This is a genomic window from Mumia spirodelae, from assembly GCF_050632745.1.
Taxonomy (GTDB): domain Bacteria; phylum Actinomycetota; class Actinomycetes; order Propionibacteriales; family Nocardioidaceae; genus Mumia.
This window is the reverse complement of record NZ_JBODSD010000001.1, coordinates 274309-387410: the sequence shown is the minus strand read 5'-3', so window position 1 is coordinate 387410 and position 113102 is coordinate 274309. Positions and strand designations below refer to the sequence as shown.

The window sequence follows — 113102 nt, the reverse complement described above, 5'->3', positions numbered from 1 at the left end:
CCAGGGCGAGCGTGTAGGCGGTGACCGTCCACGCGACGTGCGAGTAGGCCAGCGGGTCGGTGGCGGACCCGAACTCCTCCTGGAACGTCGGCAGCGCGACGTTGACCACCGTGATGTCGAGGATCGACATGATCACCCCGAGGATGACCACCCCAGCGATCTTGAGAACCGCGGCGTCGATGTTCTCCGGGTACTCCGGCTGCTGCTGGGTCGAGCTCTGCGTGTCAGCCATACGCGACATCGCCTTCCGTGACGGAATCCGGCACCCCCCTGGTGTCGTCCTTCCACAGTGACCCCGGGCACCGACAGAAGTCACCGCAATTTGCGGACAGCGAACACAAATTCGGGGGAGACGGAGGTCACACCCGGCCGGAGGACATGCCGGTAGACGCCTTCTCGGTACGATGGGAGACGCTCTGCGCCGTGCGTACCGTCCGGCGCTCTCTCCCACGCAAGGACAGCACGTCTCGCATGCCCACTCGCTCCGACCTCCGCAACGTCGCGATCGTCGCGCACGTCGACCACGGCAAGACCACCCTCGTCGACGCCATGCTGCAGCAGCAGGGCAGCTTCGACGAGCACCACCAGCTCGCCGAGCGCGCGATGGACTCCGGTGACCTCGAGCGCGAGAAGGGCATCACGATCCTCGCCAAGAACACCGCGGTCGAGTACGCGGGCCCGGGCGCCCCCGACGGCGGCGTCACGATCAACATCATCGACACCCCCGGCCACGCCGACTTCGGCGGCGAGGTCGAGCGGGGCCTGTCGATGGTCGACGGGGTCGTGCTGCTCGTCGACGCGTCCGAGGGCCCGCTGCCCCAGACGCGCTTCGTCCTGCGCAAGGCGCTGCACGCCAAGATGCCGGTCGTCCTCGTCGTCAACAAGGTCGACCGCCCGGACGCCCGGATCAGCGAGGTCGTCGAGGAGACCTACGAGCTGTTCATGGACCTGCTCGACGACGCCACCGACACCGACGCGCTGGACTTCCCGGTCGTGTACGCGTCGGCGAAGGCGGGTCGTGCGTCGCTGGAGCAGCCGGCCGACGGCGGCCTGCCGGACAGCGAGGACCTGGTCCCGCTGTTTCAGACCATCCTCGACACCGTCCCGGCCCCGACCTACACCGAGGACGCGCCGCTCCAGGCCCACGTCACCAACCTCGACGCGTCGCCGTTCCTCGGCCGCCTCGCCCTGATCCGCGTCCACGAGGGCACGCTGCGCAAGGGCGCCCAGGTCGCGTGGTGCAAGCGCGACGGCTCGGTCGAGCGCGTCAAGATCACCGAGCTCCTGCGCACGGAGGCGCTCGAGCGGGTCCCCGCCGACGAGGCCAACCCGGGCGACATCGTCGCCGTCGCCGGCATCCCCGAGATCATGATCGGCGAGACGCTCGCGGACCCCGAGAACCCGCAGCCGCTCCCCCTGATCCAGGTCGACGAGCCGGCGATCTCGATGACCATCGGCACCAACACCTCGCCGCTGGCGGGGCGCGAGAAGGGCACGAAGGTCACCGCCCGTCTCGTCAAGGACCGCCTCGAGCGCGAGCTGGTCGGCAACGTCTCGATCAAGGTCCTGCCGACCGAGCGTCCGGACGCGTGGGAGGTCCAGGGCCGTGGCGAGCTCGCGCTGGCGATCCTCGTCGAGCAGATGCGTCGTGAGGGCTACGAGCTCACCGTCGGCAAGCCCGAGGTCGTCACGCGCATCGTCGACGGCAAGGTCCACGAGCCCGTCGAGCGGCTCACGATCGACTGCCCCGAGGACTACCTCGGCACGGTCACGCAGCTGCTCGCCGTCCGCAAGGGCCGCATGGAGCAGATGACCAACCACGGCACCGGCTGGGTGCGCATGGAGTTCCTGGTCCCGGCGCGCGGCCTGATCGGGTTCCGGACCGAGTTCCTCACCGACACCCGCGGCACCGGCATCGCGCACCACGTCTTCGAGGGGTACGAGCCGTGGCTGGGCGAGATCTCGACGCGTCCGACCGGCTCGCTGGTCGCCGACCGCGCGGGTGCTGCGTCGTCGTACGCGATGACGAGCCTGCAGGAGCGCGGCGTGATGTTCGTCGAGCCCACGACCGAGGTGTACGAGGGCATGATCGTCGGCGAGAACAGCCGCGACGACGACATGGACGTCAACATCACCAAGGAGAAGAAGCAGACCAACGTCCGCTCCTCCACCGCGGACAACTTCGAGAAGCTGATCCCGCCGAAGAAGCTGTCGCTCGAGCAGAGCCTGGAGTTCTGCCGCGAGGACGAGTGCGTCGAGGTGACGCCGTCGGCGGTCAGGATCCGCAAGGTGATCCTGGACGCGGGCGAGCGGGCGCGCTCGAAGCGCCGCGGCCCCAAGGGCTGACCCCCACGTTGGTCGCTGAGTGGTCACCCGCCGGTCCCGGGTGACCACTCAGGCACCGACGTGCGGCGAGGGTGGGCTATGCGCGGAGGACCTTCTCCATCGCCTTCCCCTTGGCGAGCTCGTCGACGAGCTTGTCCAGGTAGCGGATCTTCTGCATCAACGGGTCCTCGATGTCCTCGACGCGGACGCCGCACACGACGCCCTTGATCAGCGGCGCGTTCGGGTTGAGCCGCGCGGCGGCGAAGAAGTCCTCGAACGTCGTGCCTTCCTCGAGGTGGCCCTTCAGCTCCGCGTCGTCGAATCCGGTGAGCCACTCGATGACCTGATCGAGCTCGGCCTTCGTACGCCCCTTCTTCTCCACCTTCGTCACGTACAGCGGGTAGACGGAGGCGAAGCTGATCGTGAAGACGCGGCTCATGCTCGCGAGCGTACGCCCACTCCGCCCCCGCGTCGGTCGCTGCGTGGTCACCCGTGGCGCGCTCGTGACCACAGGCGCACCGACGCTACGGGCGGCGGGAGCGGATCTTGCGGAACAAGGCGCGATAGTCGCGTCCGAACACCGGCGGCGGCCCGTCGTACCCGCGCGCGACCAGGTCCGCGTGCACCGCACTCACCAGAGCGCGCGGGCGGGCAAGCACCTCCTGGGTCACCTGCAGGTAGGCGACGTCGTTGCGCCGGAACCGGCCGTAGCGTCCGATGTCCCCGTTGAACTGCGCCGTGTCGAGCGCGTGCTGCCGCCCCTCGTACTCGACCACGTACAGCCACCGGAGATAGAGCAGGTCGACGCAACCCAGCCACCGCCCGTCGACCACGAGGTCGACGTTCACCTCCGGGAGCGGCAGACCGACGACGCTCAGGATCGCGCGCACCTCGCTCTCCTTCGGCGAGCGGGAGCGACCGTCGAGCAGCGGGAGGACCGTCTCGCACTGCGAGGCCCCCGGTCGCCACGACTCCTCCACGAGGATCTGCCCGATCTCCTCGAGGGTGGCGTGACGCTCGTGCAGGAGCCAGTCACCCATCTTGACCAGGTCGATCAGTCGCATGGTCTCGCAGCACTGGACGAACGCGGCCGCCGGTGTCACACCGTCCGTGTCGGTCGGCGGCATCAGGATCGTCCGGTGGAGCCGGATGTCGTCGCTGACGATCTTCTGGTCGCGGTCGATCACGAAGTGGTACGGGAGCTCCGCAACGTCGTCGTACCCGAGGAGGCGCAGCCGTGTGCTGTGACTCGGCTGTGCGCCATCCGGAAGGGAGAGCTGCGCACCCCTCACCCGGTCCCGCTCCGACATCTCGTACGCGGCGCTGACCCAGACCCTCGGGAACAGGCGGACGAACCGCTTGCCGCTGAGCATCGTCGCGGAGACCCCGAGCGCGTCAGCCTCCGCGACGGTGAACGGCCCGCACCTGAGCTCGTGCGGGATCGGTCGCGGCGCCGGCATGTGCCCATCCCATCCGACCGACGCCCGCCTTGGAGATCACCTCCGGCGCCCTGTGGATCCGCCTTCGCTGGGGACAACCGTGCCGCGCGCGCCACCGGCGTACGCGTTGGTCCTTCCGTGGTCACCCGTGCCGCCGACGTGACCACGCAGGCACCAACGCGCGGATGCGGGAGGTGCAGGGACCCGCGGGGCGGGGGGCTAGAGGACGCCGCGGGGACGGAACTGGACGCTGATCCGGGGACCGACGGGCTTCGACGTCTTCGGGATCGCGTGCTCCCACGTGCGCTGGCACGTGCCGCCCATCACGAGCAGGTCGCCCGAGCCGAGCGTGAACGACAGCGAGGTGCCGCCACCCCGTGGACGCAGGGCGAGCCTCCGCGGGGACCCGAGGGAGAGGATCGCGACCATCGTGTCCTCGGTGCGGCTGCGGCCGATCCGGTCGCCGTGCCACGCCACCGAGTCGCGCCCGTCGCGGTAGAGGCACAGCCCGGCCGTCGCGAACCGCTCGCCGAGCTCGACCTCGTAGTGGTCGCTCAGCATCTCGCGGCCCTCGTCGAGGACCGGGTGCGGCCACGCGCTCCGCTCGCCGAACCACGCGAGGAGACGCGGGACGGCCACCACCCGCTCGTACATCTCGCGCTCGTCGGCGCGCCACGCGACGGTGTCGTGGAGATGGGCGAACAGGTCGTCGGCCCCGTCGACCCAGCGGGGACGGACGTCGACCCACGCGCCGTACGCCAGCGCGTGCCGCGTCACGTGCCCCGCGAGCGGGCCCAGCGTGGGCTCGTCGGCGGAGTCGAAGAGCGACCCCTGGAACTGCACGGACATGGACCCATCGTACGCCGAGAGTCGAACAGGTGTTCGATGGACGTGCGGTACGGCGTGTCCGCCGCGGTCAGTCGCGGCGCAGGGAGGCGACCGTGACCGCCACCAGGACGAGCAGCCCGGCCCAGACCGGGAAGCCGGCGAGGGCGCCCAGCACGCCGACGACGAGGTAGAACCCGGACTTCACCAGCAGCCGCGCCGGCATCCCGACGCGGGTCGACGACCGGGGAGCCAGCCAGCGGCCCCAGAACCACACCGCGAGCGCGACCAGCGCGACCGCGAGCACAGCGCCGCGCCATCCGCCCTCGCCGAGCGACCACCCGGAGACGGCGAGGAGGACGAGCGCCGCGAGCTCGCAGGTGAACGCGAGGAGGTCGAGGAATCCGACCCGCTCCGTCTGAGGCGCGCGATCGCTCCCGCTCACCGACCGCTGACCTGCTGGAGCGCCGGGCGCGCGTCTGCGAGGTAGACGAGCGCCGCGACGATCCCAGCCAGGTTGAGGATGCTGATCGGCTGCCAGATCAACAGGTTCGCGACCAGCGCCAGCCCCAGGAGGATGACCCAGAACGGCTTGGTCTGCTTGTCGGCCGCGACGAACGCCTGCGGCGTGCGCGAGACCGCGTCGACGACGGCGAACGCCTTCGCCGCGATCATCAGGATGGTGATGATCAGCTCGACGAGGTTCTGGACCGCAAAGAGATCGAACACGGTCCGAGGGTATCCCGAGCAGCGGCGCTGACGGCAGACCTCGACGCGGCCCGCGCCGCGGTCAGCTCGCGTCCGACGGCGTCTCCGGGGCCGGCGGTGCGGCCGGCGGGGTGGGCTGCGCCGGCGGGGTCGCCTTCTTGGCGGGCGCCTTCGCGGGCGCGGCCTTCTTCGCCGCCGGAGCCTTCTTCGCAGGCGCCTTCGTGGCCGGGGCGGACTTCTTCGCTGCCGGAGCCTTCTTGGCGGGCGCCGCCTTCTTCGCCGCTGCCTTCTTGGCCGGAGCCTTCGCAGCCGGTGCCTTCTTGGCAGGAGCAGCCTTCTTCGCCGCCGGCGCCTTCTTCGCGGTCGTCCGCTTCGCCGCCGCGGCCGCGGTCGGGACGTCGGTCGCCTTCGAGGCCATCGGCGCCTCGGTCGTGACGGTCGACTTCGAGGCCTTCTCGGCTCCGCCCTTGTCCGACGTGCCGCGCTTGCCGAGCGGGGACCCGGCCGCGACGTCGGTCGCGGCGTTGCGGGCGACCGCCGCCAGCATGACGACGAGCTCCTTGATGTCCTCGGCGATGTCCTCGAGCTTGTGCTCGATCTTGTCCTCGAGGTCGTCGAACAGCTCCTCGACGTCGACGTCCTTCAGCCGGTTGAGGGTGTCGACGTAGAGCGCGCCGGCCTGGCCGGGCAGCGCCTTCGCGTCGGACTCGAGCTTCTTCTGCAGCTCGTCGAGGTCGAGCTCGGCGAGCTGGGTGACGAGCTGCGTCGCGGCGGACTGCGCCTGGCCGACGAGGGCGGCCGCCTGGGCGGGGAGGCCCATGACGGTCTTGGTGATGGACTCGTGGATGCTCATGAGGGGGTCTCCTGGTTCTCGGGTCGGTCGGTCCGGTCGGCCGGCGCGGTCGACGCCTTCGACGCCTCGCCGACGAACGAGCGGTAGATCTCGAGCAGCGCACGGCGCTGCGGCTCCTCCAGACGCGGATCGGCCGCGATCGCCGCCTCGACGCCTCCGCCGCTCACGGAGTCGTCGGGATCGAGCAGCCCAGCCTGCACGTACACCGACTCCGCCGAGATCCGCAGCGCCTTCGCGATCTGCTGGAGGACCTCGGCCGACGGCCGGCGCAGGCCGCGCTCGATCTGGCTCAGGTACGGGTTGGAGACGCCGGTGAGGTCCGCGAGCTGCCTCAGCGAGAGCTGCGCCTGCCGACGCTGCTCGCGCAGGTAGCCACCGAGGTCCTCCACGGTCTTGCCGACGCTGATCCTTGCCACCCCTTCATGGTGCTTGCAAGAGCAAGCGGAGGCAAATGCGGACGCCGACCATTGTTCTCAATATCGCGTGAAACAATCGCCTTCGTGAGCGATGCCCAGTGGACCCCCGACGCACGCGAGCTCGCCGACCTCGAGCTCGTCCTGCTCGGCGCCTGGCCCGCGGACCGCCGTCTCGACGTCGCGGTGCCGGACGATCTCCGCGGCCCCGTCGAGCTCCTCGACCCCGAGGGCCTCCCCTTGGCGACGTACGACCCCGAGTCCGGGACGGTCCACGGCCTCGACCAGCCGACGTACGGCGCCTTCCGTCGGCTGCACCTTCCGCCCTCCGAGGTCCGCGCGGCCCACCCCGACGCGATCGCGGTCCTGGTCGAGCAGCCGCTGACCACCGAGGACGTCGATGCGATCACCGCCGCCGAGGAGCGTACGGGGCGCCACGCCGTCCTGCTCGTCCGCAGCGGCCCCGACCCGCGCCGTACCGTCACCGTCCCCGCGCTCGTCCGCGCGACGCTCGCCGCGCTCCCCGACCGGCCGGTCGTCGCCGTCGCCCTCGCGCGCCGTCCCGACCCCGCCGACGACGCCGACCTCGCCGCTGCCGTCCTCGCGGCCTACGCCGACGAGGTCCTCGCGGTTGCGGGCACCGGGACGCCGACCGACCGCGTGGCGGCCGTCGTCGCGGCGGACCAGCCCCCGCTCGACGAGCGCGGGCTCGTCGTCTTCTTCACCGGGCTCTCCGGGTCGGGCAAGTCGACGATCGCGCGCGCCCTGTACGACCTGGTGCTCGAGGACGGCCGTCGTACGGTCACGAGCCTCGACGGCGACGTCGTCCGCCACCACCTGAGCAAGGGCCTCGGCTTCTCCAAGGAGGACCGCGAGACCAACATCGCGCGCATCGGGTGGATCGCGGCCGAGATCGCCCGCCACCGCGGCATCGCCATCTGCTCGCCGATCGCCCCGTTCGACGCGACCCGCAAGCAGGTGCGCGCCATGGTCGAGGAGGCCGGCGGCTCCTTCGCGCTGGTCCACGTCGCCACCCCGCTGGAGGAGTGCGAGCGGCGCGACCGCAAAGGCCTGTACGCGAAGGCGCGCGCGGGCGTGATCCCGGAGTTCACCGGCATCTCGTCGCCGTACGAGGTCCCTGACGACGCGCTGGTCGCGGTCGACACCACCGGGCGGACCGTGCAGGACGTCCTCGACGAGGTCGTCGGGGCGCTCGTCGCGGCCGGCCTGTGGAGCGCTGCATGAGCGAGATCCTCACCTTCGGCGCGCTGTCGATCCTCGCGGTCAGCTTCGGCGTCGGCATCGTCGTCGGGCTGACCGGCATGGGCGGCGGCGCCCTGATGACGCCCGCGCTCATCTTCCTCGGGATCAACCCCACCGCCGCCGTCGCCAACGACCTCGTCGCGGCATCGGTCAACAAGTCCGTGGGCGCGGCCGTGCACGCGCGGGAGGGCTCCCCGAACTGGCGTCTCGCCGGCTGGCTCATGCTCGGCTCGATCCCGACCGCGGCGGCCGGCGCCTTCATCATCGAGGCGATCGGCGGTGCCGACGACCAGACCGCGTTCGTCAAGACGGCGATCGGCGGGGCGCTCATCCTCACCGCAGCGACGTACACGCTCCGCTCGTTCCTCAACGTCCGTGCCGCCCGCCTCGGACGCCCCATGACGACCGACGACCCCGCCGTACGCCCGCTGCCCACGTTCCTCGTCGGCGCCGTCGGCGGTCTCCTCGTCGGCGTGACCTCGGTCGGGTCGGGCTCGCTGATCATGGTGTCGCTGCTGCTGCTCTACCCGACGCTCACTGCCGTCCGCCTCGTCGGCACCGACCTCGTCCAGGCCGTGCCGCTGGTCCTCTCCGCCGCGATCACCCACGTGATCGTCACGGGCGTCGACATCGAGGTCCTGGTCCCGCTGATCCTCGGCGGCACGCCGGGCACCTACCTCGGCGCCCGCATCGCCAACCGCGTCCCGCAGGGCATCGTCCGGCGCGGCATCGTCGTGGTCCTCACGCTGACCGGTCTGACGCTCCTCGGCGTCGAGCCGGTCGCCGTCGGCCTCATCGCCGCGGGCATGGTGATCCTCGGTCCGATCGCGTGGGCTCTGCTCCGCAACCGGATCGGCGTCCCGGAGGGCGTCGACCTGTTCGCGGAGAAGAAGGACGTCGAGCGCGCACGCCGCGCGAGCGAGGAGGCCCGATGATCGCGTTCCTGGTCCTGAGCGTCGTCCACGTCGCACTCGTGGCGCTCGACGCCGGCATCGCAGCCTCGGTGACCAAGGCGCTGCTGATGCCTGCGCTGGCCTGGTGGGTGTACCGCCAGCACGGCCCCCGCCTCCTGGTCGCGGCGCTGCTGCTCTCCTGGGTCGGCGACGTGGCGCTGGAGGTCGACGGCCTGTTCGTCCTCGGGATGGCGGGCTTCGGCGCCGCCCACGTCTGCTACGTGACGTGGTTCGTCCGCCACGGCGCCCTCGGCGGTCTGAAGCAGCGGTGGTGGGCCCTCGTCGTCGGGGTCGTCGCGTGGGGCGCGACGATCGCCACCCTCTGGGGACCGCTGGGCGAGGAGGAGCCCGCCCTGCGGATCCCGATCGTCGTCTACTCCCTGCTGCTCACCGCGACGGCGGTGACGGCCTTCGGGGTGAGCCTGACGGCCGGTGTCGGCGGCGCGCTCTTCCTGCTCTCCGACACCCTCATCGCCCTGGACCTGGCAGGCCTGGCCCGGCCGGAGCCGGGCGACGTCTGGGTGATGGTGACCTACCTCGCGGGCCAGCTCTTGCTCGCCGTCGGTATCGTCCATAGCGACCGCACGGCCGCCATCCACGATGCGGCGGCGACGTCTGCCGCCACGGAGGCTCGGTAGGATGATCGTTCGCTCCGCGACCCGAACCACGAAGGAACGACGGGAGAACCCCTGGTGACCCCCATGCACGACTACCGGCTCAGCCAGCTCGACCAGCTGGAGGCCGAGTCCATCCACATCTTCCGTGAGGTGGCGGCGGAGTTCGAGAGGCCGGTGCTGCTCTTCTCGGGCGGCAAGGACTCCATCGTGATGCTCCGCCTCGCCGAGAAGGCGTTCTACCCGGCGCGCATCCCGTTCCCGGTGATGCAGGTCGACACGGGCTTCGACTTCCCCGAGGTGCTGCAGACCCGCGACAACTGGGTCGACCGCCTCGGGCTGCGGATGATCGTCGCCTCGGTCGACCAGGCGATCGCCGACGGCATCGTCGTCGACGACGGCAAGACCAGCCGCAACCGCCTCCAGATCGGCACGCTCCTCAACGCGATCGAGGAGAACGGCTTCACCGCGGCGTTCGGCGGCGGTCGTCGTGACGAGGAGAAGGCCCGCGCCAAGGAGCGCGTCTACTCCCACCGCGACGAGTTCGGCCAGTGGGACCCCAAGAACCAGCGTCCCGAGCTGTGGAGCCTCTACAACGGCCGCATCGCCGAGGGCGAGCACATGCGGATCTTCCCGCTGTCCAACTGGACCGAGCTCGACGTCTGGCACTACATCCACCGCGAGAAGATCGAGATCCCGTCGATCTACTTCGCCCACAAGCGCGAGGTGGTCGAGCGCGACGGCATGCTGCTGTCGGCCGGCGACCACCTGACGCTCAAGAGCGGTGAGTCCGCCGAGGAGCGGCTGGTCCGCTTCCGCACGGTCGGCGACATGACGCTGACCGGCTGCGTGGAGTCCGCTGCCGCGACGACCGGCGAGATCATCGACGAGATCGCGATCGCCCGCGTCACCGAGCGCGGAGCGACCCGCGGCGACGACCGGTTCAGCGAGGCGGCGATGGAAGACCGCAAGAAGGAGGGCTACTTCTGATGGCCGCCACCGTCACCGAGACGACCACCGAGACCGGCACGCCGCGCATGGACCTCCTGCGCTTCGCGACCGCGGGCTCCGTCGACGACGGCAAGTCGACGCTGATCGGCCGTCTGCTGCTCGACTCGAAGGCGATCTTCGAGGACCAGCTCGAGGCCGTCGAGCGCACCTCGCAGGACAAGGGCTACGACTACACCGACCTGGCGCTGCTGACCGACGGGCTGCGGTCCGAGCGCGAGCAGGGCATCACGATCGACGTCGCCTACCGCTACTTCGCGACGCCGCGGCGCAAGTTCATCATCGCCGACACGCCCGGCCACGTTCAGTACACGCGCAACATGGTGACCGGCGCGTCGACCGCCGACCTCGGCCTCGTGCTCGTCGACGCCCGCACGGGCCTGACCGAGCAGAGCCGTCGCCACGCGGTGATCCTCTCGCTGCTGCGGGTGCCGCACCTCGTGCTCGCGGTCAACAAGATGGACCTCGTCGACTACGACAAGGCCGTCTTCGAGAAGATCCGCGACGAGTTCGACACCTTCGCCGCCAAGCTCACCATCCCGGACCTGACGATCATCCCGATCTCGGCGCTCCAGGGCGACAACGTGGTCGAGCGCAGCGACAAGATGCCGTGGTACCAGGGCACGTCGCTGCTGCACCACCTCGAGAACGTCCACGTCTCCTCCGACCGCGACCTCGTCGACACGCGCTTCCCGGTGCAGTACGTCGTGCGTCCGAAGTCGGACGAGTTCCACGACTACCGCGGCTACGCGGGCCAGGTCGCCGGCGGCGTGCTCAAGCCCGGCGACGAGGTCCAGGTGCTCCCCAGCGGGTTCACGACCCGCATCGCGGCGATCGACCTCTTCGACCAGGCCGTCTCCGAGGCGTTCCCTCCGATGTCGGTGACGGTCCGTCTGGCCGACGACCTCGACGTCTCGCGCGGCGACATGATCTGCCGCCCGCAGAACGCCCCGACGCCCACGCAGGACATCGACGCGATGATCTGCTGGATGACCAACGAGCCGCTGCGCCCGCGCCAGAAGCTCGCGATCAAGCACACGACGCGCAACGCCCGTGCCCTGGTCAAGGACATCCAGTACCGCCTGGACATCAACTCGCTCCACCGCGACCAGGAGACCAAGGAGCTCGGCCTCAACGAGATCGGGCGCGTGAAGCTGCGGACCACGGCGCCCCTGTTCGTCGACCCGTACGAGAAGAACCGGACCACGGGCTCCTTCATCCTCGTCGACGAGGCCACCGGCATCACCGTCGGTGCGGGGATGATCAACGGCTGACGCCGACCACCGCCGTACGAAGGCCCGCCGGGGAGTCCCCGGCGGGCCTTCGTGCGTCAGGAGGTCAACCCGGTGGCCGGAGACCGGTCCCCTCGCGGTTGCGGTCCCTCCCTCGGCGCGATAGACCTGCGAACGATGCGAGACGTCGGGACGGGGGCCGGATGACGAGGAAGCGTCGTGCCCTTGCGCTCGCTCGCGTCGCGCTGCCGACCTCGGCAGCCCTCGCCCTCGTCGGTGTCGTCGTCGGTGTGAGCGGGTACGCGGCCCAAGCGGTCGCCGCGCTGTCCGCGTCGTTCCTCGCGGGTCTCGTCTGGCTCGCCGTGTACCTGTGGACCGTGCGCACCGGTGTCGCGCTCACCCTCGCGGCGACCCAGCGCACCCCGAGCGCCACGGTCGAGCTGGGCCGGACGTACGACCGGCTGGCCCCCGACGGCGCGACCTTGCCGGAGCTCGGCGGCTGGGCGGTGAACCCGTGGGCGATGATCGTGATGCTCGACCTCGTCCGGTCAGGGCAGGTGTCGACGATCCTCGAGTGCGGATCCGGCAGCTCGACCGTGTGGTTCGCCACGGCGCTCGCCGACCGCGGCGGCGAGGGCCGCGTCATCGCGTTGGAGTCCAGCCCGGAGTTCGCCGCCGCCACGCGCGAGGAGCTGCGCCGGCGGGGGCTCGACGGTCGCGCGGAGGTGGTGGACGCACCTCTTGTGCCGACTCGAGGGGAGACGCGGAGGTCGCAGCCGTGGTTCGACCTCGCGGCCCTCCCCGACGTCGCCGAGGTCGACCTCCTGTTCGTCGACGGTCCGCCGGGGAACACGTCGGCCGACGCGCGCTACCCGGCGTTCCCCGCGCTCGCCGACCGTCTTCGCGACGGGGCGGTCGTGGTGCTGGACGACACCGACCGTGTCGACGAGGCGTACGTCGTCGAGCGCTGGAGCCGCGAGACCCACCACGGGCGCGGACTCCGCGTCTCGCGACGCCTGTACGACGCGACGGTCTTCGAGGCGCGTTCCCTCGAGGAGGGTGCGGGCTCCTGACCGCTACGGCGTGAAGGCCTGCACGACCGTGCCGGTGCCGTGCACGTGCACGGGGCCCGCGTCGCGACCGGCGAAGGCGGAGCGACCCGGGGTGAGGTCGACCGAGCCCGTCTCGGACTCGACGCGCACGGCACCGTCGACGCACAGCACGATGCGGGGGCCGGTCCCCGGCAGCACCGTCGACGAGGCCGCGTCCACGCTGGCCACCGCCAGCGCGAACTCGTCCACGTCGGGAGCGAAGACGCTGACGCCGCCCTCCTCCTTCGGCGTGACGACGTGGGCCTCGGCCATGCCCATCCGCACGCAGTCCACGAGCGCCTGGGGCTCGATGTGCTTGCTGGTCAGACCGGCGCGCAGGACGTTGTCGGACCCCGCCATGACCTCCACGCACGTACCGCTGAGGTAGGCGTGCAGCACCCCGACCTCGACGAACGCGGCCTGACCCGGCTCGAGGCGGATGCGATTGAGGAGCGCGGCGACGACCAGCCCCGGGTCGCCGGGGTGGTGCTCGGCCAGCTGGGCCACGGTCTCGTACGCGCGCCTGCGGTCCTTGCCCGTGGCGTACTTCTCCCGGCACTCGGCGACGAAGCCCTCGAGCTCGTCCTGCGTCGGGCCCATCCACGGCGAGAGGAGCCGGCCGACCATGCGGACCAGGCCGGGGAACCCGGGGTCGGCGCGCAGCTCCTCGTCCAGCCGTCGCGCCAGGGGCGACTCGAGGCCTTCGAGCACGTGCCAGACCTCCGCCGTCGGACGGAACGCGATCAGCCCCTCGAACGGGGTCAGCGCGTAGACCATCTCCGGCTTGTGGTGCGGGTCCTTGAAGACCCGGTGGGGAGCGCCGAGGGCGACGCCGCGCTCGTTCTCACGGACGAAGCCACGCTCCGCCATGACCGCCTCCGGGTGGACCTGGAGCGAGAGCGGCTTCGCGATGGCGAGGATCTTCAGCAGGTACGGCAGGGTCCCGCCGGCGATCTCGCTGAGCGGCGCCGTGGTCCCGTCCTCGAGGCGGACCGTCGACTCGCCGAGCGGGTGCGTGCCCATCCAGAGCTCCGCCCAGGGCTTGCCGTCCGGCTCCTCACCCAGCATCGCCGGGAGAACCGTGGAGGACCCCCAGTCGTACGGCTGGACGACCGTCTCGAGAACGCGCATCGCCTATCCCTTTCGCCGCGGCGCCCGAGCCGAGCGGACCGGACCCTTGCCGGAGCTGTTGTCCCAGGAACGCCCGCCGCTGCGTCGGGGCCCACCGCCGGAGCGCCCGCGAGGACCGCGGTCGCGCTCGAGGTGGATCAGCTCGCCGCCGATGCGGGTGCGACTGAGCGCGCCCTCGGTGCCGCTCGGGAGCGGGTCGGGCAGCTCGACCAGCGAGTGGTCGAACCGGATCGAGATGTTGCCGAAGTCGGAGCGTCCGAGGCCGCCCTCGTTGGCGAGCGCGCCCATGATCGACTTCGGGGTGGCGCGCTGGCGCTTGCCGACCGCGAGGCGGTAGACGGCCATGCCGTCCGGGGTCGGGCGCTGCGGCCGCTCCGGGCGGTCGCCACGGTCGCCACGGTCACGAGCGCGGTCGCGCTCGGTCACGACGATGTCGTCCTTCGCGTCGAGCAGGAAGGACCGGCCGTCGTGGACGCGGACGGCAAGGGCGGCGGCCACGTCGAGAGGGTCGACACCGGTCGCCTCGGCGTACTTGCCGACCAGCCCGCGGAAGAGGTGCACATCCTTGGTCGCCAGGGCGTCGGTGATCGCGCCCTCGAACTGCTCGACGCGGCGGGCGTTGACCTGCTCCGCGGTCGGGATGTCCATGGGGGTGACCGGCTGGCCGGTCGTGCGCTCGATGACACCGAGGAGGCGGCGCTCGCGCGGCGTGACGAACAGGACGGCGTCGCCGCTGCGGCCCGCGCGACCCGTGCGGCCGATGCGGTGGACGTACGCCTCGGGATCGTGCGGGATGTCGTAGTTGACGACGTGGCTCACGCGGTCGACGTCCAGGCCGCGGGCGGCGACGTCGGTCGCGACGAGGATGTCCAGCGACCCGTTCTTGAGGGCGTTGACCGCGCGCTCGCGTTGCGCCTGCACCAGGTCGCCGTTGATCGCCTGCGCGGTGTGGCCGAACGCGCGCAGCTGCTCCGCGAGCTCCTCGGTGGCCTGCTTGGTGCGGACGAAGACGATGACGCCCTCGTGCGGCTCCACCTCGAGGAAGCGGCTCAGCGCGTCGAGCTTGCGGAAGTGCGGAACCAGCAGCCAGCGCTGGCGCACGTTCTTGGCGGTGACCGTCTTGGCCTGGACCTTCACCTCGATCGGATCGGTGAGGTACTGGTCGGCCAGGCGCCGGATCGTCGACGGCATGGTGGCCGAGAAGAGGGCGACCTGCTTGCTGGTCGGCGTGTCGCGGAGGATCCGCTCGACGTCGTCGGCGAAGCCCATCTTGAGCATCTCGTCAGCCTCGTCGAGCACGAGGTACGAGATCGTCGTCAGGTCGAGCCGGCCGCGCTCGAGGTGGTCGATGACACGACCCGGCGTGCCGACCACGACGTGCGCGCCCTTGCGCAGCCCGGCGAGCTGCTCGGAGTAGCCCGCACCGCCGTAGACGGGGACCACGTTGAGGCCGGGGAGGTGCTTGGCGTAAGAGGCGAACGCCTCGGAGACCTGCAGCGCGAGCTCACGGGTCGGGGCGAGCACGAGCGCCTGCGTCTCGGGTCGCGTCACGTCGATGCCCGAGAGGATCGGGAGCGCGAAGGCGGCGGTCTTGCCGGTGCCGGTCTGCGCCATGCCGATGATGTCGTGGCCGGCGAGCAGCGGCGGGATCGCCTCGGCCTGGATGGGGGACGGCGATTCGTAGCCGACGTCAGCAAGGGCGCGGACCAGTCGCTCGTCGGCGAGGAGGTCAGCAAAAGAAGGGTGCGCGTCATTCGGCGCGGAATCAGTCATAACCGGTCAAGTCTATGGGGCGGGCGCGCTCGACCACGAATCGTACGCGTGTGACGCTCGTCAGGACGTTCCTCGCCTGGAGACCTATCGTGAGTCGGTGCAACGGCAACGCTGGTACGCGCTCCCTCGCGCCGTGCGATCACGCCTTGCCGGCTCCGCCGCCGACCAGCTCTTGTCGAGCACGAGCAACTCCCTCATCCTTCTGACGCTCGCACGTTCCATGGACCTGTCGGAGTTCGGGACGGTCGCCGTGGCGTACAGCTTCTTCGCCTTCGCGCTCGCCGTCCAGCGCAACACGATCGGCGTCCCCCTTCAGGCCGACCTCCCCACCGAGGCGCACGGACAGCCGCTGATCGCCCGCTCGATGGCCGCCTCGGCGGGACTGGGAGGCGTGGTCGGCGTCCTCGTCCTCGCGGGGAGCGTCGTGCTCCCCACCGCGGACGCGGTCGTCATGGCGCTGCTCGCCGCCACCATCCCCGTCGCCCTCGCGCAGGACTGCCTGCGGTTCGCGGCGACGTCCTCCGGGCGCCCGTCGCTGGCGCTCGGCTCGGACGTCACCTGGTTCGTGGCGACGGCGGTCGGGTTCGTGCTCTCGGTCGCTCGAGGCGTCCCGCCGGCCTTCCTCCTCGCGCTCTGGCTCGGCGGGGCTGTCGCAGCCCTCGTCGTGATCTGGCTCGGGCTGTCGCGGCCGCCGCTGCGGGTCGCGGGCGTCGCCGCGATGCTTCGCGAGCCGCGGCGTGTGCACCTCGCCTCGGAGTCGGCGGCCAGCGCGAGCACCGGTCTGGTCCTCGTCAACGGGCTCGCGCTGGTGGCGGGCACGGCGACCGTCGGCGCCTTTCGTGCCGCGAGCACCTTGTTCGGGCCGCTCGGCGTGGTCGCCTCCTTCCTGATCTTCGGCGTCGGACCCGAGATGTCGCGCACCGACCACCGGGGCCGGAGACGGCTGGCCGTGCTGTTCGGTTCCGCGTCGGCGCTCCTGGCCCTCGCCTGGGGGTGGATCCTCGCCGTGAACCCGTACGACCTCGGCACCCTGCTGCTCGGCGACACGTGGAGCAGCGTGCGTGACCTCGTCCCGGTGTTCGCCGTGCAGGCCGCCGGCTTCGGCGTCCTCACGGCGTTCTCGACACAGCTGCGCATCGCCGGCTGCACGAAGGTCGTCATGCGGATGCTCACGGGGCACGCCGTCGTCGCGGTCACGGCCACGCTCGTCGTCGGTGCCACCATCGGGACCGCGATGAGTGTCGCGACCGTGCTGGCCGCCCTCAACCTCGCGACAGCCGCACTGAGCGGCGTCCTCGCACACCGGTACGACCGGGGTCAGCGTGTCACGTAGCGTCCGACACGCTCGACCAGCGGTCCGATCTCCGCCTCCCAGTGCAGCTCGCGCCGGCTCACGTCCTGGCACCGCCGTCCCCTCGCCTCCAGCGTGCCGGCGCTCGCCGCGATCTCGCCGATGCGCTCGGCCAGCGCCTGCTCGTCCACGGGCGCGGTCCAGCCGAGGCCGTGCTCCTCGACCACGCGGCGGTTCTCGGGGAGGTCGCCCGCGAGGACGGGCCTGCCGCTGGCGACGCACTCGAACAGCTTGTTCGACAGCGAGTCGTTGGCGCGATCCACCGCCTCGTACAGCGCGGTCCCGACGTGGCCCCTCGCGTAGCGCTCCGCGACCTCGTCAGGTTCGCAGGGCCCCAGGTAGCGCACGTGTCCCTCGATGTCGCTGGCGCGGACGACGCTGCGGATCCGGCCGAGGTACTCCGGGCTGGCCCGACCGGTGATCTCGAGCCGGACGTCGTGCCCCTGGAGCCGAGCGCGGGCCACCGCCCTGATGAGCGGCTCGACGCCGCGCCCCTCGTACAGGCTGCCGAGGAGCACCAGCGTCAGCGGTCCCTGCGGGTCGGGCGGCGGTGGGAAGCGGTCCGGGATGAAGTCGCGCCGCGGGACGTTCCGTACCGTGAGGACCTCATGCGCGCCGGCCCGCGCGAACTCGTCCGCGTGCCCGTCGCACACGGCGACCGTGGTGACGTCGCGCCGGCCGAGAAAGCGCATCATCCGCGGCTCGAGGCGTGAGACCAGGGTGCCGATCGATCCCCGGGTGCGCACGCCGCCGAGGCGTTCGCGCGCGCTGACGACCACATGGCTGCCGTGGACCGCCTGGTGGAGAGCGCCCAGCCAGCACAGCGACGTGCTGCCGAGGACGACGACCCTCGCCGGGCGCCGCAGCGCCTCCCACGCGAGCCGGACCAAGGACGGCGGATAGACGAGGAGGAGGTTCCCGACGGTCGCCGCCCTGGTGCGTCGGGTGAACGGCCGCAGGGACGGCACCTGGTGCACGGCGACACCGCCCTCCTCGTACCCGCGGCGGAGGTCGGCGAGTCCGGTGCGACCCACGCGCTGGAGCGTGAGCGCCTGCACGTCGGTCCTGGGGAGGGCCTCCTTGATCGAGAGCGCCATCTTCCGCGTGCGCGTCGACGAGGCGAACGGGAGGACGTCGATGCAGAGGACCCCACCGCCGCGGTTAGCCATCGGACACCGCGAGACGCACGCGTACGAGGCTGCACAGCACGAGGAAGAGCCCGATGCCGACGGCGTGGATCGAGATCTGCTGGAGGAACGCGTCGGACCCGGACTTGGCCAGGCCGATGCAGTCGACGGCGAGGAAGGGGTAGAACAGCCGGACCACGACGTGGCGCGAGTCGCTCATCCGGCGACCGAGCCAGGCGACGACGAACCCCAGTGCCACCAGGACGAGGACCGCGCCGGCGACCCCGTACACGTACACCGACTCGGCGAGCACCGACGGCGGCCAGCCGGATCCGCGGGCCCACTGCACCGGGAAGAACCTCTCCGAGAACTCGACCGAGAACGCCTGTGGCTTTCCGGGCCACAACGACCGCGGCACCATCGTCGTCAGGTTGCGCGCGATCAGGTCGACGTCGAAGCGCCAGGTCGCGGTCGGCGAGGTGATGACCGCGGCATGCGTGTTGAGGACGTCGAGACCGGTGGAGATGAAGGGGTCGACGGCCGACCGGAGCTCGCTGCGGACACCCGCGGTGCCCGGCTCGACGAGCTGGCCCCGACGGATGGAGACCGAGTACCAGAGGCTGAACGGGACGATGGCGACGACGAGCACGGCGAGCAGGACCTTGGGGACCCGCCCGACGATCGTCCGCGCGATCACGACGGCGAGGACGAAGGCGAGCATCGTGAAGCGCGATCCCAGCACGAACAGGAAGCCGAGGTAGGCGGCCGCGCAAGCCGCGGCGAGAACCACCTGTGCGCGTGTCGCCATCCGCACCTGGCAGGAGGCCACGACCGCCGCGCCCGCCGTCGCGGCGACCGCGTTCAACGGGCCTGCCCCCGTCAGCAGGTCACGTCGTTCGAGGAGGTTGCCGAGCAGGTAGCCGAGTCCCCCGGTGGTCTCCGACAGGATCGTCGCGGCCGCGACCAGGACGCCCAGCACGCCCACGAGCACCGCGGCGAGCCCACCGGACGCCTCGAGAGGCGCCACCGCGCGCGCGGGGCGCGCGCGGATGCAGGCGCCGAGGTGGACCAGCGCGACGAGACCGATCGCGGTCGCCACGACCCACGTGGTCTGCGCCCGAGGGAACGTCTCCCACGGCGTCGCGAGCCCGAGCGCCCAGGCGAAGGGAGGGACCAGGACGGCGACCCAGAGGAAGGTCACCAACAGACCGGCGGGGGTCAGGAGCCACCGGACGACGCTCCCCCCGCCGACCGAGCCCTTGAACAGCAGCCAGACGACCGGGGTGGCCGCGAGCGCGACGTACGCCGGGGCGACCTGGGCGTCACGCTGCTGGAAGAGCAGGAGGACGAGCGCCGCGGCGACGAGGCAGGTGAGCGCGGCGAGGTCCGCCGCGACGCCGCGCTGGGCGGCGACCTCACGGTCCACGACACGGGACTCGGTCATCGCGGGGGCCCGGGGCGCTTCCGTGGACCGACCGTCGACAGCAAGAAGCGCAGGACCCGCCGCGACACGTCCGGGATCTCGTACTCCGCCGGCAGCCGCGGCGCGACCTTGGACGGGTCCTCGCGGACGAGCCGCACAGCCTCCACGACGAGATCCGCGTCCAGCCCCGTCAGCACGATCGTGCCGGCGTCGATCGCCTCGGGCCGCTCGATCGCCTCCCGCAAGGTCACTGCCGGGAAACCGAGCATCGCCGACTCCTCGGAGATCGTGCCCGAGTCCGACAGGACGCACGCGGCGCCGAGCTGCAGCCGGTTGTAGTCGAAGAACCCGAACGGCTCGAGGAACCGCACCTGGGGGTGCGTCACCGCTCCGGCGTCGGCGATGCGCGCCCGGGTCCTCGGGTGCGTCGAGACGAGGACCGGCAGGTCCCACGCGTGCGCGACGGCGTCGAGGCAGGCCAGGAGCGACCGGAGCCGCCCCGGGTGGTCGACGTTCTCCTCCCGGTGCGCGCTCACGAGGAAGTAGCCGTCGCGCTCGAGCCCGAGCCGCTCGAGGGCGTCCGAGGCGTCGATCTGGGACCTGTAGCGGGTCAGAACCTCTCTCATCGGTGACCCGGTGAGCATGATCCGACCGGGATGGATTCCCTCGGCGAGCAGGTGCTGCCGAGCGTGCTCGGTGTAGACGAGGTTGTAGTCGGCGACGTGGTCGACGAGCCGTCGGTTCGTCTCCTCCGGCACGCGGTCGTCGAAGCACCGGTTGCCCGCCTCCATGTGGAAGACGGGGACCCGCATGCGCCGTGCCATCACCGCCGCGATCGCGCTGTTGGTGTCACCCAGCACGAGGACGGCGTCGGGGCGCTCGACCTCGAGGACCCGCTCGGTGCCGATCAACGTCTCCCCGAGGACGTGACCCAGCGACGAGGTGTCCACACCCAGGTGGTGGTCGGGCGCTCGCAGCCCGAGCTCGTCGAAGAACACCTGGCTCAGTCCGTGGTCGTAGTTCTGCCCGGTGTGGACGAGGACGTGCTCGACCGACGCGTCCAGCAGCGCGACGGTGCACGACAGGCGGATGATCTCCGGCCGTGTCCCGACGATCGTCATCACCTTCACGGGAGGGACACCTCCGCCCCGACGACGTCGACGTTCTCCCGGTAGGTGTCCGGATGCGCCGGGTCGAAGACCGTGTCGGTCCAGAAGGCCGTGATCAGCTCGCTGTCGCCGACGTTGGTGAGGTCGTGGACCCACATCGTCGGCATGTCCACCGCGACCGGCGCGTCGCCCGTCACGTCGAACGCGCGGACCTGGTCGGAGAACAGGCGACGGAGGCGGATGCGTCCTCGGCCCCGGAGGACGACGAACCGCTCCATCTTCTCGAGGTGGAAGTGCTCGCCGCGCCGCGCACCGGGCACCGTCGTCGAGACGAAGCTCTGCCCGCCGCGCCCGTGCGCCCGCGCCGTCTCGACGAGCCTCCCGCGGTCGTCGGACCGGGCGACGAGCGGGATCGGCCCTCGTCGCTCGAACGCGGCGACACGGTAGGCGTTGAACAGCTGGCGCCCGAACCGCGCCCCGGTCTCAGGGAGGTCGCCGGCGGTGTAGTGCGTGTCGTACCTGCGGAGCGTGTCCAGCACCTCGGCCACCCGGACGACGGTCCCTCGCGGTCGCTCGGTGCGCGACAGCCCTCTCAGCGCGCCGACCAGCACCGCAGCAGCGTCCTGCGCATGCAGCAGCTCGACCTCGCGGTCATCAACGGTGGGCTCGTCCCCGGCGACGACCTGGTGGCAGAAGGTCGCGACGAACGAGTTGTAGAACGGACGCCCGTGCTCCCCGAACACGTTGGGGAGGACAACGTCCACGTACGGAGACCCCGCCGACCGCGCGCCATCGTGCAGCAGCTGCGTCGCCTCCCGCTTGGCCTCGCCGTACGCCGTGCCGTTACCGACCTGCAGCGAGTTGGCGAAGACCAGCCGCGGTGAGCGGCCGGAGCGTCTGACCGCCTCTGTCACCCGCCTCGCGAGCGCGACGTTCCCGTCGAAGACCTCACGGTCGTCACCCCCGCGGTTGACCCCCGCGAGGTGCACCACCGCATCCGCCCCCGCGACCTCCGCGTCGAGGTCGGCGAAGGCCTCGCGGTCGACCGGCACGACCTCGTGGCCCCCGCCGGCCCGCAGCCGCGCGCGCAGGTGCCAGCCGAGGAAGCCGGCGGCACCGGTGACCACGACCCTCATCAGACCTCCTCGCGGGCAGCACGGATCTCGGGCAGGCGCAGCAGGAGGTCCTTGACGGCCTCCACGTCGAGACGCGTCGTGGTGTGAGAGCTGTAGTCCTCCTGGTCGAGGTCCACGTCCGACCCGCCTCCGGTGTCGGCGAACAGCTCGTACTCCAGGCTCCGGGCGTCGAGAGGCACCCGGAAGTAGTGGCCCGCGTCCTCGGCTCGCGCCCGCTCCTCGCGGCCGAGCAGCGACTCGTAGAGCTTCTCGCCGTGACGGGCACCCAGCACCTTGATCTGCGGGTCGTCCTGGCCGAGCACGGAGGCCACCGCACGCGCGAGCACCTCGATCGTGCAGGCAGGCGCCTTGCGGACGAAGAGGTCCCCGGGCTCGGCGTGGTCGAACGCGTAGTCGACGAGGTCGACCGACTCGTCGAGCGACATGAGGAAGCGCGTCATCTTGGGGTCGGTGATCGTCAACGGCTCCCCGTCCAGCACCTGGGCGACGAACACCGGGATGACCGATCCGCGCGAGAACATGACGTTGCCGTACCGCGTGACGCTCACCGTGGTCGCCGAATGGGGACGACTGCGCGCGTACGCCTGGGCGACCCGCTCCATGAGCGCCTTGGACATACCCATCGCGTTGATCGGGTACACCGCCTTGTCCGTGCTCAGGCACACCACGGACGACACCTCGGCGGCGCTGGCCGCCTCGACGACGTTGCTGCTGCCCTCGACGTTGGTGCGTACGGCCTGCATCGGGAAGAACTCGCAGCTCGGCACCTGCTTGAGCGCCGCGGCGTGGAACACGTGGTCGACCCCGTCCACCGCCTCGCGTACGCTCGCGACGTCCCGGACGTCGCCGAGGAAGAAGCGGAGCCGGTCGTCACCCACCGCCCGGCGCAGGTCGTCCTGCTTGGCCTCGTCCCGGCTCAGCACGCGGACCTCACTCGCGCCGTCGGCGAGGAGACGGCGGACCATGGTCGACCCGAACGAGCCGGTTCCTCCCGTGACGAGGTAGCGGGCGTTCACGACGGGACCCCCTCGTCCGTCCAACGCCTCGTGTACTCGTGCAGCGCCCGGCCCTCGCGCGTGACGCTCGTCCGCGTCCGGACGAGCCCGAGACGGAGGTAGAACGCGTTCACCGCGTCGTTGTCGACCGCATCCGTCGTCAGGACGTACCCGGCACCTCCCCTGCGGCGCACCTCGACGTCGAACGCACGGACGAGCGCCTCGCCGTACCCGTGCGCCTGGACCGCGGGGTCGACCGCCAGGCTCATCAGGCACGCGGGCGTGCTCGGGGGATCGTGGTCCGCGTGCAGCCGCTCTCGCCCTCGCAGGACGCGGCCCGCGCTCGCGGGGTGCCGGACCAGGGCCGGAAGCACGGCGAGCGCCAGGCGCGCACCGTGCCGGCGCACCAGCGACCGGTAGAAGCGCCGCTGGTCCGGCGATCCTCCGACGAAGCCCACCACCTCACCGTCGCGGACCGCGACGAGCAGGATCCCGAGCTCGCGACGGACGAGCCCGGCGTAGAAGGTCGCGAGGAAGCGCGGCCCCAGCGACGTGAGGAAGAACCCGGGGAAGGACGCGCGGTGGACCGCGACGACCGCAGCCACGTCGTCCTCGTACGCGGGCCGGATCATGCCGTTCATGCCGACCGCCTCGTCCGCAGGTCGTCGAGGATGCGCTCGATCCTGTCCGTGCCCGACGCGAGGGAGAAGTCCCGCTCGTACGCGTCGCGCGCCGCCCGGCCCCTCGTCCGCAGGCCGGCACGCCCCAGCCGCGCCGCGTCCACCAGGGCGGAGGTGACCGCCTCGGGATCGCCGGGCGGCACGGTGAACCCGGCACCGGCGCGCGCGACCACGCCTTGGGCGTCGCCTCCGATCGCCAGCAGGATCGGCTTCGCGCAGGCCATCGTCGCCTGGAGCTTGCTGGGCATCGTCGCCGCGCTGTTCGGGTCGTCGCGCAGCCCGACGTAGTGGAGGTCCGCGGAGGCCATCACCGCCGACATCGCCGCGGGAGGTATCCGGCCGAGGAAGCTCACCCGGGCGTTGCCGGTCCGACGGCGCTGCGCCAGGTCGCGCAGCGCGTCCTCCTCCACGCCGCTCCCCGCGACCCAGACGTCGACGGGAGGCGCGTCGTCGGGGTAGCGGCCGCAGGCGTCGATGAGGAGGTCGATCGCCTGGGTACGCCCGAGCGTCCCGCCGTAGAGCACGACGACGCGATCGTCCGGCACGCCGCGGGCCCGGCGGACGGTCTCGTCCTCCGACGGCCGGAAGGACTCCTCGTCCGCCCACAACGGCACGTACGAGAGCTTCTCCCGCGGGACCGACCGTCGTTCCAGCACGCCGACGATGCTGGGCGAGATGCCCGCGACGTGCGCCGCGTTGCCGTACATCCAGCGGTTCCAGGCGTGGACGGCGGACGCGAGCGCCTGGGTCGTACGACGCGAGCGTACGAGCGCGGAGGACACGATGTTGTCGGGCCACAGGTCGAGGACGTGGAGCAGCACCGGAAGCCTCATCGCGCGAGACAGCCGCCACACGGGCAGTCCGACCGTGACCGGGGAGTTCGAGACCCACACGACGTCGAGCCCTCGGAACGCGGACGTCCCGACCGCGGCGGCGGACACCCCGAACGAGGCGTAGTTGGCCGCGCGCCGCACCGGCGAGGCGTCGTGGCTCGGGTAGAGCGCCACCCGCCGCACTGCGACGCCGTCGACGTCCTCGTCTGTTCGCCAGCGCACGGAGTAGCCGTCCTTGACGACACCGTCGGGGTAGTTGGGGAAGCCGGTGAGGACCCTGACCTCGTGCCCGCGCGCCGCGAGCGAGCGCGCGAGCGCCCCCGGCAGCCGGGCGGGTCCGGGCTCGGGGTCGAACCACTGGGACAGGATTCCCACGCGCATCACCGGCTCACCACCGATCGCACCGTCCGGGCAGCGATGCGCACGTCGTCGGCGACGCACCGGGAGCGCACGTACTCGCAGTACATCGCCACCTTCAACGGCAGGACGACCTCGCGGTAGTACTGCTCGGGCTCGTCCTGGGCGGCGAGGAGCTCCTCCTCTTCGCGGAAGGCGAGCGTCGCCGGGTCGGTGATCCCGGGACGGACCGACAGGATCTCGGCGCGCAGGTCCGCGGGCCACAGCGCGACGTAGTCCGCGACCTCCGGACGAGGACCGACGAACGCCATCTCTCCGCGGACCACGTTGACCAGCTGGGGCAGCTCGTCGAGCTTCGAGCGCCTCAGCCAGCGACCGACGCGCGTGACCCGGCGGTCGTCCGCCGTGGTGACGAGGGCGTCTGTCACGCCGTCGGCCCGCATCGTGCGGAGCTTGAGGATGTCGAACGGCACCCCGCCCCGACCGACCCGCGACTGCCGGAACAGCGCTGGACCCCGCGAGTCCAGGCGTACCGCCAGCGCCAGCAGCCCGAGCACCGGTGCCAGCACGACGAGCGCCAGTGCGGCGACGACACCCTCGACCGCACGCCTCATGCGCCCAGCACCTGCTTCAGGGCTGCCACGACCCGGTCGACGTCGGCGTCGGACATCGCGCTGTAGATCGGGACGCTGAGGATGCGAGGGAAGACGTCCTCCGCGACGGGGAAGCCCTCGGGACCGAGCCCGAGCGACGTGCGCCAGTACGTGAGCCGGTGGAGCGGGATGAAGTGGACGCTGGTCCCGATGCCGTGCCGGGTGAGCGCGTCGATGACGGCGTCGCGGCGAAGCGGCGCGTTCGGCGCCAGCCGCACCGGGAAGAGGTGCCATGCGTGAAGGTCGCCGACGGACGCGGGTTCGGGACACTCGATCGGCAGACCCCGCCACGCGTCCGCGTACCGGTCGGCGACCTCCTGTCGTCGCGCCCGCATCGCGTGCGCCCGGCGGAGCTGGACCCGACCCATTGCCGCAGCGGGATCGGGCAGGTTGTTCTTGAAGCCCGGCGCGACGACGTCGTACTCCCAGGTCGCCGAGGTGGTGCGGTAGCGGTCGAAGGCGTCACGATCGATGCCGTGCAGGCGCATGGTGCGAGCGCGCTCGGCGACGGCAGGGTCGCGGGTGGTCAGCATCCCACCCTCTCCGGTGGTGACCGTCTTCGTCGCGTAGAAGCTGAACACGGCGGCGTCGGAGTGGCGTGCGGCCCCGACGACGCTGCCCCCCGAGGAGGCGGGGAGCGCGTGTGCCGCGTCCTCGACGACACGGACACCGCGCGGGTGGGCAACCGCCGCGACCGCCGCCGTGTCTGCCGCCCGCCCCGCGAAGTGGACGACCACCACGGCCCGCGTCCGCGGGGTGAGCGCCGCCTCGACGGTGGCGGCGTCGAGATTGAGCGTCGCTGGATCGACGTCGACCACGACCGGCGTCGCCCCGAGGTAGCGGACGACCTCCGCGGTCGCCGTGAACGTCCAGGTCGGCAGCACGACCTCGTCGCCGGGGCCCACCCCGCACGCCTCCAAGGCCAGGTGCAGCCCCGCCGTCGCCGAGCTCACGGCCACCGCGTCGACCGCACCGCCGACGAAGGCCGCGAACTCCTCCTCGAAGTTCGCCGCGGCGGGTCCGGTCGTCACCCACCCGCCCCGCAGCGTCTCGACGACCGCCTCGATCTCCGCCTCGGTGATGTCCGGGCGCGCGAACGGCACCGGTGCCACCAGCGTTCGTGTCGGCCGCGCCGTCATCCCGCCTCCTCCACGAGTGCCGGACGGAGCTGCCGCGCGAGCCGCTCGAGGTCGCGGATGACCGCGGGTGGGGGCTCCCACGGGTCGAGCGTCTGGACAGCCGCGAACGGCAGCGGCGACACGGGGACGTGGGAGACGGACGGATGCGTGGGGCGCGCGTCGATCTCACCGTCGCCGAACAGCTCCTCGTGGACCTTCTCGCCCGGACGCAGCCCGATGAACTCGATGTCGACCGAGGCGTCGGAGAGCGCGATCAGCCGCCGCGCGACGGCATGGATGTTGACCGGGTCGCCCATGTCGAGGACGAGGACCTCTCCCCCGCGCCCGATGGCGGTCGCCTGGATGACGAGCCCGACCGCCTCCTGGACCGTCATGAAGTACCGGGTCGCGTCCGGGTGGGTGACCGTGACCGGACGGCCCTCGGCGATCTGCCGGACGAAGGCCGTGAGCACGGACCCGCGGCTTCCGAGCACGTTGCCGAAGCGCACGCTCAGGTACGTGCCGTCCGACGCCCGGTCGCAGGCTGCGGTGAGGCCCTCCGCGACCCGCTTGGAGTATCCGAGCACGCTGACAGGGTTGGCCGCCTTGTCGGTGGAGATGTTGACGAAGCGCGACACCCCGGCCCGGCGGGCCGCGTCGAGCAGGTTCTTCGTGCCCCACACGTTCGTCTTCACCGCCTCACCGGGGAAGCGCTCGAGGACGGGCAGGTGCTTGAGCGCCGCCGCGTGGAAGACGACCTCCGGTCGGTACGCCGCCAGGATCGACTCGAGCGCGTCCCCGTCGCGGATGTCGGCGAGCACCACGTCCTCGCCGTCCATCGGGGCACGGCCGTAGACGCCCATCTGGACGGCGTGGAGCGCCGACTCGTCCCGGTCGAGCATCACGAGCTGTCTCGGTCCGAGCCGCTGGACCTGCCGGCACAGCTCGCTCCCGATCGAGCCTCCCGCTCCGGTGACGAGCACCCGGCGTCCGGTCAGGCACTCCGAGATCGCCCGCAGGTCGGTGCGCACCTGAGCACGCCCGAGGAGATCCGACAGGTCGAGGTCACGGACGTCGTCGATGCCCACGCGTGAGTCGAGGACCTCCGAGACAGGCGGAAGGATCTTGACGTCCACACCGACCGCGTCGGCGGCGTCGGCGACGGCTCGGACGAGGTCGTGGCGCGCCGAGGGGATCGCGACGATGATGGCCTCGACGCCTCGGTGCCGGACGGCGTCCGCGATCGCCCCACGCCCACCGACGACCGGGACGCCCTCGATGCGGAGGTGGCGCTTCAGCGGGTCGTCGTCGATGAGCCCGACCGGGTCCCACCCTGCCGAGGGGTCGCGGTGGATGGCGTGGATGAGCTGGCGTCCCCCTTCACCGGCGCCGACGATGAGGACGGGATTCGCGCCGGGGTGCTCGTAGCGCTCGTCGCGCTCCTTCCACCGGCGCCACGCGACCCTGCCCCACGCCATCACCGCGACCGCGACGACGGTCGCGCCGATGGGGACGGCACGGGGCGCCCACAGCGGGTCGGTCAGGAAGTTCAGGGCGAATCCGACGAGGCCTGCGGTCGCTCCGACGCCGCTCAGGAGAACGGCTTCTTCGAGGCTGCCCGTCACGGCCCGCCCGCTGTGCAGCCGGAAGGCCTGTCCGAGCACGAGGTAGGAGGCCGCCATCGTGAGGAACAGCCAGACGGCCCCCGCCGCGTTCACCGATGCGAGGTCACCGTCGTACCGAGCGACGAGGACACCCACGGTCGCGACGAGCCAGGCCAGACTGTCGAAAGCGATGAGCACCACCGAGCGATGCCGGCGGAGCCACGGGCGCAAAGCAGCCACACATCTCCTTCCCCGGACAGAGATTTGGCTCAAAACGGGACATTAGCGACGATCAATGGGTTCTGCATGTCGTAACTACGCCAATGCAGGGACGCCACGCCTGCCCTAGGGTGAGGAAGCACCTACGAACCGAGGGGGACGGTTGGGGGTTCACGAGCTCCTTCAGGTCCTGCGTCGGCGATGGCTGCTGGTCGTCGGCTGCGTTGCTGTCGCGCTCGCCGTCGCGGGCGTGCTGGTCGCGCGCGCCACACCGGAGTACACCTCGACGACGCGCCTCTTCGTCTCGACGCCGCAGGCCGACAGCACCGACGCGTACCAGGGAGGCCTGTTCTCGCAGCAGCGCGTCGCCTCGTACGCCACCCTCATCACAGGCGAGGCCGTCGCGCAGCGCGTCGGTGAACGGCTCGATCTCGACACGCCGCCGAGCGAGCTCGCGGCGAAGATCAGCGCCTCCGTGGTGCCCGAGACCGTGATCCTCGAGGTGCGCGCCACCGACGCCGACGCCGAGCAGGCGCAGCGGATCGCCGAGGCGGTCGCCGACGAGTTCACCTCCTACGTCCAGGAGCTCGAGACCTCCGGCGGCGACGACAGCGCCCCGATCAAGGCGACCGTCGTCGACAGCGCGAGCCTCCCGGACACCCCGACGAGCCCGAACCTGCCTCGTACGTTCGGCCTCGCCCTCATCCTCGGGCTGCTGGTCGGGATCGGCGCCGCGCTGCTGAGGGAGACGCTCGACACGTCGGTACGCACGAGCAACGACCTCGACGACCTGACCGACGCTCCCGTGCTCGGCTCGATCCCGTACGACTCGTCGGCGAGCAGGAGCCCGCTCGTGACGCAGATCGGTCTGCTCGCCCCGCGCACCGAAGCCTTCCGCGTGCTGCGCACCAACCTCCAGTTCGTCGACGTCGACGCCGACCGCAAGGTCATCGTCGTCACGAGCGCCGTCCCGGAGGAGGGAAAGACGACGACCGCGACGAACCTCGCGCTCACCCTCGCGATCGCCCAGCACAGGGTCGTGCTCGTCGAGGGCGACCTGCGACGCCCCCGCGTCGCCGACTACATGGCACTGCCGCCCGACGTGGGGCTGACGTCGGTGATGATCGGACGCAGCACCCTCGTCGAGGCGGTCCAGCCGACCACCAACAAGTTCCTCGACGTCCTCACCAGCGGTCCCGTCCCGCCGAACCCTGCCGAGCTCCTGCAGAGCCAGGCGATGGCCGACACGCTCCGCGAGCTCCGCGCGACGTACGACGTCGTCCTCGTCGACGCCCCGCCGCTGCTGCCGATCACCGACGCCGCGGTGCTCGCGTCGCAGGCCGACGGGGCTCTCCTCGTCGTACGAGCCAAGAAGGCGACACGCGACCAGGTACGACGCTCGGTCGAGCGGCTGACCAGCGTGGGCGCCCGCCTGCTCGGCACGGTGCTGACGATGACGCCGCCGCGCTCGCAGGAGGGGAGCTGGTCAGGCTACGGCTACGGGTACGGGCACGCCGACCCTCCCGGCGCACCGCACCCGCGCGTGTCCGAGACGGACGCCGTCAAGCACCGCGGCTGACGCTACGGCCGGCCGAGCCCTCGGTACGTCCAGCCCGCGCCGCGCCACGCGACGGGGTCCAGCACGTTGCGACCGTCGACGACGACGGGGTTGCGCACCTGCTTCGCGACCGCGGCGGGATCGAGCTCGACGTACTCGCGCCACTCCGTGAGGAGCAGGACCAGGTCGGCCCCGTCGACCGCCTCGTCGACCGTGGATACGTAGGCGAGCTCGGGGTGGAGGCGGCGCGCGTTCGCGATCGCGTGCGGGTCGGTGACCCGGACCTCGGCGCCGTGGACGTGCAGCCGCGCGGCGACGTCGAGGGCGGGCGAGTCGCGGACGTCGTCGCTGTTGGGCTTGAAGGCGGCGCCGAGGACGGCGATCCGACGGTCCGTCACCGCACCGTCCAGCACCTGCCGAGCGATCTCGAGGACGCGGTCGCGACGACGCAGGTTGATCGCGTCGACCTCGCGGAGGAAGGTGAGCGCCTCGTCGGCGCCGAGCTCGCCGGCCCGCGCCATGAAGGCACGGATGTCCTTGGGAAGGCAGCCGCCGCCGAACCCGAGGCCGGCGTTGAGGAACCGGCGCCCGATGCGGTCGTCGTGGCCGATCGCGTCGGCGAGCGCGGTGACGTCACCGCCGGCGACCTCGCAGAGCTCGGCCATCGCGTTGATGAAGGAGATCTTCGTGGCGAGGAACGAGTTGGCCGCCACCTTGACCAGCTCGGCTGTCGGGTAGTCGGTGACGACGAGCGGGACGTCGTCGGCGAGCGGTGCGGCGTACACCTCGTCGAGGACCGCTCGCGCCCGCTCACCCGCAGGCCCCTCCGGCAGGCCGTACACGATCCGGTCCGGGTGCAGCGTGTCCTCGACGGCGAAGCCTTCACGGAGGAACTCGGGGTTCCAGACGAGCGTGGCCTCGGGTTGCACCTCGGCGATGCGGGCGGCGAGCCGGGCCGCCGTACCGACCGGCACGGTCGACTTGCCCACGACCACGTCCCCGGGCGCGAGGTGGGGCAGGAGTCCCTCGATGGCGCTCTCCACCTGGCGGAGGTCGGCCGCGTTCTCGCCCGCCCGCTGCGGCGTCCCGACGCACACGAAGTGCACCGCGCTGCCGGCGACCGCGGCCGGGTCCGTCGTGTAGCGAAGGCGGCCGGTGGTGGCCTGCTCGCTCAGCAGCTCCTGCAGTCCGGGCTCGAAGAACGGAGCCCGCCCGGCCGAGAGCTCCTCGACGATCCGCGCGTCGATGTCGACACCGGTGACGTCGTGCCCGAGGCTGGCCAGGCACGAGGAGGTGACGGCGCCCAGGTACGAGCAGCCGATGACCGAGATCTGCATGCGGGCGACGATAGCAACCAGCCCGGAGGCGCCGGCTGCCGCTAGAGGGCCGGACGGACGTGCAGCCCGACCTCCGGGTCGACCAGCACCTCCTGCGCGGCGGCGACGCCGTCGGCGAGCAGCGTGGCGTCGACCGGCACGTTGCGCTTCACGACCGCGTACGCGATCGGTCCGAGCTCGTGGTGGCGTGCCGACGAGCCGACGAACCCGACCCGGCGGCCGTCGAGCTCGACGTCGGCGCCGTGCGCCGGCAGGTGCTCGACGGAGCCGTCGAGGTGCAGCAGCACGGCTCGGCGCGGCGGGCGACCGAGGTTGTGGATCCGCGCCACGGTCTCCTGGCCCCGGTAGCAGCCCTTGGCGAGGTGGACCGCCTGCATGCTGTCCGGCGTGCCCGTCGACGCGTCGTACTGCCAGCCGTACTCGTTGGGGATCGCCTTGTCGTCGGTGTCCAGGCCGGGACGCGGGACTCCGGCGGCGATCCGCAGCGCCTCCCACGCCCAGGTGCCGACCGGGGTCCCGTACGTCGCGGGTGCGGCCGCGAGCTCCGCGCGGGGCACCAGCGCGTACGCGAGTCCGGGCAGGCCCAGCACCGCGTACGCGTCGGAGACGAGGGCGACCTCGACGCGCATCATGAAGCGCATCGAGTCGAGGTACGCCGCGAGCGGGGCGCCGCCGCCGGGCTCGGTGTGCGCCCAGAAGGTCTCGCCGTCGTCGACGCCGTGGAAGGCGTGCTCGACACGGCCCTGCGGCGAGAGCACGAGGCCCTGCGTCGGGGTGCCGGCGGCGAGCCCCTCGAACGCCTGGGTGGTGAGCGAGTGGAGCCAACCGAGACGGTCGGGCCCGGTGATCGTCACGACGTCGCGGTGAGACAGGTCGACGAAGGCGTCTCCCGCCTCGAGGGAGCGCTGCTCGGGACCGATCGCGCCGTAGTGGGCGGCGACCCCGCGGTCCCGCCCCTCGCCCTCGACCGCGCCGGGGAGCTCCAGGAGGGGACTTCTTCTCGTCGCGAGCGAATCCGCCGGACCGAGGTTGTCGAGATCAGACACGCTTCAGCTGCCCCCACAGGTGAGACTGCATGGCCTGCCCCTGGGCCGCCATGTCGTACGCGTACATCAGGTCGCCGTCGACCAGGCCGTACATGCGCTGGCCGGCGGTGTACTCCTTGGCCGTCGGCGTGCGGACGACCGCATCGGTCTGCAGCGTGAGACGCGGTCCGTCGAGCTCGCCGAAGTAGATCTCGACGAAGCCGGTGGGGTGCGTGAGCATCAGCTCCACCGGTCCCTTGGCCTTGTCGATCGGCCCCCCGGGGCGCAGGAATCCGGTCTCGAGGGCACCCGGGCGGACCCGCTCCCCGGACTCGTCGGTGATCCAGGTCTGGCTGAAGTAGTGCAGGAACGGACGCCCGTCGTGGGCGAAGGCCACGTCCTGCTCGAAGCTGAAGGGCTCGATCGTCGGGTAGTCGCCGCGCCCGTTGCCGTGCCACTGGCCCAGCAACCACGCGAAGCCGAGGATGTCGGGGTGAAGGTCCTCGGGGATCTCGAACGGCATGGCTCCAGTCTAGGCGGGGGTTGACGCCGAGACCCGACCCGCCAGAATGTGCGGGTGCGTGCGGTCGTCCAGCGAGTCAGCTCCGCATCGGTGCGCGTCGACGGCGAGGTCGTCGGCGCGCTCGAGCGTCCGGGGCTCGTCGTGCTGCTCGGCGTCACGCACACGGACAGCGCCGACGATGCCGCTGCCCTGGCCGCCAAGACCTGGAACCTGCGCATCCTCCGCGACGAGCGCTCCGCGTCCGACGTCGACGCACCGCTGCTGGTGATCAGCCAGTTCACGCTGTACGCCGACGTCCGCAAGGGGCGTCGCCCGTCCTGGGGGGATGCCGCGCCGGGCCCCGTCTCCGAGCCGCTCTACGACGAGTACTGCCGAGCCCTGCGGGAACTCGGAGCGCACGTCGAACGTGGAGCGTTCGGGGCCGACATGGCGGTCTCGCTGGTCAACGACGGCCCGGTGACGCTGGTCCTCGACAGCGCAGAGCTGCGACGGGGAGACGCACGTCGCCTGGGCTCATGACCGGTCATGGGGCAGAATAGGCGGGATGCAGCCCCGGCCAGGTGTCTGGGCTGCCGCCATGCTGGACAGGGAGAGGGATGAGCGACTACGAGGGCGCCGGCAAACGACGTGCCGAGAAGCCGCGCGGATGGATGCGCCGCCACTGGATCGGTGTGTCCATCGCCTCGGTGCTCTCCGTCGTCCTGATCGGTGGCGGCGCCTACGCCTGGGGTCTGATGAACAGCCTCGGCGGCATCGACAAGGTCCCGGGGCAAGCCTCCATCAAGGAGGAGAACCGCCCCGACCCCGCCCCTGGCGAGGCGCTCAACATCCTGGTGCTCGGCGCCGATGCTGAGGCCGACGGCAACAACAACAAGTCGTCGATCAAGGCCGACCTCGACTCCGAGGGGCGGTGGAAGGAAGGCCGCGTCCACCGCAGCGACACGATCATGGTCGCCCACGTCTCGGCCGACCGTAAGAACGTGTCGGTCGTCTCGATCCCCCGCGACTCCTACGTCACGATCTACGACGAGGAGGGCGAGCCGCGCGGCGAGGACAAGATCAACGCCGCCTTCGCCAACTACGGTCCGGCGGGCGCGATCTCGACCGTCGAGCACATCACCAACCTGCGCATGGACCACATGGTGATCATGGACTGGGACGGCTTCAAGGACATGACCGAGGCCGTCAACGGCGTCCGTGTCTACATCCCCGAGTCGTTCTACGACTCGTCTCAGAAGGTCCAGTGGGACAAGGGCTGGCACAACCTCAAGGGCAAGCGCGCGCTGCAGTACGTCCGCACCCGCTACGGCCTCTCCAACGGTGACTTCGACCGCATCCAGCGCCAGCAGAACTTCATCCGGCTGCTGCTCAAGAAGATGATGAGCGGCGCCAACGTCACGAATCCGGTCGCGCTGCAGAAGACCGTCTCGTCGGTCGCCCAGAACCTCACCATCGACGAGGGGTTCACGAACTCCGACATCACGGGGCTCGCGTGGGCGCTTCGGGGGGTCAGCGTCGACAACGTGGACTTCATGACCGTGCCGACCGCCGGCTACGGCACGTCCGACAACGGCCAGAGCATCGTCCTGCTCGACGAGACCAAGGGCAAAGACCTGTGGCGCATGGTCCGCAACGACAAGGTCAAGAAGTACCTGCGTCTCAACCCCGACGCCGCCAAGCTCGGCACGGAGACCGAGGTCAGCTGACCTTCGCGCCGAGCCTGCCGCGCCAACGGGAACCTGCCACGTCGGCGTGGCAAACCGTGGGAGACGACGAAGCCCCCGTCCCGGATCCCGGGACGGGGGCTTCGGTCTCGACTCGCTGCGCGGTCAGCCGACAGGCTGGAGCGTCACCTCGATGTCGACGGCGCTGCCCTTCTGGGCCTGCACCTTGCGGTCCACCGGCTCGACGCGCGGCGCGAGCGTGCGCAGCGTCCACTCACCGGGCGCGGCGAAGAACCGGAACTGGCCGGTCGCCGACGTCGGCACCTCGGCGGTGAACTCACCGCCGCTGTCGAGCAGGCGTACGTAGGCGTTGCCGACCGGCTCGCCCTCCTTGGTCACGATGCCCTGGATCACCGACTCCTTGTCGAGGTCGATGCCGTCCAGGCTCGGGCCACCTCGCGTCGCGCCGCACATGCTCAGGCCTCGCCGGGCTCGTCGCCGAGCGCGACCGGCACGCCGATCAGCGAGCCGTACTCGGTCCAGGAGCCGTCGTAGTTCTTCACGTTCGGGATCTCGAGGAGCTCCTGCAGCACGAACCAGGTGTGCGAGGAGCGCTCGCCGATGCGGCAGTACGCGATGGTGTCCTTGCTGCGGTCGAGGCCGGCCTCGGCGTACAGCGCCTCGAGCTCCTCGTTGCTGCGGAAGGTGCCGTCGTCGTTGGCCGCCTTGCTCCACGGGACGTTGCCGGCGGTCGGGATGTGGCCGCCGCGCTGCGCCTGCTCCTGCGGGAGGTGCGCCGGTGCGAGCAGGCGACCGGCGAACTCGTCAGGGCTGCGCACGTCGATGAGGTTCTGGACGCCGATGGCGGCGACGACCTCGTCGCGGAACGCGCGGATCGAGGTGTCCTGCTCCTGCGCCGTGTACGACGTCGCGGCGCGGGTCGGGATCTCCTCGACGAGCTCGCGGCTGTCGAGCTCCCACTTCTTGCGGCCGCCGTCGAGCAGCTTGACGTCCTGGTGGCCGTAGAGCTTGAAGTACCAGTAGGCGTAGGCGGCGAACCAGTTGTTGTTGCCCCCGTAGAGCACGACGGTGTCGTCGTTGCTCACGCCACGCTCGGACAGCAGCGCCTCGAACTGCTCCTTGCTGACGAAGTCGCGGCGGACCGGGTCCTGCAGGTCGTTCTTCCAGTCGAGCTTGATGGCTCCGGCGATGTGGCCCTTGTCGTAGGCCGTCGTGTCCTCGTCGACCTCGACGAGCACGACGCCCGCGTCGGACAGGTGCTCCTCGACCCAGTCGGCGGTGACGAGCGCGGTGTCGCGGCTCATGGCTTTACCTCCACGGTTGGTTGGTGCAGTGCTGAGTGGTGTGTCGTGACGGGTCAGGCCCGGGCGGGCGCGACGCGTCGGATGATCAGGTACATCTCGCAGCCGAGGCAGAAGCCGGTGACGGCGTTGAGCAGCGCTGCGGCGAGCGCGAAGCCCACGGCGACCGCGGCCACCGGCACGACGCCGGCCACTGCGGCCACGAGAGCGATCAGGGTGAAGACGAGCCCGACCGACTGCGCGAAGCGAGGTGGTCGTGCGTCCTCGGTCTCCGACGGAGCGCCGATGCGCGGCCGGACGAACCGCACGAAGAGTGCGGCGTACGGCGTGCGCGACGGGCCTGCGAGGACGCCCAGCGCGAAGACGAGCGCCTGGAGGGCGATCAGAACGGTCGCGAATGGCGTGCCCACAGCCACGAGAGCGATCGCGAGGACCACCGACGTGATCGCTGCGGCGAACCGCTGACCTCGCGGGTCGACCTGTCCGGCGGGGCTTCCCGCAGGAGAGGCGCTGGTACGAGGGTCGCTCGACGAGCTGAGTGACATGGAGAACTCCAGGGCGCAGAACGGTGCCGCACGAGGCGGCGGTCAGATGAGGTCGTTCAGCGCATGCGACACAGCGCCGAGCGCACGCGGCAGTGGTCCACTGCGCGTCGCTTGGTCAGGTGTGTCGTACGAGGCATGCCGCAAGCGTAGGCGGCGATCCCCGGGCGGTCACCTTCGCGTCTCGAATGCCGAGACATCTATCCGTTATCTGAGACGGGCGTCGTCGTGACGCTGTCGAGGACGGCCTCGATCTCGGCCAGCCGCGGGACTCCGGAGGCCCTGCCGACCACTGCACCCGTGGGGTCGAGCACCAGGATCGTCGGGGTGCGCATGACGTTGAGCCGCCGGACCAGGTCGAGGTGGGACTCGGCGTCGACGTCGACGTACGCGACGGCGGCACGCTCCTCCGCCACCTTGGTCAGCAGCACCCGGGCGGCGCGGCACGGCGCGCAGAAGGCGCTCGAGACCTGGACCAGCGTCGCGCCCTCGCCGAGCGCGGCGCCGACGTCCTCGGCGGAGAGCACGGGGCGCTCGGGCGTCGTGGCGGCAGCCTCGGCAGACGTCGCCGCCGGCGGCGCGGACGTCCTCACCCGACCGTCGCGCTGCCTGCGGACGAGCGCGAAGGCGCCGGTCGCCACCAGCACGACGAGGAGGACGAGGACACCGAGGGGCACGATTCCAGAGTACGGTGCCCGCCATGACGGACGATGTGACGTCCGCGGCGCGAGAGGTCGCCGACTCCCTCGCCCGCCACGCCGATCCCGAACGCGCCGCAGGCGGAGCGCGGTACCTCAAGAGCAACCGCACCCACCTCGGCGTCCGCGTGCCGGTGGTGCGGGACGCGGTGCGGGCGGCCCTTCGCACGCACCACGTCGACGACCGCACGCAGGTCCTCGGCCTGGCGACGCGGCTCTGGGACACCGGCGTCCACGAGGACCTCCTCGCCGGCGTCTTCGTCCTCGCCGGCGGCGCCCGCACGCTCGGGTGCACCGACCTGGACCGGGTGGCAACGATGCTGCGCACCGCGGGGACCTGGGCGCTCGTCGACCCGCTCGCCACGGAGGTCGTGGCCGTCGTGTGCGACGACGGTGGCGAGCGCACACAGTGCGGCGAGGTGCTGGACCGGTGGGCACGCGACGACGACTTCTGGCTGCGACGCGCCGCCCTGCTCGCCCTCATGCCGCCGCTGCGCCGGGGCCGCGGCGACTGGGACCGGTTCAGCCGCTACGCCGACGCGATGCTGGACGAGCGGGAGTTCTTCGTGCGCAAGGCGATCGGGTGGGTGCTGCGCGAGACCGCGAAGCGTCGTCCGCAGCTCGTCGCCGCATGGATCGCCGACCGCCCGGGACGCGTCCCGGTCCTCGCGGTGCGCGAGGCCGTACGCCAGATGGACCCCGCCGTGGCCGACCCGCTGGTGGCCGCCGCGTACCGAGCCCGCTGACGCGACCCGTCAGATGCCGGCCCAGATCAACGCGGCCACGAAGACCACCGGACCCGCGAGCGCGATCGGAGCGGTCGCCTCGACCGCCCAGCGCGACGGCGGGAGCGGACGCCAACGCCTCCCGACCGAGGAGCCGGCGATCACGGCACCGCCGATCGCGACCGCCGCCACGCCCCCGACCACCGCGTCGGCACCCTCGAGCGAGGCGAGGACGATGCCGCTCAGCGCACTCAGGGCGAGCGCCCACACGTGCGCCACGGGACGCATCCGACCAGCGCGGTCGGCGACCACGACGATCACCGTCACCACCGCGGCCACGACCACCGCGGGACGCCCCACCGGCGACACGGCCGCCGCCAGCCACCCCGTCGCCATCAGCGCGACCGTGCCCGTGACGACGACCTCACCGAGCGCAGGGACGACGTCGGGCCGCGGCGCCGGGCGACGGAGCTGACCGAGCAGCGCGGCGAGGACCAGCACCGGGAGCGCGATCCCCACGCCGGCGAGCGAGCCGCTGTCGACCGACGCCGCGGCGGTGGCCACTGTGCCCTCGGCCCCCGCGACGACGGACGGGGCGAGGGTGACGACGGCGGCGACCAGACCCGACAGGGCGATCGGGAGCGCCTTCGGAGCGTGCACCGGCGCTCGCGTCCGGCCCGCGGGCGACGGCGACGCGGCGAGCACGAGCTGGACCAGCAGCACGGCCGCGGCCATGACGACGGTGCCGGCGAGGTCCGCGAGCACCAGGAGACCCGCGAGTGCGCAGGTGACCACGGGCGGGGCGATCGCGGTGAGCCCGAGGGGCGAGCGCGCCTCCTCGCGGACGCGGCTCACGTGCGGTCTCGTCGCCCGCGTCCCCCGTCGGACAGGACCACGCCGCGTGCCGCAGCGCGTACATCTGAAGCGCCTCCGGCGCTGTGTCGGCTGTCGCCTCCGGCGCTGTGTCGACTGTCGCCTCCGGCGCTGTGTCGACTATCGCCTCCGGCGAAGGGCGGCAGTAGCTCCAGCTGCCCTCCCGACCCCACCGAGACGGTCGTCGGGTCGGCGCCCCCGAGAGGCTCCTCCCCGACCAGCACCGAGCAGATCTCGAGCACGCGCATGAAGCGCTCGTTGCCGGCGTGCAACGTCCTCACGGCATCGAGGACCTCGGCGACCGTGCCGGGATCGACGTGATCCACCTCACGACCTGCAGCGGCCCGGGCGGCGGCCCAGTAGCGAACCGTGACGCTCGCGCTGCTGCCGGGCTCGCGGTTACCGGTTGTTGATGCTTCCGACACGTGGACTATTGTGGAGCAAGCAATGAAGCCCTGGGCAGAGCCCTGGGCTTTCTTTGTATCCGCAGAAGGGTTACGCGATGTCCACCTTGCTCCTGCTGACACCGAGTACGCAGTCGTCCATCGAAGTACTGCCTGCGCTTGCACTCCTCCCGCACCACGTGAAGATCCTCCCGCCGGAGGCCAGTGCCCTCCTCGACGCTCCGTCCTGCGACGCCGTCCTCATCGACGGCCGCACCGACCTCGCCCAGGCGCGCGGTCTCACCCGTCTGCTCCGGACCACCGGAGTCGACTCCCCCCTCGTCCTCATCGTCACCGAAGGTGGTCTCGCCGTCGTGGCCGCCGACTGGGGCATGGACGACGTCATCCTCACCACCGCCGGTCCCGCCGAGGTCGAGGCCCGGCTCCGGCTGGCGATCGGGCGTGTCTCGGCGGAGTCCGGCAACGACCCGGACGCCCACGTCATCAAGTCCGGCGGCCTCACCGTCGACGACGTCACCTACACCGCGCGCCTGGACGGCCGCTCGCTCGACCTCACCTTCAAGGAGTTCGAGCTCCTCAAGTTCCTCGCCCAGCACCCCGGCCGTGTGTTCACCCGCCAGCAGCTGCTCCAGGAGGTCTGGGGCTACGACTACTTCGGCGGCACCCGGACGGTCGACGTCCACGTCCGTCGCCTGCGGGCCAAGCTCGGTCCGGACAACGAGACGCTCATCGGCACCGTCCGCAACGTCGGCTACCGCTTCGTCGCCCAGTCGCGCGACCGCCGCGACGCGAGCGCCGGGGACAGCAGCAGCGAGGACGCCGAGCGTGCGCGAGCGGTGGAGCCGCTCCGCCGCTGACGCGCACGAGCACCACCCCGGGCGGCTGTGCTTGGATCGGAGCACCCGAGCACACCGCCCGAGAGGATCCCGAGCATGAGCGCACGTCGTACGGCGTCGGACCTGGTCGAGCTCGTCCTCGACCCCGACTCCTTCACGTCGTGGGACTCCCCGATCGACGTCAGCCGCTGGCCTGAGTCGTACCAGCGCGAGCTCGCCCGCGCCGCCGAGCGCTCAGGCCGCGACGAGTCGGTCATCACGGGACGCGCCACCGTGCGCGGTCGCCCCGTCGCGGTGGTCGCCAGCGAGTTCCGCTTCCTCGCCGGCTCGATCGGCGAGGACGCCGCCCGCCGGATCGTGAGCGCGGTGCGGCGCGCGACCGAGGAGCGCATCCCGGTCCTGGCCACCACGGCCTCCGGCGGCACCCGCATGCAGGAGGGCACGCCGGCCTTCCTCCACATGATCGACATCTCCCGGGCGATCATGGACCACAAGGCGGCGGGCCTCCCCTACCTCGTCCACCTCGGTCACCCGACGACCGGCGGCGTCTTCGCCTCGTGGGGATCGCTCGGCCACGTGACGGTCGCCGAGCCCGGCGCGCTCGTCGGGTTCCTCGGCCCGAAGGTGTACGAGGTCCTCAACCACCACCCGTTCCCCGAGGGCGTCCAGACCGCCGAGAACCTCGCCCACCACGGCATCCTCGACGCGGTCGTCACCGCCGAGGACCTCCCCGCCCTCGTGGACCGCACGCTCGGCATCCTCGTCGACCCGCCGAAGCCCGCGACGCTCACCCGGCGCGAACCCGTCAGCACGGCCGCCCTCGACACGTGGACCGCGATCGAGCGGACCCGGGACGCGCAGCGGGTGGGCGTCCGCGACGTGCTGCGCGTCGGCGGCGAGGACACGATCCGCCTCCAGGGCACCGACGAGGGGGAGCGCGACAGCGCGATGATCGTCGCCCTCACGCGGCTCGACGGCGAGCCGTGCGTGGTCGTCGGCCAGGACCGCAAGTCCCAGCAGCGCGCACCGATGGGACCGGGCGCGCTGCGCGAGGCCCGTCGCGGGATGCGCCTGGCCAACGAGCTCGGCCTTCCGCTGGTCTCGTTCATCGACACGCCCGGAGCGGAGCTGTCGCGGGCGGCCGAGGAGGGCGCGATCGCCGGTGAGATCGCCCGCTGCATCGCGTCGATGGCGACGATGACGGTCCCGACGGTCGCGGTCCTCCTCGGCGAGGGGTGCGGCGGCGGCGCGCTCGCGCTCTTCCCCGCCGACGTCGTCGTCGCCACCCAGAGCGCCTGGCTCTCGCCGCTGCCTCCCGAAGGTGCGTCGGCGATCGTGCACGGCGACGCGGACCACGCCGCCGAGATGGCGACCGCCCAACGCGTGTCGGCGGCCGACCTCTTCGCCGCAGGAAAGGTGCAGGTGCTCGTGCCCGAGCGGGACTCCGACGTCGAGGACGCAACCGCGCTCGCTGCTGCGGTCGCCGCAGAAGCCGCCACCCAGGTGCGGGCGTTGAGAGCCACCGACACGAGCGGGAGGCACCGATGAGCGCGGAGGTCGACGGGCGCGTCGCGCTCGCCGCGGGCATCGCCTCGGTCGACGGCGTGTCACCGCTCAACGAGGCCAGCAGGATCGCGATCGCGTCGGGCGCGCCCCCGCGCGTCGACGAGACGGCGTACGAGGGCGACCTCCTGGTCGGGGTCGCGTACGCCGCGGGCGACGCACCCGTCGAGCTGTTCGTGGAGCCGGACCACCGGCGCCGGGGTGTCGGACTGCAGCTGCTGGACCGGGTCCTCGACCAGGGCGAGAGCCGGTTCTGGGCCCACGGGGACCTGCCGGGAGCGCAGGCGCTCGCACGCCGCCGCGGCCTCACCGCCGTACGCACATTGCTCGTCCTCGAGCGGGACACCGCCGCCGCGCTGCCGGACGAGCGTCCGGTCGAGGGTGTGACGATCCGGACCTGGCGCGACGAGGACACCGCGGGGGTGGTCGCGGTCAACGCCCGCGCCTTCGCGAGCCACCCCGAGCAGGGCGCGATGGACGAGGCCGACTTCCGCGCGCGGACCGCGCAGCCGTGGTTCGACCCCGCCGGGCTGTTCGTCGCCGAGCGCGACGGCGAGGTCGTCGGCTTCCACTGGACCAAGGTGGACCCGCCGGTGGCCGAGGGCGGCGACGTCGGCGAGGTGTACGTCGTGGGCGTCGACCCGTCGGAGCAGGGTCGCGGGCTCGGCAAGGCCCTCACGCTGCGTGGCCTGCACCACCTCGCCACCCTCGGCCTGCGTCGCGTCGACCTCTACGTCGAGGGCGACAACACGCCGGCGCTGGCGACGTACGAGGGTCTCGGGTTCCGCGAGAGCGCGCGCGACGTCCTGTACGCGACCGGCGCCTGAGACCGCTGGAGGGCGCGGGGTCCTTGGGTCCGGATGTCAGGGTGGAGGTATGGCCACCTCCCTGGGCACCGTCACCTCGTACGCCGTGCGTCGCGCCGGGATCGTCGACGTGACGCACGTCGCCCGGTTGCTCGAGGCCTCGGCTCCCGAGCTCGACATCGACGGCGACGGCACCGTCGACGGCCCCGCGGACCCGTTGGTCGCGGCCTCCGTCACGCGGCTCGCGCTGAGCCACGTGGTGCTCCAGCACGGACAGCTCTGGGTGGCCGACGCCGGCGACTCCCTGCACGCGGCCACGGTCTGGATGCCGCTGGGCGCGGTCGGTCTCGCCGACGACCTGCGCGACACCGTCGTCCGCGAGCTCGACGCGGCGACCGTCCAGGCAGCGATCGACCCCGGCGAGGAGGTCCGGCAGGCCTTGGCTGCCGCGGCTCCGGAGGTCGCGGCGGCGCTCGACCGTGTGCAGCCCGACGTGGTCCTCACCGCGCTGGCCGCCGTGCCCGAGCTGCCCGCCGCCGAGCGGGACCGCTTGCTCCAGGCGTGCATCGCGACCGCGCTGGAGGAGATCGAGGGCGTCGCCGCGGCGGTGACGCTCGTGCCCGAGCGGGTGGCTGTCCTGGAGGCGGCGGGATTCACCCGCGTCGACGAGGTCGAGGTCGGCGCCGGCCACCTTCTCTGGGTCGGTCGCGCGGCCTGAGTCACGTCACCCGCTGGTCACTTTTGCGTGACACGATGCGGGCATGGCAGAAGACCTCCCCGCCGGCGCCGGCACCGCGACCGAGGAGCTCCCGAGCTCTCCGGACTCCTTCGACGTCGACCCGCCGTTCGTCGACCACGAGCCGGACCTGCCTGACGACCGGTTCAGCGACCGCGAGCTGTCGTGGCTGGCGTTCAACCAGCGGGTGCTCGAGCTGGCGGAGGACCCTTCGGTGCCCCTGCTGGAACGCGTGCGGTTCTCGGCGATCTTCTCGGGCAACCTCGACGAGTTCTTCATGGTGCGGATCGCCGGGCTGAAGCGACGCATCGCTACCGGCCTCGCGTCGCGGCGCGCCAGCGGGCTGCAGCCGCGCGAGGTCTGGTCCGCGAGCCTGCAGCGCAGCCGTGAGCTGATGCGGCAGCAGGGCGCCCTGCTCACCGACGAGCTGCGCGACCGCCTCGACGAGCACGGCATCGCGCTCCTGCACTGGGACGACCTCGAGCCGTCCGAGCGCGACGACGCGTCCGGGGTGTTCCGTGCGCGCGTCTTCCCCGTGCTGACGCCGCTCGCCGTCGACCCGGCGCACCCCTTCCCCTACATCTCGGGCCTCTCGCTCAACCTCGCGGTCGTGATGCGCAACCCCGTCACCGGCAAGTCGCACTTCGCCCGCGTCAAGGTGCCGCCGATCTTCGACCGGTGGGTCACGGTGGGTCCGCAGCGCTTCGTCCCGCTCGAGGAGGTGATCGCCGCCCACCTCGACGCGCTCTTCCCGGGGATGGAGATCACCGCCCACCACACCTTCCGGGTGACCCGCAACGAGGACCTCGAGGTCGAGGAGGACGACGCGGAGAACCTGCTGAAGGCCCTCGAGCAGGAGCTCCTGCGCCGCAAGTTCGGCCCACCGGTGCGGCTCGAGGTCGAGGACACGATGGACGAGCACGTGCTCGAGCTGCTGGTGACCGAGCTCGACATCAGCCCGGACGAGGTGTTCCGTCTCCCGGCGCCGCTGGACCTGGCGAGCCTGCACCAGATCGCCGACCTCGACCGCCCGGAGCTGCAGTTCGAGCCGTTCGTCCCGGCCACCCATCCCGACCTCGCGGAGGTCGAGTCCTCGAGTCCCGTCGACATGTTCGCGGCGCTGCGCGAGCACGACGTCCTCCTCCACCACCCGTACGACTCGTTCGCGACCAGCGTCCAGCGGTTCGTCGAGCAGGCCGCCGCCGACCCGCAGGTGCTCGCGATCAAGCAGACCCTCTACCGGACCTCGGGCGACTCGCCGATCATCGACTCGCTGGTCGACGCCGCCCGCGCCGGCAAGCAGGTGCTCGTCCTGGTCGAGATCAAGGCACGGTTCGACGAGCAGGCCAACATCCGGTGGGCGCGCAAGCTGGAGCGGGCGGGGTGCCACGTCGTGTACGGGCTGCTCGGCCTCAAGACGCACTGCAAGCTGTGCCTCGTGGTCCGCGACGAGCCCGACGGGCTGCGCCGCTACGCGCACATCGGCACCGGCAACTACAACCCGAAGACGGCCCGCCTCTACGAGGACTACGGCCTGCTCACCACCGACACCGAGATCGCCGACGACCTCACCGACCTGTTCAACAACCTGTCGGGCTACTCACGTCGCGAGTCCTACCGCCAGCTCATGGTCGCGCCGGCCGGTCTGCGCCCCGGGATCGTGGAGCGGATCGAGCGCGAGATCGCGCACCAGCGCGCGGGCCGTCCCGCCGGGATCCGCTTCAAGGTCAACTCGATCGTCGACGAGGAGGTCATCGACGCGCTCTACCGGGCGTCGCAGGCGGGCGTGCCGGTGCAGCTGCTCGTCCGCGGCATCTGCGCCCTGCGGCCGGGGGTTCCCGGCATGAGCGAGAACATCGTGGTCCGCAGTGTGCTCGGCCGGTTCCTCGAGCACAGCCGTGTGTTCTGGTTCGCCGACGGCGGCGACCCGCAGGTGTGGATCGGCTCGTCGGACCTCATGCACCGCAACCTCGACCGTCGTGTCGAGGTGCTGGTGCGGCTCGACCGGCGCGAGCACATCGCCGAGATCGGAGCTGTCCTCGACCTGGCGATGGACCCCGGGACCGACGCGTGGGACCTCGCTCCCGACGGCGAGTGGTGCCGGACGAAGGCGACCGACGGTCCGCTGCGCGACCTGCAGCAGTCGGTCATCGAGCGCACCCGCGCACGCCGGGCGAGAGCGCGCGCCGAGGCTCAGGACCGGGCTGCAGTCGGCGGGCTGGTGTGAGCCGGCCGGTCCGGATGTCCGCCGGCGCCGTGGTGTGGCGCCCCGCGGGCTCGAAGGCGAAGGACGGTCTCGAGATCCTGCTCGTCCACCGACCGCGCCACGACGACTGGACGATCCCCAAGGGCACCGTCGAGCGCGGCGAGCTGCGGCCCACGACGGCGGTGCGCGAGGTCGAGGAGGAGACCGGCGTGCTCGCGCGGCTCGGCGTGCCGCTGATCGAGCTCGAGTACGAGTACACGAAGGGCCGGACCAAGAACGTCGCGTACTGGTCGGCGACGCCGATCAGCGGCGACGCGGACGCCTACGTCCCCAACCGCGAGATCGACGGAGTCTCCTGGGTGCCGCTGGACAAGGCGACGAGGCGGCTCTCCTACGACAACGACCGCGCGGTGCTCGACGCCTTCGTCGAGCGGGTGGAGACGGGCGCTCACAAGACGCGGACCCTGATCGTCGTCCGCCACGCGCAGGCGCGCTCGCGCGACCGTTGGCGCAGGGACCCGCTCGCCCGTCCCCTCACCGCGGCCGGCAAGCGCGAGGCCGGCAGGCTGCGGCCGGTCCTCGCGGCGTACGCGATCCACCACCTGCACTCGAGCGGGGCGCTGCGGTGCGTGCAGACGCTCAGTCCGTACGCCGACGCGCTCCACCGCCCGATCACCGTCGACCACCGCCTCGACGAGCCGCGCGACGGCGGGCCGGCGAAGAACCGGCCCGTCGCCGAGGCGCTGCTCGAGGACGTCGCCCACAAGCGGCCCGTCGCCGTGTGCGGCCACCGGACGGTGATCCCGCGCATGCTCAAGGCCGTCGGGGTGGACGCCGACGCGGTCAGCGCGAGCCCGCTGCCACCGGCGGGGCTGGTGGTCGTGCACCATCGCCGCGGCGAGGTCCTCGCGACCGAGCACCACGCCCTGCACTGAGCGCGAGCCCGAGCGCGGCGGTGGCCATCAGCACCGTCGCCACCGGCGCGAGCCAGGTGACGCCGAGGTTCTCCAGGACCCACGCCCCGCTCGCCGCTCCGGCCGCGATCCCCAGGTTGAGCGCGGTGACGACGACCGCTCCGGCGGCGCCGCGGCTGCGCTCGGACGCGACGCGCATGACCGTGGCCTGGAACACGGGCGGGAAGAGCCCGATCATCGCGCCCCAGACGCCGATCACCACGAGGGCGGCGGCGGCGCTCCGATCGATCACGGTCAACGCCAGCGACGTCGCCGCGAACACGGCGGCGGTCGCGGGGAGCGCCGCCCGCGGGAGCCGGTCCGACAGCGGGCCTGCCACGGCGAGACCGAGAGCGCCGGTCGCCCCGAAGAGCGCGAGCACCCCGCCGAGCGCCGCGGGCTCGAACCCCGCCACGTCGGTCACGATCGGCGCGACGAAGGTGAACATCTGGAAGTGCCCGACCAGCAGCACCGCGCCGAGGACCGCCGTGACGGTGACCGGGACCAGCGAGCGGTCACGTCCTGCGGCCGGCTCCGCGGCACCGGAGCCGCTCGCCGTCCCGGACGGCAGCACGGCCACGAGCGCTGCTGCCGCGAGCCCGAGGACGACCGCGGCACCGACGAGGACGGCTCGCCAGCCGACCAGCTCGGCGGCCGCCGTACCGAGGGGGACGCCGACCACGCCTGCTGCGGTCGGGCCGACCAGCACCACCGAGACCGCCCGGCCGAGGTGGCGCTCGCTGACCAGCGAGGTCGCGTAGGGCACGAGGAGCGCCCAGAAGAGCCCGTGGGCGGCCGCGGCCACGATGCGGGCGGCGACGAGCACGCCGTACGCCGGCGACGCCGCCGCGAGGAGTGCCGCTCCCGCGCTGACCACGACCGCGGCCACCATCACCGTGCGGCGCGGCAGGCGGCGGGTGGCGCGCTCGAGCGGGAGGCTCAGTGCCGCCACCGTGAGCGCCCACGCGGTCACCAGCAGCCCGATCTGTCCGGGCGAGACGTCGAGGTCGTCGGCCATCGCGGCGAGCAGGCCGGCAGGGAGGAGCTCGACGGTCACCGTCGCGAACGCCGCTCCTGCGAGAGTTGTCAGGGCGATCCATGTCTTCCGTGTCATGCTTGGGAACGTAGACCTTCACACCGGTGTCAAGGTCAAGCCCCGAACGGAAGGAATCTTGATGCGGGTCGGAGAGCTGGCGGAGCGGACGGGCACCGCGACACGGATGCTGCGCTACTACGAGGAGCAAGGACTGCTCGCGTCGACGCGCGAGCACAACGGCTACCGGGCGTACTCGGAGGCCGACGTGGACCGCGTCCAGACGATCCGGAGCCTGATCGCCTCCGGCCTCACGACCCGGCTCGTCCGTGCCGTCCTCGACATCGAGGCGCTGGCCGACGACGAACGTTCACCTTCCTGCAGCAGGGAGTTCGCCGAGATGATGTACGGCGAGCTGGCCTCGATCGAGGACAAGATCGCCTGCCTGAGCAAGAGCCGGGACACCGTCAAGGGCTATCTGCGACGCACCGCGCACGCCGACCTCCTCGAGGCTCCGACGCCCGTCTGACCACGGGATACGTCACATCGCCGCCCGAACTCGTCGGTCAGCGTTCACCTTCGGTTCACCTACGTCCGCCTACCGCTTCACCTCTGCTGCCTAACGTCGCCGTCGACAACACCAGTTTCGACATGACGTTTCCCAGAGAGGGAAGACCACAGTGAACCGCACCAAGCTCCGCGTCGCCGCTCCCCTGGCCCTGGCCGCGACCGTGGCCCTCGGCCTGTCCGCCTGCGGGGCGGACAACGAGGCCGGGGCCGACGACGACGCCACCACCAGCTCGCTGAGCGGCACGCTCAACGGCGCCGGCGCCAGCTCCCAGGAGGCAGCCGTCGGCGCCTGGCAGGCCGGCTTCCAGACCGCGAACCCGGACGTCACCGTCAACTACGACCCGGCCGGATCCGGTGCGGGCCGTGAGCAGTTCATCGCCGGCGGCACCGACTTCGCCGGCTCGGACGCGTACATGGACGACGAGGAGCTCGCCTCGGCGAAGGAGCGCTGCGGCTCCGACGTGATCGAGGTCCCGACCTACGTCAGCCCGATCGCCGTCATCTACAACCTGCCCGGCGTCGACGGCCTCCAGCTGTCGCCCGACACCGCCGGCAAGATCTTCGAGGGCAAGATCACGACCTGGGACGACGAGGCCATCAAGGCCGACAACCCGGACGCGGACCTCCCGTCGACCAAGATCACGCCCGTGCACCGCTCGGACGACTCGGGCACCACCGAGAACTTCACCGCGTACCTCTCGGCCGCCGCGCCGCAGGGCTGGACCGGCGGGACGGTCGAGACCTGGCCGGTCAAGGGCGGCGAGGGCGCGCAGGGCACCTCCGGCGTCGTCGCTGCCGTCCAGGGCGGCGAGGGCACCATCGGGTACGCCGATGCGAGCCAGGCGGGCGACCTCGGCGTCGCCTCGCTGAAGGTCGGCGACGAGTACGTCGGCCCGAGCCCGGAGGCCGCCGCGAAGATCCTCGAGGCCTCGAAGCAGGTCGAGGGCCGCGGCGAGACCGACATCGCGATGGAGATCGACCACGGCACGACCGAGGCGGGCGTCTACCCGGCCGTCCTGGTGTCGTACCAGATCGCGTGCCTGCAGTACGACGACCAGGCCAAGGCCGACCTCGTCAAGGGCTGGCTCTCCTACGTCGCCAGCTCCGACGGCCAGCAGGCCGCCGCCGAGGGCGCCGGCTCGGCCCCGCTGACGAGCGCGCTCGAGGAGCGCATCTCGGGCATCGTCGACGGCATCTCGGCGAAGTGATGCTCCTGCGGGCGGTCGTCCGTACCGGGGGATCGGACGCCCGCCCGCAGGTAACCCCCCACCGTCTCCACCAGAGGAACACTCCGTGAGCGACACCGTCACACCGTCACCGCCCCGCGGCGCGGCCGGCCCGGGCAAGGCCAAGGGCCGGTTCGGAGACCGCGTCTTCCTGGGGCTCTCCAAGGGCGCGGCCCTGATGATCCTCGTGATCCTCGCGGGCGTCGCGATCTTCCTGACGGTCGAAGGCATCCCCGGCGTCACCGCCTCACCCGACGAGGTGAAGAGCGGCGAGTCGTTCGGGGCGTTCGTGCTGCCGCTCGTCTTCGGCACCCTGTGGAGCGCGGTGCTGGCCCTCGTGCTGGCCCTCCCGCTGGCGATCGCGGTAGCGCTCTTCGTGACCTTCTACGTCCCGCGCCGGCTCGGCCAGACGCTCGGGTACGTCATCGACCTCCTCGCCGCGGTCCCCTCGGTCGTCTTCGGCCTCTGGGGCATGCGCGTGCTGGCCGGGCAGCTCGTCGGGCCGTTCGAGTGGCTCGAGGCGCACCTCGGCTTCCTCCCGTTCTTCGCCGGCCCCGCGTCCGCGACCGGCCGCACCATGCTCACCGCCGCGCTCGTGCTCGCGGTGATGATCCTCCCGATCGTCACCGCGATCGCCCGTGAGGTCTTCCGCCAGACCCCGGTGCTCCTCGAGGAGGCGGCTCTCGCCCTCGGAGCGACCCGGTGGGAGATGATCCGGACCGTCGTCCTGCCCCACGGCCGGTCCGGCGTGATCGGCGGTGCGATGCTCGGCCTCGGCCGCGCGCTCGGCGAGACGATGGCGGTGGCGATGGTCCTCTCCGCCTCCGGCGTCATCACGTTCAACCTCATCAGCTCGACGAACCCGAGCACGATCCCGGCCAACATCGCGCTGCAGTTCAACGAGGCCTCCGGGCTCACCGTGAACGCGCTCATCGCCTCCGGCCTCGTACTCTTCGTCATCACCTTCGCCGTCAACTTCGGCGCACGTGCCGTGGTCAACCGGCGCAAGGAGTTCTCGGGAGCCAACGCATGACGACCACCGCACCTCCCCCTCCCACGCGCGACGACGCGCCGCAGCGGGTCGCCAGCTGGCACCGCCCGCAGCTCCCGCGCGGCACCGCCTGGTACGCCCTCGCCCTCGGCGTCGTCGTCACCTCGGCGCTGCAGGCCGGACTGGGCCTGCCCCTCATCCCTTCGCTGCTCGCGGGGTGGGCCGTGGTCGTCGTCGGCCTGCCCCTGCTGTCGTTGGCCATCGAGGGCCGCCGGAAGGCGTTCGACCGGCTCGTCACCGTGGTCGTCTCGAGCGCGTTCGCGCTGGCGATGGTGCCGCTGGTCTCGATCCTCTGGACCGTCCTGAAGAACGGCCTCCCGGTCCTCTCGCCGGAGTTCTTCACCTACTCGATGCGCAACGTCGTCGGCGAGGGCGGCGGCATCTACCACGCGATCTGGGGCACGGTCCTCATCACCGCCGCCACCGCGGTGATGTCGGTGCCGCTGGGTCTGCTGACCGCGATCTACCTCGTCGAGTACGGCGGTGACCGGCGGCTCGCCAAGACGATCCGCTTCCTCGTCGACGTGATGACCGGCATCCCGTCGATCGTCGCGGGCCTCTTCGCCTACGCCCTGTTCGTGGTCTTCTTCGGGCCGGGCGTCCGGATGGGCATCGCCGGCGCCGTCGCGCTCACCGTGCTGATGACGCCGGTGGTCGTCCGGTCGTCGGAGGAGATGCTGCAGCTCGTGCCCAACGAGCTGCGGGAGGCGGCGTACGCGCTCGGCGTCCCGCGCTGGCGGACGATCGTCAAGGTCGTCCTGCCGACCGCGATGGCGGGCCTCGTCACCGGCATCACGCTCGCCGTCGCCCGCGTGATCGGTGAGACGGCCCCGCTCCTCATCACGGTGGGGATCACCGACTCGTCCAACTTCAACCTGTTCGACGGACGCATGGCGACGCTGCCGGTGTTCACCTACAGCTCCATCATGAGCCCGGGCGTCCCTCCGGAGCCCTCCATCGCACGGGCCTGGGGTGCCGCACTCGTGCTGATGCTGATCGTGATGGTGCTCAACCTCGTGGCCCGACTCGTGACCTACTTCTTCTCTCCCAAGGACAAGCGATGAGCATGCGATCCGTGATCCGCGACTCCGTCCCGACGACGGCTCCCACCCCGACCGCCGCGACGTCGAGGAACGGCTCCCGCCGGCCCGCGATCGGCATCGACGTCGAGGACCTCGACATCTACTACGGCGACGTCCACGCGGTGCGCGGCGTCACGCTGGCGATCCCGGCGCAGTCCGTCACCGCGATCATCGGGCCCTCGGGCTGCGGCAAGTCGACCTTCCTGCGCTCGCTCAACCGCATGCACGAGGTCGCCCCGGGCGCCCGCGTCGACGGGAAGGTGCGCGTGGACGGCCGCGACCTCTACGCCGCCGGCGTCGACCCGGTGCTGGTACGCCGGGAGATCGGGATGGTCTTCCAGCGGCCGAACCCGTTCCCGACGATGTCCATCCGCGACAACGTCCTCGCCGGTGTCCGCCTCAACGGCGGCCGGATCAAGAAGGACGAGGCCGAGACGATCGTCGAGCGCTCGCTGCGCGGTGCGAACCTGTGGGAGGAGGTCAAGGACCGCCTCAACCGCCCGGGAGCCGGGCTCTCCGGCGGCCAGCAGCAGCGGCTCTGCATCGCCCGCGCGATCGCCGTCGAGCCGCAGGTGCTGCTGATGGACGAGCCGTGCTCGGCGCTCGACCCGATCTCGACCAGCGCCATCGAGGACCTCATCGGTCAGCTCAAGGACGCCTACACGATCGTGATCGTGACCCACAACATGCAGCAGGCGGCCCGCGTGTCCGACGAGACGGCCTTCTTCAACCTGGCCGGGGTCGGGCAGCCGGGCGAGCTGATCGAGACCGGCCCGACGACGAAGATCTTCTCCAACCCGGACAACGCGTCGACGGAGGCCTACATCACCGGTCGCTTCGGCTGAGCCGGTCCGCCGGGCCTGGCGCCGTACGACGCCGGGCCCGCGCCCACGAGCACGAAGGGCGCCCACCGACGCGGGGTCGGTGGGCGCCCTTCGTACGTGCGGGCCGCTGCGCGCGACTACGGAAGGAAGAGCGCGCAGATCCAGTAGGTGACCGCCGCCACGAGGGCCGCGGCCGGGATCGTCACGATCCACGCCGTCACGATCCCGCGCGCGACACCCCAGCGGACGGCGCTGAAGCGCTTGGTCGCGCCGGCGCCCATGATCGACGAGGTGATCGTGTGGGTCGTCGAGACCGGGGCGTGGAGGCCGATCGCCATCACGTACAGGACCGACGCCGCCGTCGCCTCGGCCGCGAAGCCGCGCGCCGGGTCAAGGTGGATGATGCGCCGCCCGAGCGTGCGCATGATGCGCCAGCCGCCCGAGTACGTGCCCAGCGAGATCGCCGTCGCCGCGCCGACCTTGACCCAGAGCGGGATGCCCTCGTCCTGGGTCACGTAGCCGCCGGCGAGCAGCGCGAGGAACATGACGCCCATCGTCTTCTGCGCGTCCTGGAGGCCGTGGCCGAGTGCCATCGCCGCTGCGGAGACGGTCTGCGCGAGCCGGAAGCCGCGCATCGTGCGCTGCGGGTTGCGGTGCTGGAAGATCCACATGATCGCGAGCATCAGCAGGAACGCCCCGCTGAAGCCGATCACGGGCGAGACCACCATCGGGATCGCGACCTTGTCGATGACGGTGTTCCACTCGACCGTGCTCGCGGAGGCCACGCCGGCGCCGACGAGGCCGCCGATCAGTGCGTGCGAGGACGACGACGGAAGCCCGAAGTACCAGGTGATGAGGTTCCAGACGATCGCGCCGACCAGCGCGGAGAGGACGACCGTGAGTCCGTGGTTGCCCTCGCCCTCGACGCCTTCGGCGATGATGCTGCCGACGGTGTCGGCGACCTCCGTCCCGAGGAACGCGCCGATGAAGTTCATGATGGCGGCCATCACCAGGGCGATGCGGGGTGTCAGTGCCCGGGTGGACACCGACGTCGCGATGGCGTTGGCCGCGTCGTGGAAGCCGTTGGTGTAGTCGAAGATCAGCGCGACGCTGACCACGAGGATCACCATGACCAGGGTGAGATCCACCCTCAGGACTCCTTGACGGCGATCTGCTCGACCGTGTTGGCCACCGACTCCAGGGCGTCGACGGCGTCCTCGAGGGACTCCACGACGTCCTTGAGCTTGAGGACCTCGAGCGCCTTGTACTCGCCGGAGAACAGCTTGGCGAGGATGCGGCGGTAGTCACGGTCGGCCTGGTTCTCGAGACGGTTGATCTCGATCCAGTACTCGGAGAGGTCCGTCATCGTGCGCAGGCGGGGCATGGCCTCCGCGGTCAGCTCGCAACCACGCTGGATCACCTCGACCATCGAGGCCATCCGCGACGGGAGCGACTCGAGCTCGTACAGGACGACCAGGTCGCCGGCCTCGTCGATGAAGTCCATGACGTCGTCGAGGCTGCTCGCGAGCTTGTAGATGTCCTCGCGGTCGAACGGCGTGACGAACGTCTGGTTGACGCGGTTGATGATCGCGTGCGTGGTGTCGTCGGCAGCGTGCTCGACCTCGCTCAGCTGCTTGGCGACCGCATCGCGGTCGGACGTGGCGTCCAGCATCTTCGCGAGCAGGTTCGCGCCGTCCACGAGGTGGCCGGCGAGCTCGGTGAAGAGGTCGTAGAAAGACGTTTCGGTCGGTCGGATTCGCAACCGCACGACAAAGCTCCCGTCAGGGGTGGGGTAAGGCCGGGTCAATGGTAGAACCTGGACCCCAGCCCCGCGCACTTCACCCCGCGCGCGCACGCGCGAGACCGTTGCGTCCCCGGGGATCCGGGGAGTCTGTCAGGCGCAGCTGCGACGGGGACGGACCCCGAGGATCTCGTCGACCGCCTGCTGGCTCAAGGGCCCCGAGGCTTCAGACGCTGCGATCATCAAGTTGCTCGTCATCTCGATCTCGTCGAGAGCGTCCTGATCGCGGAGACGGACGTCCAAGGGCTCAGGCGTAGCCACCACGGTCTCCTCCGCACCACGTCGAACGGCAGTACCACTTCAGGCTACGGGGTGCGTAAGCGCTTCGTCGTGCGGATGCGCAAATCTGTGGAAATTCTACGGACCTCGCGGGTGAAGTGCCGGTGGGACACACGTGATCAGCCGTCGAGCCCGTTCGACGCGACGACATCCGTCGCGTATGGCGGACACCCGCACGAAAACGCATCTCTCACTACCCCCGTACCTTCGGCTCTACCCGTGTTCGCCACGCAACCATACGTCACGTAATGTCGCAAATGCGCCATGCTCTGCACCGCGACGGCGCCAGACCGACAGCGCACGTCGCCGAGGCTACGCTGCGCGCATGAGCGGCTGGGATACGGGACACGGCGTGATCGCTCTGCCCGACGGGCGGACGGTCCGCGGTCGTCCACTGGGCCGTCACGACGCACAGGTGGCCGATCTCACCCTGGTCCTGCTCGGGCGGCCTCCTGCGGACGACATCGTGCCGGGCGAGCTGCGCTGGGTCCGGTGGCGCGACTTCCGTGCACCGTGGTCGACGGAGGGTGCGCTCGAGGCGCTTCGCGAGGCGTACGCCCGAGCCGCCACCCACCGCGTGGAGGTCGCCTGCCGCGGCGGCGTCGGCCGTACGGGGACGGCGCTCGCCGCTCTCGCCGTCCTCGGCGGGGTGCCGGCGGAGGACGCGGTCGACTGGATCCGCTCGCGTTACCACCCGCGGGCCGTCGAGACACCGTGGCAGCGGCGGTGGGTCCGCGGCCTGCCCGCCGGCCGCGCGTGAGCACGCGGTCGCATGCGCGTCGTGGCGGTCTTCGGCTCCTGGTGGGCCCCCAGGGGATCGAACCCTGAACCCGCGGATTAAAAGTCCGCTGCTCTGCCGATTGAGCTAGAGGCCCGGGGGATCAGGAGTTTAATCGGGAGAATCCTCGGGATAACTCCGGTGTGATTCCGAGTCCGATCGTTGCTGATCCTGGCGCCCAGTATGACCGACGACGGCGGGCGCGCGTCGGCTGGTCGGCGGGTGGGACGTGGCGGACATACGAACGGGGTGGACACGGCCGTTCGGCCATGTCCACCCCGTCGGTGGGCTTGGTGCTTGTGTCAGGCGTCGAAGCGGACCTGGGTGGGCGCCGGTGCTCGCCGCAGCGAGTCCGGCGACATGCCGATGGCTCGGAACATGCCGTCCAGCGACCGGTGCCCGCTGATCGTCTGGGCCGCTGTGAGGCCGAGGGTGCGTCGCGTGGCGTCGACGCGCCAGCGGTAGATGCAGCTTGCCTTGAGGTCGAGGTTGTCGATGCCGACGGTCTTGAGCTGTCGGTCCAGCACTCCGAAGGCAGAGGCCGTGGCCTGCTTGCTGCCGGGCTGGTTGGCACGCGGGGCGTAGCTCAGCGTCGTGGTCGGGGTCAGGTGGTCGGCCTTCAGCGCGGAGTCGACCGAGGCCTGCAGGACGAACCGGTTGAACGTGTCCAGCGGCAGCTGGCGGTCCTCGAGATTGCGATTGCCCGACGCCGTGACGGTGGGAATGTCGGCGTCGACCTGCAGGTGCTCGGCGGTGAACCCGGTACTTTCGCCGGGATTCATGCCGGCGTCACAGAGCGTGTAGGTGATCACCGGGCGCGAGAATGTCCGGCGGTGCGCCTGGCGGTGCAAGACCTCGGCAAGCACCGATGCCCGCAGCAGCACGACCTCGTCGTCGCTGGCGCACCGGTTGAGCTCGTGCGTGCGCTTCTTCAGGTGCGTCACCTTCTTGAGCGCACCGGCGGGCTCGGCTCGACGGGTGACTGCGGCCGCCGCGACGAGCGTTGCGACCGCGTTGCGGTAGGTGTGCAGTGCCGGTGCGAGATCGACCGGCTGGAACTGGGTCGGCGCACGGAGGCCGGTCAGTTCGGTGAGCACGTTCGAGCAGTTCGCCACGAGGTCGTCACAGCTGTCGAGCCCGAGCTTGGCGGCGCTCTGCTCGACGCTCCCGACAGCTTCCCACGTGGCGTCCACGGCGTGGTCGGGGATGAGCCCGAAGTGGTCGTGGAGGTCGGTGAGCTCCTTACGAGCGCGGCTGATCGACGTGGTCAGGATCTGGTTCTCGGATGCGTTGCGGGTCACGGTTGTCGCTTCCTCTTGGTCGTGGTGACGCCGTGACCCGTTCCGGCGCTCGAGGTAGCGGCAATGCCAGCCACCGGGTGGCCAGAGACGACGATGGGCCCCTCCTGCCGTGGCAGGAGAGGCCCATCGCAATGCCGATTCTTGGCGGGCGGGTCAGGTCAAGACCGCTGGCTTCATCTCGTGGTACTTCACCCAGGTGTTCGAGTTGTTCAGCACCGCCGCGGCGAGGAAGTCGAGCGCCTGGTTGTTCGGGTCCAGGCTCGCGGCACGGCTCTTGTGCGGAAGCCGGTCCTGGTACCAGTTGTTGAACGACTCGGCATCGTTGCGGCGACTGAACACCGACGTGAACCGTCGTTGGTCGGTGGGCGGGAGGTCGTACAGCGACTTTGCCTGGCCGTCGTACCAGGCTGCGAGATCGTCCGATCTGCTCAGGGGACGCAGGTCGCGGTCTCGGGCGACGGTACGGGATGGGCGGTCAGCTTTGTGCCGGTCGGGGGGAGGCTTCCACTCGTGCTCGTAGTCGAACGGCCCCTTCTCGCATTCGATCGTCCACGTCGACCTGCGCCCCCAGGTCCCGTCCGGGCGCTGGAACGGGACGCTGGAGCGGCAGGCGAGGAGTCGTTGCTTGACCAGATTGCCATCGTGTTCGTCCTCGCCGAGCTCGAACAGCGCACCGTCGTCGATCGCGAGACGGTGTCGGCAGACGCGGCCGTCGGGGTAGTGAACGGCGGCCGGAAGGACATGCGAGCGGCTGTATACCGGTTCGAGGCCATTGCCCTTCGGGTAGATGCTCACACCCAGCGGCATGCCGCCGCGGGAGACGGCGATCTGCGCGACTCGGCTGGTGCTCATCTGCCGGTACACGCTGTAGCGCTGCTCGCGTCGCCGTCGCGTCCGTGACGACTCAGTCTCGGCATGCTTGTACTCCTCGAGCAGGTGCTCCACGCGCCTTTTCCGGCTGAGCGGATCGACGCCCTTGGATGCAGCGATGCCCTTGTTGATCGTCTGGATCCGGTGCCGCGCCATCAAGTAGTCCACATTCCATCCGCTGATCGCGCCGTCATACAGCAGCGTGTGCACGCCGTCGCCGGCATGTGCGGCGATCGCGTCGACGAGCTCTAGCGCCGCGTGCATCTCCGCTTCCATCGCGACCGTAGTGGCGAGAACGATTCGCCCCCACTCGGTCCAGGTGTGCATCGAGACCATATTGATGCCCCTGGCGTGCTTCTCGTCGTGGCTCATGTCGGAGAGCACCCGCTGGATCCGCGCCGTCGCGAGCGACTGCGCCCGGCTTCCCACCGCCACCGTCGTACCAGCGATCGGATCATTCAGCTCCCACACGTCGGAGAATGGCTTGATCACCGTCCCGTCCCCGTAGATGACGTGCCGCTCGTCCGGGCGCGCCCAGTCCGGACCCACGCCGCGAACCAGGTTGCCCATGTGGCGTGCCTGGCCGACCGCCAACTGCTGGAACCTCGCCTGGACGATGCCCATCAGCTCGGGGTCGCCGCTGACCCGGTCACGGAAGAACACCACCGCATCGCGTGTCGGCGGCGCCAGCGGGACGCCGGGAACGTTATCGGCGGCAGCCGCCATGAAGGCTTCCCGGCACTCCTGCCACAGTCCCGCTTCGGTCTTGAGCATCCGCAGCAGCGACGCCAGGCTCCCCGACGACCGCGCCGCCACCAGCACTGCCAGCAGCAGCGTCGGCGAGTACATCGCCCGCCGCCCACGACGCTGCGATGGCTCCCTCCCACTCCAGTACGGCTCGAACACCTCTGCCAGTTGATGCACGCCAGCGAACCCGAACACCGAGACCACCTGGTCCCGCACCGAGCGCGTCCGCTCCCCTGTCGCCGGGTTGATCAAGTACTTCGGGCTAGGCACGGCCGCTTCCTCCAGATCGCGAAACTCAACACGTCCGCGGGCCCCGCTGCTGTCCGCGCCGGGGCCCGTGGATCTCATGCTGCACGATCCGCGTGACCAATTCAGCGGTTGTGGGACGAACGTTGGCGCGATGGTGGAGACATGCAGGACAACGGTTGTGACGAAGTTGGAATTGGCCCCGTCTGGGCGCGTTCCACCGCTGTTCAGAGCGCATTCCCAACCTCGTCGGGGCGATGACACCAGCCGAGCACCAACCTACTGTCGGAGCCATCAGGGGCCACCACCATGGACGACAACGACAGCACCACCACGACGACCAGCGCCACCACCGGCAGAGGCGTCGACGACCTCGTCGACCAAGCTGTCACCGCCTGGTCGACCGGCGACGACTTCACCGCACAGACCCTCGACCGGTGCGGCGAAACCGTCCGCCGCTTCGCTCGCCGACTGTCCGCGCAACACGTCACCAGCGCGGCCGCGATCACGCTCGAGCACTGCCGCGGGTTCGTCGATGCCCCGACCACTAAAGGCGTCCCGCCGGAGCTGACCACCCGTCACGCCCGCCGTACGGCGCTTCGGATGCTGTTTCGTACCTGGCGCGACCTCGGCCACGACGTCGGCGACCCGACCCTCGACCTCCATCTACCGGCCCGCACCGCCACGGCCGCCCGGCCGCTGACCGACCCCGAGATCACGCTGTGCCGCGCCTCAGCACGGCTTGGAGGTGCTGGGGGTGCCTCGCTGCAGCGGGCGGTCTGCTGGGCTCTCGGAGAGGCCACAGCGGTCTCGTCGGAGATCTCGGCGATCCGGGTCGGTGACGTCGACGACCGGCAGGCGCCGCGCTGGATCCGGCTGCCCGGGACCCGCCGCCACAACCCACGCCTCGGCGAGCTCACCGGTTGGGGCACGATCATCGTCGCCCGCCAGCTCGACCTCCTCGATCAACGCCACAGCACCCCGGCCACGCTGCTCACCTACCGCGGCCAGGGCGTCCCCGGCGAAGCCGTTGCTCAGGCCGCCGTGTGCAACGCCCTCGGTGCAGTCCTCACCCTCGCCGGCCTCGCCGCCGAACGCGACGTCCGCCCCGCCTCTGTCCGAAACTGGGCCGGGCGGCAGCTGTACGACCACGGGATGCCGATCGAACGAGTCGCGCGACGGTTGGGCGCGCGCAGCCTCGACACCATCGCCACCGACATCGGCCTGGACTGGAGCCACGACTGATGGGACGCGAGCACTACAACACCTGGACCCGCTACCGCGCCGTCCTCACCTCACCCAGCCTGTACGAGATCGCCGCGGGCCTCGACTACGAGCACCCCGTCGGCCGGCCCCGGATCCACCCGATCTACGTCCTGCTCGCCTACGGTGCCCTGGCTCGGATCGCCCGCTCCGGCATCCGCGTGCAGCTCGACCTCGCCGAACCGCACACCTGGGACGCTGCCCGCACGCTGATGACCCAGGCCATCGCCCGACACCGTCTCGACGTCCCGCCCCCGCCCGTCTCGCCGCCGACCTGGGAACACTGGCGCTGGTTCCGCGACCACCACCTCGCCACCGACGACGGCCTCGGCCAGCTCGCACGGATCTTCACCCCCACCGCCGTCGCCACCGCCCACCGGATCGGGCTCCTGCACGTCGACGGGCCGGGTTCGCTGACACACCCCGACCCCACCCGCACCGTGTACGGCGACGGCACCCTGGTCCGGCCCATCTACCAGCCGCCCGAGACCGTCCAGCTCGACAACGACGACGGCAGCACCAGCCTCGGCTACCCCGACCCCGCCACGGGGCAGCTCTCCGACACGCCGCACCGCCGCTACGACCCCGACCTGAGGGAGCACCACGGCCAGCTCGGGCCCGTCCTCACCCACGGCTACGTCTGCTGGCACGCACGCGGACCCCGCCCCTACCAGCGCGTCGACCTGGCCGCTGCCCACATTCCCGAACCCGGCGCCGAAGCCGCCACCGCGCTCCGCCTGCTGCGCGACGTCTACCGCGCCGCCGGTAGCGGCATCCAAGCCGTCGTCTACGACGGCGCGTTCCGCGGCACCCACATCGACCACGTCATGACCACCTACGGCTACCTCGTCCTCGCCAAACAGGCCAAGGACGCCGCCACCGACACCGCCACCCAGCTCGTTCAGACACCCTCAGGGCGGCGGGCCCGCAGTCACCCCCTCGGCATCCTCACCCACACCCTGCCGAACGGGCACGAATGCGGACACACCCTCGCCACCGTCGGCGGCCGTGTCGCCGAGATCGGACTCGACGAAGCTGGCGACCCCGTCCTCGTCGCCCTCCTCGAACGCAGTTCCGTGAAACGGTCCCGTCGCACAGACGGGCACTTCCACTTCAACGTCGGCTACACGATCGGCTGCCCGCAGGCGTCGTTCACGACTTGGCTGTCGCCGCACGCCACCTCCGCCGACGCGCAGCGGCCCGAGTACCTGCGTGTCATCCCCGTCGGGGACCCCGATGCCGACCGGCTCCTCGGCATCCGCTCCGATGCCGAGAGCTTCCACTCCAACTACAAGCGCAGCCTGCTCGTCAACCGTGCCATGAGCCTCGGCTGGCGCCGCGGGCTCGTCGACCTGTACAGCTACGCCATCGTCAACAACGCCCTCACCGAACACCGCGCTGCGCGCGAACGCGAACACGGGCGCGAACCTGACCACGGCCTCCAAGCCAGGCGAACCGCCTGACCGGCAGATAGCCAAGGACAGCCGCCATGACCTCGCACCACGCCCGCCTGCGACCCGACCTCGACCACGGCACCTGGATCGTCACCACCGAAACCGGATCTCAGTACCTGCTCGACCTCGACGCCATGACCATCGCCCGCGTCCCCGACGAGACCCGTCTCAATCAGTGGCGACAGGACCATCCCGAACCGGTTCCTCTCGAACCCACAACCTGGATGCAAACCCCCGGCATGCGCCGCGACTTCGAACCCGTCCCCCTCCTGCAACTGTTCCTCGTCCAAGTGGGCGACGCGATGGTCATGGTGATCGACATCCTCGAAACCGGCACCCCAACCCTCCGCGCCACCAGCCCCGTCATCGACATCCGCCCCGGTTCAACCCCTCCCCGCGCAGGTTGACCGAACGCAGCGAACTTGCCCGTGTCAGACACCGCCGAAACGTCATTCCGCCCACACAAAGACACACAGAGGCAGTCAGCAGGTGCGTCGGCGTCCTTGACCGAGGAGAGGATGGATACAGATCGTCGAGTTTCGGCATCATTCGGAATCGCCAATCGACTAGCGAGATGTGCTCGAGGACCTCATCATGGCAACGGCCCTGCCCATCCCGGGCGACCGCGCAGTCCACAAAGGATGGCTGCCGACCTCGTGAATGGAGACTCGCGATCACTGCAGCAGAAGTGAAGGCTGGACTAGCTGCGGCCTACGCTGCAGGCGAGGCCCCCGTCTTCCAAATGGTCCTCCCAGGTGGCATGGACGAGATCTGGAAGCTCGCCGACGTCGCACTCGTCGTGCCTGTCGTTCCACCCGGCGCACCCCCGGAGCTCGAATACGCGCTGCGACTTCGGCGGGACACGATCATCGGCGGAGCCTGTCCCTCGTGTGGCGCAGTTCTCAACGTCGAGGCACTCGAGGTTGATGGGCAGCTCATCCCGACCGGTGCAGCCTTGTTTCGACATCGGCCAACTTGTCCAGCTAACGATCGCGACGCTAAGAGGCAATTGCAGGCCTTCCTCTCGGCGCAGACCGCTAGCTCGATCGAAACCCTTTACGACGCGGCGAACAAGCAGACACGCGAGCTAGTCGAGCCATGGACTCGCCATGCGTCCAAGATCACGAGCGAGGACGGCGTCGCGCTCACGTTCCAAATTCTTGACCGCCTGATGCCGCGCAACGACGGAAAGCTTTGCCCGCATCTGCAGGAAGCACCGATGCAGACTTGGTCGTGCACGATCGCCGAAGGCGTCTGGCGATGTGAGCAATGCTTGGCGTACCACCAGCAAGAGCTCCTCGCGCACGGAAGCCAACTCGGTACTCTGGAGGAGCACACATGCGATCTATGTCGCAGGTATGCACCGAGTTCACTGGTCCCGTTGGTGCTGCGCGTCAACCACTGCGTCATGTATGGCGGCGCGTGCAGCCGCTGTATGGAGCGCCACAGCGAACAGTTCGAGGAGGCGGTCCAACATGACGAGGACAGAGGCCAAAGGAGCTAGCGCGATCACCGTCGAGAACGTCGACGATGAGCAGCTTGCGAAGGCCGCAACGATGCTTGGCACCAAGACCCCCGAGGACACGGTCAATCAGGCGCTTCGCGAAGTCGTCCGAAGGAAGATGATCAGCGACTACGTGGCTCTGTTGAAGCAGAGGGCACACGATAAGTACGAGGACCCGAGGGCAGCCGCGTGGCAGTCGCCGAATTCATAGTCGACACGAGCGCGTTTGGCCGGATTCCTCATGTGCCGGCCATCGAGGAACGTCTAGTCAACCTCATGGAGAGGGCCCTCGTAGCCACCTCCGCCATGCTTGACCTCGAGGCACTCTGGTCAGCCCGAGACCCTGATGACTACGAGCAGATTAGAAGCTTCCGAGGCGCAATCCTGGAATATGTCGAAACAATCGATGCGCACTGGCAGCGAGCGTTGGAGGTCCAGCGCGAGTTAGCTGCCCGCTCGAAGCACAGATCAGTGAAGCTTCCGGACTTGCTCATCGCTGCTGTCGCCGAGCTTGACGGTCTGACACTCCTGCACTACGACTCTGACTTCGAATACGTTGCGGAGATCACTGGGCAATCAGTCGAGTGGGTTGTACCGCGCGGATCCGAATAGCCCGGACTGAATGCAGACCGGCGCGGTTCACCGGCTCCGCACCTACGCGCCTTGGCCTTGCCATGTTCCGTACGAGATTCCATCTTCAGTCACCCACCGCTTGCGGCCGTTCTCGCTTGAGCCGTTCATCACGCTAGCTGCCTCGCTAACGCTGCTGAAGACCACGTCTTGCGCTAGTTGGAGGACCTCAGATGATTCAGGTACGGGCAAGAGGACCCCGGTACGAACCAATGTGTCTCGCTTGTTCTTGTACCCGGGATGCATCACTTTCACCTGGGCGCTCGCGAAGGAGCCCGCCTTAATGACGAACTCGGAGTCGAGCTCAACAGCGCGGGCGAATCGGTCCGGGTTTCTCGCCACGCGAAGCCGGAACTCGGGCGAAGCGTTGCCCTGCCTCGCTTCAGTAGCCTCTTCGGCATCCGCGGCCGTTGAGGTCGACGGCGCAACGCTGGACGATTGAGGGCGGGGCTGTTGCCGCGTCGCGCGCAGGATGTGGACGCCAAGCACAGGCAGGACGATTTTGAGTTGCGCGATGAAGTACTCCATGTCCGACCGATCGGCCTCAGGAAGCGGTTGGCCGGGAGGGCTCGTGCCGTTATCCAGTGTCGCCCGCTTGGTCTCCGTAGTGATCGCGATCAGGCGGCTCTCGAGATATCGCGCGTGCGCCTTTGTGATGTTCGCGTCCTTGCTCGATATGACCACAACGCGGTTCCAGAAGTCTTTGCCGCCCGAGTCCTGAGGCTTTGCGTGGACACGAAGTCGGGTATCGACTGAGTCTCCTTCACCGAGGTACACCTTCGTCTCATAGGTGCCGTCGGGATCATCGCCAAGCAGGATGTAGACGCCGGTGCCTTTCGCTTCGGGGCGGGCGAGGAGTTGCGGCAACTCGGTGCGGGGCGCGGCAATGAGATGCCCCGTCCAGTTCATGATCTCTGCGGTCATCAAGCTGCCGGTGCTGCCCTCAACCAGGAACAGCCTGACTTGCTTTCCCTTCAAGTGCAATCTCCTCGGATATCGGAACTTGAAGACTATCTCGGATCTATCATTCGATAGGCGCGGCAGGGCAAATTCGTGATCCTCTTCGCCGGTTGCTAGCTGATTCAACGTGGTGCATGCTTCACGCCTTCGTCACCTCGTCGATCGCCGCCTCGTAGAACGCGTCCGCGAGTGCGACGATGATCCCGTTGATGGCCGGCCCGTCGGTGAAGAAGTAGTCGGCCATCGTGTTGTGCGCGTTCTGGTTGTCCGCCACAGCCTCGGTGACTGCAGCCTGGAAGTCCTGCGACTCCATGAACTGCTTCTTCGAGTTCACCTTCGTCTGCTTCACCAGCTCCGAGTTCTCGAGCAGCCCACCGAGAAGCACCTGCACGAACTCGCGGATCTGCGACTCCGCGAACGACTCGGCCCCGAACAGGTCGTTCATCTTGTCGATGACGGCCTGCAGCGAGACGTACTTCGGATCCTTTTTCGTCCCCGTCCCAGCAGCGCTGATGCCCTTCAGCTGGCCGTCACCGACCAATGAGATGTCGACCGCCGCAGCCTTGCTGTGCTTCACCCCGACCAGCACGACATCGGACAGGTCGACCTCGGCGGCCCACGCCGTCTCGGCGATGACGCGCTCCAGCAGCCGCAGGTAGATCGACAGCATCTCCATGTACGCGTCGCCGTAGTTGACGATCTGGCTCATGAAGTCATACAGCCGGACGTAGGTCGAGACGTCCTTGCGGAACAGGTCGAGGGTGTTGAGGGTAACCTTGTCGTCCTCCTCGAGCGCCCGCGCGTAGCGCCGCTTGAACTCGTGCTGCGCCGGGCTGATCGCCGCCGACAGCGCGTTGTTGCCCTTCCGCAGCGTCCACAACTCGGCAACCTTCTTGACCTCATCCTCGCTGTAGATCCCAGCCTGAGCGAGCTTCGTCATGAGGTGTGACACGACGTACGGGTCGGTCTCGGTCTCCAGGGTCGCGTTCTTGAAGTACGGCTCGAACGACGCCTTGATCTCCTCGGGCTTGTTCACGAAGTCGATCACGAACGTCTTGCGCTTCTGCTCACCGCTCGCGGTTCGGTGAGTGCGGTTCAGCCGCGACAGGGTCTGCACCGCGGTTACGCCGGACAGCTTCTTGTCGACGTACATCGCCGACAGCAGCGGCTGGTCAAAACCGGTCTGGAACTTGTTCGCGACCACCATGATCTTGTACGTGTCGCCCTTGAACGCCGCTGCCAGATCCGATCCCGCGCCGGGGTTCAGGTTCGCCTCGGTGAACTCGTCGTCCGCTGTCGGCGCCGGCCCCCAGTCCTCGCCCCAATCCTCGCCCTCGGCCATCGCCACGGAACCCGAGAACGCCACCAGCGTCTGATAGTCGTACGACGCGTCGTCCGCTGAGCGCTTGGCGATGTAGGCGTCGAGCGCCTTCTTGTACTTCACCGCCGCCTTGCGCGAGTCGGTCACCACCATCGCCTTTGCCTTGCCCTCCAGCAGGTGCGCGACGTTGGTGTGGAAGTGCTCGACGATGATCTGAACCTTCTGGCTGATGTTCGTCGGGTGCAGCTGGACCCACCGCATCAGCCCCTTGCGGGCCGCGGACTCTTCGACGTCTTCGTCGCTGTGCGCGTTCCCGGCGATCTTCAGCGCCGTGTCGTACGCCTGGTAGCCCTTCAGCACGTCGAGGATGTACTCCTCCTCGATCGCCTGCTTCATCGAGTACAGGTGGAACTCGCGCGGCGTCCCATCGGGCCCCTTGCGCCCGAACAGCTCCAGCGTCTTGTTCTTCGGCGTCGCCGTGAACGCCAGGTAGGAGATGTTCTTCGACTCTGCCCGCTCGGTCATCTCCGCAGCCAGGATCGCCTCGACGTCGACCTCCCCACCGTCCTCGATCTCCTTGATCTCGTCGGTGGTCAGGACCTGCTTGAGCTTCGAGGAGATCTGCCCGGACTGCGACGAGTGAGCCTCGTCGGCGATCACGGCGAACTTCTTGCCCTTCAGACCGGAGTCGGCGCGGATCTCGTCGAGTGCGTACGGGAAGGTCTGCACCGTCACTGCGATGATCAGCTCGCCGTTCTTCAAGGCCGTCGCCAGCAGGCCAGCCTTCGACTTCGCGCCAGCTTTGCGGACGTCCTCGGGGCTGATCGTCGCCACGATCTTGCCGGTGCCGTCGATCTGCCGGATCGCGTCCTGCAGCTGCCCATCGAGCACGGTGCGGTCCACGACCACGATGACCGAGTCGAAGACCTTCTGGTTGTCGACGTGGAGGCGAGCCAACCGGTGAGCAGTCCAGGCGATCGTGTTGGTCTTCCCCGATCCCGCGGAGTGCTCGATCAGGTAGCGCTGGCCGACACCTTCCTCGGCGACCGCGGCGGCGATGTTCGTGACTGCCTCCCACTGGTGGAACCGCGGGAACAGCATGCTCGTACGACGCACCGAGGTGCCAGACGCAACGTTCCACTCCTCCTTGGTCTCCACGATCATCAGCCGGCCGATGATGTTGAGCCAGGCGTGCTTCTCCCACACCCGTTCCCACAGGTACGACGTCGAGGACTGCCCGTTTTCGCCTGGCGGGTTCCCTGCGCCTCCGTCGAAGCCGGTGTTAAACGGGAGGAAATGCGTCTTGTCGCCTTCGAGGCGGGTGGTCATGGCGGCGAGGTCGTTCGAGACCGCGAAGTGCACCAGCGCGCGGTTCCCGAACGACAGCAGCGGCTCCCGGCGGCCGTTCGTCAGCGGGTGGCGGTCCTTCTTGTACTGGTTGATCGCCTCATCCAGCGACTGGGTGAAGTCGGTCTTCAGCTCGACGGTGGCAACCGGGATGCCGTTGACGAAGAACACCAGATCGATGCTGCGCCGGTCCGCGGTCGAGAAGTGCACCTGCCGCATCACCCGGACCCGCATCGCCGCGTACTCGGCGTTCGTCGTCTCGTTCAGCGTGGTCTCGGGACGGAACTGGGCCATCTTCAGCCGGCCGCCGCCGATGTACTGGACACCGTTGCGGAGGATGTTCAACGTGCCGCCGCCATGGTCCGGCGGCTTGTCCAGCGCCGCAGTCAGCACGTCGAGGAACTTGTTGGGCGACCCAGCGGCCTTCAAGGCCTTCTCGTACGACGGCGCCTGCGTAGCCTCCAGCCACGCGACCAGATCCTCTGGGAACAGCGCGCGTTCGCGGTCGTATCCAGCATCGTTGTGCGAGTACAGCCAGCCGCGCGCCTCAAGGTACTCGCAGATCTCCGACTCGAACACGACCTCGTTGTGGTCAGCCATCACGCCACCTCCCGCACATCGATCTGCCCCGTCACCGCGGCCGTGATCAACGCCGCCCGCCGCTCTCGGGCCAGCTCGACGAACCTTTCGGCGTCGGCGATCAGGCCATCGATACTGCCGGTTTGGCGAGAGAGTTGGCCGATCGCGTCAGGACGCATTGGGAGGTTGATCTCGAAGCGGGCAAGGTCCTTCATCCCGAGCGTGGGTTGGATACTGTCTCCGCTCGTAGCTAGTTCTGCCTGGCGGAGAAACTCGACAGATCCAAGCCAGGCGCATAGGAGATTCGCATCGGTCGAGTCCTTGCACCTAAGCACGGCCACTGCTCGAGCAACATTCGCGCCGGCGAGCCATTCTGGTGCGATTGTCGCTTGCCCCATCTTGCCGACGACGCCGAGAAGCACCTCCCCGCCAAGCAACTGCGTGCGGGAGTACTCGCTGGATTGTGACGCAGCAATTGAAAGGAGCGGGCGGTCAGGTTCCAGGCGAAGAATGTCGCCGACTCGTACAAACGGGACGCCCTCTGACTCGTCCACGTAGGTGGGTACAAGAACTCCGTACGACGGACGTGCTACTAGTAGCCTCCCGACCCGTGTGGCCTGGCTTGACGCGCTCGCCGCGAACGCTGCCGAGACTACGGCGCGTCGCCGCTCGCGGAGGAGGTCGATCAGGTGCTGCTGCTCCTCGACGAGCGTGTCGATGCGGGTCGTCTCGCGGTCGAGGTAGTCGGCGATGGCCCGCTGCTCCCCCAGGGGAGGAACCGGCACCTCGATGGCCTTGGCGACATCAAGGTTGATGCGGGCCCTTGTCGATCCGCGAGTGAGTGTGAGCACTTGATGGCTCACGTACCGCGAGTTCAGCGCCCATGCGGCAAACCGATGCAGCAGTCGACCTTCATCGAGCCGAGCTCGAAAGCAGTCCGCTTTGACAAGGGCTGGGCCGAGGCCAGCGGGTGCCAAGCAGGCGCGACCTACCGGATGACCTTGATCGCCAAGGCCAGCGATCAGCAGATCTCCGGCGTCAACGGAGTGTCGCTGCAGCTCAGAAAAGTGGGCGAGCGGGATGAAAGCTTCGTCGGCGCCTTTGAACTGCGCTTCCCCAATATTGCCAAGGCGAATCACGCGTGCGCCGGAATCGGAGTAGTGCGATGCCGTCAGGCTACTGCCGAACGGCCCATCGGTGAGCTCACGCAGGAAGCGCCGCAGCGGGAAGGAAGGGAACGAGCGGTGGCTCATCCTTCCACCTCTCGGAGGAGGTCGAGGATCTTGGCGACTTGCTTTTCGAGGTCGGCGTCGATCTCGGCGAGGGGTCGGGGTGGGATGTACTTGTAGAAGTGGCGGGTGAAGGGGATTTCGTACCCGGTCTTGGTCTTGGTCCAGTCGATCCACGCGTCGTCGACGTGGGGCTTGACCTCGGTGTCGAAGTAGGCCTGGATGACGTCGGTCTTGCCGAGGCTGCCGGCGGTCGAGCCGCCGTACGTGAAGGGGACGTTCTCGGTGTCGCGCTTCTTGCTGTCGGGCTTGGGGTTGCCCTTGCGGTCGACGACCGGGTTCCCGTCGTCGGCGAGGAGGGGGCGTTCGACAGTTATGGTCCAGTAGCCGAACTCGTCGTTGCGCAGAACCTTGGAGTAGTCGGCGTCAGCGCCATCGAAGTCGGCGTACAGGCGGACGACCTTTGGGCGGTCCTTATCGTCGTCGATCATGCGGTTCTTGGAGCCGAGGTTCTTGGGCATCTTGGTCCAGAACGAGGTGCCGTCGATGAGCTGGACCTTGCCGCGGCGTTCGGGGCGCTTGGTGTTGTCCAGGATCCAGATGTAGGTGGCGATACCGGTGTTGAAGAACATGTTCGTCGGGAGCGCGACGATCGCTTCGACGAGGTCGTTCTCGAGCAGCCACTTGCGGATGTTCGACGGCCCGGACTCGGCAGCGCCGTTGAACAGCGGGGAGCCGTTCATGACGATCCCGACGCGGCCGCCGCCGTCTTCAGGGGCGCGCATCTTGTGGGCGAGGTGGAGCAGGAACAGCATCTGCCCGTCAGAGGTGGCGGGCAGGCCGGGGGCGAAGCGGCCGTAGGGTCCGGCGGAGGCGGCTTCGTCCTTGACGGCCTTGGCGTACTGCTTCCAGTCGACCCCGTACGGAGGGTTGGACATGCAGAAGTCGAACTGGCGGCCGGTGAACGCGTCGTCCGTGAGGGTGTTGCCGAAGGCGATGTTGGTGGCGTCGTGGCCCTTGGCGAGGAGGTCGGACTTGCAGATCGCGTACGACTGCGGGTTGTACTCCTGCCCGTACAGGCTGAGCCGGGCGTCGGGGTTGTGGGCGAGGAGGTGCTCCTCGGCGAGCGAGAGCATGCCGCCGGTGCCAGCGGTGGGGTCGTACAGGGTGCGGATGATGCCGCCCTCGGTGAGTCCGGCGTCTTCCTCGGCGAACAGCAGGTCGACCAGGAGGCGGATCGCGTCGCGGGGCGTGTAGTGGTCTCCCGAGGTCTCGTTCGCGGCCTCGTTGAACTTGCGGATGATGTATTCGAACGCGTCGCCCATGTCGGCGTTCGACACCGTGTCGGGGTGGAGGTCGACGGCGGCGAAGGACTTGACGATCTCGCGCAGGAGGCCGGCCTTCTGCAGGGCGAGGATCTCCTTCTTGAAGTCGAAGTACTCGAACACGTCGACGTCGGCGGAGAACCGGTCGACGTAGTCGGTGAGGTTCGCCTCGAGGCCGTCGGCGTCGGCCAGCAGATTCTTGAACGAGTAGTTCGAGGTGTTGTAGAACGGGCGCCCCGTCGCGGACTTCACGGCGTGCTTGAGCCGGTTCGGGTTGTCGTGCTTGCCCGTGAGCTCGCGGACGGTGTCGCGGTCGGGCTCGAGAATGCAGTCGAGGCGCCGCAGGATGGTGAAGGGGAGGATCACGGTGCCGTACTGGTTGGGCCGGTACGGGCCGCGGAGCTGGTCGGCGATCGACCAGATGAAGGTTCCGAGCGTGCTCACAAAAGTCCTTTGGGAATCGTCAGGGCGGTTCTAGTTTCGCGGAATCCGGCTGTGCCGTCTCTTGTTTCAGGATGGATCGGGTCGTCGGCGGCGGCGCGGTGGCCGCCGCCGACGGCATCTGTTGGTTAGTCGTCGGGGTCGGTGGCGATGCCGTACCGGGCGATCTCGGCGAGGCTCGCGAGAGCATCGGTCGCGGCCGTCTGCAGCTGTGCGGCGATGCGCTGAATGTTGCGCAGGTCCGCTGCCGCTCGGGCGAACGCTTCCTGGTCGGCGAGCGTGAGGATCGGTACCTCGAGGTCGCGTACGGGGACGCGCTGGACGGCCTGTCCGGTGAAGAAGCGCTTGTTCCACCTGCCGTCGACAACGGCGGCGAGGTAGTCCGGCCGCAGCTGTGGGTCTCTTACACGGAGCCCGACGACCCCCGCGCCGAGGATGTGGCCGCCGAACTCGTCGAGCACGGCGGCGAGCTGGTTGAGTGTCGAGAGCAGGACGTCACCGGGCACGGTCAGCTCCCGGGCATCGGGGAGCTCGGACACCATGCCGGGCGCGACCCCCGTGTCGGGCTCGTCGAGACGGCCTGCGGCGATGTCGCGGGTAGTCACGCGGCGCGGATCATCCTCGTCGCCCTTGGCGGTCTTGGCGGTCCTGATCTCGAGGGCACCGCGGTCCTTGAGCTCGCCGATGGTCGCGACCTGGGTGTAGCCGGTGGCGGCGAAGGGGTGCAGGTCGGCCGACTCGGTATCGCGTCCTGCCGCTCGGATGCGGTCGACCGCAAGGGCGTAGGTGTTGGCGACCCCCGCTGGATCGGGGGTATCGAGTCCGAGCCAGCGATCGGGCACGAGGTTCGCGTCGCCCGCCAGGACGTCCTCGATGGAGACAACGGCCATCGGGTTCGCCTTCTCGAAGTCTGGCCAGCTACCGGTGAACTTGACCGATTCGGCGACGACGAACTTGACCTCCACGGAAGCGCCGGGCCGTCCCAGTGCCCATACCGCGAGCGGAATGGAGACGTGCCGGAGAAGGTTGCGCGGGAGCTGGTAGATCGCATGCACACAACCATCGGCGATGAGGCTACGCCGGATCTGGCCGTCACGGCCGCCGCGGTGCAGCGGTCCCGACGGGGTCACAACGTAGGCCACTCCCTCGTCGGCGAGGTGGGCGATCGCGTGCTGCATCCAGGCGAACTCGCTGGAGGCCTTGCTTGGCGTTCCGTAGGTCCAGCGCCGGTCGAGAACGTCGTAGCCGTCGTAGGGCATCCCGTACGGCGGGTCGACCACGACAAGGTCGGCCTCAATCCCGGGCGCAGGGTCCTCGGCGAGCACGTCCGCAACGTTCAGATCGACCTTCTCATCGCGAAGAAATGCGCGCTGGCGGGCGATCACGATCGAGCCGGGGTCGACGTCGTGGCCGACCATTCGCGTGATGCTTCCGCGTGCAGCATCGTGCCCGGCGAGCTGCGTGAGCACATCGCCGATTCCGCAGGCGGGGTCGTACACAACTCCGCGAGCGTCCTGTGTCGTGATCTGGGCGAGGAAGTCGGACACGCCGTTTCCGATGTAGCCGTGGTCGCTGCCGGCGCGACCCTTCGCGCCGACTGTGCGGGCGAGCACCGCGTCGGCGGCGGCGGCCAGCTCGTTGACGGGGATCTGTTCGATCAGGTTCGCGATCTCGTCGACGGCATCGCGCGGGAGAAGGTCTGCTTCCTCGGGCACCTGGATTAGCTGGTCCCAGAGCTCGATCCCGTACGCGTTCCCCAAGTCGCTCGACGCGGCGAAGCCGTCGTGCGTGACCCGTCCGACGAAGTTCCACCACAAGGGAAGGTCGTATTCGCGATCAGTGGGATCAGACAGTTTCCGCACGGTGCAGAGGGTGACGACCAGACGCGCGGCGATGTCGAGCCCGGCCGCCGACGATGCGGGAAGGGTCTCGTGGGCGAGGTTCAGAGCGGCGATTGCGTTCGAGGCCGCGAGCTCAATGACCGGCTTGTCATTGGCCTGCAGCCACGCAATGACGTCGTTGCGAGCGAACAACGGCCGTGTCGCCGTACCGCCGGCCGGTTCGGGGAAGTCTTCCGACCGCTTGCGCCAGTTCGAGACTGCGGCGGCAGACACGCCTGCGAGGTTGGCGATGTCAGAGGGGGCCAGGAGTGCCTGGCGGGGGGTGGTGTTCATGCGATCCTTCATCAGGCGGCACCGCCAATGGTGCCCTGGTTATGTTCGGTCTGGAGATAGACGGTGCAGTGGGCAGCGAGTCGAAGCCGCGCTGCGCAGCGGCCGTGGTGGGCGACGACGGTGACCTGTGCCCCGCGAGCGGAGAGCACGCTGACGGCGTCGGCGAAGATGCCGTCGCCCGAGACGAGGATGACCTCGTCGTAGCGATGGACCAGGAGCGATTCCATCTCGTCGAGGATGGCGAGGTCAGCGCCATCCGGGCCGGACTTCGGAAGACATCGCTTGGTGGGCCAGGCAAGTGCTGCGTTCATCCAGCTCGCGTGGCTAGCGCCGATCACGATGTGGGCGTCGTCCCTGACTTCCAGCACCGTTTCGATCTGCCGGCGCGCCCAGATTGCCGCGTCCTGGGTGAGGACTGCGCCGCCGACGACGTTCTCGATGTCGACCAGGATGACCTGGCGACCGGGGGCGGTAGTGCGCTGCTTGAGCGGGAGCACGGCCGCCAGGGTGCGAATCATTTGGAATCCCATCTTGTGAAGCCGATATTTTGACCTGACACGATGACTTTAAGGCCTACGACCGTCATTGCGCAAGTGAAAACTCAAAATTCCTTGTTCACAGGCTGGCGCTTGTCAGTGACCAGCCACCGACCCTTGTCGCCGCCGGTCGCCGATGCGCCGCGGGGCAGGACGACCGCGTCGGCGAAGCCGGTCAAGCGAGGGTCAGACACCCCGGTCGTCGCCCGCCTCGAGGGCGCTCGGGCGGCGGTTGACGACGGCTACGCCTCGCTTTACGTGATGTAGCGGGAGACGTCGAGCATCATCGGGCGCCAGGGCAGCGGGATCTCGACCGCCGTCGTGAGGTCTGACTCGAGGATGGAGCAGTATCCATCCGGCGCAGCGGCTGACAGGCAGAGCCAACCACGGTCGACGGTCGGGTCAACGACCAGCAGCCACGGCACCTCGTACGCGCGGTAGAGACGAGGCTTGTCGATCTCGACGGCAGCCCGATCACCGTCGACGACCTCCACCACCAGGTTCGGCGCGTCGCGCAGGTAGTCGTCTGGCGCCGGCTGCTCGGCGACCAGCACGTCCGGGCACAGCTCGAGGCGGCCGGGCCGCCAGCCCGCCTGCATCGCCACGAAGTACCGCGCGGGCACCGAGTCCTCCAGCGACCCGGCGATCGCCTGGACGACCCGCTGGTGACGAACCGTCCACCCGCGCCGCGTCCAGCCGGTGTCGTCGTAGTACTCGACCAGCGTCTCGTCGCCGGCGAGGTACTCCTCCCACGACATCGATACACCGCGATGCTGCCCCACAGGGTCGAGGCTACGAGCCGACGGGCCTGTGGTCACGCCCTCCCGTTGGCGGCAGTGATGCCGATTGCCCTCTCGACGTCCAAGCAAGGATGTCGAGAAGCCTCACCGCACTCAGCTCTGCTTGTGCGACGCACGCGGCGAGATGGTCGAACGTCTCGCGCTGTGTCCGCAGGTCCTGACGGATCGCCATCGTGATGGCCGTCATGTAGTCGACCCACGACCGCTTCTTGGCCCGCGGCACCGGCGCACCTTCGCCCACGTAGCACGCCCGCACCCACTGGTCACGCAGGGGACTGCTGCACGATCCGGCTGCAGATTGACCATGGTCAGGGCGGGACCTCAGCATCCGGACCACCCGCTCACGCGTCTCGCTCAGGTGCCTGGCCATCGTTCCCATCGTGACTGATCAAGCGGAGCGAACCTCGGCGCGAACCACGCCCGCCCGCTTTCGGACTGAACGTCTCAACGGTCCCTACGTACCAAGACTCAATCCCAGGAATGCGGCCCCGCAGGCCACCCAGGCCGATACGCTCGCACCGCCACTCCAACACTCACAAGGTCTCGGTTCATATGCGCGCGATTCGTCTTGCTGCTCCCGTAGTTGTCATGCTCGGCCTCGCTCTGACGGCTTGCGGCGAAGAGAAGGACGTGGCGATGCCCGACGTCACCGGGCAGAAGCTCGACGTCGCCTACGACAAGATCAAGAACGCCGGGTTCGAGGACAAGGACAAAGTCAAGATCGAAGGCGGCGGCACCTTCGGCGTCGTCATGGAAGGCAACTGGACCGTCTGCGAGCAGGAGCCCACCGCCGGGGAAACCATCAGCGGCGAGACGACCCTTACCGTCGATCGGTCCTGCGACGATGGCAAGGACGACGAGCCCTCCGACGAGACGAGCGAGGACCCCGACGAGTCGCCGTCTACCGCGCACACCCCGACTGCGGTGCCCACTCCGCAACTTCCCGCGATCCTCACCACGAAGAACAACGCCGACCTGAAGGCGCTCCTTGCCCTCGGAGACAACTGCTCGAACAAGGTCGCCAAGTTCGCCAGGACGTACGCCGGCAAGACCATCGAGTTCAGCGGGTCCATCCTGGCTATGCAGCCCCACGGCAACTACGAAACTCGGTTCGACTTCCTCATCGGGGCGGGAGACTTCGACCCGAACTCGGCCACCGGACCGTCGTTCCAGTTCCGAGACAAAAACACCGTGTACGACCTGCACCTTGAAGGAAAGAACATCCCGGAGTACGTCGAGGTCGGCCAGAACTACACGTTCACCGCTGAGGTCGGCGAGTACAACCGCAACACGTGCCTGTTCCAGCTGACCCCGATCGAGACGCGGACCCGCTGACCGGGTCGAACGTGCCGTCGCGGTCGCGTCCCTGACCAAGCTCGACCGGTCGATCTCGGTCAGCTCGGTCTTGGACCGGACCCGTTACGTTCGTTCGTCCCCCTCTTCCCATTGCTGCCTCCTGGTGCCGGGCACCGGAATCCAATCAGCCGACTCCACACAACCGAAGACGCGCCAGCCTCCATCACACCCGGCACGCGACAGTTGCCCTGATCCGATGTTTCAACGACAAGCAAGAGGCTGGGTTGCCAGACTGTCACAGGCAGCCAATGTCAGCCCTGGATTGGAGAACGATGCCCGGCGAGCCCAGCACTGTCGACAGGAAGCCGCGCTCAACCTCGACGGCTGATCGGGAACGCATCACCGCCGGGCTTCCGCCCCGGGTCAGCTACGTCGACCTCAACGCGAAGCAGAAGGAGATCTTCAACTTTCAGAAGGTTGCAGCGCTCCTCGCCGACTACGGGTTCAACTGCATCAAGCTCGCCGACGACTGGCAAGGGGCCGATTTCCTCGCGTATCACTTCGCGTGGGAGCACACCCTTCGCGTTCAGCTCAAGACCTCACTGACTATCGGAACAAAGTACGCCGGCAAAGGTCTGCACATGGCCTTCCATATCAAGGGCCTCTGGCACATCGTCGACCACGACACCCTTGTCGATCTGTGTGGTCAGCACACGAGCTACCTGGACACCGCCGCATGGAAGGACAACGGCCTGTACACGACAACGCACCCCAACCCCCGACTGCGGGCGGCGCTCGCCCCCTACGCTCTGCGCAACGGCGACGCGGACGAGGTGTCGACCAGCCCGCTCAGCACGACTCAGCATCTGGTGCAGCCGAACGGCGACACCGCTCACGTTGCCGCTGCGAGTGGTCCGAAAGCGGCGAGGTTCGAAATCGTCGCGGGCCCAACGTCAACCGGACCGCTGACTAAGAAGCACGCTGTCCTTGCCGCGATCCAGCTACTGGCTGAGTCGGGCGTGAGTGGGGAGCAGATCCAATCGGTCGTCAAGACCGGCCCGTTCCGCTCACTGCCTGGGAGCATCGAGCCACGCGACCTGTGGCCGGCGATGGCAGCACGGTATGAGCTGGCGAGCGGCGAGGAGAAGCTCTGGTTCCTCGACGACCCCATCTATGAGGGCGGGAAGACCTGGGTTCTTCGCAACAACGTGTGGGGGCCGAACACCGAGGACAAGCTGCGCGCCCTGTGCGCCCTCGCGCCAAGAGCCGTCTCCTTTCGAGTGGTGTAGGCACAGAACCCGCGAGTGGGGGTGGGCATGTCAGGAGCGGTTGGTCCAGTCTGGACGGATGGCGACGACGGCCGGTATGCCGGGAGGTTTCCGCTCGCCGTCGAGCGCCATGCGATGGCCCAGGTGGGGCATCTGATGCCTGGCATCACGACAGTCACGCCCCACGCGCGGTACTACACGCTTCACGCCGCGGTGTTCGCTGAGGCGGCGAAGCGGTCGCTGGACCTCGCGGAGACGAGGCGCCTATTGCGGCGTGTCGAGGTTGTAGTCGGCGCTATTTCGATTGCCCATGGGTCCGCAGATACAGCGGCGCACGCCGGCATGCGATCGCCGCACGGCTCGGACTATCTCAGTTCACGCGTGGCTAACGGCGTCGACATCGACGGCCTCTCCGCCGACGGCGCCTACGCGAAGTCCGGGTGGGGATTCTGGGGGCCCTACCTTGCCTCGGAGTTCACCATGGGGCTGCTCGCCTCGGAGGGAAAGGCGACCGTCCCCGGACCCAACGCAGACCGCACCGCACTATGCGAGGGATTCGACGGCCTGTTCGATCTCGCCGCACGTCCGACTCTGTCGCAAGACACACTCGTCGACGCTCACCACCTGTGCATGTGCGGAGCTCGAGCATCGGCTGACGGGCGGATGCTGCAGCAGCTTCTCATGCCACGTTCATCGGCAAATATGCACCACGACGACCGGCGATCGCAGTCGTTGCGGATGCTGCTCCGCCTGACCGAGATGGCCCCTGAGACGGCCGCCCGAAACCTGGACCAAGCCCTTGCCTTCGGTGAGGTCGGCAAGGACCCGTCCCTGAGCTCTCTTGAGGTCCTACCCGCGTGGACAGGCGTCGCGCTGCGCAACTTCACGGTCGCGGGCTGGCGGAACCTATGGCGCCATCTCGTCGGCGCGATCGAGGGCTTCATGTCGATCGACGCACTGGGTAGTGCGCTCGCCGACGACCTGCCAGTGGGCACCGTTCGGGAGTTCGTCGACTCACGGCCCGCGGGAATGGACGGATCACGCCTCATCGGAGCCGAGTTCAGTCACGAGGTGCAGGACCTCGGGCCGGCCGAGCGTTACCTCTCGCGCCTGGTCATCGGTGCCAGCCGTGCCGGTCGTCTCGAGCCCCGAACTCAGGCGTACTTTCAAGGGGGTCGCGATGAGCAGTATCAGCAGCTGACCCCGAGTTGGCTTCAGGATCGGCTGGCCGAATGGGCCGATCGTCCGCTGCGCGACTTCGCGGTCTGGGTGACCCAGCAGCTGGTCGCCCGCGCTGAACGTATTGCGCTCACGAAGGCTTCGTTCGACGCCGGGACCGGGCGCTTCAGGGTGCCGACCCGCGTGTATGTCCGTGACGGGTACGTGTTCAAGGACTCAGACGAGGGAGGCGGCGGTGTCGCCCTTCGGTGGAACTCGGCGTTCGAGGTCATGGCCGGTATCGGTCTGGTCTCACGTGTCGACGAGCGGTGGGAGCTCACCGAGTCCGGGAGGGCCGCGTGACTGCGACAGCAGCTCAGGCCGCAACCCTCTACCCGTACGTGCTGGAAGAGGAGCAGCACCGCGACCAGCAGGTCGAGGAAGCGCTCGTCCTGACGTTCAACGTCGACCTCGGGTTCTTCGAGGCGCGTCTCCTGGGTTTGATGAGAGCCACCGGCGCGCGGATCACCGTCGTCGCTGACGCGAACGTGTGGGTGCCGGACGTCCGCGCGGTGAGGCACGCCGGACGCTCGTACCAGTTCGGTCTGGTCGACCAGCCGGGCGCGTTTCATCCCAAGCTGACCGTTCTCGTGGGACCGAAACGCGCGCTCGCCGCGGTCGGCTCTGGAAACCTCACGCTGGGCGGTTGGCAGTACAACCGCGAGCTCCTCACCGTTTTCACCGGCGGCGTGGACGGCATGCCGATCGCTTTCGCTGGCATCCGCGATGCGCTTTCTGGGCTCGGCCGGCTCGGGGTTCTGGACCCGATCACCTCACGGGGGGTCGCACGCACAGTCCGCTGTCTCGACGTGCTGCTCGACCGGGCTCCCCCGGTAGACACCGGGCATCGCGTCTACGCGTCGTGGGACGGCCCGCTGATCGAGCGGCTCCCGACGGACCCGGTCGCCGATCTGTACCTGTCTGCTGCCTTCCACGACAACAACGCGAACGGTATCCGCCGGCTCCTCGACCAGCTGCAACCTCGAACGGTCGCCATCGCGTTGCAGCCGGGCTGGACTGACGTCGATCCTGTCGCGCTCGACGCAACGCTAACGAGCTACCGGGAACGGATGGGCGCAGACGTCACTCTGCTGCGGGATCCGGAATCGCCGGGAACGAGCAAGCAGCGGTACCGCCATGGAAAGTTGATCGAGTGGGTCACGTTCGACGGGTCCCGATCCGCGATGACCGGCAGTCCCAACCTGTCGGCCGCCGGACTACTCAACCGTCCAGTCAGCTTCGGCAACTACGAGCTCGCTGTCGTCGGTCCGGTCGAAACCAGCCTGTTTCCCGGTGGGGAGCCGATCCAAGCCGACGCCATCCCGGCCCGAGTCGACGCGGACGATGGCGTTGCGAACGGGTCGAGCGCCCGCGCAGTGCGTGTGCTGGCGGCCACGATCAAGGACAACCAGCTGTCGGTCTTCCTGAGCGGTATCAGCGACGGAGACGTCGTGGTCGAGATCTCGCACCGCAGTGACCACCCAGATCTCTGGTCCCTCCTCGGTGAGATTCCGGAAGGGAGTGCGTCCGGCGTCTTCGAGACGTCGGTGCCGGCGGGGTCCCGTGTCCGCACCGCCCACGCGGTGATCGGGCCCACGGCTCCGGTGTTTGTGACCGACGAAAATCGGGTCAATGCTCGGGCGACGCCCGCAGCGAAGCCTTCACGGCTCCATCGGTCCCGAGCGGCTGACCTGTTCGGCGATGACCTCGAACTGCTCAACCTCATCCAGGCTGAACTCGCAGGGTTTGCCAGCGACGTCACGAACGCCCGGCTGCCCCCCTCGCCTGGCGCCAGCGAAGGCGAGCAGGTCAATCTCGATCGAGGCGCAACCGACCCGTTCGAGCCGTGGCTATGGCTTCAAACCGACAGTGACCGCCGTTACGGTCCCAGCCTCACCTCGTGGCTGCTCGCTCTCCCGATGTCGGCGACGCCCGACTCCTCGCCGGTGCCGTGGGGCGACATCATCACCGACGAACAAGCCGTCGGTCTCCAGGGCGACGAGGAGGCCGCCGAGGTCGACGAGACCCTCACCGAAAAGGGGGCCGAAGCTGCTGCAGTGGAGGCCGTGGACCATACCGACGACGCAGAGCACCTGCGGAAGTCGCGCCGAACCTGGGCAGTCAAGGCCGCAGGCCAGGCCACCGCCCTGACTGTCCCGTCGCGGCTGCTGGTCCTCCGGATCACGCTCGCGTTGTGGACCGCGGGGAACTGGGAAGAGGATGATCAGCAACCGTTCGATCTGGTGCGCGACCTTGTCCGCGGCCTTCCTGCACCCGACCAACCCCGGGAGATCGAGGAGCGCGTTGCGTCGCTGGCCGCTGTTGCACTCACCGTGATGCGCCAGCGAACGGACGTGATGGTGGGCAGCGGGCCCACCGTGCGGTTCACGCAAGCTCGTGACGCCGTCGGACACCTCGTGGAGGCAGCGAGTGAGGAATCAATCGAGGCGTACGTAACGGGCCTGAGAACCGTGAACGGTGGCACCCTGACCACCAGCCACGTCATCCGCACCCGCGACGACCTCCTCGGCCACGACCCCCTCGCCGAGCTCTCGTCGGCGATGGAGGCCAGGGGACTCGACTTCCATCGCCCATCGCTTACCTCGATGCACATCCTCGGCGGCGGCCAACCGCCCGCGTTGACGGCGTTAGAGGCCATCGGATTCGCGCAGGACCACGACGGGATCGTCGTCTGGGTCACGACGGAAGCCGGCGCTTGGGCCTGCGTGGCGTGGCGATCACCCGATCTGGTCACCGTCTTCAGCCACGAGCACAGCCCGCGCTGGCGCCACCAGCAACTTCGCCCGCGCCGGCGCCCCGCCGACGCGGCTCGGGCGTTGCGCGGCGCACTTCGAAGCGGCGAGGGGACCGGGCTACTCCCTGACGTGGTGAACCGACCGAAGCACCACCGAACCGATGAGGCCGCGGCGGTGCTGACGTCGCTGGGTGTGGATTCGCCTGAAAGTCCGCCATGCTGCATCGGCCATTCCTCGGACGCTGCGAGGGGGACGTTGGACGGTGGCCTCTCGGACGAAGACAGGGCTGGGTGAACATCGCGAACGTTGCGCCGACGCAGCTCAGAGCCGGCCATCCGCCAGCAAGCAGGTCACATTGCTGGATCAACGGCGCACGGAGCCGGGGCAGTCCACCGGAGACGGCGCGGACGCTGGCAGGGCACCAGCTTCGGTGTGGATGCTCCGGCGAACTCGGGGTGAGCTTGCCGGAGTAGACCCGCTTTGGCCCTCCTTGCTGTGGAGGGGCCCGGCCGACTCGACCCGTTACGACATGCTGTCGGGCCGGGGGGAAGGGTCCGGAAACGACGTTGGGTACGTACTCCAAGTGCGACGACAACATCGCCGAACTGGGCCCCTCACCGGTGCAGACATCCCCGAAGTCATCGACGAAGAAGAAGGCTCCGTTTCGTCGCAAACGTTGGCGAGTTCATCGCGGATCAGTGTCTCTTCTTGCTGAACCCATCTCAACGGGAATCGGCTGTGGTGGGAGTTCAGGCGCTGCCGGGATCCGTTGAGTATCCGCGCGTGCCGACCGCATAACAGCAGCTGACTCGGCAGTCACCCGCTTCAGTAGAGCCAATCCTTGCTCAGCCACTCGTCTCGCATCGGCGACCCGTTCGTCCCAACCAAGATTGTCCACCGCAGACAGCTTCGCGAACTCGTGAATCCAACGGGCCCGGTCTCGACTCCAGGCGGTGACCTCCGCGAACAGGGCGACGTCGTCGACGCCTGGGATTGTCGCAAACCGGCGTTTGAGTTCGACGACGGCCTCACCCACGGTTCCAAACTTCACGGGACTTCCATCAATCAGCGAAAGCAGAGCCTCAAGCCGGTCGGCCATGAGCGACTCCACCAGCGCGATCGTTTCGAGGAAATACCCATCGTCATAAGCCGACTGGGCGCGAGTTAGCGCGTGCCGATACAACGCACCACGCTCCTGCCCGACGGCTTCGTTGTACCGAGCGCGCTGACGGGCATGTTTGCGCGGCATGCACTGAAGTGTATACCGAATGACGGCCAGCCTCTCGATCCCGAGATTCGATGAATACCGGGCAGGAACTACCACCCAGCCCACCGTTCATCGGACAGACCCCGTACGCTCTTCAAGTGGAGGAATGCGCGAGGGACGCGACCGAGGCCAACCCGCCGACGTGGTGGGATTGGGTGTGGAGAGAGGCCCCCGACAGCTATTGCGGCAGCGCGTCCGAGTTGACGCTGGCCGAGCGTAAGGAACTGCTTGCCATCCGTGGGATGAATCCACTGTGGTCATCGACTCGTCGACCCACCGACGAGTCACGTTGGTATCGCTGCCCTCTTACCGCTGGACACGACGGGCCGCACGCCACATTCATCGGGAACCTGAGCACCGATTTCCTCGAATCGTCCTGGGTGGAAGTCCGAGACCGTGGCTACTACCTCTCCAGCTGGTACCTCACTTGGGGACCGGGGTCCGAGGCGCCGAGAAGTATTGACGCCTTGGCTCCCTGCTTCGGTGAGGAGCCGGACGCCGAGGGGACCCTTTGGAGCTGCGGACTGATGGCTGATCATTCCGGGTTGTGCCGCGCAACGGTACGTGCTGCGGTCGATGGAGACGACGAAGAGTACTAAGCCACCGGGGCTTTCCGCCGAGGCTCATCGAATTAGTGGCGTTGGAATCCCAGCACTCCGCGAACGATGGCGCTCGCCGAACTTCCCCAGTGATGTTCATCGGAAGTCCCCACCCTGGGCGGTGGTCACGGTAGCGGTCGGCGGGTGCCGGTCGCGGTGGATCGGAGTGCTTCGTTCCTGGCGTGGTGGTCGCGCAGGCGGTAGAACCCGCCGTCGAGGTTGAGCACGACGGAGCGGTGCAGGAGCCGGTCGAGCATCGCGGCGGCGACGGTGGTGTCGCCGAGGATCTCACCCCAGCCCGCGACGCCGCGGTTGATGGTGAGCACGATGCTGGTCGTGAGGTAGCGCCGGGACACGACCTGGAGCCGTGCCGAGGCGGCTTCGCCGGGCAGCGACAAGTAGCCGAGCTCGTCGAGACCAAGAGCGTGGGTCCGGCGAAGAACTGCACGGTGGTGGCCCAGCGGCCCTCGATCGCGGCGCGGTGGCAGCGGGCGGCAAGGTCGGCGGCGGTGGTGAGGTAGGTCCGGAACCCGCCTCGGCGGCGGTCCGTCCGATTCCGACGGCCAGAAGCGTCTTCCCGACGCCGGGTGGCCGATCAACTACACATTCGACGCGGAGTCCAGGGCCGGTAGGTCGCGAGCTCGTCGACTCGAATAGTTCCTCACCGTCCAACTTGCGCGGCTCAACTGGCGCGCAGCCGCGCGCCGAAGGACCCCCACTTCAACGTTGTGCCAGCCTGCATGCTCGAGAACTTGTTCCCGGCTTGCTCGCCTGAGTGCGAAAGCCCCGAGACGTGGCGCTGTCGGGATGTCTCCGTAGGTGGGCATCGGCTCAGTGACCAGGCGGATTCGCGGTCGGCTTCACGTTGCCAGAAACGGGTGGGCGGATTCTTTGGTGTCCATAGCCCTCCGAACACGCCGGGGCGGTTCAGACTGCCGGGTTGCCGGTTCTATCGGCAAATGCGAGTAGCACCATCGAGACACTCCTTCGATGGACGCGACGTTGTGCCGGAGACCGTTCTACGGTGCCCGGCATGAAACCTGCACTCGTGTCCGTGACCGGGGCCGTCGTGTCCGCTCTCGTCTCGGCCGTCGTTGCTGCCCTGACGTCGTACGGGGTCCTCGCCTGGCAGGCAAAGATCGACGGCGACACGGCCCGCCGCGAGTCGTTCTCCCTCTGCTGGCAGCTTCAGGACGACATCACCGGACTTCTCGCGGCAGGGATGCCGGCACCAGTTGTCGTAGAGCGGCTGGTCTTCGCCGCCTCGCAGGACGGCGACGACGAAGACTGGAGCGACATCGACGGCGCGTACCCGTGCCAGTTGACGTCACGGGCCGAACTCATGTCTCTCGTTGACGAGCTCGCGGCCGGCGGACAGCTCGCCCGATGGGTAGGCGTCACTCGCTCGCCTACCCGGACGGTGACCACGGACACTGCCGTGGCCGTGACCCGTGAGACACCTGGCTTCCGCCTGATGAGGTGGCGGACTGTGGCGTGCCGGGTTCAGTGGAGACTCTGAACTGATGCTCCGGGCAGACGGCCGACGACCCGCGGTCCCTTCGGTGAGCCGGCAGACGCCGGCGCGGCCCTCCGGGTATGTATTGCGGCGGCGCCGCGTCCCCGCACCATCAACCGCGTTGGAGAACACCAACCGTTCCTCAACAGCGGCTTCGGCGTTCCCGATCGACCATGCCCACCGGAGTTAATAGTCCGAACCTCGCACGTCAGCACTATTCTCCTGATCCCCCAGAGGCCCGTGGCGGTCAGTATGCAGCAACGCGAGGGGACGGGGGCCGGGACCCGGTGCGCCCGAGGCTCGCAGCGGCGTCGGAGAGGGGCACAGATCCCGTGGCGTCACTGGAGTACGTCGACGTACGCTCGGCGGGCTGGCAAGGCGACGGAGGATCGATGGACCCGCAGACCGCCCCGGCCGACCGGGCCCTCGACCGAGGGGCGCTGCGTCGGGCGACAGCGGTGCTGTGCGTGACCGAGATCGTCAGCTGGGGCGTCCTGTACTACGCGTTCCCGGTGGTCCTGTCGGAGCTGGTCGCGGACACCAGCTGGCCGAAGGGCGCCGTCGTCGCAGCGTTCTCGGTGAGTCAGGTGGTCGCCGGCCTGACCGGTGTCGCCGTCGGCCGGTGGATCGACCACCGTGGTCCGCGCGTCGTCATGACGGCAGGCTCCGCGCTCGGGGTCGTCGCGGCATCGGCGGTGGCCTGGGCGCCGAGCCTGCCCTGGTTCGTCGCCGCGTGGCTGCTGGTCGGGGTCTCCTCCGCGGCGACCCTCTACGCACCTGCGTTCGCGGCGCTGACCCACTGGGGCGGCGTGCGCCGGGTGCAGGCGCTGACGGCCGTGACGCTGGTCGCCGGCCTGGCCAGCACGGTGTTCGCCCCGTTCGCGGCGGGGCTCCTCGACGTCCTGGGGTGGAGGGGGACGTACGGGGCCCTCGCCGCGGTGCTGCTGGTGACGGTCCCGCTGCACTGGTGGGGGCTGAACCACCCGTGGCCCCAGGTCGCCACGCGGGCGACGGCGTCGCCCCGTACCGCGGGTCTGCCCCCAGCGTCGCGGTCGAGCGCCTTCCTGGCTCTGACGGCCGCGATCTGCCTCGCCGCGGCCGCGATGTACGGCGCCGTGATCAACCTCGTGCCGATGCTGCTCGAACGCGGCCTCAGCACCCCGTCAGCAGCGGTCGTGCTGGGAGTCGGCGGAGTAGGCCAGGTCTGCGGCCGCCTGGGATATCGCCGCCTGGAGCGGGCCACTGGTGTCGCGGGCCGTACGACGCTGGTGCTGGCTGCGGTCGCCGCGACGACTCTCCTCCTTGCGGTCGTCCCCGGACCGTACGCGCTCCTCGCGCTCGTCTCGTTCCTCGCCGGGACGGCCCGGGGTGTGTGCACCCTGATCCAGGCGACCGCGGTGACGGACCGGTGGGGCGTGCGCCAGTACGGCGCGCTGAACGGGCTGCTGTCGGCACCGCTGATGTTCGCGGTCGCGCTCTCGCCCTGGCTCGGGACGGCGCTGGCGGAGTCGCTGGGAGGCTATCCCGAGGCCTTCGGCGTCCTGACGGCGCTGGCCGTCCTCGCCACGCTGCTCGCGCCGCTGACGATCCCGCGCCGACCGGTTCTCGCCTGATCAGCGAGCGGCGGTCTCGTCGAGTGCCGCGCCCAGGTCGGTCAACGCACCAGGGACGAGCGAGTAGTACGCCCACACACCGCGCTTCTCACGCGTCAGGAGCCCGGCGTCGACCAGGATCTTGAGGTGGTGGCTGACGGTGGGCTGGCTGAGTCCGACCGGCTCGGTCAGGTCGCAGACGCAGGCCTCGCCGCCGTCGTGCGCCGCGACGATCGAGAGCAGCTGCACCCTCGCCGGGTCGGCGAGCGCCTTGAACCGGCGCGCGAGGTCGCGGGCGGTCTCGGCGTCGACCGCCGTGCGCACGAGGGGCGCGCAGCAGGCGCCCGCCGTCGGGGTGATCTCGAGAGGGATCGTCGCGCTCATGCAGCCCATCTTGCCACGCATCGAAGAATGTGGATATATTCACCGCGCAGATATCGACGTTCTTCGATTGATCAGGAGTGGTGATGACCGAGATCGCACGTGAGAGTCTTCCGACGGTCGTGATCGGGGCCGGCCCCGTGGGCCTCGCCGCGGCGGCGCACCTCCTCGAGCGCGGCCTGGACCCGCTGGTGCTCGAGGCGGGCGAACAGGTCGGGGCGGCGATCGCCTCGTGGGGGCACGTGCGGCTCTTCTCGCCGTGGCGCTACGACATCGACGCCGCGGCGCAGCGACTTCTCGACACCACGGGATGGGACGTCCCCGACCTCGACGGGCTCCCGACCGGCGGCGAGCTCGTCGACCGCTACCTCGCCCCGCTCGCCGCCACTCCTCAGCTCTCCGGCCGCATCCGCACCAGCACGCGGGTCCTCGGCGTCTCGCGCCTGACGAACGACAAGACCCGCACGATCGGACGCGAGCGGCACGGCTACCGGGTCCGCGTCCTGACGGCCGACGGGAGCGTCGAGGACCTGTTCGCCCGCGCCGTCATCGACGCCTCCGGCACGTACGAGACGTCCAACCCGCTCGGCGTCGGCGGCCTGCCCGCACTCGGCGAGGCGGACGCGAGCCGGTTCGTCACCGGGCCGCTGCCCGACGTGCTGGGCAAGCAGCGCCCCCGCTTCGCCGGCCGCCACACGCTCGTGGTCGGGATGGGGCACTCCGCCGCCAACACTCTCCTCAGCCTCGTCTCGCTCGCCGAGGACGAGCCCGGCACCAGGATCACGTGGGCGATCCGCGGCGGCTCGGCGCGACGCCTGTACGGCGGGGGCACCGACGACGAGCTCCCTGCACGTGGGCTCCTGGGGACGCGACTGAAGGCGGCTGTCGACGCAGGTCGGGTCGAGCTCCGCACGTTCGTCGAGATCGACCAGCTCCAGGCGTCCGACGACCGCGTCCGCGTCGTCGGACGCTCACGCGACGCCGCGCTCGACCTGAGCGTCGATGCGATCGTGAACGCGACCGGGTTCCGCCCCGACCTCGACATGCTGCGTGAGGTCCGGCTCTCGCTCGACCCGGCACTCGAGTGCCCCGCGCAGATCGCGGAGGTGATCGACCCCAACTTCCACTCCTGCGGCACGGTGCCCCCGCACGGCGAGAAGCTGCTGAGCCACCCCGACGACGGCTTCTACATCGTCGGCATGAAGTCGTACGGGCGAGCGCCGACGTTCCTCCTCGCCACCGGCTACGAGCAGGTCCGTTCGATCGCGGCCGCCCTCGCCGGCGATCGTGCCGCCGCCGACGCGGTCGAGCTGAACCTCCCGGCGACCGGCGTGTGCTCGTCGGACCTGGCGCTCGACGCTGACGGCAACGAGGTCGCCGGCTCCTGCTGCGGGAGTGCCCCGGCCGAGCCGGAGCTCCTCACGCTCACGGCCGCAACCCCTGTCGGGATCGGCTTCGCCACCGGCGTCGCGCACGGCCGTTCCGGCGACTCCGAGAACAGCAGCTGCTGCGGCTGACGGTCAGCCCACCGAACCCGCGGGGGTGACGCCGAGCTCGTCGAGGAGGACCTCGACGCGGGCACGGATCTCGTCGCGGATCGGCCGGACGGCGTCGATGCCCTGGCCGGCGGGGTCGTCGAGCTTCCAGTCCTCGTAGCGCTTGCCGGGGAAGTACGGGCAGGCGTCGCCGCACCCCATCGTGATGACGACGTCGGATGCCTCGACCGCGTCGTCGGTCAGGACCTTGGGGACCTCGGCGCGGATGTCGATGCCGACCTCGGCCATCGCGTCGACCGCGACCGGGTTGATCTGCTCAGCGGGCATCGATCCCGCCGAGCGGACCTCTACCGCGCCTGCACCCAGTGCGGTGAGGAACCCGGCGGCCATCTGGGAGCGGCCCGCGTTGTGCACGCAGACGAACAGCACCTGGGGGCGGGAGTCGGTCATCGTTCTTCTCCTTCGAGCGCAGATCCTTCAGTGGGGAGGGTCAGGTCAGGAACCAGGTCGGCGAGCAGCAGGCGGACCCGTCGGTCGATCTCGCTCCGGATGGCCGCGAGCCCCTCGGGAGAGGCGAGGGCGGGGTCGCCGACGGACCAGTCGTCGTAGCGGACGCCGGGGATGACCGGGCAGACGTCACCACACCCCATCGTCACGACCACGTCCGCGGCGCGGACCGCGTCGTCGGTCAGCGGCTTCGGGTACGCCGTGCCGGGGTCGTCGACGAGAGTGGCGATCATCTCCTGGACGTCGGGGTGCACGGCCGTGGCGGGCGTCGAACCGGCCGACCGGACCACCACCCGGTCGCCGGCGTAATGCCGGACGAGGGCGGCCGCCAGCTGCGACCGCCCAGCGTTGGCGACGCAGACGAACAGCACCTGCGGGCGGGCGCCCTCGCGGTCGCGGACCAGGTCGTCCAGGCGCTGACGCGCGAACCGCGCGGTGAGGCTGATCAGGTGAGGCGTGACCGTGGCCGACCGGGCCAGCGCGGTGTACGACTCTCGCACCGTGGCGAGGACCAGAGCAGGCTCGACCGAGGACGAGGTGCCGAGCTCGTCGGCGAGCCGCACGAGGGCCGCGTCGACGTCGCTCAACCCGCTCTCGTTGCGTTCGTCGAGCCGGTGGTCGAGCACCGCCGGCGCGAACGAGTCCAGCAGCGTCGCCACCGCGGGCTTGAAGACGTCCGCCACTCGGTACCAGACCCAGGTGCCGCGACGCTCCGAGACGAGGACGCCGACGTCCTTGAGGACCTTCAGGTGGTGCGACACCGTCGGCTGCGAGACGTCAGCCAGCTCGGCGAGGTCGCACACGCACGACTCGCCGGTCGGGCTGGACGCGATCGCCGAGAGCATCCGGAGCCGGAGCGGCTCCGCGAGCGCCTTCAGCGTGGTCGCCAACGTCGACGCGACCTCCGTGCCGATGGCGTGCGACGCGGCGGCAGGCGTGCAGTCGGCGTCCACCAGCGGGAGCAAGGTCGTGGTCATCGAGACACCTCCTGCGGTGCGGCAGCGGGAGCGTACGGGTCGACACCGAACCACCGTCGGCCCAGCCACAACGACACGTAGACCAGCCCGACCAGGACGGGGACCTCGATGAGCGGTCCGACCACCCCGGCGAGCGCCTGCCCGGACGTGGCGCCGAACGTGCCGATCGCGACCGCGATCGCCAGCTCGAAGTTGTTGCCCGCCGCAGTGAACGCGAGCGTCGTCGACCGCGCGTAGCCCAGGCCGTACGCCTTCCCGGCCGCCATCCCCACGCCCCACATCACGGCGAAGTAGACCAGCAGCGGAAGAGCGATCCGGACCACGTCCCACGGGTTCGACGTCACCGCCTCGCCCTGCAGCGCGAACAGGAGCACGATCGTGAACAGCAGTCCGTACAGGGCCCACGGACCGATCCGGGGCAGGAACCGCTCCTCGTACCAGGCACGTCCCTTGCGCCGCTCCGCGATCCACCGTGTCGCGAACCCGGCGGCGAGCGGGACACCGAGGAAGACCACGACGTTCAGGGCGATCTGACCGACCGAGACGTCGAGCCCCTGGGTGTCCAGCCCGAGCCACTCGGGCAGCAGGGTGAGGTAGAACCACCCGAGCAGCGAGAACGCCACGACCTGGAACACCGAGTTCAGCGCCACCAGCACCGCGGCCGCCTCGCGGTCGCCGCACGCGAGGTCGTTCCAAATCACCACCATCGCGATGCAGCGCGCCAGTCCGACGATGATCAGCCCGGTCCGATACTCCGGCAGGTCGGCGAGGAAGATCCACGCCAGCGCGAACATCAACGCGGGCCCGACCAGCCAGTTCAGGACCAGCGAGCTCACCAGGAGCTTCTTGTCTCCGGTCACGGCGGCGACCTTGTCGTAGCGGACCTTCGCCAGCACCGGGTACATCATCACCAGCAGGCCCAGCGCGATCGGCACCGAGATGCCCCCCACCTCGAGCGCGGCGAGGACGTCGGACAGCCCGGGGACGAACCGGCCGAGCAGCAGCCCTGCAGCCATCGCCAAGCCGATCCACAGCGGGAGCCAGCGGTCGAGGGTGGAGAGCCGTCGGACGCCTGGGTCGGCGACGATCGGCGCGCGCTGTATCGACATGCATCTATTTTGATGCGTATCGATGCAGACGGTCAAGCAGACGATCTCCTCAGGGCCGTGGGCGCACCTTCGCCGTCGGCCGCGACGCGCGCGTCGTCGCGGCGTAACCGGCCTTCGTTCCCGTGACCTTCACCGAGATCCGCTTGCGCAGGTCCTTGCGGGTCAGCCGGTACGAGGTGCCGGTGGCTCCGCGGATCGCCTTGCTGTTGCGGTACCACCGTTGACGCAGCCGCACCCCGCTCCCCCAGCTGCCGCGCGACACTTTCAGCACCTTCCCGACGCGCGCCGTGCCGCGGATCTTCGGCGTCGCCCCGACGAGGCGGCCGGGCAGGACCGCCGCGGTCGCGTTGCTGGTGGCGGCCCGCGCGACGTACCCCGTGGCCGAGGCGGTGACCCGCACGGAGAGGCGCCTGCCGACGTCCGCGGCGACGAGCCGGTACGTCGCACCGGTCGCACCCGGGATCGCGGCACCGTTGCGCAGCCACTGGTACGCCTTGCGCACGGCCGCGGGGCTCCACCGGTCCGACGTGGCCGCGAGCGTCGCCGGATAGCGGACCGACGTGACGATCCTCGGAGCAGCGAGGTTGCTGATCCGCGGCAGGTCGCAGGTGTAGAGCTCGATGTCGTCGAGGTACCAGCCGTAGACCGCTCCGACCGGGTCCCCCCGCACGGTGAACACCGGCCGGACGGCGGACCCGGCGAACGACGAGACGTCGACCCTGCTGGCGACCCAGCCGAAGCTGTCGCCGCCGAAAGCCTTCTTGCCGGCGTTCGGGTTGGGGAAGCTCGGGTCCTCGACCAGGACGTCGTCGGGACCGTTGACCCACGGCAGCCCCGCGGTGTCGACGGGGGTCCCGGTCGTACGGGCCAGCTCGACGGTGCCACCGTCTCAGCCGAGGCCGCTCGCCGGGTCCCACTCGAAGACGCGCCACTGCTGGAAGTGCAGGTACGACTTCTGCCCGCTCGGCACCGTGACAGGGGTGCGCGCCGTCAGCGACGAGGCGTACGGGTCTCCGGCGCTCGGCAGCGGGTCGAGCCCGAACCACGACTCCGTCCCGGACGTGGCGTTGGGCGGCACCAGCTCCGGGTCACGCGTCCACAGCGCGCCGGCGACGAAGGTGGTCGTCGGGGTTCCGGTCTCGCTGTCGAGAAGCGTCCGCTTCGTGGTGCCCGCCGGGCAGGTGTCCGGTGCGTCCGCGGGTTGCGGCGCGTTCGTCGGGGTCTGGTCGAGCTCCGTCGCCGCGACCGCGCTCCGGACCTGCTGGCAGTCGTCGGCCGTGAAGCCGTCCGCCGAGGCGGCCACGAAGTCGTCGCAGGTCTGGACCAGGACGTTGCCGAGGTCGGCGTAGTCGCTGCCGGACAGCAAGGACTGCAGCACCGCGAGGTAGAGCGTCGCCGACTGGGTGAGCGACGTGTCGCCGGCGTCCAGGCCGGTGACCGTGCGGCCGTTGAACGAGCCGCCCTGCGAGATCAGGAAGAACGTCTTGTTGCCGACCCCGCTGTTGAGGTGCACACCGCCCTGGTCCTGGTACGGCGGGTTGCCGAGGTCGGCGAACCACAGGTCGCTGGTCATCCGGTCCGGATGGTCGAAGCGCGTCGGGTCTGCCATGTCGCGTGCCGCACCGATGTCGAGGTCCTCGCCGATCGACCAGTCCGACGGATCGTCCGCCGCGGTCACGTGGCGCCTGTCGACGATCTCCCCCATGACGTCCGACATCGACTCGTTGATGGCCCCGGACTGCCCCCAGTAGAGGAGGTTCGCGGTCTTCTCGGTGACACCGTGAGTGAGCTCGTGCGCGACGACGTCGTCGGCCTGCGCGAAACCTTCGCCGAAGACCATCTGGTCGCCGTTCCAGAACGCGTTCTCGTACGGGCACGGCTGCTGCGCGTCGAGGTAGCAGAAGCGGACCGTCGAGGCGAGCCGCTTCGTCCCGCCCACGTCGAGCCCGAGGAGCTCCGTGAGGTCGGGACCACCGATGGCGTCGTAGAAGCCCGAGGTCGCACCGCCCAGGTCGTACGCGTCGTCGACGTCGGACAGCCCCGTCGACGGCTGGCCCTCGACCCGCGCGAAGCCCGCCGTGCACGGCGACGGCTCGTCGACGCGGACGTTGGCGTTGTCGCAGACCACCCGGTCGAGGGAGGCGATCAGGTCCTGGTCGGCGAGGAGGCGACCGTTCGTGGCGTCGACGAGGACCATCCGGCGCAGGCTCGGGCCGCCGACGGCCTCGAACCGCCAGGCGGTGCGGGCGCCGAGGACGGAGGTGAGTCCCGAGACCGCGGGGTCGATCACCTAGGTGCCTTGGGAGACCAGCCGGAACCGGCCCTCGGTGACCTTGGAGACCACGGCGCGAGCGGTCGCGGAGGCGGTCGCCTCCGTCACGGTGACGGCGCTGCGCCTCGTCGCCGCGGACGCGGTCGAGAGGATCGAGCCGAGCTGACGGTCCGGCCGCAGCGACACGGCGAGCTCGCCGCCGAGCACCGGCACGCCGTCGATCTCCTGGCGGTAGCGGACGACGTCCTGGCCGGCGGCGTTGCGGGTGCTGCGGGTGCGCACGAGGTCGGTGCCCGGGTCCACGCCGAACGCGGCACCGTAGCGCGCCAGGTGCGCGCGTGCCGCCGCAGCCACGCTGGAGCCCTCGTCGACACCGGGGTTGTCGACGCTCCCCACCGCGGCGCCGGCGAACGCGAGCACCCCGTCCGCAGTCTCGGTCGCGAGCGGGGCCGTCGCGTCGGCGCGCAGGCGTGCCTTCGCCGCCGCCGCCTCGTCGGCGGGCACCGGGTCGACCGGTGCCGCGGAGGCACGGCCGGGAGCCGCCAGACCACCCGTCGTGAGCGCTGCGGCCAGGGCGAGAGCCCCGGCTCCTGTCCACCGTCGTGCGCGCATGGCTCTCCTCGGGACCGTCGGTCGCGGGTTCACGGGGGATCTCGGGCAATCTAACCCGGCGGTGGGGGCAGAGCACGGCGGCTGTCAGCCCCCGCCCGTACCCTGACGAGTCCGCGAGCCGGCAAGCCGGCCGACCGAAGGGACCACCCGTGGGCAGCAGGCGTACGAAGACCCGCGCTCCGCAGCTGGACGCGCTTGCCGTGGACGACCTCGTCGAGGGCACGGTGGACGACCTCCGGCCATCGGCAGACCTCGAGGGCCTCGTGCTCCGCGACCTCACGGCCGACGCCGTCGACCTGTCAGGTGGGCGGCTGCGCGAGTCCGTGCTCGAGCGCGTCAACGTCGCCGTGCTGCGCGGACCGCGCGCCACGCTTCGCGACGTGCACGTCGACGGAGGCCGGATCGGCTCCGCCGACGTGTACGACAGCACGTGGGAGTCCGTACGCGTCTCCGGGTGCAAGCTGTCCTTCGTCAACCTGCGCGGCGCCCACCTTCGCGACGTGGTCTTCGCCGACTGCGTGATCGACGAGCTCGACCTCGTGCAGGCGACGGCGCTGCGCGTGAGCTTCGTCGGGTGCACGATCGCCCGCCTCGACGTGCAGCACACGACCTCGACCGACCTCGACCTCCGCGGGGCCGAGCTGCGCGAGATCGTCGGTGTGACCTCCTTGCGCGGGGTCACGATCAGCCCGCTCCAGCTCACCCTCCTCGCTCCGCTCCTCGCCGACTCGCTCGGGATCCGCGTCGAGGACTGAGCGTCGGGGCGACCCGATCCGCCAAACGCCCGCGGGCGACCCTGGCGAACCGGTACGGTCCGGGCGGCAATCCCCCGACCCGAAGGTGATCACGATGACCGATCCGACCGTCCCGCCCGCGCCGGCAGAGCCCAACGACATCGCCAACACGCTCGCCCCCGAGGCCCGCCCGCTCCAGGCGGCACCGACACCCGCCGCGGACGCAGCCCCGTACGCCCCAGGGGTGCCGCAGGCCTACGCCCCCGGATCGGGTCCGGTCGGCAAGGTCCGCTCGACCGGCGTGTGCATCCTCCTGGCGATCGTCACGCTCGGCATCTACACGCTCGTCTGGTGGTACAAGACCCACGCCGAGATGAAGCGGCACTCCGGCACCGGGCTCGGCGGCGGCATCGCCCTGCTGCTCGCGTTCTTCGTCAGCATCGTGATGCCGTACATCACCTCGAGCGAGGTCGGCGGCCTGTATGAGCGGCGCGGACAGGCCAAGCCGGTCAGCGGCGCGACGGGCCTCTGGTACTTCCCGGGGATGTTCATCCTCGTCGGCCCGTTCGTGTGGTTCATCAAGACGAACGGCGCGCTCAACGCGTACTGGCGCTCGCTCGGCGCTCGCTGAGGGCACCGCCGCGAGCCGCGGGGCGCCGCGCGACCCGCGTGTTCCGCGCGTCAGCGGACGCGGGCAACCTCCAACCAGGGCCTAGCGGCCGTGGAACACGGCGGTCTCCCGAGCGAGGTTCGCGCGGACGCCTTCTGCGCTGTCCTCGGTGGCCCACAGCCGCGTCTGCTCGGACAGCTCACGCTCCAGGACCGTGCGCACCTGGTCGGCGAGGCCGGCCCGCAGGGTCGCCTTCATCGACTGGACGGCGAGCGGCGCATTGGCAGCGATCCGGTGCGCCAGCTCGAGAGCCGTCGACCGGATCTCCCCCTCCTCCGCGAGCCGGTCGACGAGACCGACCGCGTGCGCCTCGCTCCCGGTGAGGCGACGGGACGTGTAGAGCAGGTCCGCCGCGGTCTGCTCGCCGACGATGCGCGGGAGCGACACGCTGAGCCCGAAGCCCTGGTGGAAGCCGAGCGCGGAGAAGTTGGCGTGGAACCGGCTCGACTCCGCCGCGACCCGGAAGTCGGCCGAGCACGCCAGACCGAGGCCCCCGCCGACGGCCGAGCCCTGCACCGCCGCGACGACGGGGACACCGATCTCGAAGAGCCGAACGGCCTCGGTGTAGATCGCGCGGGAGGCCGCGGCACGCTCCTCCCCCAGTCCTCCCTCACCGAAGTTGGCTCCGGCGCAGAAGTGCTTGCCCTCGGAGCAGAGCACGAGGGCGCGGCAGGTGTCGCCGTCGGCCAGCTCGGCGGCCGCGTCGGCGATCTCACTGAGCAGCTCCCGGTCGAAGAAATTGACCGGCGGACGGTGGAACTCGAGGACGGCGACCTTGCCGTCGAGGGAGACCGTCAGGGCGTTCGTCATCGTGCATCCTCCAGCGTGGGTGCGGCGTCGAAGATCAGTCGGGCGAGGGACGGCTGCGCGGACACGGCTGTCCCGAGGGCGGCGGCCGAGCCACCGCCGTAGGCACGCGAGAGGCGCCAGGCGTTGAGGCGGCGGGTGAGCTGCTGGAGGCGGTATTCCTGAGTCATCCCGATGGCCCCGTGCGCCTGGTGGGACGCGCGTGCCGCGAGCGCCGCGTTCTCGCGGACCACAGTGTCACAGGCGAGCACCTCGAAGGCGGCCTCGCGCTGCTCCATCGCGGCGGCGGCGCGTTCGACGCCGAGCAGCGACATCGACGCCGCCTGCGCCAACGTCACCACGTGCTGCGCGACGGCCTGGAAACGGCCGACAGGCTTGCCGAACTGGACCCTCTCGTCGGTGTACGACCGCGTGAGCGCGAACGCGCCGTCGGTCGCGCCGGCCATCAGCGCCGCCCGCAGCAGCAGCCCGCGCAGCCTCAGCTGCTCGGCCGGCACCGCTGCACGCCCGCGCTCGACCGGGGCTCCGTCGAACGTGAGGTCGTCGTGCGGCTGGCCGGCGAGGTCGACACCGCGTCGTACGACGGCGTGGGCGCCGTCGATCCGGACGACCTGTGCGCCGGCGACCACGACCACCGAGTCCAGGCTGCGCCCCCACGCCACCTTCGGCAACGTCCCGGAGAGCCGGTCCCCGTCGACCACGACATCGCCGGTGACCGCGACGCCTGACACCCCCGTCGGCGCGGCGAGGCCCGCGCATCCGGCCAGCCATGACGCGAGGTTGGCCTCGACCAGCGGGAGCGGCGCGGCGTTGCGCCCGGCGGCGACCAGGACCGCGACGAGATCGGGGAGGGTGCCGCCGGCGCCGCCGTGCTCCTCGGGGATCGCGATGAGGTTCAGCTGGAGGTCGACGACTTCCTTCCACTGCCCCGCGTCGAGGTCGGCGTCCTCCGCGGCGGCGACGACCTCGTGGCCGTACCGGTCCTCGAAGTATGTGTCGGCGAGCTGGCGCAGATCAGGATCGGCGTGCATCGGACCTCAGTCCCTTCGCGATGACGGTGCGCAGGATCTCGTTGGTCCCGCCGCGGATGGACCACGACGGCGAGACGAGGACGGCGCGGGCGAGCAGCGACTCGTACGGGTCCTCGGCGTTCAGGTCGGGCTCGCGCCCCAGGTGTCGTACGACCGTCTCGACGCACTCCTGCTCGAAGCGGGTCGCCATCTCCTTGACGAGTGCCGCCTCGGTGACCGGCGACCTCCCCTCGTCGACCATCCGCGCGATCGAGAGCGACATGCCGCGGAACGCCCACAGCCGCGCCGTGATGGCGCCGAGGTCAGCGGCCGCCTGCGGTCCCTGCCTGCGGACCTGCGCGGCCGCCCAGTGCTCGAGGACGCACATCAACGACAGCCACCGATCGGCGCCGCCGCGCTCCAACGCCAGCTCGGCGGTGTTCTGCCCCCATCCGGAGCCGACGTCGCCGAGTCTGCGCTCGTCGGGAACGAAGACGTCCTCGAACGACAGCTCGCAGAAGTCCCGCGTGCCGTCGATGAACGGGATCGGCGAGACCGTGAGGCCGGGCGTGTGGCGCTCGACGACGAACTGCGTGAGGCCGCTGTGGCGGTCGTCGGAGGTACGGAAGAGCGCCAGGATGTGGGTCGCGTGGTGGGCGCCCGTGGTCCAGATCTTGGTGCCGTTGAGCAGCCACCCGCCGTCGACCGGCACCGCACGCGAGCGCAGCGACGCCAGGTCGGACCCGGAGTCGGGCTCGCTCATGCCGATCGCGAAGGAGAACTCCCCGCTGGCGATGCCCGGGAGCAGCGCGCGCTTCTGGTCCTCGGTGCCGTTCATGGCGATGTTGGGACCGTGCTGGCGGTCGCCGATCCAGTGGTAGCCGACCGGCGCACCGCGCGCGAGAAGCTGCTCGACCACGACCAGCCGCTCGACGGCGGTGCGTCCGTGGCCGCCGTACTCCTCGGGCAGCGACATGCCGAGCCACCCCTGCGCCCCGAGGTCGCGGGAGAACTCCGGGTCGACCGCGCCCGCCATACCCAGCCCGGGCGGATAGCTCCCGGCGGGCAGGCGCGCGTCGAGGAAGGAGGCGACCTCCGCCTGGAGCGCGAGCTCGCTGTCGGTCAGCTCGGTGACGTCAAACCGCACGGCTGTCCTCCAGGGTGAGCTCGGCGACCACGTCGTCGGTGTGCTCCCCGATCAGCGGGGCGTGGCGGCGCAGGCCACCTGGTGTCGCCGAGAAGCGGGCCATCGCGGGGATCACCCGGTAGCGGCCCGCCGCGTGGTGCTCGACCACGGGGAGGTCGTCGACCAGGTCCTGCAGCGAGGCGACCTTCGTCGCGGGGATGCCGACGTCGCGGCAGTAGTCGAGCCACTCCTGTGTCGTGCGCGACGGCGCGATGGTGCGGACGTCGCGATAGAGGGAGTCGGAGTTCTGCAGGGTCGCACGCTGGTCCTCGTAGCGAGGATCGTCGGCGGCACCGGGCATCCCCGCCTCACCGAAGAGGGCCGCGTAGTGCTTGGGCAGGTAGGGGAACAGGTGCACCAGCCCGTCCTTGGTCGGGTGCGGGCGCCGCTCGGGCGAGAGCACGCGCGGGTAGCCCGACGCCTCCTTGCCGGAGTCGGCGACCGGGGGCTCCGCGATGGCGCCGCTGCCGTGCTCGGCGAGCACGAACGCGGCGGTCGCCTCCTGCATCGCGACCTCCACGTGCTGGCCCTCGCCCGTCCGCTCGCGGTGGAACAGCGCAGCGCTGATCGCCTGCGCCATCACCAGCCCACAGACTTTGTCGGCGAAGATCGTGGGGAGCAGCGACGGCTCACCCGTCACCCGCTCGACCATGTCGGAGACGCCGCTGGCGGCCTGGATGATGTCGTCGTACGCAGGCTCCCCTGCTCGCGGGCTGTCGAGGGGGAACCCTTGAGCCTGGCAGTAGACGAGGTCGGGCTTGATCCCACGCAGCGAGTCGTAGTCGAGGCCGAGGCGCACGAGCACCTGCGGCCGCATGGTCGCGACGACCACGTCACACGTCTCGACCAGGCGACGGACGACGTCCATGCCGCTCTCGGTCTTGAGGTCGATGTCGATCGAGCGCTTGTTGCGCAGCAGGTTGAGCGCGATGCCGGACAGCTGGGCGTGCGGCCCGGGGCCCATCACCCGGTTGGTGTCGCCACCCCGGGCCTCGACGAGCACCACGTCCGCTCCCTGGTCGGCCAGGATCTGCGTGGCGAGGGGGCCCATGACGACCCGTGTCAGGTCGAGGACGCGGATGCCGTCGAACGGCCCGCGCGGCGCTGGGGTGTCACTCATAGGGCGCGACTTTCCTTTCGCGTGGGCTTGATCACATGCAGAAATGTATACTATCGTGAATGCACTGTCTAGATCTCACGTCGAGGAGTGCCCTTGAGAGCAGTGCCGAGCGACCTCCCCCCGCTGACCGCGTACGACCAGCTCCTCACCGACGGAGTGCTCGCGTTCCAGCGGTGCGCGGCCTGCGGGGCCGCCGTCTTCACCCCTCGTACGATCTGCCCGACCTGCGGCTCGACCGAGCTCGCGTGGGAGCCCTCCGCGGGCCTGGGCACGGTGTACTCCGCGACCACGCTGCACCCACGGGGCAGGGACCCGTACGCGGTCGTCCTCGTCGACCTCGACGAGGGCTTCCGGATGCTGTCGCGGATCACCGTCCTGCCCTCCGACGGCGCCCTGATCGGACGGCGGGTCCGCGCCTCCCTCGTCGAGGGCGACGAGGGAGAGATCCCCCTGCCCTGCTTCGCGGTCGAGGAGGCCTGAGATGAGTCGAGAGAAGGATCTGCGCGGGACGACGTCGGTGGTCGGCGTCGCAGAGGCCGGCGTCGGAGAGGTCGGTCCAGGCGTCAGCGCGCTCGACATCATCGGCCGCGCGACCGCAGACGCGCTCGCCGACGCGGGGCTCTCCCTCGCCGACGTCGACGGGCTGTTCTGCCACTCGGCGTTCTTCCCGTTCCCCGCCACGACGGTCGCCCAGTACCTCGGCATCCGTCCCCGCTACTTCGACACCACCGCGACCGGTGGCAGCTCGTTCGTGGCCCACCTGCGCCACGCGACCGCCGCCATCCACGCCGGGATGTGCGACGTCGCCCTGATCACCTACGGCAGTGTCCAGCGCTCGGCCGGGGGCGGACTCACGACGTCGGGCGCGCCGCTGACCCGGACGTACGAGGAGCGCTTCGGCGCCCGTGTCCCCGTCTCCGGCTACGCGCTCGCGGCGGCACGCCACATGCACGAGTTCGGCACCACCCGCGAGCAGCTCGCAGAGGTGGCCGTCGCCGCGCGTGCATGGGCACAGCTGAACCCGGCGGCCTTCATGCGCGACCCGCTGTCCGTCAACGACGTCCTGTCCTCGCGGATGGTCTCCAGCCCGCTCACCGTCCGCGACTGCTGCCTCGTCACCGACGGCGCCGGCGCGGTCGTCGTGACCTCGACGGAACGCGCCCGGACCTTGCGGGGCACGCCGGTGCCGATCCTCGGCGTCGGCGAGGCGAGCTCGCACATGGACATCTCGTCGATGCCGGACCTCACCACGACGTCGGCGACGGCGTCCGGGGCGCGCGCGTTCGACGTCGCCGGCCTCGGTCCCGCCGACGTCGACGTCGTCGAGCTGTACGACGCGTTCACCATCAACACGATCCTGTTCCTCGAGGACCTGGGCTTCTGCGCCAAGGGCGAGGGCGGCGCGTTCGTGGCCGACGGGGCGATCGGCCCCAAGGGCCGGCTGCCGGTCAACACCAACGGCGGCGGGCTGTCGTACGCCCACCCGGGCATGTACGGGATCTTCCTCGTCATCGAGGCGGTCCGGCAGCTGCGCGGCGAAGCGGGCGACCGTCAGGTCGCGGACGCGCACGTGGGCCTGGTCCACGGCAACGGCGGGATCCTCTCCAGCCAGGTCACCGCGCTGCTCGGCGACCTGAGCACGCTCTGAGCACGACGACCCCACACCCCAGGAGGAACCATGAGCAAGCCCGTGCTGGAAGGCCGCGTCGCGGTCGTCACGGGAGCCGGTCAGGGCATCGGCAAGGCGATCGCCGAGCGGTACGCCGCCGAGGGCGCCAAGGTCGCGGTCGTCGACATCGACGGCGTCCGCGCGAAGGAGGTCGCGGACGCGATCACCGAGTCCGGCGGCACCGCGATCGGCGTCGCCTGCGACGTGTCCGACCGTGCCGCGGTCGACGCCGCCGCGGCCGAGGTCGTCGCCGAGCTCGGGACGATCACGGTGCTGGTCAGCAACGCCGGCGTCACCCGGCCCGCGATGCTGTGGAAGATGACTGACGACCAGTGGGACGCCGTCATGTCGACCCACCTCAACGGCAGCCTCTACTGGCTGCAGGCCGTCACCCCCGGCATGCGCGAGGCCCGCAAGGGCTGGATCATCTTCACCACGTCCGCCGCGGGCATCAACGGCACGATCGGACAGATCAACTACGCCGTCGCGAAGTCCGGGATCCTCGCGATGATGCGCTCGGCGGCACGCGAGCTCGCCCCGTCGGGCATCGTCGTCAACGCCGTCGCCCCGGCCGCAGCGACCCCGATGACCGAGACGATCCGCACCGACGAGCGCTTCAAGGACAAGTACCTCGAGAGCATCCCGATGGGCCGCTGGGCGGAGCCGCAGGAGATCGCCGGCAGCTACGTCTTCTTCGCCTCCGACGACGCCGCCTACGTGACCGGGCAGACGCTGTCGGTCGACGGCGGACGCGTGATGATGCGCTGAGCACGACGCTCGTACGAAGGGGGCCCGCGCCGTGGCGCGGGCCCCCTTCGTCGTCCGTGCGGTCAGGCGATCAGCGCCGCGAGACGACCGGAGATCATCTCCTCGGCCTCGGCCACGATCCGCCCGACGAGCTCGGCCACGGTGGGCACGTCGTCGATCAGGCCGGCGACCATGCCGCACGACCAGACCCCGCGATCGATGTCGCCGCTCTCGTACACCTCGCGCCCGCGGACGCCGGCGACCATGTCACGGATGTCGTCGAACGTCGCCCCGGCGTCGAGCTTGTCGACGACGACGTCGCTCACCCCGTTCTTCGCCACGCGCGCCGTGTTGCGCAGCGGCCGGAAGATGAGGTTGGTGTCGCGCTCGGTCGCCTCGACGATGTGCCGCTTGACGTTGTCGTGGATGAACGACTCCTGCGTGCACATGAAGCGGGTGCCCATGTTGATGCCGTCCGCGCCCAGCGCGAGCGCCGCGACCAGGCCGCGCGCGTCGGCGAACCCGCCGGAGGCGACGACGGGGATGCTCAGCGCGCGCGCCGCTGCCGGGATGAGGACGAGCCCAGGGACGTCGTCCTCCCCTGGGTGCCCGGCGCACTCGAAGCCGTCGATGCTGACGCCGTCGACGCCGATCGCCTGCGCCTTGACGGCGTGGCGCACGCTCGTGCACTTGTGCAGGACCTTGATGCCGGCGTCGTGGAACGGACCCAGGTGGTCGACCGGGTTCGCGCCGGCGGTCTCCACGATCGGCACGGCGGACTCGATGATCGCCTGCCGGTACTCGGCATACGGGGGCGGGTTGATCGCCGGGAGGATCGTCAGGTTCACGCCGAACGGCTTGTCGGTGAGGTCGCGCGCCCGCGCGATCTCCTTGACGAGGTCCTCGGGCGTCGGCTGCGTGAGCGCGGTGATGATGCCGAGCCCACCGGCGTTCGCGACGGCGGCAGCCAGCTCGGCGCGGCCGACCCACTGCATGCCGCCCTGCACGATCGGGTGCTCGATGCCGAACGTCTCCGTGAAGAGGGTCCTGATCACGCGGTGCTTCCTTCCGTCGGGCCGAGGGGGAGGACGGGCCAGGTCGGCACCGCCTCGGGCAGGCCGTCGTTCACGCCGGCGCGGAACACGGCGTCACGCTTCTCGAGGAACGACGTGACACCCTCGGCGGCGTCGGGTCCCTGCTTGAGGGCGTGGATGATCTGGGTCTCGCGCACGTGCGGCACCCACGGATCGTTCTCGCTCAGCGATGACCAGAGCATCGCCCGGGTGGCGGCGATCGACGGCGCCGACGTTGCGTCCGCGATCTGGCGGGCGTAGTCGTGCGCGACGTCGAGCAGCTCGGCGTCCGGGACGACCCGCGACACGAGACCGCCCTCGCGCGCCTCCTGCGCGCCGAAGACGCGGCCCGTCAGCGTCCAGTCCATCGCCTGCGAGATGCCGACGACGCGCGGCAGGAACCAGCTCGACGTCGCCTCGGGGGCGATCCCCCGACGTGCGAAGACGAAGCCGAACCGTGCCGACTCCGCGGCGATCCGGATGTCCATCGGCAGCGTCATCGTGATCCCGACGCCGATCGCGGCGCCGTTGATCGCCGCGATCACGGGCTTGCGCATCTGCGCGACCCGCAGCGAGACCACGCCGCCCCCGTCGCGAGGCAGGCCCTCGACCGTGTCGGCGTCGGACCGGGAGTCGCGATGGTCGGCGCGGGCGTACGAGAAGGGCTTGTCACTGGCATCGCCCAGGTCCGCCCCGGCGCAGAACGACCGTCCCTCCCCGGTGACGACGACCGCGCGTACGCCGTCGTCGCCGTCGGCGAGCTCGAGCGCGTCGTGGAGCTCGTAGCGCATCACCGGGGTGAACGCGTTGTGCCGCGTCGGCCGGTCGAGCGTGATCGTCGCGACCCGGTCGGCAACCTCGTAACGGATCTGCTGGAAGTCGCTCATCGGATCGACCACTCCCCCGTGAAGGTCGCCTCGGTCTTCTCCTGGAACGCCCGGCGTGCCGCGGGGGCGTCGTCGGTGGCGTAGTTGACGGCCTGCGCGCGCGCCTCGCTGTCGAGCGCCTCGCGCATCGGGAGGACCATGCCGGCGTTGAGCAGCTCCTTGTTCTGGGCGACCGCGATCGGCGGCATCTGGGCGAGGCGCTCGGCCAGGTCGTCGACGAACGCGTCGATCTCGTCCGGAGCGACGACCCAGGTGGCGAGACCGAGCTCCTTGGCCTCCTGCGCCGAGACGAGCTCGGAGAGGAAGGCGAGCCGCTTCGCCTGCTGCAGCCCCGCCAGCCGCGGCAGCAGCCACGACCCGCCGAAGTCCAGGCTCAGGGCGCGCTTGGCGAAGATCTGGGAGAACTTCGCGTCGTCGGCGGTGACGACGAGGTCGCAGCACAGTGCGAGGTTCCATCCCGCGCCGACGGCGTGACCCTCGACCTTCGCGACGGTCGGCTTCGCCAGTGAGTACAGCGCCTCCGCGGTCCGGCTGATGTTGCGGACCCGGGTCACCGGATGGCCGACGGGGGCGCCGGAGATGTCGGCACCGGCGCAGAACGTCCGCTCGGCACCGGTGACGACCACGGCGCGCACCGCGTCGTCGTACGCGGCCGCGCGCACGGCGTCGTACAGCGCGGCCCAGCCCGCGGGGCCCATCGCGTTCTTGCGCCGGGGCCGGTTGAGGGTGATCGTCATGACGCCGTCGGTGACGTCGCTGAGCACGGGCGGGTCGAGCACGCCGTCGATCACGACGCCACCGCCGTCCCGGCCACGGCGGCCGTACCGATCGCGCCGGCGAGCGCGTTGCGCCCCCCGTGGGCCTGCTCGAGCGACTTGCCGAGCTTCAGCCAGAGCTGCAGGTCGTGCTCCCAGGTGAACCCGATGCCGCCGTGGAGCTGCAGTGCGACGCGGTTCGCCTCGAACTCGGCGTCGAGCGCGCACACGCGTGCCGAGCGGGCGGCGTCGAGGGCGTCGCTGCCCTCGTTCGCCGTCGTCCACGCCGCGGCCTGCACGACGAGCCGCGCCATCGTCACCAGCGACGTCGCGTGCGCGAGCTGGTGCTTGACGGCCTGGAAGGAGCCGACGACGCGGTCGAACTGGCGGCGCACCTTCACGTACTCGACGGTGAGGTCGAGCATCTGCCGCGAGAGGCCGATGAGCACGGCCGCCGACGCGACCGCCTCGTACGCGAGCAGCGCCTGGACGAGTGCCGGGTCGGCGTCGAGCCGCACGGGGTCGGCACCGGGGCGGATCGTCACGCGCGACTGACGGCGCGAGGGGTCCATCGAGCGCAGCGGCTCGACGTCGACCTCGTCGCGCGCCAGCAGCAGGAGATCGTCACCGACCACGGCGACGATCCCGTCGCTCACGTGCGCGTCCGGCACGGAGTCGAGCCCGCGCAGCGCCGCCGTGAGACGACGCTCGCCGGCGGCGACCGCGGGCAGCCACGTGTCGCGCACCTCGGCGCTCGCACCGCGCACCAGCGCGACCGGACCGACCACGAGGGCCTCCACGAGCGCGTCGGGGACGGCGTGCTGGCCGACCTCCTCGAGCACGAGCACGAGGTCGACGAGGTCCCCGCCGGCACCGCCGTCGTCCTCGGGGACGAGGATCGACGGGAGCCCGGACGCCGCCAGCTCGTCCCACAGGTTCGGCGACCGCCCGTCCGCGTCGCCCCACAGGGCGCGCAGCGTCACGGGGTCGGCCTGCTTGTCGAGCAGGCGGCGTACGGAGTCGGCGAGCGCGATCTGCTCGTCGTCGAAGGCGAAGTTCACGGTCGGGGCTCCCTGGGAAGGCCGAGGAGGCGCTCGGCGACGATGTTGCGCTGGATCTCGGTCGAGCCGGCGTAGATCTCGCCCGCCCTCCCGTGCCAGTAGGTACGGCGCATCCCCCGCAGCTCGCCCTCGTCGCCGATCCAGTCGGGGATCTCGGCGGCGGGTCCGAGGACCGCGAGGTTCTCCTCGTGGATGGCGGTCTGGATCTCCGCCCAGCGCAGCTTGATGATGCTGGAGAAGCTGTCGTCGGGGACCTCCCGGGCGATCCGGTCGGTCGAGGCGAAAGTGGCCTGCTCGTACGCGTAGGTCCACGCGCGCAGCGCTCCGAGCCGCTGCAGCGCTCCGGCGTCGTCGGCAGCCAGCTTGCGGACGTCCTCGGTGAGGTGCTCGACGGCCATCCGAAGCCGGGTGTGGGTGCCGCGCCCGGTGCCCCGCTCGAGCTGCAGCGAGGTCTGCGCGACCCGCCAGCCGTCGTTGAGCGGGCCCACGACGTTCTCGAGCGGCACCTCGACGTCGGTGAAGAACACCTCGGCGAACCCGGCGTTGCCGTGCAGCTGCACGAGCGGCCGGACCTCGACCCCGGGGCTGTCCAGGTCGAGGATGACGAACGAGAGCCCCCGGTGCTTCGGCGCCTCGGGGTCGGTGCGGACGAGCGCGAACATCGTGTGGGCGATGGTGCCCTGCGAGGTCCACGTCTTCTGGCCGTTGACGACGAGGGTGTCGCCCTCGACACGAGCGGTCGTCCGGAGGTTCGCGAGGTCGCTGCCGGCCTCCGGCTCCGAGAAGCCCTGGCACCAGATGCGCTCACAGCTCAGCAGGTCGGGCAGCCAGCGGCGCTGCTGCTCCTCCGTCCCGTGCGCGAGCACCGTCGGCCCGCCGTGCACGAGGCCCATCTTGTTGAGCCGCTCGGGCAGCTCGAAGCGTGCGTACTCCTCGTCGTAGATCATCTGGTGCCACGCGTCGGCACCCAGGCCTCCGACCTCGGCCGGCCAGCCCGGTGCGGCGTACCCGGCGGCGTGCAGGCGGCGCTCCCACTCCATGTGCTGGGCGAGTCCGGTCTCGGAGTACGGGGGGTCCAGCGGCGCGGTCGGGCGGTTCGCCTCGAACCACGCCTGGAGCTCGCGCCGGAAGGCGTCCTGCTCCGCGGTGAATCTCAGGTCCATGTCAGTCCTCTGCGAGCATCTTGGTTCGTTCGACGATTCCGAGGTCGGCCTCGGCGCCCTTCCGCTTCCGGAGGACCGCCCCGCGGATCGAGGAGGCGATCAGGAGCAGGGTGACGAGCATGATGACGCCGGAGATCGGCCGGGTGAAGAAGATCGTCATGCTGCCATGGGAGATGAGCAGCGACTGCCGGAACGCCTCTTCGAGGATCAGGCCGAGCACGAAGGCGAGCACCAGCGGCGCGGGCTCGAAGCCGGTCTTGCGCATCAGGTAGCCGACGACGCCGGCCACGAGCACGACCATCATGTCGAAGGTCGAGCTGCGCAGCGTGTAGACGCCGACGAGCGTCACGAGCAGCGCGATCCCGCCGATGATGCCGATCCGGACCCGCAGCAGCTGGACGAAGATGCCGACCAGCGGCAGGTTCAGCGCCAGCAGGATCAGGTTGCCGACGAACATCGAGGCGACCACGCCCCAGAAGATGTCCGGGTGGTCGGTGATCAGCGCCGGTCCCGGCGTGATGTCCTGCATCATCAGTGCGCCCAGGATGAGCGCGAGCACCGCGTTCGACGGCAGGCCGAGCGTCAGCAGTGGGATGAACGCCGAGATCGACGACGCGTTGTTGGCGGTCTCCGGCCCGGCGACGCCCTCGATCGCTCCGTGCCCGAACTCCTCAGGGTTCTTGGCGACCTTCTTCTCGGTCGCGTACGACGCCAACGAGGACATCACTCCACCGCCGCCGGGCAGCATGCCGATCGGGAAGCCGAGGATCGTGCCACGCGCGATCGGCGCCCGCGACCGCTTCCAGTCGTCGCGGGTCGGGAGCAGCCGGCCGACCTCGCCGATCGTCCCGCCCTGCGTGGACTGCTTCTCAAGGTTGTAGAGGATCTCGCCGACGCCGAACAGGCCCATCGCGATCGCGACCATGTCGAGGCCGGAGAACAGGTCGGGGATGCCGAACGTGAACCGCATCGTGCCCGCGATCGGGTCCTGCCCGACGGTGGCGAGGAGCAGGCCCACGAGCGCCGCGATGACGCTCTTCATCGTCGAGCGGGTGCCGAGGTAGGTGACGAGCACCAGGCCCATCGCGGTCAGCGCGGCGTACTCGGGAGGCCCGAAGCGCAGCGCGAAGTCGGCCAGTGCGGGGGCGACGAAGACGAGCCCGAGGATCGCGACCGTGCCGCCGATGAACGAGCCGATCGCCGAGATCCCGAGCGCGGGACCGGACCGGCCGCGCCGGGTCATCTCGTACCCGTCGATGGCGGTGACGGCACTGGCCGCCTCACCCGGGATGCGGAGGAGGACCGACGTGATCGTCCCCCCGTACATCGAGCCGTAGTAGACGCCGGCGAGCATGATGACCGCCGCCGCGGGCGAGATCGTGTAGGTGATCGGGAGCAGCAGCGCGATCGTGGCGGTGGGCCCCAGGCCCGGAAGGACGCCGATGACCGTGCCGATCGTCACGCCGATCGTGACGAACATCAGGTTCTCGAAGGTGAGGACGACGCCGAATCCGTCGGCGAGCGAGGACAGTGCGTCCACGTCAGCGACCTCCCCACAGCGAGGCGACGAGGTCGTCGGGGAACACGACCCCGAGCAGCCCGACGAAGAGGAAGTACGACGCGAGCGACCCGAGGGCGGCGACCGTCAGCGAGAGTCGCCACGACTCCTTCGCGAGCGCCTTCAGCCAGAACGTCAGCAGCACGAAGCCGGCGAGGATCGACCCGGTGTACGTGAAGAGGACGATGAACAGGTAGAGCGCGACGGCCGCGGCGGCGACGCGGAACGATCCGCGCTCGAACGGTTCCTCACCGGCCGTCAGGTCGAGCGCGAACCCGACGAGGCAGGTCACGGCCAGCAGCGCGGCGACGATCGTCGGCCACAGCGCGGGACCCGGCGCCGAGAGCGTGCCGACCTTCATGTTCAGCGCCTCCACGAGGAACACGACGGCGAACACGAGGACGGCGGCCAGCGCGATCCACGACGCGAGCCGCGACTTCCGCGAGACCGGCTCGGGAGGGCGTTCCTGCACGGCCTCTCCCGCGACGGAGCTTTCTTTCATGGGATGTCTCCTTCGACGGCTGGCCGGGCGGGCCGACGTGGCCCGCCCGCACCGGTGATCAGCCGAACAGCTCCGTGAGGATCGGCTCGAGGTCGGAGACCTCGGTGTGCATCTGGTCGGAGATCGCCTTGGCGCCGATGAACTCCGTCGGCACGCGCTCCTCGCCGATGACCTTCGCGATCTCGGGGTCGGCGAGGGCCTCCTGGAGACCCTCCTCGAGCGTCGCCACGACCTCGTCGGGCGTCCCGTCCGGCGCCACGAGGATGAACATCGAGTTGCCGTAGGTGAGCTTGTCGTACCCGAGCTCGACCAGGGTCGGCGCGTCGGGGGCGTAGTCGAGCCGCTCCGTGGAGCCGACGGCCAGGGTCTTGGTCTTGCCGGCCTCGACCTGCGCGAGCGAGACCTCGGCGTTGGACCCGAAGACGGCGTCGACGTTGCCGCCGAGCAGCGCGTTGACCGCCGGCGCCTCGCCCTTGAACGGCACCAGGTTGAGCTCGATGCCGTACTCGCTCTTCATGCGCTCGAACTCGACGTGCTGGGGCGCCTGCGCGCCGGCGGTGCCGACGGTGATCTTGCCGGGCGACTTCTTCGCGGCCTCGAAGAACTCCTCGGCGGTCTGGTACGGCGAGTCGGCGGGCACGAACAGCATGCCGGGGCCCACGGTTCCGACGCCGATCGGTGCCAGGTCGTCGAGGGTGTAGCCGACGTCCTCGATCAGCGGGACGCGGCTGGCGGCCGACGCGGTCGTCATCGCGATCGTGAGTCCGTCGGGCTTGGCGGCCGACAGCTGCGCGGTGCCGACGGCCCCGGAGCCGCCGTCGACGTTCTCGACGACGACGGACACGCCGAACTTCTCCTCGTACGACTTCGCGATCGCCCGCCCCGCGAGGTCGGTCGGACCTCCCGCGGCGTAGGTGACGATCATGCGGATGTCGTCGGAGGGGAAGTCCGAGGCCGAGGCGTCGTCGGACTTCGCACAGCCGGCGGTCGCGAGAGCGCCGACGGCGACCAGGACCGCGATACGGGTGAGCTTCATGGCAGGAACCTTCTGTCGAGGGACGTGGGTGGGTGACCGTCGGTCAGGAGCGAGGAACGGTGTCGGCCTCGGGCTGGAGGACGACCAGGGCGTCGACCGCGACTCCGCCACGACCCCGGGGCCGGACGAGGAACGGGTTGACGTCGATGCTGTCGAGCTGGTCGCGGTGGGTCGCCGCGAATACGGAGAGGGCACTGAGCGCGTCCGCCAGGGCGGCGACGTCGGCCGGCGGTCGGCCTCGGGCGCCGTCGAGCATGGCGAAGCCCTTGATCTCGCGGATCATCTCCTCGGCCTCCTCCGGGCCGATCGGGGCGAGCCTGTAGGTGACGTCCTTCAGGACCTCGACGAAGACGCCGCCGAGTCCGAACATCACCACGGGCCCGAACGTCGGGTCGTTGTAGGCGCCGAGGATGGTCTCGGTCCCGTCGTCGATCATCGGCGAGACGACGACACCGTCGATCCGGGCGGCAGGCGCTGCGGCGGTAACGTTGTCGAGGATGGCGGTGTACGCCGCCGCCGCGGCCTCGCCGCCGACGACGTCGAGGACGACACCGCCGATGTCGCTCTTGTGCGCGAGGTCGGGCGAGACCACCTTGAGGACCACCGGTCCGTCGGCGTCCTCGGCAGCACGGGCGGCGCCGGCCGCAGACGTGACGAGCACGTCGCTGACGACCGGGATGCCGGCGTCGGCGAGCAGGCGCTTGGCGCCCACCTCCGTGTACGGACCGGCGAGCCTGGTCCCCTCCCCGAGGGCGGGGACGGGGTGCACCGCGCCCGGCGGTCTGGTCCCGATGTCGGCCAGCGTGCCCAGGACGCGCACGGCGGTGGACGCGTCCTCGAACACGGGGATGTGGAGCGCCTCGACCGCACGGCGCACCTCGGGGGTCGACAGCATCGACACGACGATCGGCGCGTCGGGATGCTTGGCGCGGACCTGCGTCAGGGCGTCGACGACTAGGTCGGTCCACGGATCGAACAGGCCCATGTAGGTGAGGGCGACGACGACCGCGTCGTACTCGCCCTCGTCGAGGACGGTGTCGAGGAACGTCGGCAGGAGTCGCGGGTCGTTCATGAGCTGCGCGGTCAGGTCGACCGGGTTGACGACGCCGGCGGCGGGCCAGACCTCCTTGAGCCGCGCCTGGGTCGCGACCGGGAGCGGTGCTGCCTCGAGGCCGGCGTCGGCGGCCTCGTCCGCCATCAGGATCCCGACGCCGCCGGACCCGGTCATCAGGCCGACCCGTCGCCCGGTCGGGAGGTAGCCGCCCGCGACCGCGTACGAGACGTCGAGGAGCTCGGCCATCGACTCGACCCGGGTGACGCCGTACTGCGCGAAGAGCGCGTCGAAGACCTGGTCCGCGCCGGCCAGCGAGGCCGTGTGGGACGCGGCCGCGGCGGCGCCGACCTCCGAGCGGCCCACCTTGAGGGCGACGACGGGCTTGCCGGCGTCACGCGCGACCCGCAGCGCCTCGCGCAGACGGTCGCCGTCGGCGGCGCCCTCGAGGTAGACCGCGATCACGTCGACGCCGGGATCGAGCGCGAGGTAGGCCAGCGCGTCGGCGAGCTGGATGTCGCTGCCGTTGCCGAGGGACAGCCAGGGGTCGAAGTCGATCCCGCGCGCGACGGCCTCGACGACCCAGTGCGCGGCGATGGCGCCGCTCTGGCTCACGAGCGCGACACGGGCGTGCGCGTCGAGGTCGATGGTGTGCCCGACCGCGGCGGCGAAGGTGCCGACGGCGCCGACCGAGCGGTTCATGGAGCCGATGCAGTTCGGGCCGAGGATGCGCATGCCGTACGAGGCGGCCGCCTCGACGACCTCGCGCTGCAGGGCCTCGCCCTCGACGCCGAGCTCGGCGAATCCGGCGCTGAAGATCGTGGCGACCTTGACGCCGTTGCGCCCGCACGTGTGCACCGCGTCGAGGACGGCCGCGCTCGGCAGGGCGATGAGGGCAAGGTCGACCTCGCCCTCAACGTCGTCCAGGCTCGCGAACGCCGGCAGCCCCTGCACCACGGTCGCGCGCGGGTTGATCGGGTAGACGGGGCCGGCGAACCCGTGCTCCTTGAGGAAGCGGATCGGACGGCCCCCGATCTTCACCGGGTCGGTCGAGGCACCGAGGACCGCGACGCTCCGCGGCCGGAACAGGCTGTCGAGGCCGGACAGGTCGAGGCGAGTCGCGTCGCGGCGGACGTCGATCACGGTCATGGGGTTCCTCTCACTCGGCGGCGTCCGTGTGGCGCGCACCACGTGGCGTACGTCATAGAAACATGAATGCATGAGAACATGCAAGAATGTATACGAAAAGATTTCCACTACGCTCTTCCCTAACATCGAGGAGCGAGTGACCTCACCGCGGCCGGCGACAAGGAGCCACCGATGACCCTCCGTGAAGCTCCGGACGCGCGCGCGCGAACCGGCGTCGAGCGCGCGCTCACCGAGATCCGCCGCATGGTCCTCGAGGGCGAGCTGCTCCCCGGACAGAAGGTCCACCAGGGCGAGCTGGCCGAGCACCTGAAGCTCAGCCGCATCCCGGTGCGCGAGGCGCTGTCGACCCTGCACGCGGAGGGCGTGCTCGACCACCGCCCCAACACGGGATTCACCGTCTCGCGCTTCAGCAGCGACGACCTCATCGAGATCTACCTGATGCGCAGGCTCCTCGAGACCGAGCTCATCCGCAGCATCGACCTCTCCACCGTCGACGTCGACGAGCTCGCGAGGATCAACCACCACCTCGGCGCCCTCTCGGCTGCCGCGGAGGCGGACGAGTTCCAGGAGTCGAACGAGCACTTCCACTTCAAGCTCTTCGAGTACTCGCCACTGACGCAGGTGAGGCGCGAGATCGAACGCCTCTGGTACATGTCGAGCTTCTACCGCTCGCTGTACATGCACGAGGCCGACTCCAGCCTGCGCGTCAACGCCGACCACGACCGCATCCTCGACGCGATCCGCGACCAGGACGTCGAGGAGCTCATCCGCGCGAGCGACGACCACCGCGCCTCGACGGAAGCACTGGTCGTCCGCCGCCTGGGCCGGTCGCGGCCGCGCTGACCGTCAGCCGTGGCCCGCGACGCGCGAGCCACGGCTCGTCAGTCAGAAGTAGACGCGGGTGATGCTCTCCGCGACGCACGCGGGACGGTCCGAACCCTCGAGCTCGACCGTCACGCCCCAGACCACCTGGGCGCCGCCGTCGACCTCCTGCGCCTCCGCGATCCTCACCCGCGCGCGGACCCGCGAGCCCGACGGGACCGGGCTCGGGAAGCGCACCTTGTTGAGCCCGTAGTTGAGCGCGTGCCGCCGGTTCTCGAAGTGGTAGGTCTGCGCCATCAGCGGGACCAGCAGCGCGAGCGTGAGGTAGCCGTGGGCGACCGTCGCTCCGAACGGCCCGCTCGCGGCACGCTCGGGATCGACGTGGATCCACTGGTGGTCGCCGGTCGCCTCTGCGAAGAGGTCGATCCGGCTCTGGTCGACGGTGACCCAGTCGCTGACGCCGACCTCCTGCCCGCTCGCCTCGAGCAACGATCGCGTGCTGTCGAAGACCTTCACGTGGGTCGTCCTTTCGTAGACTATTTTGCATACTAAATCAGCCGACCAGCCTCCCGGAGCCCGGGTGTGAGCGGCGTCACGCGCCGACCTAGGGTGCTCTCACCCAGGAAGGGAGAACTACGTGTCCATCGTCCACAAGGCCGCCGCCGTCCTCGCGGCGTGCGGCCTGACGCTCAGTGGCCTCGCGGCGGCATCGCCCGCGGTCGCCGCCGAGCCCGCCCCCACTTACTACGTGTCGCTCGGCGACTCGCTCGCGACCGGCTGGCAGCCGGACTCGCGCGTGAACGAGCCAGAGACCGCCTACACGAACCGCCTGTACGAGAAGCTCAAGCAGTCCGACCCGAACCTCCGGCACGAGGCGTTCGGCTGCGCCGGCGCCACCGCGCGCTCGGTGCTCACCGGCAGCCACGCCAACGGCAACCCCGGCGCGTGCTCGTACGACGAGGGGACGCAGCTCGCCGCGGCCGTGAAGTTCCTGGAGGACTACCCCGGCCAGGTGAAGTACGTGTCCGTCGGCATCGGCGCGAACGACGTCCACCCGTGCGTGCCCGCGGGGGCCGACGGCGACGACATGCTCACCTGCCTCACGAAGCGCATCGGGTCGGTCGGCGCGGACCTGTCCGCCATCGACGCGGCGCTCCTCGAGGCCGGCGGCGCGAAGCCCCGGTACGTCGGCATGACCTACTACAACCCGTTCCTGGCCGGACACGTCAGCGGCAACGAGGCCCTCGCCTCCCTGTCGATCGGCGTGGCCAAGACGCTCAACGACACCATCACCGCGGCGAACACCGCGAACGGCTTCCTCACCGCCGACGTCGCCGGCGCGTTCTCCTCGAACGACACGACCACGATGGTTGACCTTCCCGGCTACCCGACGAAGGTGCCGCTCAACGTCGCGCGGATCTGCACCTGGACCTGGATGTGCAGCATGGGCGACATCCACGCCAACGACGCCGGCCACCAGAAGATCGCCGACGCCTTCGCCGCTGCGCTCGCCCCGAAGCCGCAGCCGCCGAAGCCCAACCCGCCGAAGCCCGCCCCCGCTCCCGTCGTCAAGGTCACCACGAGCACGACCGCGAAGCTGGTGGGCAAGCACCGCATCACGACCACGAAGCGCGCCTACGTCCGGGTCCGCGTGCGCGCCGCCCGCGGCGTGAAGCCCGGCGGCGTGCTGGTCGTGAGGGACGGCAAGCGGATCCTCAAGAAGGTCCGCGTCGGCGCGACCGGCAAGCGGCTCGTGCACCTGCCACGGCTGAAGCGCGGCAAGCACCGCATCACCGTGACCTACCGCGGTTCGGCGACGACGCGGTGGAGCCGTTCGAACCCGATCCGCCTCAAGGTCGTC

The 113102-nt window shown here is 70.0% G+C and carries 107 protein-coding genes and 1 tRNA gene (2 of these 108 only partly in view); 44 read left to right on the top strand and 64 right to left on the bottom strand.

What is annotated here, in order from left to right; all coding sequences use genetic code 11:
• On the bottom strand, positions 1 to 232 hold the start of the coding sequence (locus ACQSSQ_RS01945; protein WP_431325346.1) for a DHA2 family efflux MFS transporter permease subunit. 1349 nt of this gene lie to the left of the window's left edge; 232 of the gene's 1581 nt are visible here — the first part of the coding sequence; the start codon lies at positions 230 to 232; its stop codon lies off the left edge, out of view.
• Between the two features lie 239 nt (positions 233 to 471).
• Between ACQSSQ_RS01945 and typA the strand changes: the two genes are divergently transcribed.
• Positions 472 to 2346, top strand: a complete 1875-nt coding sequence (gene typA, locus ACQSSQ_RS01940) for a translational GTPase TypA (protein ID WP_431325345.1) — start codon at positions 472 to 474, stop codon at positions 2344 to 2346.
• A gap of 76 nt (positions 2347 to 2422) precedes the next feature.
• Here typA and ACQSSQ_RS01935 read toward each other — a convergent pair whose 3' ends face one another.
• The 7 genes from ACQSSQ_RS01935 to ACQSSQ_RS01905 form a co-directional block, all read right to left on the bottom strand.
• The gene (locus ACQSSQ_RS01935) at positions 2423 to 2764 is read right to left on the bottom strand and encodes a DUF2200 domain-containing protein (protein ID WP_431325344.1); all 342 of its coding nucleotides are present in this window, start codon (positions 2762 to 2764) and stop codon (positions 2423 to 2425) included.
• A gap of 85 nt (positions 2765 to 2849) precedes the next feature.
• Entirely contained in the window at positions 2850 to 3785 is a 936-nt protein-coding gene (locus tag ACQSSQ_RS01930; protein WP_431325343.1) for a hypothetical protein, read from the bottom strand.
• Between the two features lie 198 nt (positions 3786 to 3983).
• Entirely contained in the window at positions 3984 to 4613 is a 630-nt protein-coding gene (locus ACQSSQ_RS01925) for an alpha-ketoglutarate-dependent dioxygenase AlkB (protein WP_431325342.1), read from the bottom strand.
• 67 nt (positions 4614 to 4680) lie between these two features.
• On the bottom strand, positions 4681 to 5034 hold the full coding sequence (locus ACQSSQ_RS01920) for a YrdB family protein (protein WP_431325341.1): 354 nt from the start codon (positions 5032 to 5034) through the stop codon (positions 4681 to 4683).
• A complete protein-coding gene (locus ACQSSQ_RS01915; RefSeq protein ID WP_431325340.1) occupies positions 5031 to 5318 on the bottom strand; it encodes a DUF2516 family protein in 288 nt (95 codons plus the stop codon). The genes ACQSSQ_RS01920 and ACQSSQ_RS01915 overlap by 4 nt, the downstream gene beginning before the upstream one ends.
• 61 nt (positions 5319 to 5379) lie before the next feature.
• Positions 5380 to 6150 carry a hypothetical protein gene (locus tag ACQSSQ_RS01910; RefSeq protein WP_431325339.1) on the bottom strand — a complete coding sequence of 257 codons (771 nt, stop codon included), beginning with the start codon at positions 6148 to 6150 and terminating at the stop codon, positions 5380 to 5382.
• Positions 6147 to 6566, bottom strand: coding sequence for a helix-turn-helix domain-containing protein (locus ACQSSQ_RS01905; RefSeq protein ID WP_431325338.1), 420 nt, complete (start codon positions 6564 to 6566; stop codon positions 6147 to 6149). The genes ACQSSQ_RS01910 and ACQSSQ_RS01905 overlap by 4 nt, the downstream gene beginning before the upstream one ends.
• 84 nt (positions 6567 to 6650) lie before the next feature.
• Here ACQSSQ_RS01905 and cysC point away from each other — a divergent pair, with 84 nt between their 5' ends.
• From cysC to ACQSSQ_RS01875, 6 genes are all read left to right on the top strand, one after another.
• On the top strand, positions 6651 to 7808 hold the full coding sequence (gene cysC / locus ACQSSQ_RS01900; RefSeq protein ID WP_431325337.1) for an adenylyl-sulfate kinase: 1158 nt from the start codon (positions 6651 to 6653) through the stop codon (positions 7806 to 7808).
• Positions 7805 to 8761, top strand: coding sequence for a sulfite exporter TauE/SafE family protein (locus ACQSSQ_RS01895; RefSeq protein WP_431325336.1), 957 nt, complete (start codon positions 7805 to 7807; stop codon positions 8759 to 8761). Before cysC ends, ACQSSQ_RS01895 begins: the two co-directional genes overlap by 4 nt.
• The gene (locus tag ACQSSQ_RS01890; protein WP_431325335.1) at positions 8758 to 9417 is read left to right on the top strand and encodes a lysoplasmalogenase; all 660 of its coding nucleotides are present in this window, start codon (positions 8758 to 8760) and stop codon (positions 9415 to 9417) included. The genes ACQSSQ_RS01895 and ACQSSQ_RS01890 overlap by 4 nt, the downstream gene beginning before the upstream one ends.
• Before the next feature lie 54 nt (positions 9418 to 9471).
• The gene (cysD, locus tag ACQSSQ_RS01885; protein WP_431325334.1) at positions 9472 to 10383 is read left to right on the top strand and encodes a sulfate adenylyltransferase subunit CysD; all 912 of its coding nucleotides are present in this window, start codon (positions 9472 to 9474) and stop codon (positions 10381 to 10383) included.
• Complete coding sequence (locus ACQSSQ_RS01880; protein ID WP_431325333.1) at positions 10383 to 11675, top strand: sulfate adenylyltransferase subunit 1; 1293 nt, start codon at positions 10383 to 10385, stop codon at positions 11673 to 11675. The genes cysD and ACQSSQ_RS01880 overlap by 1 nt, the downstream gene beginning before the upstream one ends.
• Before the next feature lie 161 nt (positions 11676 to 11836).
• Entirely contained in the window at positions 11837 to 12706 is an 870-nt protein-coding gene (locus ACQSSQ_RS01875) for an O-methyltransferase (RefSeq protein ID WP_431325332.1), read from the top strand.
• A gap of 3 nt (positions 12707 to 12709) precedes the next feature.
• Here the strand turns inward: ACQSSQ_RS01875 and manA are convergent, their stop codons facing one another.
• Together manA and ACQSSQ_RS01865 are read right to left on the bottom strand one after the other, a co-directional pair.
• Positions 12710 to 13855: a mannose-6-phosphate isomerase, class I gene (manA, locus tag ACQSSQ_RS01870; RefSeq protein WP_431325331.1), complete on the bottom strand. Its 1146-nt coding sequence runs from the start codon at positions 13853 to 13855 to the stop codon at positions 12710 to 12712.
• Between the two features lie 3 nt (positions 13856 to 13858).
• Positions 13859 to 15628 (bottom strand): DEAD/DEAH box helicase, encoded by a 1770-nt coding sequence (locus ACQSSQ_RS01865; RefSeq protein WP_431325330.1) that lies wholly within the window; start codon positions 15626 to 15628, stop codon positions 13859 to 13861.
• A gap of 133 nt (positions 15629 to 15761) precedes the next feature.
• Here ACQSSQ_RS01865 and ACQSSQ_RS01860 point away from each other — a divergent pair, with 133 nt between their 5' ends.
• Positions 15762 to 16961 carry an MATE family efflux transporter gene (locus ACQSSQ_RS01860; RefSeq protein WP_431325329.1) on the top strand — a complete coding sequence of 400 codons (1200 nt, stop codon included), beginning with the start codon at positions 15762 to 15764 and terminating at the stop codon, positions 16959 to 16961.
• Here the strand turns inward: ACQSSQ_RS01860 and ACQSSQ_RS01855 are convergent.
• The 10 genes from ACQSSQ_RS01855 to ACQSSQ_RS01810 are packed head-to-tail and all read right to left on the bottom strand — an operon-like array spanning position 16946 to position 28215.
• Positions 16946 to 18148, bottom strand: coding sequence for a glycosyltransferase (locus ACQSSQ_RS01855; protein ID WP_431325328.1), 1203 nt, complete (start codon positions 18146 to 18148; stop codon positions 16946 to 16948). The genes ACQSSQ_RS01860 and ACQSSQ_RS01855 overlap by 16 nt on opposite strands.
• Positions 18141 to 19550, bottom strand: a complete 1410-nt coding sequence (locus ACQSSQ_RS01850) for an O-antigen polymerase (protein WP_431325327.1) — start codon at positions 19548 to 19550, stop codon at positions 18141 to 18143. Before ACQSSQ_RS01850 ends, ACQSSQ_RS01855 begins: the two co-directional genes overlap by 8 nt.
• Positions 19547 to 20650 carry a non-hydrolyzing UDP-N-acetylglucosamine 2-epimerase gene (gene wecB, locus ACQSSQ_RS01845; protein ID WP_431326761.1) on the bottom strand — a complete coding sequence of 368 codons (1104 nt, stop codon included), beginning with the start codon at positions 20648 to 20650 and terminating at the stop codon, positions 19547 to 19549. Before wecB ends, ACQSSQ_RS01850 begins: the two co-directional genes overlap by 4 nt.
• Positions 20651 to 20655: 5 nt before the next feature.
• The gene (locus ACQSSQ_RS01840; protein ID WP_431325326.1) at positions 20656 to 21774 is read right to left on the bottom strand and encodes a polysaccharide biosynthesis C-terminal domain-containing protein; all 1119 of its coding nucleotides are present in this window, start codon (positions 21772 to 21774) and stop codon (positions 20656 to 20658) included.
• Complete coding sequence (locus ACQSSQ_RS01835) at positions 21774 to 22790, bottom strand: polysaccharide biosynthesis protein (RefSeq protein ID WP_431325325.1); 1017 nt, start codon at positions 22788 to 22790, stop codon at positions 21774 to 21776. The genes ACQSSQ_RS01840 and ACQSSQ_RS01835 overlap by 1 nt, the downstream gene beginning before the upstream one ends.
• A complete protein-coding gene (locus ACQSSQ_RS01830) occupies positions 22787 to 23410 on the bottom strand; it encodes a GNAT family N-acetyltransferase (RefSeq protein WP_431325324.1) in 624 nt (207 codons plus the stop codon). Before ACQSSQ_RS01830 ends, ACQSSQ_RS01835 begins: the two co-directional genes overlap by 4 nt.
• Complete coding sequence (locus ACQSSQ_RS01825) at positions 23407 to 24663, bottom strand: glycosyltransferase family 4 protein (RefSeq protein ID WP_431325323.1); 1257 nt, start codon at positions 24661 to 24663, stop codon at positions 23407 to 23409. The genes ACQSSQ_RS01830 and ACQSSQ_RS01825 overlap by 4 nt, the downstream gene beginning before the upstream one ends.
• The gene (locus tag ACQSSQ_RS01820) at positions 24663 to 25253 is read right to left on the bottom strand and encodes a sugar transferase (RefSeq protein ID WP_431325322.1); all 591 of its coding nucleotides are present in this window, start codon (positions 25251 to 25253) and stop codon (positions 24663 to 24665) included. Before ACQSSQ_RS01820 ends, ACQSSQ_RS01825 begins: the two co-directional genes overlap by 1 nt.
• Positions 25250 to 26431: a DegT/DnrJ/EryC1/StrS family aminotransferase gene (locus ACQSSQ_RS01815; protein ID WP_431325321.1), complete on the bottom strand. Its 1182-nt coding sequence runs from the start codon at positions 26429 to 26431 to the stop codon at positions 25250 to 25252. The genes ACQSSQ_RS01820 and ACQSSQ_RS01815 overlap by 4 nt, the downstream gene beginning before the upstream one ends.
• On the bottom strand, positions 26428 to 28215 hold the full coding sequence (locus tag ACQSSQ_RS01810) for a polysaccharide biosynthesis protein (RefSeq protein WP_431325320.1): 1788 nt from the start codon (positions 28213 to 28215) through the stop codon (positions 26428 to 26430). Before ACQSSQ_RS01810 ends, ACQSSQ_RS01815 begins: the two co-directional genes overlap by 4 nt.
• Before the next feature lie 181 nt (positions 28216 to 28396).
• On the opposite strand from ACQSSQ_RS01810, the gene ACQSSQ_RS01805 reads away from it, so the two are divergent.
• Positions 28397 to 29812 (top strand): tyrosine-protein kinase domain-containing protein, encoded by a 1416-nt coding sequence (locus ACQSSQ_RS01805; protein ID WP_431325319.1) that lies wholly within the window; start codon positions 28397 to 28399, stop codon positions 29810 to 29812.
• Positions 29813 to 29814: 2 nt separating this feature from the next.
• Here ACQSSQ_RS01805 and ACQSSQ_RS01800 read toward each other — a convergent pair whose 3' ends face one another.
• Genes ACQSSQ_RS01800 through ACQSSQ_RS01790 form a run of 3 tightly spaced genes read right to left on the bottom strand, consistent with a single transcriptional unit; the run spans position 29815 to position 32676 of the window.
• Entirely contained in the window at positions 29815 to 31128 is a 1314-nt protein-coding gene (locus tag ACQSSQ_RS01800) for a UDP-glucose dehydrogenase family protein (protein ID WP_431325318.1), read from the bottom strand.
• Between the two features lie 41 nt (positions 31129 to 31169).
• The gene (gene ygfZ, locus ACQSSQ_RS01795) at positions 31170 to 32174 is read right to left on the bottom strand and encodes a CAF17-like 4Fe-4S cluster assembly/insertion protein YgfZ (RefSeq protein ID WP_431325317.1); all 1005 of its coding nucleotides are present in this window, start codon (positions 32172 to 32174) and stop codon (positions 31170 to 31172) included.
• Positions 32167 to 32676 (bottom strand): heme-binding beta-barrel domain-containing protein, encoded by a 510-nt coding sequence (locus ACQSSQ_RS01790; protein WP_431325316.1) that lies wholly within the window; start codon positions 32674 to 32676, stop codon positions 32167 to 32169. Before ACQSSQ_RS01790 ends, ygfZ begins: the two co-directional genes overlap by 8 nt.
• A gap of 54 nt (positions 32677 to 32730) precedes the next feature.
• On the opposite strand from ACQSSQ_RS01790, the gene dtd reads away from it, so the two are divergent.
• Complete coding sequence (gene dtd / locus ACQSSQ_RS01785) at positions 32731 to 33195, top strand: D-aminoacyl-tRNA deacylase (RefSeq protein WP_431325315.1); 465 nt, start codon at positions 32731 to 32733, stop codon at positions 33193 to 33195.
• Positions 33196 to 33272: 77 nt separating this feature from the next.
• Positions 33273 to 34382, top strand: a complete 1110-nt coding sequence (locus tag ACQSSQ_RS01780) for an LCP family protein (protein ID WP_431325314.1) — start codon at positions 33273 to 33275, stop codon at positions 34380 to 34382.
• Positions 34383 to 34505: 123 nt separating this feature from the next.
• Here the strand turns inward: ACQSSQ_RS01780 and ACQSSQ_RS01775 are convergent, their stop codons facing one another.
• From ACQSSQ_RS01775 to ACQSSQ_RS01760, 4 genes are all read right to left on the bottom strand, one after another.
• Positions 34506 to 34814: a DUF1416 domain-containing protein gene (locus ACQSSQ_RS01775; RefSeq protein WP_431325313.1), complete on the bottom strand. Its 309-nt coding sequence runs from the start codon at positions 34812 to 34814 to the stop codon at positions 34506 to 34508.
• 2 nt (positions 34815 to 34816) lie between these two features.
• Positions 34817 to 35665 carry a sulfurtransferase gene (locus ACQSSQ_RS01770; RefSeq protein ID WP_431325312.1) on the bottom strand — a complete coding sequence of 283 codons (849 nt, stop codon included), beginning with the start codon at positions 35663 to 35665 and terminating at the stop codon, positions 34817 to 34819.
• Positions 35666 to 35718: 53 nt separating this feature from the next.
• Positions 35719 to 36207 carry a DUF4395 domain-containing protein gene (locus tag ACQSSQ_RS01765; protein ID WP_431325311.1) on the bottom strand — a complete coding sequence of 163 codons (489 nt, stop codon included), beginning with the start codon at positions 36205 to 36207 and terminating at the stop codon, positions 35719 to 35721.
• Between the two features lie 197 nt (positions 36208 to 36404).
• A complete protein-coding gene (locus ACQSSQ_RS01760; RefSeq protein WP_431325310.1) occupies positions 36405 to 36881 on the bottom strand; it encodes a thioredoxin family protein in 477 nt (158 codons plus the stop codon).
• Positions 36882 to 36904: 23 nt separating this feature from the next.
• Between ACQSSQ_RS01760 and ACQSSQ_RS01755 the strand changes: the two genes are divergently transcribed.
• Positions 36905 to 37648 (top strand): DNA alkylation repair protein, encoded by a 744-nt coding sequence (locus ACQSSQ_RS01755; RefSeq protein WP_431325309.1) that lies wholly within the window; start codon positions 36905 to 36907, stop codon positions 37646 to 37648.
• A 9-nt stretch (positions 37649 to 37657) separates the two neighbouring features.
• Here the strand turns inward: ACQSSQ_RS01755 and ACQSSQ_RS01750 are convergent, their stop codons facing one another.
• Complete coding sequence (locus tag ACQSSQ_RS01750; RefSeq protein WP_431325308.1) at positions 37658 to 38482, bottom strand: hypothetical protein; 825 nt, start codon at positions 38480 to 38482, stop codon at positions 37658 to 37660.
• Positions 38483 to 39002: 520 nt separating this feature from the next.
• On the opposite strand from ACQSSQ_RS01750, the gene ACQSSQ_RS01745 reads away from it, so the two are divergent.
• From ACQSSQ_RS01745 to ACQSSQ_RS01720, 6 genes are all read left to right on the top strand, one after another.
• Positions 39003 to 39761: a winged helix-turn-helix transcriptional regulator gene (locus ACQSSQ_RS01745; protein WP_431325307.1), complete on the top strand. Its 759-nt coding sequence runs from the start codon at positions 39003 to 39005 to the stop codon at positions 39759 to 39761.
• 75 nt (positions 39762 to 39836) lie between these two features.
• Complete coding sequence (locus ACQSSQ_RS01740; protein WP_431325306.1) at positions 39837 to 41288, top strand: carboxyl transferase domain-containing protein; 1452 nt, start codon at positions 39837 to 39839, stop codon at positions 41286 to 41288.
• On the top strand, positions 41285 to 42130 hold the full coding sequence (gene mshD, locus ACQSSQ_RS01735) for a mycothiol synthase (protein WP_431325305.1): 846 nt from the start codon (positions 41285 to 41287) through the stop codon (positions 42128 to 42130). Before ACQSSQ_RS01740 ends, mshD begins: the two co-directional genes overlap by 4 nt.
• Positions 42131 to 42179: 49 nt before the next feature.
• The gene (locus ACQSSQ_RS01730) at positions 42180 to 42827 is read left to right on the top strand and encodes a hypothetical protein (protein ID WP_431325304.1); all 648 of its coding nucleotides are present in this window, start codon (positions 42180 to 42182) and stop codon (positions 42825 to 42827) included.
• A 43-nt stretch (positions 42828 to 42870) separates the two neighbouring features.
• Positions 42871 to 45072, top strand: a complete 2202-nt coding sequence (locus ACQSSQ_RS01725; protein ID WP_431325303.1) for an RNA degradosome polyphosphate kinase — start codon at positions 42871 to 42873, stop codon at positions 45070 to 45072.
• Positions 45069 to 45986 carry an NUDIX hydrolase gene (locus ACQSSQ_RS01720; protein WP_431325302.1) on the top strand — a complete coding sequence of 306 codons (918 nt, stop codon included), beginning with the start codon at positions 45069 to 45071 and terminating at the stop codon, positions 45984 to 45986. Before ACQSSQ_RS01725 ends, ACQSSQ_RS01720 begins: the two co-directional genes overlap by 4 nt.
• Here the strand turns inward: ACQSSQ_RS01720 and ACQSSQ_RS01715 are convergent.
• Complete coding sequence (locus tag ACQSSQ_RS01715) at positions 45895 to 47118, bottom strand: MFS transporter (RefSeq protein WP_431325301.1); 1224 nt, start codon at positions 47116 to 47118, stop codon at positions 45895 to 45897. The two genes, ACQSSQ_RS01720 and ACQSSQ_RS01715, sit on opposite strands and share 92 nt — an antisense overlap.
• A gap of 61 nt (positions 47119 to 47179) precedes the next feature.
• On the opposite strand from ACQSSQ_RS01715, the gene ACQSSQ_RS01710 reads away from it, so the two are divergent.
• From ACQSSQ_RS01710 to pstB, 5 genes are all read left to right on the top strand, one after another.
• The gene (locus ACQSSQ_RS01710; RefSeq protein WP_431325300.1) at positions 47180 to 47566 is read left to right on the top strand and encodes a MerR family transcriptional regulator; all 387 of its coding nucleotides are present in this window, start codon (positions 47180 to 47182) and stop codon (positions 47564 to 47566) included.
• Between the two features lie 151 nt (positions 47567 to 47717).
• Positions 47718 to 48815 carry a phosphate ABC transporter substrate-binding protein PstS gene (gene pstS / locus ACQSSQ_RS01705; protein WP_431325299.1) on the top strand — a complete coding sequence of 366 codons (1098 nt, stop codon included), beginning with the start codon at positions 47718 to 47720 and terminating at the stop codon, positions 48813 to 48815.
• A gap of 85 nt (positions 48816 to 48900) precedes the next feature.
• Entirely contained in the window at positions 48901 to 49866 is a 966-nt protein-coding gene (gene pstC, locus ACQSSQ_RS01700; protein ID WP_431325298.1) for a phosphate ABC transporter permease subunit PstC, read from the top strand.
• Positions 49863 to 50948, top strand: a complete 1086-nt coding sequence (gene pstA, locus ACQSSQ_RS01695) for a phosphate ABC transporter permease PstA (protein WP_431325297.1) — start codon at positions 49863 to 49865, stop codon at positions 50946 to 50948. The genes pstC and pstA overlap by 4 nt, the downstream gene beginning before the upstream one ends.
• Complete coding sequence (gene pstB, locus ACQSSQ_RS01690) at positions 50945 to 51811, top strand: phosphate ABC transporter ATP-binding protein PstB (protein ID WP_431325296.1); 867 nt, start codon at positions 50945 to 50947, stop codon at positions 51809 to 51811. The genes pstA and pstB overlap by 4 nt, the downstream gene beginning before the upstream one ends.
• Before the next feature lie 116 nt (positions 51812 to 51927).
• Here pstB and ACQSSQ_RS01685 read toward each other — a convergent pair whose 3' ends face one another.
• Entirely contained in the window at positions 51928 to 52920 is a 993-nt protein-coding gene (locus tag ACQSSQ_RS01685; protein ID WP_431326760.1) for an inorganic phosphate transporter, read from the bottom strand.
• Between the two features lie 20 nt (positions 52921 to 52940).
• Positions 52941 to 53558, bottom strand: a complete 618-nt coding sequence (locus ACQSSQ_RS01680; RefSeq protein WP_431325295.1) for a DUF47 domain-containing protein — start codon at positions 53556 to 53558, stop codon at positions 52941 to 52943.
• A gap of 637 nt (positions 53559 to 54195) precedes the next feature.
• Here ACQSSQ_RS01680 and ACQSSQ_RS01675 point away from each other — a divergent pair.
• Positions 54196 to 54630, top strand: coding sequence for a protein-tyrosine phosphatase family protein (locus tag ACQSSQ_RS01675; RefSeq protein WP_431325294.1), 435 nt, complete (start codon positions 54196 to 54198; stop codon positions 54628 to 54630).
• Between the two features lie 39 nt (positions 54631 to 54669).
• Here the strand turns inward: ACQSSQ_RS01675 and ACQSSQ_RS01670 are convergent.
• The 3 genes from ACQSSQ_RS01670 to ACQSSQ_RS01660 all read right to left on the bottom strand — a co-directional run bounded on the left by ACQSSQ_RS01670 (position 54670) and on the right by ACQSSQ_RS01660 (position 57836).
• Positions 54670 to 54745 (bottom strand) — tRNA-Lys (locus tag ACQSSQ_RS01670).
• Between the two features lie 205 nt (positions 54746 to 54950).
• The gene (locus ACQSSQ_RS01665) at positions 54951 to 55949 is read right to left on the bottom strand and encodes a hypothetical protein (protein ID WP_431325293.1); all 999 of its coding nucleotides are present in this window, start codon (positions 55947 to 55949) and stop codon (positions 54951 to 54953) included.
• 153 nt (positions 55950 to 56102) lie between these two features.
• On the bottom strand, positions 56103 to 57836 hold the full coding sequence (locus ACQSSQ_RS01660) for a hypothetical protein (RefSeq protein WP_431325292.1): 1734 nt from the start codon (positions 57834 to 57836) through the stop codon (positions 56103 to 56105).
• Between the two features lie 285 nt (positions 57837 to 58121).
• Here ACQSSQ_RS01660 and ACQSSQ_RS01655 point away from each other — a divergent pair, with 285 nt between their 5' ends.
• From ACQSSQ_RS01655 to ACQSSQ_RS01630, 6 genes are all read left to right on the top strand, one after another.
• Positions 58122 to 59057, top strand: coding sequence for a hypothetical protein (locus tag ACQSSQ_RS01655; protein WP_431325291.1), 936 nt, complete (start codon positions 58122 to 58124; stop codon positions 59055 to 59057).
• A complete protein-coding gene (locus ACQSSQ_RS01650; protein ID WP_431325290.1) occupies positions 59057 to 60538 on the top strand; it encodes a hypothetical protein in 1482 nt (493 codons plus the stop codon). The genes ACQSSQ_RS01655 and ACQSSQ_RS01650 overlap by 1 nt, the downstream gene beginning before the upstream one ends.
• 26 nt (positions 60539 to 60564) lie before the next feature.
• Positions 60565 to 60936: a hypothetical protein gene (locus tag ACQSSQ_RS01645; RefSeq protein ID WP_431325289.1), complete on the top strand. Its 372-nt coding sequence runs from the start codon at positions 60565 to 60567 to the stop codon at positions 60934 to 60936.
• A gap of 353 nt (positions 60937 to 61289) precedes the next feature.
• Entirely contained in the window at positions 61290 to 62033 is a 744-nt protein-coding gene (locus ACQSSQ_RS01640; RefSeq protein WP_431325288.1) for a hypothetical protein, read from the top strand.
• Complete coding sequence (locus ACQSSQ_RS01635; protein ID WP_431325287.1) at positions 62005 to 62244, top strand: type II toxin-antitoxin system VapB family antitoxin; 240 nt, start codon at positions 62005 to 62007, stop codon at positions 62242 to 62244. The genes ACQSSQ_RS01640 and ACQSSQ_RS01635 overlap by 29 nt, the downstream gene beginning before the upstream one ends.
• Complete coding sequence (locus tag ACQSSQ_RS01630; protein ID WP_431325286.1) at positions 62223 to 62645, top strand: PIN domain nuclease; 423 nt, start codon at positions 62223 to 62225, stop codon at positions 62643 to 62645. Before ACQSSQ_RS01635 ends, ACQSSQ_RS01630 begins: the two co-directional genes overlap by 22 nt.
• A gap of 42 nt (positions 62646 to 62687) precedes the next feature.
• On the opposite strand, the gene ACQSSQ_RS01625 is transcribed toward ACQSSQ_RS01630, so the two are convergent.
• The 7 genes from ACQSSQ_RS01625 to ACQSSQ_RS01595 all read right to left on the bottom strand — a co-directional run bounded on the left by ACQSSQ_RS01625 (position 62688) and on the right by ACQSSQ_RS01595 (position 73357).
• Positions 62688 to 63641 carry a GIY-YIG nuclease family protein gene (locus ACQSSQ_RS01625; RefSeq protein ID WP_431325285.1) on the bottom strand — a complete coding sequence of 318 codons (954 nt, stop codon included), beginning with the start codon at positions 63639 to 63641 and terminating at the stop codon, positions 62688 to 62690.
• A gap of 121 nt (positions 63642 to 63762) precedes the next feature.
• Positions 63763 to 66891, bottom strand: coding sequence for a type I restriction endonuclease subunit R (locus ACQSSQ_RS01620; protein WP_431325284.1), 3129 nt, complete (start codon positions 66889 to 66891; stop codon positions 63763 to 63765).
• Positions 66891 to 68123 carry a restriction endonuclease subunit S gene (locus ACQSSQ_RS01615; RefSeq protein WP_431325283.1) on the bottom strand — a complete coding sequence of 411 codons (1233 nt, stop codon included), beginning with the start codon at positions 68121 to 68123 and terminating at the stop codon, positions 66891 to 66893. The genes ACQSSQ_RS01620 and ACQSSQ_RS01615 overlap by 1 nt, the downstream gene beginning before the upstream one ends.
• Entirely contained in the window at positions 68120 to 69868 is a 1749-nt protein-coding gene (locus ACQSSQ_RS01610) for a type I restriction-modification system subunit M (RefSeq protein WP_431325282.1), read from the bottom strand. The genes ACQSSQ_RS01615 and ACQSSQ_RS01610 overlap by 4 nt, the downstream gene beginning before the upstream one ends.
• A gap of 125 nt (positions 69869 to 69993) precedes the next feature.
• Complete coding sequence (locus ACQSSQ_RS01605) at positions 69994 to 72039, bottom strand: N-6 DNA methylase (RefSeq protein WP_431325281.1); 2046 nt, start codon at positions 72037 to 72039, stop codon at positions 69994 to 69996.
• Positions 72040 to 72050: 11 nt separating this feature from the next.
• Positions 72051 to 72557, bottom strand: coding sequence for an NYN domain-containing protein (locus ACQSSQ_RS01600; RefSeq protein ID WP_431325280.1), 507 nt, complete (start codon positions 72555 to 72557; stop codon positions 72051 to 72053).
• Between the two features lie 272 nt (positions 72558 to 72829).
• Positions 72830 to 73357 (bottom strand): Uma2 family endonuclease, encoded by a 528-nt coding sequence (locus ACQSSQ_RS01595; protein WP_431325279.1) that lies wholly within the window; start codon positions 73355 to 73357, stop codon positions 72830 to 72832.
• Positions 73358 to 74011: 654 nt separating this feature from the next.
• On the opposite strand from ACQSSQ_RS01595, the gene ACQSSQ_RS01590 reads away from it, so the two are divergent.
• The 4 genes from ACQSSQ_RS01590 to ACQSSQ_RS01575 all read left to right on the top strand — a co-directional run bounded on the left by ACQSSQ_RS01590 (position 74012) and on the right by ACQSSQ_RS01575 (position 80207).
• On the top strand, positions 74012 to 74710 hold the full coding sequence (locus ACQSSQ_RS01590; protein ID WP_431325278.1) for a DUF4839 domain-containing protein: 699 nt from the start codon (positions 74012 to 74014) through the stop codon (positions 74708 to 74710).
• A gap of 293 nt (positions 74711 to 75003) precedes the next feature.
• Positions 75004 to 75960 carry a hypothetical protein gene (locus ACQSSQ_RS01585; RefSeq protein WP_431325277.1) on the top strand — a complete coding sequence of 319 codons (957 nt, stop codon included), beginning with the start codon at positions 75004 to 75006 and terminating at the stop codon, positions 75958 to 75960.
• Positions 75961 to 75987: 27 nt separating this feature from the next.
• Complete coding sequence (locus ACQSSQ_RS01580) at positions 75988 to 77460, top strand: hypothetical protein (protein ID WP_431325276.1); 1473 nt, start codon at positions 75988 to 75990, stop codon at positions 77458 to 77460.
• A complete protein-coding gene (locus ACQSSQ_RS01575; RefSeq protein WP_431325275.1) occupies positions 77457 to 80207 on the top strand; it encodes a phospholipase D-like domain-containing protein in 2751 nt (916 codons plus the stop codon). The genes ACQSSQ_RS01580 and ACQSSQ_RS01575 overlap by 4 nt, the downstream gene beginning before the upstream one ends.
• A 391-nt stretch (positions 80208 to 80598) precedes the next feature.
• On the opposite strand, the gene ACQSSQ_RS01570 is transcribed toward ACQSSQ_RS01575, so the two are convergent.
• Both ACQSSQ_RS01570 and ACQSSQ_RS01565 read right to left on the bottom strand, forming a co-directional pair.
• The gene (locus ACQSSQ_RS01570; protein ID WP_431325274.1) at positions 80599 to 81162 is read right to left on the bottom strand and encodes a hypothetical protein; all 564 of its coding nucleotides are present in this window, start codon (positions 81160 to 81162) and stop codon (positions 80599 to 80601) included.
• A gap of 742 nt (positions 81163 to 81904) precedes the next feature.
• Positions 81905 to 82378 (bottom strand): ATP-binding protein, encoded by a 474-nt coding sequence (locus ACQSSQ_RS01565; protein ID WP_431325273.1) that lies wholly within the window; start codon positions 82376 to 82378, stop codon positions 81905 to 81907.
• A 434-nt stretch (positions 82379 to 82812) separates the two neighbouring features.
• On the opposite strand from ACQSSQ_RS01565, the gene ACQSSQ_RS01560 reads away from it, so the two are divergent.
• Both ACQSSQ_RS01560 and ACQSSQ_RS01555 read left to right on the top strand, forming a co-directional pair.
• Entirely contained in the window at positions 82813 to 83298 is a 486-nt protein-coding gene (locus ACQSSQ_RS01560; RefSeq protein ID WP_431325272.1) for a hypothetical protein, read from the top strand.
• A 389-nt stretch (positions 83299 to 83687) separates the two neighbouring features.
• Positions 83688 to 84908, top strand: a complete 1221-nt coding sequence (locus tag ACQSSQ_RS01555) for an MFS transporter (RefSeq protein ID WP_431325271.1) — start codon at positions 83688 to 83690, stop codon at positions 84906 to 84908.
• On the opposite strand, the gene ACQSSQ_RS01550 is transcribed toward ACQSSQ_RS01555, so the two are convergent.
• Entirely contained in the window at positions 84909 to 85271 is a 363-nt protein-coding gene (locus ACQSSQ_RS01550; RefSeq protein WP_431325270.1) for a metalloregulator ArsR/SmtB family transcription factor, read from the bottom strand.
• Between the two features lie 83 nt (positions 85272 to 85354).
• On the opposite strand from ACQSSQ_RS01550, the gene ACQSSQ_RS01545 reads away from it, so the two are divergent.
• The gene (locus ACQSSQ_RS01545) at positions 85355 to 86785 is read left to right on the top strand and encodes an FAD-dependent oxidoreductase (protein WP_431325269.1); all 1431 of its coding nucleotides are present in this window, start codon (positions 85355 to 85357) and stop codon (positions 86783 to 86785) included.
• A 3-nt stretch (positions 86786 to 86788) separates the two neighbouring features.
• Here the strand turns inward: ACQSSQ_RS01545 and ACQSSQ_RS01540 are convergent, their stop codons facing one another.
• The 6 genes from ACQSSQ_RS01540 to ACQSSQ_RS01515 all read right to left on the bottom strand — a co-directional run bounded on the left by ACQSSQ_RS01540 (position 86789) and on the right by ACQSSQ_RS01515 (position 92241).
• Positions 86789 to 87214 (bottom strand): arsenate reductase ArsC, encoded by a 426-nt coding sequence (locus ACQSSQ_RS01540; RefSeq protein WP_431325268.1) that lies wholly within the window; start codon positions 87212 to 87214, stop codon positions 86789 to 86791.
• Positions 87211 to 88248, bottom strand: coding sequence for a metalloregulator ArsR/SmtB family transcription factor (locus ACQSSQ_RS01535; protein WP_431325267.1), 1038 nt, complete (start codon positions 88246 to 88248; stop codon positions 87211 to 87213). Before ACQSSQ_RS01535 ends, ACQSSQ_RS01540 begins: the two co-directional genes overlap by 4 nt.
• Positions 88245 to 89357: an ACR3 family arsenite efflux transporter gene (gene arsB, locus ACQSSQ_RS01530; protein WP_431325266.1), complete on the bottom strand. Its 1113-nt coding sequence runs from the start codon at positions 89355 to 89357 to the stop codon at positions 88245 to 88247. Before arsB ends, ACQSSQ_RS01535 begins: the two co-directional genes overlap by 4 nt.
• Positions 89358 to 89406: 49 nt before the next feature.
• Positions 89407 to 90036: a hypothetical protein gene (locus tag ACQSSQ_RS01525; RefSeq protein ID WP_431325265.1), complete on the bottom strand. Its 630-nt coding sequence runs from the start codon at positions 90034 to 90036 to the stop codon at positions 89407 to 89409.
• Between the two features lie 210 nt (positions 90037 to 90246).
• Positions 90247 to 91647 (bottom strand): M4 family metallopeptidase, encoded by a 1401-nt coding sequence (locus ACQSSQ_RS01520; protein WP_431325264.1) that lies wholly within the window; start codon positions 91645 to 91647, stop codon positions 90247 to 90249.
• Entirely contained in the window at positions 91648 to 92241 is a 594-nt protein-coding gene (locus ACQSSQ_RS01515; RefSeq protein WP_431325263.1) for a hypothetical protein, read from the bottom strand.
• 149 nt (positions 92242 to 92390) lie between these two features.
• Between ACQSSQ_RS01515 and ACQSSQ_RS01510 the strand changes: the two genes are divergently transcribed.
• Complete coding sequence (locus tag ACQSSQ_RS01510; RefSeq protein ID WP_431325262.1) at positions 92391 to 92996, top strand: pentapeptide repeat-containing protein; 606 nt, start codon at positions 92391 to 92393, stop codon at positions 92994 to 92996.
• Positions 92997 to 93090: 94 nt separating this feature from the next.
• Entirely contained in the window at positions 93091 to 93606 is a 516-nt protein-coding gene (locus ACQSSQ_RS01505; protein ID WP_431325261.1) for a DUF4234 domain-containing protein, read from the top strand.
• 81 nt (positions 93607 to 93687) lie between these two features.
• Here ACQSSQ_RS01505 and ACQSSQ_RS01500 read toward each other — a convergent pair whose 3' ends face one another.
• The 4 genes from ACQSSQ_RS01500 to ACQSSQ_RS01485 are packed head-to-tail and all read right to left on the bottom strand — an operon-like array spanning position 93688 to position 97768.
• Positions 93688 to 94455 carry an enoyl-CoA hydratase/isomerase family protein gene (locus ACQSSQ_RS01500; protein ID WP_431325260.1) on the bottom strand — a complete coding sequence of 256 codons (768 nt, stop codon included), beginning with the start codon at positions 94453 to 94455 and terminating at the stop codon, positions 93688 to 93690.
• Positions 94452 to 95483 carry an acyl-CoA dehydrogenase family protein gene (locus ACQSSQ_RS01495; protein WP_431325259.1) on the bottom strand — a complete coding sequence of 344 codons (1032 nt, stop codon included), beginning with the start codon at positions 95481 to 95483 and terminating at the stop codon, positions 94452 to 94454. The genes ACQSSQ_RS01500 and ACQSSQ_RS01495 overlap by 4 nt, the downstream gene beginning before the upstream one ends.
• Positions 95467 to 96609: an acyl-CoA dehydrogenase family protein gene (locus ACQSSQ_RS01490; RefSeq protein ID WP_431325258.1), complete on the bottom strand. Its 1143-nt coding sequence runs from the start codon at positions 96607 to 96609 to the stop codon at positions 95467 to 95469. Before ACQSSQ_RS01490 ends, ACQSSQ_RS01495 begins: the two co-directional genes overlap by 17 nt.
• Positions 96599 to 97768 (bottom strand): CaiB/BaiF CoA transferase family protein, encoded by a 1170-nt coding sequence (locus ACQSSQ_RS01485; RefSeq protein WP_431325257.1) that lies wholly within the window; start codon positions 97766 to 97768, stop codon positions 96599 to 96601. The genes ACQSSQ_RS01490 and ACQSSQ_RS01485 overlap by 11 nt, the downstream gene beginning before the upstream one ends.
• Before the next feature lie 102 nt (positions 97769 to 97870).
• On the opposite strand from ACQSSQ_RS01485, the gene ACQSSQ_RS01480 reads away from it, so the two are divergent.
• Genes ACQSSQ_RS01480 through ACQSSQ_RS01470 form a run of 3 tightly spaced genes read left to right on the top strand, consistent with a single transcriptional unit; the run spans position 97871 to position 100205 of the window.
• Positions 97871 to 98248 carry a Zn-ribbon domain-containing OB-fold protein gene (locus ACQSSQ_RS01480; protein WP_431326759.1) on the top strand — a complete coding sequence of 126 codons (378 nt, stop codon included), beginning with the start codon at positions 97871 to 97873 and terminating at the stop codon, positions 98246 to 98248.
• A gap of 1 nt (position 98249) precedes the next feature.
• The gene (locus ACQSSQ_RS01475) at positions 98250 to 99416 is read left to right on the top strand and encodes an acetyl-CoA acetyltransferase (protein ID WP_431325256.1); all 1167 of its coding nucleotides are present in this window, start codon (positions 98250 to 98252) and stop codon (positions 99414 to 99416) included.
• 30 nt (positions 99417 to 99446) lie between these two features.
• Positions 99447 to 100205 (top strand): SDR family NAD(P)-dependent oxidoreductase, encoded by a 759-nt coding sequence (locus ACQSSQ_RS01470; protein ID WP_431325255.1) that lies wholly within the window; start codon positions 99447 to 99449, stop codon positions 100203 to 100205.
• A gap of 62 nt (positions 100206 to 100267) precedes the next feature.
• Here the strand turns inward: ACQSSQ_RS01470 and ACQSSQ_RS01465 are convergent, their stop codons facing one another.
• Genes ACQSSQ_RS01465 through ACQSSQ_RS01425 form a run of 9 tightly spaced genes read right to left on the bottom strand, consistent with a single transcriptional unit; the run spans position 100268 to position 110419 of the window.
• Positions 100268 to 101239, bottom strand: a complete 972-nt coding sequence (locus ACQSSQ_RS01465) for an NAD(P)H-dependent flavin oxidoreductase (protein WP_431325254.1) — start codon at positions 101237 to 101239, stop codon at positions 100268 to 100270.
• A complete protein-coding gene (locus ACQSSQ_RS01460) occupies positions 101236 to 102144 on the bottom strand; it encodes an enoyl-CoA hydratase-related protein (protein ID WP_431325253.1) in 909 nt (302 codons plus the stop codon). The genes ACQSSQ_RS01465 and ACQSSQ_RS01460 overlap by 4 nt, the downstream gene beginning before the upstream one ends.
• Positions 102141 to 102935 carry an enoyl-CoA hydratase/isomerase family protein gene (locus ACQSSQ_RS01455; RefSeq protein WP_431325252.1) on the bottom strand — a complete coding sequence of 265 codons (795 nt, stop codon included), beginning with the start codon at positions 102933 to 102935 and terminating at the stop codon, positions 102141 to 102143. Before ACQSSQ_RS01455 ends, ACQSSQ_RS01460 begins: the two co-directional genes overlap by 4 nt.
• Positions 102932 to 103960 (bottom strand): acyl-CoA dehydrogenase family protein, encoded by a 1029-nt coding sequence (locus ACQSSQ_RS01450; RefSeq protein ID WP_431325251.1) that lies wholly within the window; start codon positions 103958 to 103960, stop codon positions 102932 to 102934. The genes ACQSSQ_RS01455 and ACQSSQ_RS01450 overlap by 4 nt, the downstream gene beginning before the upstream one ends.
• Entirely contained in the window at positions 103957 to 105123 is a 1167-nt protein-coding gene (locus tag ACQSSQ_RS01445) for an acyl-CoA dehydrogenase family protein (protein ID WP_431325250.1), read from the bottom strand. The genes ACQSSQ_RS01450 and ACQSSQ_RS01445 overlap by 4 nt, the downstream gene beginning before the upstream one ends.
• Before the next feature lies 1 nt (position 105124).
• Positions 105125 to 106663: a tripartite tricarboxylate transporter permease gene (locus ACQSSQ_RS01440; RefSeq protein WP_431325249.1), complete on the bottom strand. Its 1539-nt coding sequence runs from the start codon at positions 106661 to 106663 to the stop codon at positions 105125 to 105127.
• 1 nt (position 106664) lies between these two features.
• Positions 106665 to 107183 (bottom strand): tripartite tricarboxylate transporter TctB family protein, encoded by a 519-nt coding sequence (locus ACQSSQ_RS01435; RefSeq protein ID WP_431325248.1) that lies wholly within the window; start codon positions 107181 to 107183, stop codon positions 106665 to 106667.
• 58 nt (positions 107184 to 107241) lie between these two features.
• Positions 107242 to 108219 (bottom strand): Bug family tripartite tricarboxylate transporter substrate binding protein, encoded by a 978-nt coding sequence (locus tag ACQSSQ_RS01430; protein WP_431325247.1) that lies wholly within the window; start codon positions 108217 to 108219, stop codon positions 107242 to 107244.
• Between the two features lie 43 nt (positions 108220 to 108262).
• Positions 108263 to 110419 (bottom strand): acetate--CoA ligase family protein, encoded by a 2157-nt coding sequence (locus ACQSSQ_RS01425; RefSeq protein ID WP_431325246.1) that lies wholly within the window; start codon positions 110417 to 110419, stop codon positions 108263 to 108265.
• 171 nt (positions 110420 to 110590) lie between these two features.
• Here ACQSSQ_RS01425 and ACQSSQ_RS01420 point away from each other — a divergent pair, with 171 nt between their 5' ends.
• The gene (locus ACQSSQ_RS01420; RefSeq protein WP_431325245.1) at positions 110591 to 111262 is read left to right on the top strand and encodes a GntR family transcriptional regulator; all 672 of its coding nucleotides are present in this window, start codon (positions 110591 to 110593) and stop codon (positions 111260 to 111262) included.
• 42 nt (positions 111263 to 111304) lie between these two features.
• On the opposite strand, the gene ACQSSQ_RS01415 is transcribed toward ACQSSQ_RS01420, so the two are convergent.
• On the bottom strand, positions 111305 to 111757 hold the full coding sequence (locus tag ACQSSQ_RS01415) for a MaoC family dehydratase (protein WP_431325244.1): 453 nt from the start codon (positions 111755 to 111757) through the stop codon (positions 111305 to 111307).
• Positions 111758 to 111878: 121 nt separating this feature from the next.
• Between ACQSSQ_RS01415 and ACQSSQ_RS01410 the strand changes: the two genes are divergently transcribed.
• On the top strand, positions 111879 to 113102 hold the 5' portion of the coding sequence (locus tag ACQSSQ_RS01410) for an SGNH/GDSL hydrolase family protein (RefSeq protein ID WP_431325243.1). 12 nt of this gene lie beyond the right edge of the window; only the first 1224 of its 1236 coding nucleotides appear in the window; the start codon lies at positions 111879 to 111881; its stop codon lies beyond the right edge, outside the window.

Coding starts and splice junctions, on each gene's coding strand:
- typA (WP_431325345.1), top strand. CDS start 472: ATGCCCACTCGCTCCGACCTCCGCAACGTCGCGATCGTCGCGCACGTC.
- ACQSSQ_RS01935 (WP_431325344.1), bottom strand. CDS start 2,764: ATGAGCCGCGTCTTCACGATCAGCTTCGCCTCCGTCTACCCGCTGTAC.
- ACQSSQ_RS01930 (WP_431325343.1), bottom strand. CDS start 3,785: ATGCCGGCGCCGCGACCGATCCCGCACGAGCTCAGGTGCGGGCCGTTC.
- ACQSSQ_RS01925 (WP_431325342.1), bottom strand. CDS start 4,613: ATGTCCGTGCAGTTCCAGGGGTCGCTCTTCGACTCCGCCGACGAGCCC.
- ACQSSQ_RS01910 (WP_431325339.1), bottom strand. CDS start 6,150: ATGAGCATCCACGAGTCCATCACCAAGACCGTCATGGGCCTCCCCGCC.
- ACQSSQ_RS01895 (WP_431325336.1), top strand. CDS start 7,805: ATGAGCGAGATCCTCACCTTCGGCGCGCTGTCGATCCTCGCGGTCAGC.
- ACQSSQ_RS01890 (WP_431325335.1), top strand. CDS start 8,758: ATGATCGCGTTCCTGGTCCTGAGCGTCGTCCACGTCGCACTCGTGGCG.
- ACQSSQ_RS01880 (WP_431325333.1), top strand. CDS start 10,383: ATGGCCGCCACCGTCACCGAGACGACCACCGAGACCGGCACGCCGCGC.
- ACQSSQ_RS01875 (WP_431325332.1), top strand. CDS start 11,837: ATGACGAGGAAGCGTCGTGCCCTTGCGCTCGCTCGCGTCGCGCTGCCG.
- manA (WP_431325331.1), bottom strand. CDS start 13,855: ATGCGCGTTCTCGAGACGGTCGTCCAGCCGTACGACTGGGGGTCCTCC.
- ACQSSQ_RS01865 (WP_431325330.1), bottom strand. CDS start 15,628: ATGACTGATTCCGCGCCGAATGACGCGCACCCTTCTTTTGCTGACCTC.
- ACQSSQ_RS01855 (WP_431325328.1), bottom strand. CDS start 18,148: ATGGCTAACCGCGGCGGTGGGGTCCTCTGCATCGACGTCCTCCCGTTC.
- ACQSSQ_RS01850 (WP_431325327.1), bottom strand. CDS start 19,550: ATGACCGAGTCCCGTGTCGTGGACCGTGAGGTCGCCGCCCAGCGCGGC.
- wecB (WP_431326761.1), bottom strand. CDS start 20,650: ATGACGATCGTCGGGACACGGCCGGAGATCATCCGCCTGTCGTGCACC.
- ACQSSQ_RS01840 (WP_431325326.1), bottom strand. CDS start 21,774: ATGAGGGTCGTGGTCACCGGTGCCGCCGGCTTCCTCGGCTGGCACCTG.
- ACQSSQ_RS01830 (WP_431325324.1), bottom strand. CDS start 23,410: ATGAACGGCATGATCCGGCCCGCGTACGAGGACGACGTGGCTGCGGTC.
- ACQSSQ_RS01825 (WP_431325323.1), bottom strand. CDS start 24,663: ATGCGCGTGGGAATCCTGTCCCAGTGGTTCGACCCCGAGCCCGGACCC.
- ACQSSQ_RS01820 (WP_431325322.1), bottom strand. CDS start 25,253: ATGAGGCGTGCGGTCGAGGGTGTCGTCGCCGCACTGGCGCTCGTCGTG.
- ACQSSQ_RS01815 (WP_431325321.1), bottom strand. CDS start 26,431: ATGACGGCGCGGCCGACACGAACGCTGGTGGCACCGGTGCCGTTCGCG.
- ACQSSQ_RS01800 (WP_431325318.1), bottom strand. CDS start 31,128: ATGCAGATCTCGGTCATCGGCTGCTCGTACCTGGGCGCCGTCACCTCC.
- ACQSSQ_RS01790 (WP_431325316.1), bottom strand. CDS start 32,676: ATGCCGTTCGAGATCCCCGAGGACCTTCACCCCGACATCCTCGGCTTC.
- ACQSSQ_RS01780 (WP_431325314.1), top strand. CDS start 33,273: ATGAGCGACTACGAGGGCGCCGGCAAACGACGTGCCGAGAAGCCGCGC.
- ACQSSQ_RS01775 (WP_431325313.1), bottom strand. CDS start 34,814: ATGTGCGGCGCGACGCGAGGTGGCCCGAGCCTGGACGGCATCGACCTC.
- ACQSSQ_RS01770 (WP_431325312.1), bottom strand. CDS start 35,665: ATGAGCCGCGACACCGCGCTCGTCACCGCCGACTGGGTCGAGGAGCAC.
- ACQSSQ_RS01765 (WP_431325311.1), bottom strand. CDS start 36,207: ATGTCACTCAGCTCGTCGAGCGACCCTCGTACCAGCGCCTCTCCTGCG.
- ACQSSQ_RS01755 (WP_431325309.1), top strand. CDS start 36,905: ATGACGGACGATGTGACGTCCGCGGCGCGAGAGGTCGCCGACTCCCTC.
- ACQSSQ_RS01745 (WP_431325307.1), top strand. CDS start 39,003: ATGTCCACCTTGCTCCTGCTGACACCGAGTACGCAGTCGTCCATCGAA.
- ACQSSQ_RS01740 (WP_431325306.1), top strand. CDS start 39,837: ATGAGCGCACGTCGTACGGCGTCGGACCTGGTCGAGCTCGTCCTCGAC.
- mshD (WP_431325305.1), top strand. CDS start 41,285: ATGAGCGCGGAGGTCGACGGGCGCGTCGCGCTCGCCGCGGGCATCGCC.
- ACQSSQ_RS01730 (WP_431325304.1), top strand. CDS start 42,180: ATGGCCACCTCCCTGGGCACCGTCACCTCGTACGCCGTGCGTCGCGCC.
- ACQSSQ_RS01725 (WP_431325303.1), top strand. CDS start 42,871: ATGGCAGAAGACCTCCCCGCCGGCGCCGGCACCGCGACCGAGGAGCTC.
- ACQSSQ_RS01715 (WP_431325301.1), bottom strand. CDS start 47,118: ATGACACGGAAGACATGGATCGCCCTGACAACTCTCGCAGGAGCGGCG.
- ACQSSQ_RS01710 (WP_431325300.1), top strand. CDS start 47,180: ATGCGGGTCGGAGAGCTGGCGGAGCGGACGGGCACCGCGACACGGATG.
- pstA (WP_431325297.1), top strand. CDS start 49,863: ATGACGACCACCGCACCTCCCCCTCCCACGCGCGACGACGCGCCGCAG.
- pstB (WP_431325296.1), top strand. CDS start 50,945: ATGAGCATGCGATCCGTGATCCGCGACTCCGTCCCGACGACGGCTCCC.
- ACQSSQ_RS01685 (WP_431326760.1), bottom strand. CDS start 52,920: ATGGTGATCCTCGTGGTCAGCGTCGCGCTGATCTTCGACTACACCAAC.
- ACQSSQ_RS01675 (WP_431325294.1), top strand. CDS start 54,196: ATGAGCGGCTGGGATACGGGACACGGCGTGATCGCTCTGCCCGACGGG.
- ACQSSQ_RS01655 (WP_431325291.1), top strand. CDS start 58,122: ATGGACGACAACGACAGCACCACCACGACGACCAGCGCCACCACCGGC.
- ACQSSQ_RS01650 (WP_431325290.1), top strand. CDS start 59,057: ATGGGACGCGAGCACTACAACACCTGGACCCGCTACCGCGCCGTCCTC.
- ACQSSQ_RS01645 (WP_431325289.1), top strand. CDS start 60,565: ATGACCTCGCACCACGCCCGCCTGCGACCCGACCTCGACCACGGCACC.
- ACQSSQ_RS01640 (WP_431325288.1), top strand. CDS start 61,290: ATGGACGAGATCTGGAAGCTCGCCGACGTCGCACTCGTCGTGCCTGTC.
- ACQSSQ_RS01635 (WP_431325287.1), top strand. CDS start 62,005: ATGACGAGGACAGAGGCCAAAGGAGCTAGCGCGATCACCGTCGAGAAC.
- ACQSSQ_RS01620 (WP_431325284.1), bottom strand. CDS start 66,891: ATGGCTGACCACAACGAGGTCGTGTTCGAGTCGGAGATCTGCGAGTAC.
- ACQSSQ_RS01615 (WP_431325283.1), bottom strand. CDS start 68,123: ATGAGCCACCGCTCGTTCCCTTCCTTCCCGCTGCGGCGCTTCCTGCGT.
- ACQSSQ_RS01605 (WP_431325281.1), bottom strand. CDS start 72,039: ATGAACACCACCCCCCGCCAGGCACTCCTGGCCCCCTCTGACATCGCC.
- ACQSSQ_RS01600 (WP_431325280.1), bottom strand. CDS start 72,557: ATGATTCGCACCCTGGCGGCCGTGCTCCCGCTCAAGCAGCGCACTACC.
- ACQSSQ_RS01590 (WP_431325278.1), top strand. CDS start 74,012: ATGCCCGACGTCACCGGGCAGAAGCTCGACGTCGCCTACGACAAGATC.
- ACQSSQ_RS01585 (WP_431325277.1), top strand. CDS start 75,004: ATGCCCGGCGAGCCCAGCACTGTCGACAGGAAGCCGCGCTCAACCTCG.
- ACQSSQ_RS01580 (WP_431325276.1), top strand. CDS start 75,988: ATGTCAGGAGCGGTTGGTCCAGTCTGGACGGATGGCGACGACGGCCGG.
- ACQSSQ_RS01570 (WP_431325274.1), bottom strand. CDS start 81,162: ATGCCGCGCAAACATGCCCGTCAGCGCGCTCGGTACAACGAAGCCGTC.
- ACQSSQ_RS01560 (WP_431325272.1), top strand. CDS start 82,813: ATGAAACCTGCACTCGTGTCCGTGACCGGGGCCGTCGTGTCCGCTCTC.
- ACQSSQ_RS01555 (WP_431325271.1), top strand. CDS start 83,688: ATGGACCCGCAGACCGCCCCGGCCGACCGGGCCCTCGACCGAGGGGCG.
- ACQSSQ_RS01550 (WP_431325270.1), bottom strand. CDS start 85,271: ATGAGCGCGACGATCCCTCTCGAGATCACCCCGACGGCGGGCGCCTGC.
- ACQSSQ_RS01545 (WP_431325269.1), top strand. CDS start 85,355: ATGACCGAGATCGCACGTGAGAGTCTTCCGACGGTCGTGATCGGGGCC.
- ACQSSQ_RS01540 (WP_431325268.1), bottom strand. CDS start 87,214: ATGACCGACTCCCGCCCCCAGGTGCTGTTCGTCTGCGTGCACAACGCG.
- ACQSSQ_RS01535 (WP_431325267.1), bottom strand. CDS start 88,248: ATGACCACGACCTTGCTCCCGCTGGTGGACGCCGACTGCACGCCTGCC.
- arsB (WP_431325266.1), bottom strand. CDS start 89,357: ATGTCGATACAGCGCGCGCCGATCGTCGCCGACCCAGGCGTCCGACGG.
- ACQSSQ_RS01515 (WP_431325263.1), bottom strand. CDS start 92,241: ATGCGCGCACGACGGTGGACAGGAGCCGGGGCTCTCGCCCTGGCCGCA.
- ACQSSQ_RS01505 (WP_431325261.1), top strand. CDS start 93,091: ATGACCGATCCGACCGTCCCGCCCGCGCCGGCAGAGCCCAACGACATC.
- ACQSSQ_RS01500 (WP_431325260.1), bottom strand. CDS start 94,455: ATGACGAACGCCCTGACGGTCTCCCTCGACGGCAAGGTCGCCGTCCTC.
- ACQSSQ_RS01495 (WP_431325259.1), bottom strand. CDS start 95,483: ATGCACGCCGATCCTGATCTGCGCCAGCTCGCCGACACATACTTCGAG.
- ACQSSQ_RS01485 (WP_431325257.1), bottom strand. CDS start 97,768: ATGAGTGACACCCCAGCGCCGCGCGGGCCGTTCGACGGCATCCGCGTC.
- ACQSSQ_RS01475 (WP_431325256.1), top strand. CDS start 98,250: ATGAGTCGAGAGAAGGATCTGCGCGGGACGACGTCGGTGGTCGGCGTC.
- ACQSSQ_RS01470 (WP_431325255.1), top strand. CDS start 99,447: ATGAGCAAGCCCGTGCTGGAAGGCCGCGTCGCGGTCGTCACGGGAGCC.
- ACQSSQ_RS01460 (WP_431325253.1), bottom strand. CDS start 102,144: ATGAGCGACTTCCAGCAGATCCGTTACGAGGTTGCCGACCGGGTCGCG.
- ACQSSQ_RS01445 (WP_431325250.1), bottom strand. CDS start 105,123: ATGGACCTGAGATTCACCGCGGAGCAGGACGCCTTCCGGCGCGAGCTC.
- ACQSSQ_RS01435 (WP_431325248.1), bottom strand. CDS start 107,183: ATGAAAGAAAGCTCCGTCGCGGGAGAGGCCGTGCAGGAACGCCCTCCC.
- ACQSSQ_RS01430 (WP_431325247.1), bottom strand. CDS start 108,219: ATGAAGCTCACCCGTATCGCGGTCCTGGTCGCCGTCGGCGCTCTCGCG.
- ACQSSQ_RS01425 (WP_431325246.1), bottom strand. CDS start 110,419: ATGACCGTGATCGACGTCCGCCGCGACGCGACTCGCCTCGACCTGTCC.
- ACQSSQ_RS01420 (WP_431325245.1), top strand. CDS start 110,591: ATGACCCTCCGTGAAGCTCCGGACGCGCGCGCGCGAACCGGCGTCGAG.